Below are 115,149 nucleotides of genomic sequence, written 5' to 3'. Positions count from 1 at the left end.
CCGCAGGAACGACGCGCCGACGCTACGCGTCGGTACCCCCTGTCTCCGCTCCGCGGAGACGCCCGGCCCCTCCGGGACCGGTTGATCCGCTCCGCGGATCGGAGGTGTGTCCCGATCGCTCCGCGATCGTGCCTGACTTGGTTTTCCCTCTGCAGCCTGACTTAAGTCAAGGTGAGTTGATGAACCGTCCACTCCGTGGCCGGCCCTGGCTGGCGGGAGAGTGGAAGCCGCCCCGTCAGCCTCTTGTTAGTGCCTTTGTCAGATAGGCGATCAAGGCAAGCGGTTGCTTGGGGGTGCTTCCTTGGTTTCAAAACTATGGAAGATTTGAGTTCGGGGGGTCTCCCCCACGCGCGGGTGTGGCCGCATCGGCTGCGGCGGGGCTGGAAACGGGCTGGAGACCGGAGAAAACTGCGGATCTGCTATCGGCGAAAGCCTCGTTGCGGATTGCGGGCCACACCGTTGTCGAAGGGCTCAAACCAGGAGTCCACACGCAGGTCCCCCGCTCCCAGGCGCCGTGTGATCGGTCCGGCTACCGTCTTCCGACGCGCTTCGTGAGCCGCCCGCTTGCTTGGTTGCCGTATGAGGGGCTCGCTCAGTTGCCGAGTGCGTGACGGAGGGTGTTGCCGTTGATGACGGCGTAGACGCCGAGGATGCGGTCCGCCGCTGACTTCGAGGTCTCGAAGAGTATCGCCACCGCCACTGACAGCCGGGCAGAATTTCGGGCCAACACTGGTCCGCTCCGGCGGCCAAGCTCGTACCCGCGTACAGAGCAGGCTGGTCTGACCTGAGACTGAACCCAGTCGGGCTACCCGCGAGCCGACATCACAGCGCGAACGGGCGCGCCCTGCTCCTACCACTTCCCAGCCGGCACTCGTGAGGTCCCATCGCTTCAAGAGCAATGAAGTACCGATTACTCAGTTAAGGACGTTGGGCACCCGCATACGTTTCATGCATTCACATCGCCGCGCACGCGCGGGAACCCAGGACACGAAACAGGAGATGCGATGAAGGACGTTGCCGAGATCGGAATCATCTGGGCCAACAAGACGGGCAGCTACAACCACAGCGAGATCATCGTGCCCGTCGACCTTGACGCCGATGTGGACGAGAGCATCGAGTTGGGCTTCGTTTCAGGCGACCTGACGACAAGGTCCACCAGGTCGTGATCATCTGCTGATTGCGCCTGCGTGCGTGTGGGGCGTCCTCGGCCGGTGTTCACAGCTCACGGATGAGGCCGAGGCGTCCCTTGCGTAGAGCGGCGCCGGAACCGCTGCGCGTCTTCGGCCTGCTCGCCCCCGCGCGGACGCTGGGCCCGCCTGGATCGATGGTTGCATCGCCGCCGAACACTGCCTCCTTGACCGTGTCGCACCGCCAAAGCCGCAGACCGGGCGCGGTCCCGTCGGGTGCTGTTCTGGTATCCCCGTTCCCAGCCGAGTGGAAAGCCACGGGGCCCCATCTGATGGTGCGTGAGCGACTGGTGAGCTGCCTGCGATTCCACCGGATGCTCCGTCTGCAGTGACCCACCCTGCAGACAGCCAAATTGTGGAGCGAGAACATCCTGGCGCACGTCGCCCGGCGGCCAGGACCGCGACGACATGAGGGGACGCAGTCCTGAAACGCGGCTTCGCCACTGTCGAGGACTTCCTCGCGAGCGCTCCTTCTTGCCCATATGACAAGGCCCGCCCCGACCACCGGACCAGTCCCGAGGACAGCGGCAGCCGACGACGGCGCTCGGGGCCGTGAGGAGCCCCTGCAGTGCCGATATCCGAAGCGATCCGTGATCGTGCCCGCCTCCGAGTCCGGCCCGCGTCCCGCGCCGAAAGAACACTCCGTCTTCCCTCGGCGGCACGGGTCGTAGTGGGCGGGGAACTGCTGTCCAGCATCGGGTCGGGTACCACCGTCCCGTTTCTCCTGGTCTATCTGCACGACGCATGCCACACCCCGATTGGAGTCGTCAGCCTGCTGCTCGTCGTACGGGCCGTCATGGCGCTGGCCGGTGCCACCCTCGGGGGCGCCCTGTGCGACCGGATCGGGTCGAAGGCGGTCGTCGTCACGGCCCTGGTAGTGACCGCGGTGTGCGCGGTGGGGATGGCAGCCGCCACCAGTCCGCTGCCAGGTGCCGCAGCGGTGCTCGCCCACACCGCCGGCTACACCGTACTGGCCCCAGCTCTGGACGCGATGCTGGCCCAGGCGGCACCAGGCCCTCTCCGCCAGGCGGCATTCGCCTGGCGCAACACGGCCGTCAACCTCGGGGGCGCTCTGGGCGCCGCAGCCGCCTCGCTCACGCTCGTCGTGCTGGGCACCGGCAGCGGACTGAAACTGCTGTACGTCCTGGACGCCTTCTCCTTCGCCGGATTCGCCCTGCTCGTCGCTGTGCGGGTCACCTCCTCAACCCAGCCCGCGGACTCGCTGGAGAAGGAGCCGGCCACCGCCAGGACCGCGAGTCAAGGCGGCAGGTACGCCACAGTGGCGGCGGACCCGGTTCTGCGTCGGATATGCCTTCTGGTGGCCTTCACCGTCGCCACCGGATTCGCCCAGCTGCAGATCGGGCTTCCCACCCTTGCCACCGCCGCCGGTGCGCAGGCCGAACTGGGCTGGATGTTCGCCGCATTCATGGTCACCAGCGCAATCCTGCAGATTCCCGTCCAGCGTCGGCTGCCCGGACGGAGCCGGGCCGGCGTCCTGGCCGCCGCACTCATGTGCATGGCCCTCGCCTGGACCGTCATCTCCGTTTCCCGCCCCTCACCGGTTATCCTCGCCGCCGCGGCGGCGGTCCTCGCCGTGGGCGGAACCCTGTTCAGCCCGGTGCCGCCCACTCTCGTCAACGACATCGCTCCGCCTGCGTTGCTCGGACGCTACAACGGCGCCCACATGCTCGCCTGGACCGGCGGCTTCGCCATCGGCGCCGCCGCCACCAGCGCCTTGCTCGCCGCCGGCGCTCTCTCCGCTCTCTTCCCCCTCTGCGCCGCCGCCCTAGCGCTCACCGCAGGTCACCTCTGGTACCGCAGAGGCCGCTTCTTGCCGGCACCGCTCATGCACATTCCGGTCGCCGTGCCGCCGCACCCCGTGCCGAAGGAATCAGCGTCATGACTCCACCCCGGGAATCCGAGCCGGCCGAAGCCGCCCTGCGGGCCGCCGTCGCCCGCCGCCACGATCCCGCAGAGCGCCTGGGCGCCCAGGTCGCACTTGCCCGCCTCTGGCGTGAGCGCGGGGACTACCGACGAGCCGGAGTCCTGCTGGCCTTTACTCTCGACGCCGCGGAACACACCTACGGCGCCGACTGCCCGGATGTGGCCGCGGTGTGCAACGAGTGGGGCGTACTGGGTAAGTACACCGGCCACTTCGACCGGTCCCAGGCCCTCTATCTGCGGGCTCTGGCCATCTGCGAGAACACCTACGGCAGTGACCACGACACCGTCGCGACCCTCTGCCACAACCTGGGCGGCCTGGCCCACGCCCGCGGCGCCCACCACGAGGGCGAGCCCTGGGCCGCCCGCTCGGTGAGCATCCGCACCCGTCTGCACGGTCCCGACCACCTGCTCGTCGCGGCCGACCGGGCTGCCTGGGCCGCTCTCCTGGACGGTTGCGGCCGCCCCTGCGATGCGGAAACCCAATTGCGCGCTGCCCTCGCCGTCTTGCAGCGCGTCCACGGCGCCGAGCACTACGAGATTGCCGTCATCACACACAACCTCGCCGCCCTCGAGCACCGGCGCGGCAACCACACCGCCGCCATCGATGGCTACACCCGAGCCCTCACCCTCAAAGCACGCCTCCTGGGCGACTCCCACCCCGACCTGGCCACCACACTGGTCAATCTCGCCACCGCCCACCGCCAACGCGGCGGACTCGACCAAGCCGCTGTGCACTACACCCGGGCCATCGCGGTCCTCACCCCGCACGTCACCTGCGAACACCCCGCTCTGTCAGCCGCCCGGCGCGGTCTCGCCTTGTCCCGTACGGAAGGTACGCATGAACGGCATGGATGAACGCAGCGCCAAGCGTTGCACTCATCGCAGATCGGGGAGCTGCTGGGTGCCGGTTGCGACACACGAGGCGTCGCCCAACTGCTGGACGGTCTTGATTCTCGGCCGTCTCAGGTCCGGAGCAGCCATAGGTCCAACATGAGGCCGCCGTTCCACCTGAAGAACAAGAAGTTCCCGGTTTGAGTGGCGGAATAGTTAGGTCACGATCCAGGTGATTTTTGTTGGCGGCCCGCTTCATATTCAAGGGCTTTTGCGAGGTCGGCCCGGGTGCGTACGCCGAGTTTGAGATAAATGTGCTGGAGGTGGTTGTCGACAGTTCGGACAGAAAGTGTGAGGTGTTGGGAAATCGTTTTGCTGGAATTCCCGGCGGCGGCCATCAGGGCGATCTCTTGTTCGCGTTTGGTCAGGCGGACGGAGGGGGTGCCGAGCGTGGACAGGAGCGGGGTCCGGGCGTCTTCGCACTGGGCCGCGAGGGCTGCGGCCCGAGTGGCGTCGGCGGTGGCTTTGCGGGGGTCACCCTGGTGTGTCCAGGCGCCGGCTGATGCGGCTGATGCTTCAGCGGCGAGGATGGGCGATCCCATCTGCTGGAAAGCGTGTGAGCACTCCATGAGGCGGCCGGGGTCGTTGTCGGCGAGGGCGGTTGCCAACCGTGCGCGGGTGTGGGTGAGGGCTCCGTCGCACTGGGTCGCGAGTTCGGTGAGGCGGTGCTGGACGCTCGGGGCGTCACCGAGGCGTGCGATGTCGGTGAGCAGAAGGACCTCGGACAGGATGTGGCCGGTGCGACGAGCGTCGCCGGCCGCAGTGCGCAGGACGTCGCGGGCGCGGCTGAGCTTGCCTTGGGCCGCGTGCAGCCAGGCAGTGCCGAGAGTCTCCTCGCCGGCCATGAACCCGCTCGGTGCGTATTGTTCGAGTTCCGGGAGCAGGGACTCGGCCGTGTCCATGTCGCCGGCCAGTGCCGCGCAGGCGATCAAACCCGATACGTAGAGCCTGGTGGTCCTGGTGTGCTGGTGCGTACGTGCGATGGCGGCGGCTTCCGCATACCAGCGGCGGGCACTGGAGGGATGCCCGGCCAGCCACTCCGTTCGTGCGATGAAGTAGGCGAGCCACTGGCGGGCGAGAGGGGAGGGCGAATCCTGAAGCGTGTCGAAAGCGCTCAGGCAGGTCTCGCGGGCCTCGCTGATCAGACCGGCCTCCGAGAGCGCCAGCGCGAGCGGCGCCAGTTGGATCGCGGGATGCGGAAGAAGCGTTCCTCCACCGATCGCCTGGTGCATGCTGTGCCCGTGCTCGGCCAGTGCCCTGGCCTGTGCCACGCGGCCGACAACGGCCAGACCCACGGCTTTCGCCGTCGCCGCCAGCAGCCAGATGTCAGGGCTCTCCTGATGCGGGGCTCCGGGGAGGCTGTCGAGCAGTTGGAGCCCGGCCTCGGGCAGCCCGGAGACTGCCTGCATGGCTCCTTCCATGAAATGCAGCTGTTGCTTCGCCGTCCGGCTTCGCAGCACTGTGCGGGCATCGGCGCACACGGAGAGTGCCTGGTCGAGTCGTGGGCTGGACCAGAACAGGTTCATGCTCCGGGCGGTGACTGCGGTGATCTTCTCCTGATCGTCGCGGGCGTGGGCGTCGGCCTCGGCGAGGACCGCTTCGGCGCGCTCCAGGCGGCCGGTGTACGTCAGCACTCTGCCCAGCAGGATCCGGGTCTCCAGCGTGTGCTGGTCCGGCTTGATCGCGGTGAGCAGCTGGATGACCTGTTCGCTGTCGTTGGCGTTCATCGCGATGGCGGCGGCCTGGACCAGGAGGGCGGGATCGGCGGTGCCGATGGCCGCCAGTCGCCAGGAAGCGACGTGCAGGGCGTCGTCGCGGCGTCTGAGTCCGTGGGTTTCGAGACGCTCGGCCAGACGAAGACCAAGGTCGTAGCGCTGGAGGGGTGAGATACCGGCGGCTATGACCTCGCTGTACAGGGGGTGAGACAGCGCGACGGTGATTCTTCGGCCGTGTGCGGTGACCTGGATGATGCCCGAGCTCTCGACTTCGGCCAGGTGGGCCCGGTCGATGAGAGAGGCGGCGTCGGTCACGGCCAGGGGGCCGCAGAGGGCAAGGGCTTGCAGGAGCGGGAGCGCTGCGGGCGGGGTCGCCGCGATCTTGGCGGTGATCAGGTCGTTGAGGTGAGGGGTGACGGCAAGCCGGTGATCGGGCATTTCCCAGACTTCGCCGTTGAGGCTGAGGGTGCCTGATTCGACGGCTCCCAGGACGAGTTCCTTCAGGAAGAGGACGTTTCCACCGCTTGCGGTGTACAGCGCGTGCAGGGTGCGGCGGCCGACGAGGCCGCCGAGGACGCGTTGGACGAGTGCCTCGACCTGGGTGCGGTCCATGTGGGACAGGTCGATGCGGCGGACGCGGTCCCCGCGTCGCAGTAGGGCCTCGACAGCGTCACTGACTGGTTCACCAGTGCGGGCGGTGCCGACCAGGACGATGACTTGGGAGTCCAGGAGCTGGCCGAGCAGGACGGCTGATGAGCTGTCCAGATGGTGCATGTCGTCGACGAAGACCACGGTGGGCTTGCCTGGCTCTGCGGCCATGGTCCGGGCGACGGCTCGGAAGCCGCTGACCGGGTCTGCCAGGTCGACGTCCGGGGGCAGCAGGTGGGCGATCGCGCTGAGGGGTACCTGCCCGGCAGCCTTGCCGGCTACGGCCCTCGCAGTGCGTCGTCCGCTCTGGGCGGTTGCCAGTTCCAGAAACTCATCAGCCAGGCGGGTCTTACCCACTCCCGCCGGCCCGCAGATCATCCAGCCCCGGGTGTGTCCGTCGGACAGGTCCCGGGCGAAGGAATCCATGAATGGCTGTCGCCCGATGAGCGGCCATCTGTCTGCCCAGCCCTGCATTCGACTGCTCCCTCAAGGGGCGACCGGTCAGACAAATGCTACCGGACCGCATGAGCAGCATGGTGATCGAAGGGCGGGAGATTCGACATCGTAAGCCTCGACATCGCCTTTACACCGGCAGCGGAGCTTCGCCTGGTGTGCTATTGCCAGCGGCTGTTCCAAAGCATCACATAGAACACGATGTCTATAAGCTGAGCAGGTCCTGCGCTTGCCGTTTCGCAAGGCCTGACTCGGCTTGTGTGGGCGTCAACTTCTCCAGACCCGCAGAATGGCTGACGGCCCAAGACTCCGTCGTGCCGACTCGGAACGACCAGTTTGACGCCGAAGCAGGCGGGAGCGGCGCGGGTTGCAGACAGTGTTATTGAGTCCGGCATGACGAAGTCTGTCGAACATGTGGGCGGCGGGATACAGGCGAGGGCGGGCCGAGAAGAACGAGGGTGACGCCCTCGTCTCAGCCCAGCCGCCCATCGGCCGTAAACCAGGAGCCAGCGGGCCGGCCGCCGACACGTCAAAGGCGGTTGCCACGATGACGTGGATGTCTTATGCGGTCGGCGTTGTCCTGCGCGTAACCAATCACACGGACGATCAACAATGTCGGCCAGTCAGATCCTCGTCCACGCCGCGCTCGCCCCGGCGCTTCCCAACGCCTGGTCCTCGGCAGCGCGGTCACCCTCCGCCGCCGCCCGGGTCCATGGTCCGGCCGAGACTCGAAGAATCGTTTGCGAGTCTGCCTCCGCCGCCACCCGGGTCCATGGTCCGGCTCGCCGCGGTGGACATGCGGTGTCCATCCGACGGGCCGCTCCCGGGGGCGGCATGTGCCAGCGAGGGCACAGCCACGACGGCGACGGCCGCCCCCGCTACGATTATGACCCTTCTCATTTTGCTCATTTCTCCTGCTCCTAGGTGATATCTGGAGGCTTTCGCATTGAGCGATGAGGCACGCACATTTACCTCGTGCGCTCATCCTGTGCACGAGAGCGCGAGGACGCTTGAGTAATGGGTGCTCATCCTGGGCCACGCGCGCGGCAGGGGCGTGGTGGCAACGGCTCGTCCGCCCCACTGCGTGGAAGATGGTCTCAGTGCTCCGCTTCGTCCTCGGCCTTGCTTCGCCTGCGGCAGGCCTGGAAGGGCAACGGGGCTTCTTTACGCAGCAGTTCGAACAGGTCGGGATCGACGTTCCCTCCACTGATCACCGCCACGTGCCCCCCGGCAGCGGGGAGGTCGCGCTCGTGGTACAGGTACGCCGCCGTGGTGACCGCCCCGGACGGCTCGACGATCATGCCCGCACGCCGCGCCAGAAGGGCCACGCTCGAGCAGATCTCCTCTTCGGTGACGGTGATGATGTCGTCGACGAAAACGCGCATGTGCTCGAAGGTGTGCTCCCCCACGGTCGTCATGCGCAAGCCGTCGGCCATGGTCCGGCTGACACGCTCAGTCGGCCAGGTCACGCGCCGTCCGGCGCGCAGGCTTTCTCCGGCGTCCGCCGCCAGCTCCGGCTCGACGCCCACTACCCGTATACCGGGGCGTGTGAGCTTCAGTGCAGCGGCGACACCTGAGATCAGGCCGCCTCCGCTGACGGGCACCAGCACCGTGCCGATGTCGAGTCCCGCAGCCACCGCTTCGTCGGATATGTCGAGGCCGACCGTTCCCTGGCCCGCGATGATGTCCAGGTCGTCGAAGGGGGGCACGATCACATAGCCGTGTTCCGCGGCCAACTGCTCAGTGAGGGCTGGGCATTCTTCGGGGGAAGCGAAGCGCACATCGGCTCCGTACTCCCGGACCCCGTCGATTTTCACCTTGGCGGCCGTGGAGGGCATGACGATCGTTGCTTTCACGCCGTCCTGCCGGGCCGCGTAGGCAAGTGCTTTGCCGTGGTTCCCGCTCGATCGTGCAATGACGCCGCGGGTCTTCTGCGACTCGGACATCCGCGACAGTCGATTGTATGCGCCACGTATTTTGAACGAGCCGGTGATCTGCAGGTTTTCTGGTTTCAGAAAGAGAGACCGATGTCCGCAGGAGGCCCATGGAGCCCTGAGCAGCGACGTACGGGAGACCACTGGCTCCAGGCGTTGACGGGCTGTGTGCAGGTCGTTGAGCGTGACGAGAGTCATGGGTCGGTCATCCTTGTCGGGTAATAACGGTCATCTGGCGAGCCGCTCACAGGGGGTGGAGCACCTCGGCACTCAGCGCCGGCTGGAGCCTCTGCGCGGCCGTCATGCGCCGGGGGGACGGATCACTCGGTCCGGGTGATGTCGACGAACATCATGGGACGATCGCCGGCCGTACGCGGAGCGGCCTCGTCGGGGCCCCACCAGCAGCCGTCGGGCAGACCGGTCGCGTTGCCCGGGCGGATGACGACCGTGTGTTCCCCGGCCGTTCCCCAGGTGACCGTTCCCGTAGTGCCGTCCGGGCGGTCGACCGCGCAGGGATGGAATTCGTCCGCGTTCTCATACGGGCAGCCGGTGTCGTCGTGCCAATCAACGATTTTGTGCTCTGCATCGGGGAGTGCGGCACTGTCGTCCATGTGGACCGGGACTGCCGCCCTCGCCGCGACGATCGAGACGATGGGAGCGGCGAGCAGCACACCGGCTACGGCTGCGGTGAGGGCTACTGCTTTCAGGGGCTCGTGCATCGCTGTCCTCCTGGTTGCTCGGTGCGCGGATCTCCGGGGTGGTGTGGCCTTCCGGATGGACGGGCGGCCGGGCGATGGCCGGGGCGGCCGGCTACGCGCCGGCATGCGGCTTGGCGGACCGCGATCGCCGTTGTCCCGGCTGGGCCGGACATCTCGTTCTGGCCATACACCGTCACAGCGCTGAGGGCCCTACGACTGCCCAGTGGCTGACCCGCCCGTCCTGCCCGGTGACGTCGCCGGCGCCTACGGCCACAGCGTCCACGATGAAGGTGCCGCGCCCGTGCTCGTCGGCGGGGCGGTCGTCGTACTGGTCCTCTGTGCGGGGGCCGCCGTCGGTGACCGCGACCAGGATCGCCCGGTCGTCGAAGAAGCACAGGGACACGGCGACGGGCGGCTCGGCATACTGCACCGCGTTGGTCACGAGCTCCGAGACGACCAGCAGGGCGTCGTCCACGGTTTCCTCGTCGGCTCCCCAGTCGTGCATCACCCTGCGGGCCTCGCGGCGGGCGGTCGCGGGCGCCGGCGGACCGCACTGCAGCGACAGCCCCCACGCGCCGGCGGTCCGAGCCGGCGTGGAAGGTCCGGTCGCGGCGAGGGCAAAGGTGTCTTCTGTCGTCCTGGCGGCAGTGGGAGGTGCGGTGCAAGTCATGGTGATCACGGCCTCGGAGAGCTGCTGTGTGACTCTTCCAGGAGACGTCGCGCAGCCCTGGGGCGACTGAGCAAGCAGTACTCAAACCCGGAACAAGGCCGGTCACAAGGACGGTCTTCGAGGGCGAGGCGCGTGTGGGGGCCGGCTGTCCGCACCGGAGGGCTTAGACGGTGTCCTATGTGGTGAGGCGGACGTACCGCTTGTAGCAGCAGATGGCGGCGGCGAGGCCGAGAAAGGCCAGGTAGTTGCGGGGATCGCGTTCGTAGCGGGGACTGAGTCTGCGGTAGCCGGAAAGCCAGGAGATGGTCCGTTCGATCACCCACCTTCGGCGGCCCAATCGTTCGCTGGACTCGATGCCCTTGCGGGCGATGCGCACGCCGATGCGCTTGCCTCGTAACCACTTTCGCAGGTGGGGAATGTCGTACGCCTTGTCGGCGTGTAGCCGTTGCGGCTTGAAGTGGCGGCCGCGGTGGGGGTCGCGTCTCGTTTGGTGACCGGCCACCATGGGCTTCAGGCCTTCGCTGTCGTGGACGTTGGCGGCGGAGACGCCGACGACCAGGGGCAGTCCGTTCGCGTCCGACAGGACGTGCATCTTGGAACCCGGCTTGCCCCGGTCCACGGGGCTCGGACCTGTGTGTTCGCCCCCTTTTTAGCCCGTACGTGGGCGGAGTCGAGCACGACGCGGGAGACATCGATGAGGCCCGCGTCGTCGAGTCGGTGCAGGACTGCTTCGTGCAGCCGGCCCCAGACGCCGGCCCGCGACCAGATCAGGAACCGGCGATGGGCCGTCGACTTCGATATCCCGAAGCACGGCGGCAGAGCCCGCCAGGCACACCCGCTGACCAGCACGTAGATGATCGCCGCGAACAGCGTCTCATCAGGCGTGTTCGGCGTTCCACCGCCCTGAGGTCGCACCCGGCCCTCCGGAATCAACGGCCTGGCCAGCTCCCACAAGCCGTCCGGAACAATCCAACTCCACGTACCCCGCCCCATGAACGGACCAACGAGCGATCACCACATAGGACACCGTCTTAGTTCGCTTGGCAGGCAGCTTCTGCTCCAGCCGAGTATCTCCTACTCATGTGGGGGTGCTCCTGCGTCCTGGAGAATCCCGACGCGGGGGGGGCCGCACGCGAGTGCGGCCAGGAACAGGAGGTTCGCGATGGCTGCAGAGGACGACTTCGGCGTTGAGGAGGCCGGCGCGCACAGGGACGGGCACGCTGAGGGGCTTGCCGCCAACCGGGCGCTGTGGGATTCCCTGGCCGAAACCCACGGCACGACGGCCACCGATCAGTCCTACGACGTGGAGGCGTTTCTCGGCGGTCAGCAGACGCTGCGCAGCATCGAGCGTGAACTGGCCGGTGACGTAGCGGGCAAGGATCTGCTCCACCTGCACTGCCACTTCGGCATGGACACCTTGAACTGGGCCCGCCTGGGCGCGAGGGTCACCGGAGTCGACTTCTCCCCCGTAGCGATCACCCGTGCCCAGGACCTCGCCGAAAAGGCGGGACTGGTCGCGGACTTCGTCGTGGCGGACACCCAGCGCCTGCCCGAGAGCCTTGCGGCCGGGTTCGACGTCGTCGTCGCCACGTACGGCGTGTTGTCCTGGATCGCGGATGTCGACGCGTGGATGCGGGGGGCTGCGCGGGCGCTCAGGCCAGGAGGCCGGCTGGTCCTGGTGGACATTCATCCGGCCTTCCAGACCGTCCTCAGCTTCGAACCCTTCGTGGCCGACTGGCCCTACGGCGGCGGCGAGGCTCAGCACGTCGCTCTGACCGGCACTTATGCGGATCCGAGCGTCGTGACGGCGCCACGGCAGACGGTGCAGTTCCCCTACTCGATCGGTGAGATCGTGACTGCTGCCGCTTCGGCGGGCATGGTTGTGGAACGGCTGGCAGAGCATACGGAGACGGAATCCGACGGCCGCCACATCCTGCCTCGAGGCGCCGACGGTCTCTACCGGTTCCCCTTCAGCGACACCTACCTGCCGATCATGTACTCGCTGCGGGCTGTCGCGCCACGCACGCCGACGAGCGGCAGCTGATCGCGTCCTCCCTCTGACGTTCAGGGGGCCCGTACGCGAAAGCCAACGGCCGCCCCGCGTTTCGGTGCGGCGTTGCCACGGTCGTCACCAACCCGGGGGTACCGGGCTGCAGTCAGTGCCTGTCTGAGAACCAGTAACCGCTCAGGGTTGTGCGGCCCAGAGTTGAGGTGCGGGCAGTGAGGTCGTGGTCGGCTTCGGGTTCTGTCTTACGATTCCGGCAGAAGTTGTTCAGGGTCGGCCAGGGCGGGTGAGCGGGATTGGGGCCAGTTCCAGATTGGTTCTGGGAGGTCTTGGATGCGACAAGACCATGCCTGTCTGCCCTGGAGTCATGGCTGGAGTCACAGCCGAGAGAGATTCTTGAGGGGTTCGCGCTGGCATACCTGGATGCGGCGGACTCACTGATGGACTTCTCGGAAGGCGTGAATGTCGACGGAGAGGTCTGGTCCGAGGACAGCACCGAGGATCTGTGCGTGTGGGTGGTCGGCCAGGGCCGTGGGTTCTGGTGCTCGGTGGTCACAGGTGAGTGGGAACTGGCAGAAGCCGCGCAGGCATATCACGGGAGCCCGTCGCCGCTCAGCGGAGAAGTGACTCAGTGGGATCCAGAGGTCTCGGCCTCAGAGCACCGGGGGTATCAGTCCCCGAACGCTATTGTCTACGGCGTCTATCGAACGCGCTTTGCAGAGGACCTGTACGAACGGCTATCGGATGGATGACCCGCTGTCCTTTTCGTCCGTTCTCCGGGTGGTGCAGCCAGACTCCTGGTAGATCAGCGGTTGTTGAGTCCAGCCGCCCGCCAGGAGCCCGCATGTCGTTTTACCCCGCCCAAGCCGAGTGTGCCAGTCAGGAGCGAGGACCGGCGTGTCGCTGTGTGGCCTGCCGCTTCGGCCGCGGCACCGCAAGGCCTGCTCGTCCGAAGCGGTATCCGTCGGACATGAGCGATGCGGAATGGCAGGTCACGGAGCCGCTACTGCCGCTTGCCGCATGACGATGGGGCATGGGGGCATGGGGGCATGAGGGCGCGGGGGACGCCTGGAAGAGCACTGCCGGCGCACCATCGTGGACGCGAACGGCTGCGAGTGGCGGGCCCTGCCCGCTGACTTCCCGCCGCACTCCACGGTGTACTCGACCACCGCATCCGCCACGTATGGGGCGGAGGGTGGCTACGCGGGCAAGCTCGTGTCCTGGGCAGAAGAGCGCTGGGCGCTCACTGCAGAGATCGTGAAACGCAGTGACGACGCCAAGGGCTTCGTCGTTCTGCCCAGGAGGTGGGTTGTGGAGCGCACCCTGTCCTGGATCTGCCGCAGACGACGCTGCGTCCGCGACTACGAACGCCTGCCCGCTCACCACGAAGCGATGGTCAAGTGGTCAATGATCATCCTCATGACCCGCCGCCTCATCCGAGGTGCAACTCACCCACGCACATCCCCGTGACCGGTTCTCGGTCAGGCACTCAGACAACGGATGGTCGGCTGCGCAGCGGCGAGTCGTGGGCACATGAGTGCCTCTTGCTCAGGTGCTGCATGCCGGCCGCGACGCACGCTTGTCGCTGACCTTCAGACCTCTACGGCAAGGCATGTCATGCGTTCATACAGCAGAGTTGCGTCTCATCTCGAGCGGCGCGGGGGCAGTGAATGCGGTCCGGCTGTGTTCGTCAGCGAGCTGGACCTGACGGACGTGGCGACGGCGACGGCGGTGCACCTGACCGGCCGCCGGTCGTATGCAGTCGAGGCCGCGCTGATCGGTTTCGACGGAATACCCGCTCTCGTGGAGAGCCTGGAAGAGCTGCGGGCCCAGCCGTTGCGTTGGCTCGGGATGACGACGCGTGACGGTCACCTTGCCGCCTTCGTTGCCTGGCAGCGCCTGGCGGGAGGAAACGGCATCGATATCGACCGGGTATGCGTCGATCCGACATGGTTTCGCCGCGGTCTGGCTCTGAGACTGCTCGATCACCTGTTGACCGAGCTGGCCCCCACCGGGCAGGCGCTGGTCAGCACGGGCGCGGACAATCGTCCGGCCATCGCTCTCTATGAGCGTCTCGGCTTCACCCGTGTCGGCACCGTCGAGCGGGCGCCCGGCCTGCTCATGGCCGAGTTCCGGCTTGCGCGGGAATAGGGCCACAGGCCGCCTCGTCGCTGCCCTCGCCGGCGCGAGCGCCTCGAGGCGATGCCGTTGTGTGCATTGGCCTGCGGGGATCCGGCGACGCCGACCTGCCGGTTTCCTTCCCGGACGACTTCGAGCGCGATGCTCGCCCAGCAGCCGTCCCGGCCGTCTCGGCATCTTGTGCCGACGGTCGCCCTACCCGCAGCGGTGGCCGCCGAAGTACGGGAGGGCCGCCGCTCGGACTGGATCCGGCCGGCGAGACACAACGGGCCGAGGTCGCCGGGTGGTCGGCGGGCCTGCTGACCAGGCCTGTCGTCGGCCGGCTGCCCCTGTTTCATGGCATCTCGTGCGACGGCTGACTGCCTGGCGGGCCGGCCTGCGGCTGGTGGCGGCGCCCAGCCGCAGGCCGGCCACGGGTGGGCCGTCATACGTAAGCGGTCAGTGGTGGCCGCGGCCGCTGGTGATCTCCTCGTACTCCTCGGCGGTCGGCTTGCTGATCTGGCCGTCCGCACCGTAGTACGCCTTGCTGAGCCTCGCGCGCAGCTTCTGCGCTCGCGTGACCGGACGCTCGACGCCGTTGTCGTCGACCCGCGGGCTCGTCAGCGCGGCCGGCTCGTACTGCTCGTGCGCGGTGAGGGTGTGCAGCTGCTCCTGGCTGAGGGGGGCGTGGACCTCGACGAACTCACCGTGCGGAAGGCGCCTGACGGTGCCGGTCTCCCGGCCGTGCAGCACCTTGTCCTTGTCCCTGCGCTGCAGGCCGAGACAGATCCGTTTGGTGACGACGAAGACGATGACCGGTCCGGCGAAGAAGAAGATCCGCACGAACCACGTGATCGCGTTGAGCGACAGATGGAACTGGGTGGCCCAGATGTCATTGCCGCCTGCGATCATCGTCACGAAGTACGCCGTCAGCCAGGCGACTCCGAAGGCCGTACGGGTGGGCGCGTTGCGCGGGCGGTCCAGGATGTGGTGCTCGCGCTTGTCGCCGGTGACCCACGACTCGACGAACGGGTAGACCCCGATGAGCGCCAGGACCACGGCGAAGCCGGCGAGCGGGATGAATACTCCCAAGGCCAGTGTGTGGCCCCAGAAGTTGATCTCCCAGCCCGGCATGATGCGCAGCAGCCCTTCGGCGAAGCCCATGTACCAGTCGGGCTGGGAGCCTGCCGCGACCTGGTCGGCCCGGTAGGGGCCGAAGGCCCAGATCGGGTTGATCTGGGCGATGCCCGCGATGACCGCGAGGACGCCGAAGACCAGGAAGAAGAAGCCGCCTGCCTTGGCCGCGTACACCGGCAGCAGCGGCATGCCGACCACGTTCTTGTTGGACCGTCCGGGCCCGGCGAACTGGGTGTGCTTGTGGTAGAAGACCAGGATCAGGTGCGCCACCACGAGGCCGAGCATGATCCCGGGCAGCAGCAGGACGTGGATGGAGTAGAACCGCGGGATGAGGTCGTGCCCGGGGTATTCGCCGCCGAAGAGGAAGAAGGAGAGGTACGTCCCGACGATCGGGATCGACAGGATCGCGCCCTCCATGAAGTGCAGGCCGGTGCCGGAGAGCAGATCGTCAGGGAGTGAGTAGCCGGTGAACCCGGTGAACATGCCCAGGAACAACAGCAGGACGCCGAAGACCCAGTTGACCTCGCGCGGCTTGCGGAACGCGCCGGTGAAGAAGACGCGCATCATGTGCACGATCATCCCGGCGAGGAACACCAGCGCCGACCAGTGGTGCAGCTGGCGGATCAGCAGCCCGCCCCGTACGTCGAAGCTGATGTCGAGCGTGGACTTGTACGCCTCGCTCATCATCTGTCCCTGCAGCGGGGTGTAGCTGCCGTGGTACGCGACCTCGGTCATCGACGGGTGGAAGAACAGAGTCAGATAGACACCGGTCAGGATGAGGATCAGGAAGCTGTAGAGGCAGACCTCGCCCAGCATGAACGACCAGTGGTCGGGGAAGATCTTGCGCATGTTGGCCTTGGCCAGGGTGTAGATCCCCAGTCGGCCGTCGGCCCAGTCGGCGAGGCGCTCGCCTGCCGGCGACTTGCTGCGCGCGGGCGGTTCGGTGGTGGATTCGGTGCTCAAGCGCGCTCCCGGAATGCAGGGACGACGGGCTCTTCGAAGTCGCCGGGCGCTTCGAGGCAGCCTTCATCTGTTCGTTGTGGGAAGGGGGGCGCCGCAGCGGCACGGGAGATCTGCATGCGCGCCCAGCGGCGAAGACCCGCACCGAGGCAGCTCAGGGCGACGCTCAGCGTCAAGCCCAGCGCGAAGTTCAGCGCCCTGATGCTCCCCATGGGCATGACGAGGATCGATGCATCGTTCGGGATCGCCGCGTACGAGACGACGAAGGCGGCGCCTGCCAGCACCGCTGCGGTGAACAGCGCTGCGACCATGCGCTCGGAACGCCTGGTGGCCGGTGCGTCGCAGGGTGGGGTGAGATGATCGCGGCGCGGGCGCCGCTGAGCGGCGCGCGGGTTGCGCCAGACCGGCACAGTCACGAATGCGTGGACATATGTCTCCTTTTCCCTCCTCACCCGAACGATCTCTCGTGGAATGTCTTGTCTGTGCATGGCTCGTCCGCCTTTGCGGCCCGCTCCCCAACCTCTCTAGAGGCTCTAGGTAATTCTAGACCCTCTAGATCGATGCGATGAAGGCAGGTGTTCATGGACCGGCGACCGACGGGCGACGGCCGACGCGACCGGGTGCGCGAGGCCACCGTGCGGGAGATTCACCAGAGCGCTCGGACACTGCTGGCCACCAAGGGGCCGGCCGCAGTCACGATCAACGCCGTCGCCCGCGAGATGGGCATGAGCGGGCCCTCGCTCTACCACTACTACGCCAGCCGGGACGCGCTGGTGGACGCGGTGACCGCGGGGTTCTTCCAGGAGTTGGCCGAAGCCATGGAACGCGACCGGGACAAGCGCACGGGCGCCTCGCCCGCGGACCGGTTCCTGGGCGCGTGCCGCGCGATGCGCGCCTGGGCGGTATCCCATCCCGCCGAGTTCGAGTGGATCTTCGCCAGCCCCGTCAGCGGCACGCAGCACCAGCCCGACTCCGCCCGGCACCAGGCCGGCCTGCGCTTCGAGAGCGTCTTCATCGACATGATCGTCGAGGTGTGGAACACCCGTCCGTTCCCGGTGCCGGAACTGAACGAGCTGCCCGAGGGTCTGCCCGAGCAACTGCACGCGTACTCCCGCCTGATCGACCGACGCCTGCCCCCCGAAGCGGTGCACGTGTACGTGACCTGCTGGAGCCGGCTCTACGGGCTGCTGTGTCTGGAAGTCCTTCACCAGATGGACTTCGTCCTGACCGACATGCAACCGCTCTTCGAGCAGTGCCTGAGCGAGCTGAGCGACATGCTGGGCCTCACCCAGGGACCGTGACGGGGCGTTGCGTGCCCACGACATCGCGGGTCGCCCCCAATCTGAAGGGGCGCGCCTTCCCGCACAGCGGTGGGCGAGACCCGCGACAGCCGCCCCATTGAGTGGGTCGCTGCTGCACGCCGCCTCCGCGCTCCCGGATCTCATGTCAGTGAACAGACAGCCCATGCGCCCGAATATGGATCACCCACGAGATCTCGAAATGAGTAGTCGGCACTCATTTTTCCCGTCACCGCACCTCAGGGGCCTGCGGCGGCAGGGACGCGGCGAGGGCGAACCGGGCGAGAAATCGGCCAAGGAACAGACGCAGAGCCATCCGACCGTCCGGGCGGCATGCCTGCCCGCACGGTCGACACCGCTACGGCCGTCCTCACCCCCGCACATGACGGCTCGCTCGTCGGCTGTGCGGCCCTGGGCCGCGACGTCACGACGCGTCGAGACGTGACCTCGCCCGCTTGCCGCACCCCAGCGGGGCCGTCGTCCTGCGCCGCGGCCGAACTGCCGGCGAAGACGACCAGGCGCAGAACGAGGAAGCGCCCGATTCCGGCGAGGCCGGAAGCGCCGAGGTAGACGACCTGTTCACTCAGCATGCCGGCCGACGGCTGCAGCAGGTGCAGGAGGAACGTCGCCGCACAGGTCATCACGTAGGCGGCCGAGGCCGACCCGGCGGACTGCCAGTGCTGGCGCCATCCGGCATGTCTGCCGGCCTGGAAGGTGAAACGTGCGTGCAGTTCTGTACACAGGAGGGTTGAAGCTGCGGTGACCAGCGCGTTCGCCATCGCCCATGGCATCAGTGCGGCTATCAGTGCCACGGCCGGGCCGGAAGCGAGACCGACACCCCCGCCGCACAGGACGAACCGGGCGAAGGTGGCGAGCGGGCCGGGCCGGCACTCCCCGTCCGCGCCGACCCCCGCCCGGCCCGTGCGCTGCGCCTTGGACGCCGCGCCGGACTTCGAGGGGAGCAGCAGTTTCATAGCGGTCGCCTTCCGGTCCAGGGGCCGTCGGCCTCGGTGCGATGAGGTGCGAGACAGAAGGCCTACAAGCGTTGGCCACCATTCGTTGACAGAATGCCAGCCCCTGGACGCAAAAGTCAACGCCAGTTGGCCTACAGTTGTTGGCATGATGTCGAAGGCCGGAGGCGCCACTGCCCGCCCGCGCTTCCACCGCGCCGGGTCACCCCTTTGAAGCCGACCGCAGGCGCTTCCCAGCCCGGCTGCGAGCGCACCGGCATCCGCCGGTGCCGGCCGGCGCCCCCTCGGCCTCACTCCGGCTGCCGGTGACGGCCTTGTCGGGACCCGGGCGCGCCGTTCCCCTCCCGGGCAGTCGGCCGCCCACGGCGAATCGCGTCGCTCGCCGACGGGCCGGCGTTTGCCCGTCACAGCGACCAGAAGGGCGCCCGGCTGCCGCTCAGCGAGTCTGCCGCGGCGGCGCCGGCCCGAACGGGATGCCGTGCCCGCCTGAATCAAGACGTGCCCCTGCCACGTCTGCGGGAGCGCCCGGGGGCGGGGGCCCGCGGAGTTCCATCCTGAGCCGGGAACGCGCAAACGCCGTCGTCGCCCGGTCGCTGCAGAGCCGGAGCCTCAAGGGCAGTCCCCAGCCTTGGGGCGCAACGGACCGTCCGGGCAAGGCGTCACGCCGTACTCACGCGACATACGGGCGACCTGCGGCGTCCCGGATTGCGCCGGCCCCGCCCCGGCTCTCTCATTCATCGGCGGGTCGGGACCGGGCGGAGAAGTGCACCAAGTCCTGGAGCCAGGAGGCCGACGATCCGCTCGGAGTCCATGACGGCCATCGGGTTCAGCCTGAGAACGTAGCGGCTGAAGATCAGTCCGAGAGTTGTCGTCAGCACGGCCCCAGCTCGTTCTGCGGCGTCGGTTCCGCCGATGCGTTCCGCCAGCCGGGCGGTCAGTTCCCGCTCGACGTACTCGCGGAACGCACGCAGGAGCGCCGGGTCCCGCTGGGCCTGGGTGACCAGCAGCGTCAGCGAACCACCGAGTTCCGGATCATCCCATACGGCCAGGACAGCCCGGATGATCTGTTGAGGCATCTGCTCGGGATCGCCCTCGAGCACGCGGGCCATCACCTGGCCCGGGCTGATCCCGAGCGCCATCGCCCCACCGAACAGCCCTTGCTTGGAGCCGAAGTGATAGCTGATCAGGGCCGGGTCCACGTCGGCTGCCGACGCAACGGCTCGCATCGTCGTCGCGTTGTAGCCGTGCTGCAGAAACGCCGTCTTCGCCGCCGCCAGAATCCTCTCCTTGGCGTCGGAGCCTCCACGCGGACGTCCACGAGATTTATTCATCACCATTGAATATCATGAGACGGAAACCCTCGTTCGGCGCGTAGGCGCTCGCACAACCCAGGTCACGCCTCACCGGCGCCCGGCGGGCGGCCGGGGGCGACGACCGCGGCGGCGAGCGCCGCTGCCGCCGCTCTGCGGGCTCAGCGGGTGATGTCGACAAAGGCCATGGGCCGGTCGGCGACGGTGTGGAACGCGGCCTCGTTGCGGCCCCACCAGTGACCGGTCGGCTTGCCGGTGACCGCGTCGGCCTGGATGAAGATCGTTCCCCGGCCGGCGCCGCTCCATTCCTTCGTGGCAAGCCCCGGAGAGCCCTCGACCCGGCTGTCCCGGAACGCCCAGTGCGGCGACGTCCTGGATGAGAAGGCGACGCCGTGCGGGGCGGAGGTGCTGTCCGAAACCCTGACTGCGTACTCCTGGGTGGCGCTGTTGCCGTCGCGCTCGAACGGCGTCACGGACTGCACGACCATCATGTGCCCGGTAGCGCCTCCGTCCGAGCCGTCCAGGTACTTCACCGCGATGACGGAACCCGCATGCAGGTCGCTGACCCGCTGTGCGGAGGGGCGGCTGACGTGATCGCTCATGTCATCGAGCGCACCGCCGGCGGAGGTGTCGGTGAAGGCGTCGTAGTACTGCTCCGAGGTAGGGCTGCGGAAGCCGATACCGGAGGTGAACCACGCGTCGGTGGCCCAGGAGTAGGCATGTTTCATCGAGGCGGTGAGGAACTGCGCGCACTTGGCCTCGACCTGATAGGAGCTGGGATTCCCGGGCGTGCCCCAGACGACCGTGGCTGTGGCGGAGTCCGCGTGGTCGAGAGCACCGGGGTAGAAGTTCTCCGGGTCCTGTCCTGGCCAGCCGAGTGTCGCGAGTTGGTCGACGATCTCGTTCTCGGCGGCCACCAGGGGGGCGCCGTCTTCGGTTCCGGCTGCCTGCGCCGTGGTCGGCATGACCGCCAGAACAACGGCTGTCGACACTGCGCACAGGGGGCCTATGAGCTTGTTCATCGTGCTGATCTTCTTCTTTCCGTGATGCCGTTCCGTCGCGGCGGAGTCGGTTACTGCCTGCAGGGCGGGGGTGGTCGTGCGGCGCAGCCGGATGTCGCGCAGTCCTGCGGGCGGGATCAGCCATCGCGCGGCGCCGTGCAACGGGGACCGGCCGCCCTGCCGTCTCAGCGACCCGCCGGCATCACCGGGAGCGGCCGGAGTCCGGGCCCTGCGCTGAGGGGCGTTCCAGGTCGGCCGCCCTCCCCCACCGCGAACTTGCCCGCCTTTGGCACCGCTCCGGTTGCTCGGGCAAGCAGGGTCAGTCAACCGTGAGCCGGGGAAGCGGAGATGAGTAATCTCTGCCCATCCGGGCGGCCGGGGGCAGGCCATACGTCTCATAGGAGGCGCTGGCTCTGATCTCAGACGTCCGAGGCGCCGGGTCGATCTGGAAACGTAGATCTCGTGGTCCTGAACAGCGTGATTGCGCCGGGTCCGAGGCGGCCGCGGCCACGCTGTGCCCGCGTCCGGCAGCGACGTATCAGGGAGCTCGCCGCTGATCTGGGACCGTCTCGAAGACGCTCCGGAGCCGGAGCGGGCCGCCGAGCAGCCCCGCGCTCTTGTAGACGCATCACGCGGCTGTGCGCGCAGGAAAGGTCCGCGAGGCTGCAGGAGGAACGCTTCCTGTTCGGCGGCCGCACCGCTCCGGCGTGGAGCGGCCGTGCACCGTCCTCGCCGTCTCTTGCTCGATTTCGTGCTGTTGGCACGGGAAGTGCGGCCTCACCGTGCAGCCGATGGCGGACCCGCCATCCGGATACGCAAGGTGCACCACGCCGCGGACGGCAGGTGGCGCCCATCACCAGCCGAGGTGCGGGAGATGGGCAAGCGTGTCAGCGACGGACGGGCGGCCGGTCGTGCACTGGGCCGGCCTGACCGGACTGGACTGCGCAGGAAGCGCCGTCCCACCATGAAGGCCGCCGCGCAGGCAGGCGACCTGACCGCTCGCGGCTTCAGCCCCGCGGCGGCGGACACGAGGTGGCCGACGGCACCGCCTGGGGCTCCGACCGGTTCCGTCGTCTGATCTGCCTGTTCAATGGGCGGACGCCTGCGGTTCGAGCATGCTCCGGATGGCGGGCGTGTAGGCGGCGACGATCTCTTCAGGCGTCATGCGCACCACGGCTGGGATGCGCAGCAGATAGCGGGTGAGGGCGAGGCCCAGCAGCTGGGCGGAGACCAGCCCGACGTTGTCTTTGGTGGCGGGGCCGAGGGCCGGGGAGACCTGGGCTGCGAAGATCTCCCGCATGCGGCGTGCCGCCTGGTCGTTGGTGACGGCGGAGCGCAGAAGCAGCAGGAGCGCGTCGTCGGCGCCCTCGTGCTCCCAGCGGTGCAGGAAGTGCCGCACGAGGGCTTCGGCCCGTTCCTCTGCCGGGGTGGCGGACAGGTCGGGAAGGCGCAGGTCGATGTCGAGGGCGGCGTCGAAGAGCTGGGCTTTGCTGCCGTAGTAGCGCATGACCATGGAGGGGTCGATGCCCGCGTCGGCCGCGACGGCCCGGATGGTCGTGCGTTCGAAGCCCTGAGCGGCGAAGCGCTGGCGGGCGGCGTCGAGGATCGCTGTCCGGGTGCGGTCGGAGCGTCGGGGGCCCGGGGGGGCTTCTGTGTTCTCTGGTGTCATGCCAACAAATGTAGGCCATCGCTCGTTGACTTTCCATCCCCATGAGTGCGTTAATGTCAACACAGGTTGGCCAACATGCGTTGACATCCGGTGTCTTTCCGTAGTGCAGTCCGTTCCGGCGCCGGGGCGGGCAGCGCGGACGGTAGCGGTCGACACCGGCCTCCCATCACACCTCGCTCACGCGCTACGACTCTGCGCTGGCTGCTCACGCCGCGCCTCCATGGCGGCCGCATCCGCCATCGGATCCGTCCATCGCACCAGCGCACCTCTGTCCAGCGGGAAAGGACGCCTCTCATGAACCGAGGCCTCACAGAACAAGGCCACAAAGTGGTGCGTCACGGCGCAGTACTGGCCGTCACATGCCTGGCTCTGGCAACCGTCGTCTCGGCCATGGCATCGCTGAACGTGGCCCTGCCGGGCATCGCCCGGGAGACCCACGCAAGTCAGACGCAGCTGTCGTGGGTCATCGACGCCTACAGCCTGGTCTTTGCCGCCCTTCTGCTGCTGGCGGCGACTCTGGGCGACCGGTTCGGCCGGCGCCGGGCCCTGCTGGGCGGCCTCGCTCTGTTCGCGGCCGGATCGGTCGCGGCCGCGTTCTCCTCGGAACCCGGGGTTCTCATAGCCCTGCGAGCTCTGCTGGGGGTGGCGGCCGCCTTTGTCATGCCCGCCACGCTCTCGACCATTACCAGCACCTTTCCCCGCGAACAAAGGACGCGTGCTGTCAGCATCTGGGCGGCCGTCGCGGGAGCGAGCGCCATCCTGGGCCTGCTGACTTCCGGCGCCGTGCTCGAAGCATGGTCCTGGCGATCTGTCTTCTGGGTGAACGTCGTTCTGGCGGTCGTGGCGTTCATCGGCACTTACGTCTTCGTGCCGGAGTCGGCCGAAGCAAAGAAGCAGCGCGTCGACACCGTCGGCGCCACGCTTACGGTCGTCGGCCTGGGAATCCTGGTCTACTCGGTCATCCAGGCGCCCGAGCAGGGCTGGGGAAGCACCCGCACCCTGATCGGCATCACAGTGGGATTCATCGTGCTCGCCGGTTTCGTCGTCTGGGAGCTGCGCCACCCCTACCCCCTGCTGGATCCCCGGCTCTTCCGCAACAAGCCGTTCGCCGCCGGGACTTTGTCGATCACCTTGCAGTTCTTCGCGTTCTTCGGGTTCATCTTCGTCGTCATGCAGTACCTGCAGCTCGTGCGAGGCGACAGTGCGCTGATCGCCGCCCTGAGTGTGCTGCCCATGCCCGCCGCCATGATCCCGAGCGCCCGGCTGTCCCCGAAGCTGGCAGCACGTGTCGGCGCTCGCCGTCCCTGGATCGCAGGGCTGATCGCCGTCGCCGTCGGTCTGAGCGTGCTCGCCGAGCTCGACAAGACGAGCTCCTACTGGCTCATCGTCACGGGGCTCATTCCCCTGGGCGCCGGCATGGGCCTGGCCATGACGCCCGCCACCGCGGCCATCACCGACGCGTTGCCCTCCCGCCTGCAGAACGTGGGCTCTGCGGTGAACGACCTGTCCCGTGAACTGGGCGGCGCCCTGGGAATCGCCGTACTCGGCAGTGCGCTGAACGCCGGCTACCGCAATACCCTCGACACCGAGGGGCTCCCGGCCCACGTGGCTGAGGCAGCTCGCTCATCCCTCGCCGCAGCCAACATCGTCGGCGCCAGGACAGGCGACACCGCCCTGGTCAATCAGGCCCGCGACGCCTTCGCCTCCGGTCTGCACCTCGCTCTCGTCACCGGAGCGGGAGCAGCCGTCCTGGGTGCGGCATCGGTCGCTTTCCTTCTGCGGCGCTCCCCCGACACCAGTGACAGCGCCGACGCTCTCGACGGCATCGCCGCGGAGGGATGACCGGCTCCCGCCCTCCTTCCCCGCGCTGCCTGTGCCCCGCCTCGTGCCGGCACGGGCAGCGTCGTGCTCGGCCAAGGCCGTGAGGCCGGGATGGCGCATCGCGGCTTCTGCACGTCGTGGTCCCGTCACGGCTGATCGCACCTGCGGCAGCTGCGGGACGCGCTGACGCGATGCGTACGTCCTCGCCCTCGGGGTCGACGACCTGCACGACCTCGCAGAACTGGCGCGACTGCGCGGACAGGCACCCGCTCCTGTTCAGGAGCCCAGCGAGTCGGGCCCCGCCCGCCGCACTACCACTGCAACGATTCCAGGATTCGCGACTTCGCCGGCACCGAAGTCGCCGACCTACCGCTGAAGCCAGTTGACCGGCGCACCAGCGTTTGGAGGCCATGCTCTCCCCGGTCAGCGTGTCCCGGTCCGGCGAGAGCGCCTCGCGGTCCCGGTCACTGGCCTCGCGCCCTTCCATGGAGCGGTGCGGTATACGAACCCGGATTTTGTTGACGTTGCAACCGTCCATGCGCTTGCGTGGGGGAGGACGCCGACTCCGTTGCGTGGATCTCCGGAGGAAGAACGAGGTGGTCCCATGGATGTATCCCCCCTGGCCGTCTTCCAGCACACCACTCCTGCCGGTGTGCACGTCCTGACCTTGAGCGGGGAGATCGACTGCAGCAGCGTGTCCTTCGTGGGCTGGGCGTTCGACAGCGGCGCAGGCGACCGATGCGCGTCGTGCACGGTCATCGACTTCGAACACGTCACGTTCATGGACTGCAGCGGCATCTCCTTCCTCGTCTACGCTCACCGTGCCGCGCAGGAGACCGACGGCTGGCTTCGCCTGGCCCGCGTTCCCCAGCCCGTGCAGCGGCTCCTGTACATCGTCGGCCTGGGCGACCTCTTGCCGATGTATGCCACGCTCCAGGCTGCCCTCCCCTCCCCCTGAAGAGGCCGACCGAAGCCGCCAGCAGCACGAGTCGCAGGCATCCGCCACGTACCCCGGCCGGACAGGCCCTGCGAACTACCGTCCCGGCTCAGGGGAACACAGGACGGGAGCCCACCCCCATCCACCTCGCAGCGCAGGCGTAGCGGATGCATCCAGCGCTGTGGCCCGCTGCGACGCACCCGTGTCTCGCCACGGCTGCGCGGACTCACGGGTCAAGGACTGGCCGCCACGAAAGACCACGCGGTCCACTTCCACCAGCTGCAGCGCGGCACCGCCGATCGGATCCCCAACCATCGGGGCAACAAACACACCGGCGAGGAAGTCGCCGATCAAGGGCTACGAGGCTTCTCCGGGCGTCCGAGCTGTTTGCGGTGCCGATGTTCTCGTGTTGATGCAGCTGAACGTACACAGCGCAACAGGTGCGGCGCTGTCGACGGCCTCGGTGACGTACCAGTAGACGGTGGTGGTGCCGATCCCGAAACCGGCCGCGAGCCGGGATAGGTCTGGCTGTTGCGAGGGTGGGCGAGAGTGAGCAGGGTCTGCCGGCCCGCGCTCAGGCGCCGCCATCGCGCGCCGAAAGCGCTCCGGCGTTCGGTCAGGCGGCGGCGAGCTAGCGGAGGGCAGAGCTGGCCACGTCGACGCCGGACGGGTAGACAAGCATGCGAAGCCTCCAGTAGAGACGGTTCTCTTGGCGGAAAACCCAACTACCAGGGGCTTCATCCGTCTGTCAGATCAACTGCCCAGCCGACGCCGTCGGAAAGGGCTCAGTGCGTCCCAGCTCGGTTCGGGCGAGACTCCTCCTCGTCGCTTCATACCTGGCGGTTCGGAGCAGCTCCGCGCGTTCCTCCTCGCCGGTCCCGCCCCACACACCCGACGTCTGTGCGGTGCCGAGGGCGTAGGACAGACACTCGGCCCTCACCGGGCAGCGGGCGCAGACGCGTTTGGCGGCGGCGGCCTCCCGCAGCGCCGGCCCGGTGGTGCCCACGGGGAAGAACAGCTCGGGGTCCTCGCCCACGCAGGCGGCAGCGCGCAACCACTCCATCTCATTCCACGGCACTGCTTTGCCTTCTTTGCTGTAGAACGTGATTCTTCGTCATCCGAAGTTCCCCAGCTATATCTGGAGACCGACCTTACCCATTTCTCACTGAGTGCCCGCCCAGTCGCCCGTCGTCAGGCTTTATAGGCGAGCGCATATTGCTCAGCCGGGGTATCCCCGCCGAAATCCTTCAAGCTGAATTCGACCTTGCCGTTGTCGCGCAAGACGTTCGATACCTCGGTCTTCCACAGGGTGATCGGCTTCCCCTTGGACCTGCCGACCACTCCCCTGAATTCGTCGCCGCTGAAGGTAGACCCCCCTGGATGTCCTTGGCCAGTGCTTCCGAGTGCCTGCCGGTTCCGAGCACCATGGTTCCGGTGGGGAGGCTGTCGAGAGTGGGCCCTTTACACCTCCAAGGTCCGCCACCGCAGCTCGCACATGCCAGGCGCCAAAGGACACATTCACACGCTCCGGTGCCCGTGGCCCCTATAGGAGTGAGGTGGACCTCGAGAGGAGTGAGGTGGACCTCGGGGTCTGCAACGACGCGCCGCGGACGTGCCGCGCCTGCTCCTTCGCGACGGCCTGCATTGGCCGGCGCGGTGGCGTGTACGGCGCTTCAGCTGAGGGGAAGGGTGGTGTCGCGCAGCGTGGCCAGGGCCGGGGCGTACATGCGGGCCTTGATGGTGCCGAGGGTGGCCCCCGCTCTGCTCGCCTGCGCCTGGGCCAGTGCGATGGCTGCCGTGCGTACGTCGTCCTCGGCGACTGCTCGGTCGACGATGCCGGCGGCCACCGCGTCGGGTCCGCCGTAGCGGTGCGCGGTGAGCATGGCCCGGTGCGCGGTGTGCGGGCCCAGCCGGGCCTGGATGAGTGCGGACATGCCGGGGGTGAAGGGGATGTCGATGTCCGCCTCGGGCAGGCACCAGTACCCGCGGTCTGCGCGCATGATGCGGAAGTCGTGAGCGAGGGAGAACATCGCTCCGGCCGCGAAGGCATGTCCCTGCAGAGCCGCAACGGTGATCATCGGCAGGGACAGCATGCGCGCGAAGAGCTCCTGGACGCGGACGACGTAGTCGGGGTGCTCGTCCAGGTGGGCCAGCAGCCAGTCCAGGTCCAGGCCGTTGGAGTAGAACTTTCCCTGTGCGGCGGTCACCAGAGCGCGCGGGCCGCTCTCTTTCTCGACCTTGTCCAGTGCGGTGGCGACGGAGGCGAGCCAGTCGGGGTGGAAGCGATTCTCGCCGTCTCCGAGGTCGAGGACGAAAACGTCGTCGTGACGATCGAGCGTGGGCATCTGACTCCTTCAAGTGAGGCGGGATCGGGTGTAAGGGGCGAAGGTCGTCGAGGCGCTTTACCGGTTCCCCAGGCGTGACGCGCGCAGCGAGGCTCGGGCGCGCCTGCTGTCACGAAGCCCTCGCGGCGCCGGCCTCGCCGTCTGCTCGCCTTCACGTCCTTCACGGACGTGCCCTCGGCCAGCTGCGTGCGTATGGCGCTGGTGGAGGCCAGGAACCTGAGCCGGGCGCCCCGGTTGCCTTCTGCGACCGGTCTTGGCCTCAGGGGCGTTGGCGGAGAGGTGGTCCTCCGCCCAGACGGCCAGGGACGCCAGGGGGATGAGGAGGGCCTTGCCGTGGGCGGAGAGCGCGTAGCGGGAACGTGATGGCGTGTCCGGCGCGGCGGTTCGGGTCACGAGGCCGAGGGTGGTGAGTTCGCGCAGGCGCCGGGTGAGCACGCCTTCGCTGAGGCCGGGGAGGCGCTCGCGCACCTGGGCGACGTCGGCCGGACCCCTGGCGAGGGCAGTGATGATCAGCCCGGTCCCGCGTCTGCCCAGCAGGGAGAAGGCCCGGGTGAGGGCCACCAGGGGTTCGGGCAGGTGCGGAGGGCGGGGCTGGTGCGGCGGCTGAGGGGGCGGCAGCGTCATGGCCGGTTCCTTCCTGGTACGGCGCGGGGCGGCGGGGTGCGGCCCTCGCGCCGTAGGTCGTGGTGGCCGTCGGGCAGTTGGCCGTGGCTACGCAGTCGACTTCGCCGTGTCGCGGTGTGTGCCGCTGTTCGGCGTCTCTGCCTGGTCCGTGCCGGGCTTGCCGGGACGGCGCAGCAGGAGGGTGACGACGACGGCGGCCAGGAGGGTGGTCGCGGCGCCGCCGATGAGAGAGAGCTGCATGCCGGAGGCGAAGGCGTCGCGGGCCTCGTCGATCAGTGCCGGGTTGCCCGTGGCGTGGCCGATGTGGTTGGCGGCGGCGAGGGAGGAGCGGGCTGCTTCCGCGACCGGGGCGGGGAGGCCGCCGGTGTCGAGGGAGTCACGGTACTGAGCGCTCATGAGGCTGCCGAGGACGGCGATGCCCAGGGCGCCGCCGAGTTCGCGTGAGAGGTCGTTCACGGCGGATCCCACGTTCTGCAGACGCGGCGGCAGGGCGTCGGTGATGGCCGCGGTGGCCGGCGTCGTGGCCAGGCCCATGCCCGCACCGAGCGGCAGGAGCCCGCCGACGACCAGCCAGTACGAACTGCCGGCGTCGAGCTGGGCCAGCACGACCAGGCCGGTGGTGACCAGGACGAGGCCGACGGTCCAGGGGCCTCGCATGCCTCGCCGGGCGACCAGGAGCGGGCTGAGGCGGGCGCTGGGGATCATCGCCGCGGACATCGGCAGCACGCTCACCGCGGCCATCAGTGCGCTGTCGCCGCGCACCAGCTGGAGGTACTGCATGGTGACGAAGATGAACCCGAAGAACGCGAAGAACTGCAGTGTGGTCGAGACCGACCCGGCCGCGAACAGCTTGTTGCGGAACAGCCGCGGATCGAGCAGGGGGTGCGGGTGCCTGAGCTCCCAGGCGACGAAGGCGACCAGGACGGCGAGCCCGACGGCTATGCCTGCCAGGGTGCGCGTGCTGCCCCAGCCGTGCTCGGGCGCCTCGATGACCGAGTAGACCAGCACGCCCAGTCCCGCCACGGTGAGAGCCGCTCCGGTCACATCGATGCGCTGCCTGCCCGGCTGCGCGGACTCCGGCACGAAGAGGTAGGTGCCGATGAACGCCACCGCCGCCATGACGGCGTTCAGCCAGAACACCGATCGCCACGACCACGCCTCGAGCAGTATTCCGGAGGCGAGCAGTCCCAGCGCGGCGCTGGCGCCCGCGACCCCCGCCCAGATGCTGATGGCACGCGCCTGCTGGGCTCGGGGAAACGTGCTGGTGATCGTGGACAGCGTGGCGGGCATGACGAACGCGGCTGCCACGCCCAGCACCGCACGAAGGGCGATCAGGACGCCCGGCTCGGTCGTGAAGGTCGCGGCGAGCGACACTGCGCCGAACACTGCGACGCCGCCGAGCAGTGCCCTGCGACGGCCGAAGCGGTCGCCGAGGGTCGCGGCGAACAGCAGGAACGAAGCGAAGATCAGGCTGTAGGAATCGATGATCCACGACAGCTGGGTCTGGTTGGCGTGCGTCTCGCGGGCGACGTCGGGCAACGCCACGCTCAGCGAAGCCATCGCCGATACGACGGTCGCCAGTGCCAGGCAGGTCACGGCCAGGACGGCACCGGGGCGCAAGGTGCGCACCGGTCCGCCTGTCCGGTCCGAAATGATGGCGCCGGTCATGGGGGAACCTCCTTGGGGTGAAACCTGGTGAGCGGGCGGTGCGCTTGGACTCACCGCCTGGGCAGTGGTCAGCTGGCGACGACGTCTTCGAGGCTGCGGCGCGGGCTGAGGCCCGGCGTGCGCTCGGGGTGGCCGATGCGGAAGGACAGCAGGCCGCTCGAGGCGGGACGGCCGAGCAGGGCGGCCCAGCGTGCGGAGAAGACGTCGCGGTTGCCGGCCGCTTTGTCGCGGTCGATGCGTTCGGTGATCTGGTTCATGTGGTGCAGGCCGAGGCCGAGTGCGGTCGCGGTGAGGTGCATCCGGGCCAGCAGCCGTCCGCCGTTGACCTGGGCGCTTCGGTCGGCGACGTCGTCGACGGTGATCACGCCGTAGGCGGCGGCGGTCGCGGTGTGCACCTCGCGGGTGGCCTTGACCCAGTAGGCGTCGCCGTCCGTGCGGGACTGTGCGGGGAGGAGTTTCGCGGCGAACAGGGCCAGGTCGCCGAGGCCCTGGGCGTCGAGGGTGAGCCCGTCGCGGTGCTTGTCGATGCTGCTGCGCGCGCTGCGGAACCAGCTGAAGGCCTCCGTCGACTGCGCGGTGTCCGCGGTGATCGCCTCGGTGGCCTCGACGTAGAGCCGGCCCAGCTGCTCGCGCGTCGTCCTGTCGGCGATCCACAGCACGTTCGCTCCCTCGATGCGGGAACTCTGTTCGGTGAAGCCGCTCAGGTCGACGGGTGCGGATGTGTACGGGCCGCGGTTGGTGTGTCGGTGCGGGATCGCGGCGGCGAGGTCACGGTCCTGTCCGGTGCGGTCCTTCCTGAGTGCGATGCGCGCGACGTGGTCCGAGGCCGGGCCGTGCGGGAAGAGGGTGACCTGCGACGTCGCGCCGGCCGATCCGGCGGCGATCACCATGTTCTCGACGGCGCAGCCGAGGCCGGCGAAGTGTTCGCGGCCGCTCGCGTCGTTGAGCGGCATCCTCCTGCTGGGGTCGGAGTGGACGTCGATGGCGTCGCCGTCGACGATCATTCGCCAGGGCTGCGTGTTGTGCGGGTTGCACGCGAGGACGCCGGCGGCGACCACCCGCTCGATGCCGGTCATCGAGCTCCAGTCGTGCCAGAGGTCGTACGGATCGCCGGATCCGGCGCTGAAGGCGCCGTTGTTGACGGCCCGGACTCCGCCGACGCCTACGCCCAGTGCCGCCACCGAGCCGAGGCCGAGGCCGGCCAGCTTCAGCCCGTCTCTGCGGGTCAGGGCTATTTCCGGGTGATCCTGTGTGGCAGTGTTCGTGGCCATTGCGTCTCTCCTGTCGCGCGGCCCCGGTCGTGGCAGGAGATTCGCGCGGGACAGGGTGCTCGCGCACCACCCCGCCGCGAGATGTACCCGGGGTGGTGGAGCTGGCAGAATCGGCGTCGGGTTGCGGTGCTGGGCGCCGCAGGTCGGGAGCGTCGTGACGTCGGAGATACCTACGCGGCCACTGCTCACGGTGAAACAGGTGATTCCGCCGGCCCGGGCCGGCGCGGTCCCGCGCGAACGCCTGCAGCGGCAGCTGCGTCTGGCCGAGACCCGGCTGACCGTGGTGGTGGCGCCCGCCGGCTGGGGCAAGACGAGTCTGCTGAGCGGCTGGGCGGCGGATCCCGAAGAGAAGCGTCGCCTCGCGTGGGTCTCGCTCGACGAGAGCGACGACGAGCCCGTGCGGTTCTGGAGTTATGTCCTCACCGCGCTGCGCGGCGCCGGCGGGGTGATCAGCGCAGGTCCGCTTCAGGCGTTGGACGCGGCCGGCGTCCCCCCGATCGACCTTGCGCTGCCGATGCTGCTGAACGAGCTGGCCGCGTCCGCGGTACCGCATGTGCTGGTGCTCGACGACTACCACCTGCTCGCCGATCCGCGGATCCACGAGGCGATCGAGTACCTCGTGACGTACCTGCCCGCCTCGTTGCGGGTGGTGATCGCCGCACGTACGGATCCGCCGCTGCCGATCGCGCGGCTTCGGGCCCGTGGCGACCTGACGGAGTTGCGGGCGGCACAGCTGCGGTTCTCGCGGGACGAGGCGGCTGCCCTGTTGTCGGCGGTGTCGGGGCACGACCTCGACGGCGCGGCCGCGGCAGGCGTATGGGAGCGGACGGAAGGGTGGGCTGCCGGGCTGCAGTTGGCTGCCCTCGCGCTGCGCGCGGACCCGGCGAAGGCGCCCGCCGGTGATCGGCATCTGCTGGACTATTTCGCGGCCGAGGTGCTGCCCGCTCTCGAGCCCAGGCAGCGTGACCTGCTCGTGCGGGCTGCGCCGCTCGAACGGCTCTCGGGTTCGCTGTGTGACGCCGCGCTGCAGGTGACGGGTTCGGCCGCAGTGCTGGCCGATCTGGTCAGGGCGGATCTTTTCGTGGCCGCGCTGGACGACGAACAGCGGTGGTACCGGTGCCATCGTCTGCTGCGGGATGTTCTGGCAGTCGAGACGATGACGGACCCGAAGGAGGTTCTCGGCCATGCCGCGGACTGGTTCGCGGCACAGGACCGGATCGACGACGCGGTACGCCACCTGCTGCGGGCCGGCCGCGACGATGCCGCCGCCGAGCTGATGTTGCGCAACGCCGAGACGTGGTTCTTCCCCCGTGGGGAGGCTGCCACCTACCTGAAGTTCGGCGAGGAGTTGTCCGCCCGGGTGGTGGGCCCGGCGCTGGCGTTTTCGCTGGCGTACTCGGCGGCGCTGTGCGGCGATCAGACGGGCGTGAACCGCTGGCTGGACGTCTGCGAGGCGAGTGGCACCTGCGCCACCGTCGTCCCCGGCTGGCACGACTTCCGCAGTGCCGTGCTCTGTGTGCGTGCGGGTTTCGGCATGTCGGATGCCGAGTCCGCGCGGTCCGTCGTCATGGTGCGCCATGCGCTCGCACTGGAGACCGAGGGCGGCGGGGCCGGGCATCCGACCGTGCGCGCGGCGCTCGGGGCCATGCTGGCCCGCGACGGCCGCTTCGACGAGGCGGCGACCCTGCTGCTCGACCTGTGGTCGTCGCCGCGCGACCGCAAGGCGTGGCCGCCGTCGCTCGTTGTCCAGGGCGCCGGAACGCTGATGATCAGCCTTGTCGAAGCCGGCCGCGGCGAGGAGTGCGACCGGGTCATGCGTGAGGCCGGCCCGCTCGCCGACACCGTGGAGCGCGACGGACGCGAGGCGAGCACGCCAGGACTGGCCCCGTTGCGCATCGCCCAGGCCAGGCGCAGCTACCAGAACGCCCGCATGGAGGCGGCCGCCGTCCTGCTGCGGCGGGTCGTCCCCCTCGCAGAACTGCACCCGCGGCCGACGGTGCTGTTCCTCGGGCTGGTGTACCTGGCCGACGCCGAACTCGCCTGCGGCGACCGGTCGGCGGCCCGTGCGGCGCTGTCGCGGGCCCGCGAGGTCGTGGACGAGGAGCCGGTGAGTGCGTTCGCGTCGCGGCGGCTGGAGGAGAGCGAAGCGCGGCTGGGCCGGGCCGGCGCCCGCACCGGCGTACGCTCGGGTGCTCTTGTGGAGGAGCTCACCGACAGGGAGCTGTCGATCCTGCGGGCCCTGCAGGGGCCGGCGACCCAGCGTGAGATCGGCGCAGAGCTGTTCTTGTCGATCAACACGGTCAAGGCGTACAACAAGAGCCTCTACCGCAAGCTCGGCGTCGCTTCCCGGCACGACGCCGTCGCAGCTGCGCGCGATCTTGGCCTGATCTGAGGCCACCCGGGGTGCTCTTTTCGAGCGGGTGGTGCGCGGGCACCCGGGCCGCAGGTTCTCTGGACGGCATGACCCGTACCCGTTTCGAGCTGACGCTGCGCGGACCGATCGCCCGCTCCCTGCTGGACGTGATCCTGACACGGTTCGACCACGTGTCCACGCCCGGCACGGACGGCACCGTGCTGGTCGCCGAAGCCATGGATCAGGCATCGGTCCGCGCTCTGCTGAACCTGCTCTGGGATGCCGGCCACGAGGTGCTGACTTTCGAGGAGGTGACGGTCTGAGACGTCCCGCGGCGAACCTGCCGCGGCGGGAGTCCCACGACGTACCTGCAGGCGGCATCCGGGTGAGGGGCTCTTCGCCGACCCGAGCTGCAGTGGGGCACAACTGGCTTCCCGGTGTCCGTCGATGCCGCCACGGGCTTGCGTGCAAGCGCGATGGCCGTTCGGTCCGGCGCACGTTCCTTCTTCCCTTCTTCCTGTGTCGGCGTGCCGGGCAGGCCAGTTCACCCTGCACGGCGGCGAGGAGGGCGATCTCTAGCGGTAGTCGAGCTCGGCGAGCTCGGTGGCGAGCTTCCTGGGCATCGGGGTATGTCCCAGCAGAGGCAGCGCGATGTTGCGGACACTGCGGGCCACGGAGCTGCGCGTGGTGGCCACGCGGGTCATGCGGTGGGTGAAGGCGACCACGCGCTGGGCCACGGGGCGGCGCTGCGCCTCGTAGCCGTCGAGCCGGCCGGTGGCGAACGCCCGGCCCAGGGTGTAGCCGTCCTGGATGCCGGTGTTCATCCCCTGGCCGCCTGCGGGGCTGTGCACGTGGGCGGCGTCGCCGGCCAGCAGCAGACGGCCGGCGCGGTAGTGGTCGGCTACCCGGTGGTGCACCCGGAACCGTGACGACCATGCCAGACCGGTGACCTCGGCCTGGCCGGGGGCGCGCTCGTCGAGCAGCTTCTGGACGAAGTCGAGGTCCGGGGAGGCGGGCGCGTCGTCCACGGTGGCGACGACCCGGTAGTGGCCGCCGGGAAGCGGGGCGACGACGGCGAGCCCCAAGGTGCCGAAGGTCAGCGAGACCTCGTCCGGCCCGGGGACCCAGTCCATCACCACGTCGGCGAGGACGAAGGACTCGGCGTAGGCGTTGCCGGTGAAGCCGATGCCCGCCGCCTCGCGCACGGTGCTGTGCATGCCGTCGGCGCCGACGGCGTGGGCGGCGCGCAGCGTCTCGCCCGTGGTCATGGTGAGCGTCACGCCCTCCTCGTCCTGGACGACGGAGGCGACCTCGTAGGGGCGGTGCACGTCGCCGCCGAGCGCCCGCAGCCGGTCCAGCAGCACGCTCTCGGTCTCGTACTGCGGAACCATCAGCGTGTACGGATGGGGCGTGGGCAGCGTGTCGAACGGCACCGTCAGCAGTCGGCGCGCGCCGTCGCGGACGGCGAACCGGGTGACCTTGACGCCTCGCGCGATCAGCTCCTCGGAGGCTCCCAGCTCGTCCAGGACCTCCAGCGTGCGGGCATGCACAACGGCGGCGCGCGAAGTGTTGGCACCCTCCGCCAGCTTGTCCAGGACAACGAAGTCGATGCCCGCGGAAGCGAGCGTGACGGCGAGTGCGAGACCGGCCGGTCCCGCGCCGACGACGGCGACTTCGGTGCGGGCGGGAAGTGCGGTGGCGTTCATGGCGGAGCCTTCCGTTTCTGATCCGGGAAGCAGGTCAACAGGCGTTGGCCGACGCTCGTTGACAGGATGCTCGAAATTCCAGCGAGAGTCAACACGCGTTGGCCCACAGTCGTTGGCGCGAAGGGGGCGGGGGCTTGCATTCCCTCTCGGCGGCGCCACCTGCCGTACTCGCGACGGCCGTTGCGCCGCCGGGGTCCGGCCGGCGACTTGAGCCCTGCCGCACCTGGACGTCTTCTGAGCGGCGACCGGGTGACCTGCGACATAGGCACCGTTTACTCAGTCGCGTGGGAGCCGGGGCCGGAAGCATCGGCACTGGGGGAATCCGCCCGGCCGGATGCTCATCCGGTTCGGAAAGCAAGCTGCTCAAGCGGCTGCGCGCCGCAGCAGGCCAACTCTGTTCCCTCCGCCCACCGAAGTCTCCGGGAGTTCCCGTGGCCGCCTACCTCGACAGACTCGCCCGCCTGGCGTTCCGACGACGCCGGATCGTCGTCTTCCTCTGGCTGGCCCTTCTGGCCCTGGTGGGCCTGGGCGCAGCGACAGCGTCCACCGCCACGTCGTCGTCCTTCTCCCTGCCCGGCACGGAGTCACAAAGGGCCCTCGATCTGCTCGAGCGGCGCATGCCCGACAGTCATGCCGACGGCGCCACGGCTCGCGTCGTCCTGCGGGCCCCTGCGGACACCCAGATCACCGCAAGAGCGCAGCAGAGCGCGGTGCAGGAGGTGATCGAGGACCTGCGTGCCGGGTCCGCTCAGGTCGCCTCGGTGGCCGACCCGTACGAAACCGGAGCAGTCTCGAAAGACGGATCGACCGCGTTCGTGACCGTCACCTACGACGCCACCGCACCGCAGATCACGGATGCCACCCGAGAGGCGCTCAACGAGGCCGGTGCGCGGGCGGAGCACGACGGCATGCGAGTCGAGATCGGCGGCGATGCCCTCGCCGTGGCGCCCGAACCGGGCGCGGGCGAAATCATCGGCGTCGTCATCGCCGGCGTCGTCCTCGCCATCACCTTCGGCTCCCTGGCGGCGGCCGGTCTGCCGCTGATGACGGCCATCGTCGGCGTCGGGATCGGCATCTCCACCATCACGGCGCTGAGCAACGTGCTGGATCTGGGTTCCACCACCTCCACCCTGGCGATGATGATCGGGCTTGCCGTGGGAATCGACTACGCCCTGTTCATCGTCTCCCGGTACCGAGCGGAAACAGCCGAGGGCAAAGAAGGCGAGGAAGCCGTCGGCCACGCTGTCGGCACCGCGGGCTCCGCCGTCGTCTTCGCCGGTCTGACCGTGGTCATCGCCCTGGCCGGCCTGTCCGTGGTGGGCATCCCCGGGCTGACCAAAATGGGCCTGGCCGCCGCCGGCACCGTACTCATCGCCGTCCTGATCGCCCTGACCCTCATACCCGCACTCCTCGGGTTCGCAGGGAAGCGGATCACCGGCCGCAAGAAGAGCGACAGACCTCGAGCACGCCGTGAACGCAATGGAGGCACCCGCTGGGCACGCTTCGTCCTGCGGCGCCCCCGGCACGTGCTCCTGCTGGGCGTGCTGGGGCTCGGGGCCCTCGCCCTTCCCGCCTCGTCCCTGGAACTCGGCCTGCCCGACGACGGGGCGCAGCCCGCCAGCACCACCCAGCGCAAGGCATACGACCTGCTGTCCGACCGCTTCGGGCCCGGCGTCAACGGCCCGCTGCTGGTGGTCGTCGACGGAGACAGGACGGCAGCCGACCAGACGGCGACGGCCCTCAAGAAGATCCCGGGCGCCGCGGTCATCACTGCGCCCACGGCCAATGCCGCCGGAGACACCTCTGTCATCACGGTCGTCCCCGCACACCGTCCTTCCTCCGAGTCCACCGAACATCTCGTCCAGGAGATCCGCAGAGAGACCGGACACGACGTCCTGGTCACCGGGACCACGGCCCTCAACATCGACTTCTCGCAGAAGATGAACAGCGCGCTGGTGCCCTACCTCGCACTGGTCGTAGGGCTGGCGTTCATCCTGCTCATGATCGTCTTCCGCTCGGTCCTCGTGCCCCTCAAGGCAGCGCTGGGCTTCCTGCTGTCGGTGACCGCCGCACTGGGCGCCGTCGTGGCGGTCTTCCAATGGGGATGGCTGGGCTCCCTCTTCGGAGTCGAGCAGACCGGGCCCATCGTCTCGATGATGCCGATCTTCATGGTGGGCGTCGTCTTCGGACTGGCCATGGACTACGAGGTCTTCCTGGTCACCCGGATGCGCGAGGCCTACGTACACGGCGAGCAGCCCCACACGGCGATCGTCACCGGCTTCAGGCACGGCGCGCGGGTGGTCACAGCCGCCGCCGTCATCATGATCGCTGTCTTCGCGGGCTTCATCGGCTCAGGTGAGCCCATGATCAAAATGATCGGTTTCGGACTGGCCATCGCGGTGTTCTTCGACGCCTTCGTCGTCCGCATGGCCATCGTTCCCGCAGTCCTGGCCCTGTTGGGCCAGAAAGCCTGGTGGCTGCCCCGTCGACTGGACGCGCTCCTGCCGGACATCGACATCGAGGGAGCAAAGCTCTCGAGCTCGTTCGCACCCCTCACGTCTTCCAGCCCTGACGCGACAGTCGACGAGCGCCCGGAAGCCGATCAACGCGTTGCTCTGTGAAGCCGAAGACTCAGTCCGGCGTCGGCCATGACCAATTGAACTGGTTTTTTCTCGAATGGGACCGACAGCCCTGCCGGCGCATGGCGAGAGAATGGATTCAAACGCGAGGCCGGCGAGCGTAAGCAATTACGGCCTATCCGGACGGCGGTGGGACTCACATTCATCTCGCCTACGTTTCGTTCGTGGGCGGCGACGGGGGCGGACCGTCTTGTCTTCCCACTGCCGGACCTGGCGTCGGTTTCGTCCTTCAGCCTGTCGACGCCGCGAGGTCGGTCAGTCGCCTCAGGAGGTTCTCCACGGCATCGAGGAGCGGGTCGCCGTCTGTCCCGGTGTGACGGGTCAGGGCGATCTCGACCTCTGGGAGGGCAGGAAGCCCATCGGTCGCCGTCCCCGGTTCCACGTTCGCCGGGAGCAGCGCGGTGGCGCCGAGGCCGGCACGCACGGCGGCTTGTACTGCGCCCAGAGCCGTGCTCTCGAAGACGACGTCCCATCGGATCCCCGCGGCTTCCAGGGCGTCGAACACGGGAATCCGCCAGCGGCACGGCTGGGAGAAGAGCACGAGCGGCAGTGGGTCCCGGCGCATGTCCAAGGTCCGCGCAGCCGACCAAGCCAGCGGGAGGCGTGCCGTCCAGCGAGGCGCCTCGGCCAGGTAGAAGGGGTCGCACAGGGCCAGCTGGATCCGCCCCTCGGCGAGGGACTGCTTCATCAGGGGTCCGGGGCCTGTCACCAGTTCCAGCTTGGCGCCCGGGTGGAGGCCGCTGAAATCGCTCAGCGCCTCGACCAGCGACGGCGTCACGAAGTCCTCCATCAACCCCACACCGCAGCGTCCGGTGACGACCGGGCCGGCCGCCGCGAGCCCCTGCGCGCAGAGAGCGAGGATCCGCTCGGCGTAGGGCAGGAAGATCTCTCCGGACTTGGTCAGGGACACGCCGGTCGTCCCTCGGTGCAGCAGCCGCTGGCCCACGGTGCGTTCGAGCCTGCGGAGCTGGTTGCTGAGAGCGGGCTGGCTGTGGCCGAGGGCCGCGGCGGCCCGGCTGATGCTTCCGGACCGCACGGAGCTGACGAATGCGCGCAGCAGTGCCGTTTCGAGATCGGGGGCCATAACGACATGCTATGCCCCCTCTGTTCAGGGGGAGGGTTCCGCTCGTTTCAGCCCATCGGTAGCGTCGGCCCATGCACTACTTTCATGTCGACGTCTTCAGCGGAACGCCTTTCAGCGGGAACAGTCTTGCTGTTTTTCCCGGTGCAGCAGGCCTGAACGGATCCCAAATGCAGCGGATCACCGAGGAAATGCGTCACTTCGAATCCATCTTCCTGGATCAGAAGGAGGAGGCGGGCGACGCATGGCGGGCACGGGTGTTCGATCTCAGTGAGGAGCTGGATTTCGCCGGACATCCGGTCATCGGGGCGGCAAGCGTTCTGCATGCCATGGCGGGCGGCGACACCAGCCGTACATGGACGCTCGAGCTGAAGGCGCGCACGGTGGAGGTCGTCACCGAGCGCCGTGACCGCGGCAGGTACGCGAGCGTTCTCGACCAGGGCCCTCCCCAATTCCTCGGACGGCCCGTGCTGAAAGACCTGGCCTCCTGGTTCCGCCTGGACGAGGAGGACCTGCACGCCGAACTGCGTCCCGAGGTCGTCTCGACCGGGCTGCACTATTTGATCGTTCCCGTACGGACGGGAGCGCTGAAGCGGGCCAGGATCCCGTCCGACATCGCAGGACCGCTGGCCCGGGTCGGAGCGCAGTTCGCCTACCTTCTGGACGCCGACGCCCTGGAAGGACGGCACTGGAACAACGACGGCGTCGTCGAGGATGTGGCCACCGGCAGCGCGGCAGGGTGTGTGGCCGCCTACCTCCGCCGGCACGGACGGCTCGGGGACGGCGACCAACAGGTGCTGCGCCAGGGCCAGTTCTGCGGCCGCCCCAGCGAAATGACGATCAGCGCCCACGGCGGTCCGCAGGACATCGCCTCCGTGCGGGTCGGCGGAGAGGTCGCCGTCGTCGCCCAGGGGCGCCTCGAAGGGCTGCCGCAGTGATCGGCGGACCCGCCTACTTCGGGCCGCAGGAGATCCGCAGCACGGTCGGCTACGGGGACGTGCTGGAGCCCGTCGCTGCCGCCCTGCGCGACTACAGCCGAGGGCTCGGGGACGCACCGGTGGCCGTGTTCGCCCCTGCCGGTCCCGACGGCGACGTCCACGTGAAGTCGGCGTGGCTGCCCGGCCGGCAGGTCTTCACCGTCAAGGTCGCCTCGTGGTTCCTCGAGCGTGCACGTCGCGCAGGAACGCCCGGGAGCGGCGTCGTCGCCGTCTTCGACGCGGCGACCGGTGACCTGCGGGCGCTCCTGGACGACGAGCACCACCTCTCGGACGTGCGGACGGCCGCCGCGGGAGCCCTCGCCGCGCGGATGATGGCGCGGCGCGACTCCCGCGTCCTGGGGGTCATCGGCACCGGCGCTCAGGCCTACCTCCAGACGCTGGCCGTGGCCGACGAACTCCCGCTGCGCGAGGTACGCGTGTGGGGACGGCGCGCGTCCCACGTCCAGTCGCTCGCCGCCGCGTTGCATGCCAGGCGGCCGGATCTGCGCGTCATCGGCGTGGACAGCGCCCAGGCCGCGTTCGACGGCGCCGACGTAGTGGTGACGGCGACCTCCAGCACCGAACCGCTGGTGCGCGCGTCATGGCTGACACCCGGGGTGCACATCAACGCGGTGGGCGCCGACGATCCGACGAAGGCGGAGCTGACCTCCGACAGCCTGAGGCGGGCGGACCGGATCGTGGTCGACAGCCGTGAACTCACCGCCGTCCACGGCGATCTGTCACGGCTTGCGGAAGAGGACCGCCGGGTCGACGCGGAGCTCGGTGAGGTCCTCGCCGGATCGGCACCCGGCCGGGAGAACGACGAGGAGATCACCATCTGCAAGCTCATCGGCCTCGGCGTCCAGGATCTGGCCGCCGCGGAGGTGGCTCTCGACATGCTCGGCGCACCCCGGCGTTCCACACAGATTCCTGCGCACGCGCGGGAGGTGCATCGGCAGACGGCGGAGGCGGGCACGCCAGAGGTCGCTTGAAGTCCTGCCGGCGAACTCAACGCGGCCTCCTGGCCGGACAGGTGGGAAGCCGCAGGTCTGGTGTCCTGGCACAGCGAAGACGCGGGCAGCCAGCAGTGGACGGATCTCATGGACGGCCCGGGTGATCGTTGAGCGGTCCACGCCGTAGAGAACAGCCAGAGCTGTATGAGGAAGCTGGAACCGCAGGACGATCAGGGTGGCGATGATCCGGTCGGCGAACACCCACTGATGGTTCGGGCCGGCTCCGACTGCCCTCAGACGCCCGCGACCCCTGCGGTTGTGCAGTCGACCCTCCTCGGACGCCATCCACGCATGAGCCGACTCGCCGATCAGCGCGCCGAGTCGACGGTGCTGAAGTCCGGTGAAGACGGGATGGGACAAGGGCCCTGCGGCCAAGGTATTGCGTCATATGAACACCCAACCCGCACGGCCCCCTTCACGTCACGGCGCACCCGCTGCGACTGCCGCGCAACATGACGTCGATCTGCACTCCATCGCTTGCGGTTGCGGCGATGCGGGCGGCTCAGGAGGTGTCGAGCGCGCCCACGGCCGCACGGATGTGGGCCGGCCCGAGACGCGGCCGCTCTCCGGCGCACCACCAGGAGAGCTGCCCCTCCGCCTCGCGCGCATGCATGCCCAGGTTGTGTTCGACGCACAGGGGCCACGCCTGCCACAGACGCTCAGCGACGGTATCCTGCGCGGCGTCGGCGACGATCGCCAAGGCATGAGCAGGGTCTTCGGCCACCTTTGGGTACAGGTGACCGCCGTGCCACTCGCCACTGGCCAGCGCAACGTAGACATACTCCGGCTCGCCCGCCTCGTAGGAAGGCTGGGCCACCAGTTGCAGGGGCCCCTGCCCAGGAAGAGTCACTGCCAAGTCCCGGTTGAGGAGCGCAAGAGCCTCGTCCCACAAGGGGTACTCGCCCAGCGAGACGCGACGGAGCCCGGGACTGTCGAAGAGAGCATGCATAGGGCCATCCTCCACTACGGACGGCCGACCCCAATCGCGCACCAGGTCGTAAGGGGGACACACCTCCCCCCTCCACCGACAACGTCGACCGGCTTGCAGCACGGCACGCCCTTGTCGCCTGCATTCATCTACGGAATCAGAACGATCTTCCCTGTGGTTCGACCCTCCTCGCCCAGGCGGTGGGCGTCGATCACCCGTTCAAGAGGAAATGTGCGATCGATGTGGACCGTGATCCGACCTCCTTCGGCGAGAGAAGCCAGGGTTTCCAGGTCGGCCCGATCAGGTTCCACCAGCATGAAGTCGGCTCGGAGACCGTTCTGCGCGGCCCATTGAACCGTGTCCGCATCGGCGCCGTTGAGTGCGACGACTCGGCCACCGGGCACCAACACCTCAGCCAGGTCCCGGATCTGCCCAGCGATGGTAGCCAGAAGGACATCGACGTCTCTCACCTGGGAGCTCACTTCAGAGCTCCTGTAGTCGATGACCTCATCGGCGCCAAGGCCCCTTACGAAGTCGTGCTTTGCTCCGCTAGCGGTCGCGATGACGTAGGCACCGTGAGCCTTGGCGATCTGAACGGCGAGGTGGCCGACGCCTCCCGCCGCGGCCGGAATGAGTACCCGCTCTCCGACAGCGGCCCCAGCCACCGCCACCAGCGCCTGCCAAGCGGCAAGACCCGCCAGGGGAAGGCCCGCCGCTTGGACATGGCTCATGCCGGGCGGCTTGAGAACAAGGTGTCTCGACGGAGCGGTCACGAACTCCGCGTACGCTCCTGCCTCGGCCGGAAACCGTGGCATTCCAAAGACCTCGTCTCCCGGCCTGAAGCGCGTCACACCGGCTCCGACGGCCGCCACCACTCCTGAGACGTCCCAGCCGACAGAGAAGGGCGGTTCGCCCAAGCCTCCCCCGGTGCGCACCTTCCAGTCGACCGGATTCACGCCGGCGGCCTTTACCTCGACCAGGACCTCTGCCGGTCCAGGTTGCGGCACATCAACCTCGACAACCTCGAGAACATCCGGACCGCCCAACCTGCTCTGCATTACTCGGCGCATGTATCCATCGATATCAGGCCGACACCGCGGACATGTGAGTAGCGCATACTCAACATCCGCCTCCGCCAGTCCTTCAGATTCATGCCGATCCCAGGAAGAACACTCCCGCCGGAAGCGTCCAAGGCCGCCAGACGCGTTGCGTCTCCGGCGATGGAACCCGCTGTCCTGCGGGTTTACTTCCGGACGAGCGGTGACTACTCAGGTGCGCTGAGGATCCCGACCACAGGATGAGCGCGTTGACCGAACGGGCCAGGGGCGCCGTCGAGCCGGGGGCCGCGGGCGCGGCCGCGTGGAGAAGGACTCCCTCGTCCCGGACCGATACAGCTGGCCCGGCTCTGGTCAGCCCCCAGGAAGGCCACACGCTTGGCCTTGGCACCGCCGCAGGGCCGACACTCCCCCGCAGCCAGGACCCGCCAGGCCAGCGCATACCCTTCGCCTGAGCCGGCGCAGCAGTAAAGAAATCCCGCACTGATCACTACATTCTGAAATGGTCACTAGATTTGCACCTCAGGACCTCCCCCCACGTCCGAAGCTGCATAGAAACCACAGCTCAGGGACCCGAAGCCTCACAGCAAGGAATCCTGAATGATCACTAGATTCCCAGGCCAGGCCCATCGCTCACTCAGTGATCATTAGCGGATTTGTCAGATAGACGGCCAGAACGCCCATCATGGACCCCGCCTGCGCAGCGTTCCCTTGGTTTCCGCCACGCTCTGCAACAAGACCCATGCCATGACACCGCTCCCCAGCCGATCACGCGGGGCAGCACGAAGTACGAGGACTGGCGACCGAGTTGAGCTCGGCGGCCGGTCCTCGCCCGTTCTCGGGCTCGGTGGTGCCAGGAGCGGAGATTGCCTCGATGCCGTGCTCGGCGAGGGTCGCGGTCAGCATCTGCGTCTGGCCGGGCGGGAGTTGCCCGGCGTTCAGCCTGGTGCGGGCCTTGGCGAGCCAGGGGCCGATCATGACGCGTTCACCGTCGACCTCCATCCACTCGCGGGCGCCGGGGGTGCGTCCCCAGCGCTCGACGAACAGGCCGAGGATCCGCACGGTCTGGGCGAAGGTGCGCCGCCTCGGGGCGCCGGTGCTGGGGGGAGCCTGGCCGGGGGTGAGGCCGATCCGGGTGAGCAGGTCGCGCTGCCCGGGGGCGAGTTGGGTCCAGGTGGTGAATTGGCGGTGCAGCCAGCTGCCGGCCTTCACCGTTGCGATGACCGTGTCGCGGGTCAGGGTGGCGGGGTGGGCGCCGGCTTCAATGTGGCGGCGGATGACGTGGTACTTGCGGTGCCAGTCGGGGCCGTGCGGGAGTTTCCAGTCCGGGTCAAGGGCGGTGAGTTCGGCGTCGCGGGCGGGGGCGAGACGGCCGTTGCGGGCGGCGGTGCGCTGGTCGGCGAGGAACTGGCCACCGGGCTGGTGGGCGGGGACGGCGAGGTGGCCGTGCTCGGCGTGGAAGGCCTCGACGGTGGCCATGTGACCCTGCCAGAGGGCCTCGTGCTCGTCCCAGACCATGCCGAGCGCCTCCAGCTCGGCGATCCACGCCGCATCGAGGGCGCCCGCGCGGCAGGCGGTGCGCTGGCCTGTGATGAAGGAGCCCAGCCGATAGCCGTAGGCGTCCTCGTAGTCGGCGGGCACCCGCAGGTGGCCGTGTTCGGCGTGGTAGCGGATGGCGGCGGCGAGACCGGCGCGGCGGGGGGCGGACAGGACGGCGCCGCTGGAGGGCCACACCAGCAGGTCGAGGGCGCGGGCGATCGCCGAAGGGTCGAGGGTGTGGTCGAAGCGGAAGCGGCGGGTGATGTAGGTGTGGGAGTCGCGGGCGGGGTGCTGGTTCTTGGCCCGTGGGGCGCGGGCGGCGATGGTCTGGTCGTGGTGGCGCAGGGCGGCGGTGACCAGCCAGAGAGCCTCGTAGGGGGTGCCGAGGAGGTCGGTGGGGTCCGCGCCGGGCGGGATGTAGGCGGGGATGACGAGGCTGGCCGTCTTCGTCTTGAGGGTGGGGGGTTTGCGCAGGGCGCGGCCGAGGGCTTGGACGATGCGGCGGACGCTGGCGGTGCGGTCGGCGAAGACGACTCCGTCGACGGCCGGCAGGTCGACGCCTTCGCCGAGGATCTTGGCGTTGGCCAGTACTCCCCGTTCGGCGTCGGTGAAGCGGGCGATGATGTCGGCGCGCCGGTGGGAGCTGTGGGTGCCGTCGATGGACTGCACGACGGTCTCGCCCGCCCAGTCGGGGCGCAGTTCGTCGGGGAGGGTGCGCAGGGTGTGGGCGAACTGGCGGGCGAAGTCGGCGGCGTCGGCGATCTGCTGGAAGTAGACGAACACGTGCCGCAGGTCCTGCTCGCGCATGGCTTTGAGGATGGCCAGGTGCAGGGCGGTGGTGCGGCGCGCGGTGGGCCCGGCTTGCGGATCGGTGAGCGCGGTGCGCAGTTCGGTGTCGGTGACGGTGGGGACGACGAGCTGGTAGTCGGCCAGGACGCCGTCGTCGATGGCGTCGGCGTGGGAGTAGGTGTGCAGGCGGGGACCGAAGATCTTCGGTTGGTCCATGGTCGCCAGCAGGGCCGGGTCGTCCCAGGCGGGTGCGGTGGCGGTGGTGCGCTTGGGTTGCGCCCTGGTGGTGGGGGGCTCGGTCAGGCGGGGGGCTTCCCACACGTACGGGGTGGCGGTGAGGTAGAGGCGTCGCTCGGCAGGGATGCGCTCGTTGTCGTGCAGCGCGGTCCACTTCTTCTCCCAGGTGCCGGCCGTGGCGTGGGCTTCGTCCACGATCAGCAGGCCGAAGAGGGGGGCGGGGAAGATTGCGGAGTGCTGGGCCTCTTCGATCTTGGACAGCGAGTCGTAGGTGAAGAACACCGTCGCCTTGGGGTGGCGGCCGAGCCAGTGGGCCAGGTACTCCCCCGCGTTGGCCGAGTCGACCTCGGCCTCGGCGAGGAGCGGGTGGGAGGCGGCGCGCAGCGAGGAGACGATGATCATCGGCTCGCGGCGGCCGTCCGCGCGGGCGGCCGCCGCCCATTGCACGACCAGGTCCAGGCTGGGCACCGCCACCGCCAGGTGCCGCACGCCGAGTTCCTCGGCTACGCGCAGTGCGAAGAGAGTCTTGCCGGTGCCGCAGGCCGAGACGGCGTGCCCGCGGGTGCGCGGGCGGCGCAGGTGGCGGACCGTGTTGGCGAGGCCCTCCTGCTGGTCCGTGCGCAGGACCAGACGCCCGGTGTGTTCTGCGGCGGTGGGGCTGGCGGTCATCGCGCGGTTCCTCGGTATACGTGAGGGGCTGGCTCGCTTCATTCTCGCGTACAGCAGGGGCGCGGCGCAGTGTCTCTGCTCTGGCGGGGGCGCGCTGAGAGCCGTGCGCGCCCTGTGATCGGTGTCGTCGGTTGCGGATAGTGGGCGATTGCTCGGGGTCGGGCTTTCTCCGCTTGGTTTCAGGCAGCCCGGCGGAAGGCTGTCTTGCGTGCCGTGGGCAGGCGCAGAAGGTCTTGCAGGGGTGTGCCGTGTTCGGCCCACCGGCGCAGGCGGTCCCGGTCGACCCAGTGCACCTGGTGGCGTTCGCCCCATGTTTCGGCGTCCCGGGTGAAGGAGCCGTTGGTGACCACGACTGCGGTATCGGCCCCGTGGACGGGGCCTGCGGTTCCTTTGACCTGGTACATCACGGATGAGCCGACCTTGCCGGCGACGGTGGTGTGCTTGGCCTGCAGGACGATCCTGCCGCGTTGGCGGTCTTCGCCGATGACGTCTGCGGCCTGGTCTCCTCGTCGGCCGACCTGCCGTGCGTTCCAGCCGTCCCGGAGGAGCAGGTCACGCAGTGCGAATTCGAAGGCCCGGTCATCCATGGCATCGAGTTGCGCGAGCGTGATCCGGAGCCGGGCCAGCGTCTCGGCCCGCACCTTCCGGGCCCGTACTTCACGGATGAACCGCCAGGCTGCGTAGCCGAGGGCGAGGGCTGCGAGGAGGGCGAGCCATGGCCAGATGCGGACGGCTGCCTGCCACGTGGCTGTGGCGATCTTGGCCAGCAGCCAGAGTGCGGCGCAGGCTACGGCCGCGGCGGCGGCCTGTTCCCTGGCGCCTCGGGGCGGGCGCAGCGGGGGCGAGCGGCGGGGCATCAGCGGCCCACGCTTGCTGACACTGATGGTGTAGGGGTTTGCGGCGTTGCCGGGGATGCCTCTCCGAAGCCGATGAGCTGGCTCCATAGCCACACCACCGCAATCAGCCCTGCGATCGACCAGCCGCTCAGCTTCTTTGCGCTGGGGCCGGGCGCGCCGGCAGAAGGGGGCGAAACGGCCGGCTTGTTCGAGTCCTCCGCGCCCGCCAGCGGCACTTGCCCGCACCACGGCGAGATCAATGGTGAGCGGCCGCACCGCGCGCCGGGTGACCTCACGGCAATCGACGTCGGCGGCGCCGGCCGGAAGCCGCCGTACCGCCGAACGCAGCCGTGCGGGCAGCGAGGCGAGGGCGACGGGCTCGTCGACGGGCAGCTCCAGAAGAGTCTGCAGCGCATCGAGACTGTCCAGACGGGCCGCTGAGACGCGGGCGCGGCGTGCGCATCCTTCCTCGTCAAGGCGGTAGAACAGCAGCGCCTGGCTGCCCATCAGCTGGAGCGAGACAGACAGCGCGGCAGGATCCAGCACGGCCGCAGAGGCTGCGCGAACCGACGTGCCCACCGACGGGCTGGCCAAGGTCACCATGGCGTTCGCCCTGCCTCATCCGACTTCGGCCGCACCCGGCGGCCCCGACTATCCCACCCGATGGGGCACGGCCGTCCCGTCCAAACGTTCCGAAATCCCGCCCGCTCCCTGCCACAGCGCCATGTCGCCGACCGCACGGTAGAACTACCGCTTCCCTCACCGAGCCGCCGTGCCGTGCGGGACCTGCGCCGTGGCCCACCTCTCCCAGCGCGGACCGCGCACATGCCAACCCTGCACTGTGCGCAGACACCAGCCACTGCGGTCCGCGCACCGTCACCGAGGACTCCTCTGTTCGCCGTAGAGAGTCCAGCAGAACGGCCTGAGATCGATCACCTCGGGCAGGCAGCAAGGGCGGCCTGGCCTCCTGCCGGGCAGAAGCCAGACGTGAGAGCGTGCCAGGAACGCGAAAGAGCCCGGATCGCGGGGATCCGGGCATCTTCGGCAGTAGCGGGGACAGGATTTGAACCTGCGACCTCTGGGTTATGAGCCCAGCGAGCTACCGAGCTGCTCCACCCCGCGTCGGTGTCCCCCCGCCGTACGCCATCACAGCAGGCGCCGAAGACCACTTTTCGGCGCGGGCTCTATGCGGCGAAGCCGACGTTGGTGACGTACTCGTACTGGCCCCACTGCGAGCCGAGGTCGACGATCGTGTCCTGCCACGCGGCGTCGAGGCCCTGATGGTCGCCGGCCGCCCAGGAGCCGACGATGCGGTCCCAGCGGCGCACGTTCATCGTCCGGTACTCCACCACCCGCTGCAGCGGCTGCGGCACCTGGGACTGGTTGAGCGGGTGGATCTCCACCCGGGTGCCGCGCCCGTCGCGGTTGAGGCGCCTGAGGAGATGGCGGGCGACGTAGTGACGGCGCACCGCCCGGTACACCTGGTCAATGCGTTTCAGGTTGGACTTGGAGGGGCGCCGGTCTTCCCCCAACCACGCCTTCAGCGTCCGGTGCGTCACCGTCAGCCCGGCGTCCTGGGCGGCCTTCAAGGTCTGGGCCGACTTCGTCAGGTAGTGCAGGCGCGCCGTCCAGCCGCGCTTGGCGGTCACGGGAGTGGCGATGCCGCCCGCGAGCTCGTCGAGCTTGCGCGCGACGGCGTCGCTGCCCTTGATGCCCCGGGCGCCGAACCTTCCGAAGTCGATGTTCTTCTCCGGCACTACTCCCCCTCGCCTGCATGCTCAGCGGCGTCGCTTCCGGCGGTGTACGTGTCCTTGACCTTGACCTCGGTAACACCGCGGCCTTCGGCGAAGACACGGCGCCAGTCACCGATGACGTGGAGTTCGTCGGTGCCCATCGCCCGGACGACGGCCAGGCCCTCGTCATGGGCCTTGAGCGCCTTGAGCCACAGATTGGCGAAGGCCTGGCTGCGGATGAGGTGCATCCAGTCCGGGCGGTAGAGCTCCCGGTTGTAGTTCGACTCGCCCATCGTGGAGACGAACTTCGAGTACATCGCCTTCACGTACTCCAGCGTCACCGTATCGCCCTGCTCGATCGCCGTGTCGCGGGCGTCCTTCAGCGCGATGCGGAACTTCTCGAGCAGGTTCTCCGTGGTCCCGGAGGTGTACGACTCGTGGATCTGAGGAGGCGCGCACAGCTGGTGCTTGGGGCCGGACAGGCGCAGCAGGAGGCGCAGCGTCGGCTCGGTGACCCACAGGGGACCGGGCTCGTCCCTCTGGCCGATCGGGTTGGGCAGCACCGCCTCGTGCCCCCACTCGGGCGGGGTGATCAGGTGGACTCCGGAGCGGCGGCGGTCATGGGCGAGGCCGGTGGAGTGCTCGAGCTGGCCCAGGGGGAGGTGCGTCTTGAGGGCGGAGAGGTAAGAGCCGTTGATGTCGAGCGCGGTCACCTCATGCCTGCCGGGCGGGAGTTCGTGACGGGTCCACTTGGGGCGGGCTTCCCAGATCTGGTCCGCGCCGCGCGCGGTCTGCTTCTTGAGGATGTCGGGGATCCAGGGGTGCGCGATCACGTCGTAGCGGGCGCCCTTGCGGGTCTCGTCCAGCAGTCGCATCGCGTCCGGGATCGCCCGCTTCAACAGTGCCGCCGTGGCTGCGTCGACGTCACCCCGGTGCTCGGCGAGCGCGCCCTGCACGGCCTCGCGGATCAGGTCGACCGGGCCGGACGGCTCCTGGAACGCGTGGCGGGCCGGGCCCTTGGAACGCTCCGTCGCACGCGCCGGACCTTTCGTGCGCGGCGGCGCTTTCGGGGTGTGCGCGGTGGGCTGTCCGGCTGGCGGGGCAGCTGGGGCTCCGGTGGCGGTGGGCTGGCAGTCGGCCGGGGCTAGGTGCTGAGCGAACCCCGCCACGCGTTGTCCGGCCGGACGGCCGCACAGCACACAGGGCTCGGGTACGACGAGCAGCTCCACGTCGTCCCCGTCCTCGTCCAGGCAGAGGTCCGGCGAAGACAAGGGGCTGGCGGTCGGGGCCGTGCCTGACGTGACGGGCTGCTCCGCAGCCGGCGCCGCCTCGGTCTCGGTCTCGGTGGCGAGCTTGGCGTTCAGTCCGTCCAGCAGGTAGGCGTATTTGGTGCGGATCTCGCCGGCCGGGTCCCGGCCGCTTTCCCATCCGCTGAGGGTCGACGGGCTCACGCCGAGCGCGCGTGCCACCTGCGCCTTGGACAGCCGAGCCCGCTCCCGCAGCTCGCGGCGCACGTGGCAGGGCGGGAGTTCGGCCTGCGGGCCGACGGCGTCGAGCAGCGAGTCGATCGCGTCGAAGTCGCTCACCGGCCCGTCCCCCTCGCTTCGGTCCGCACGGCACGGCGCCGGTCGGCGGGCAGCGCCTCGCACGCTCTGGTCGGACCCGCCAGGAGGTCCAGCGCGCCGATGCCGTAGTGCTCGGCCAGGGCGTCGACGTCGCGCAGGCTCCAGGAGACGGCGCCCGACTGACGGCGTGACACCTGTGTCTGCGTCAGTCCCAGCACCCCCGCAACCGACCGCTGCGATTCACCCGTCACCTGCATCAACGCGGCCACCGTCAGCCGCAGCGACTCCTCCAAGCGCAATCCCATGTCGCCATCTTACCTGAATTCATGCAACTTTCACATCTGAGTCAGCTTTTCACTATCGTTAATGCAGAAAAGCTTTCGTTCTGAGGGAGCTGAAGGTTCTCGGGCACGCGGGTGTCAGCGACCCATGCCGCCCCGATCACGCGGAAGCCGTCGGGCCGCGCGCCCGGCTTCCCGATTCGCCTGGCGCGCCTCTTCCACCGCACGATCGGACAGGCGCCGCGGGCACACGAGGTCGACGACACGGCGGCGCAGGGCCCGGCGCAGCCGGAGCCCGGGCGGTGGCGGCCGCCCTCGGCAGTGGCGGCGCACCGTACGCACTCCAGCGCCCAAGACCGCCGCGGCCACGGAGGCGTTGCCGGCGTAGTTGGCCGGGAGGAACGCCATCTGCGCCTGGCGGCCTGCCGGGAACCGGGCCGCGAACTCGGTATGCTCCTCCGGCCGGAGGAGGGCGTCGTGGCGTTGGCAGCGCGGCGTCTTCTTGTTGTTCCGGGCGATGCCCGGCGAGCTGATGTTCATAGCTCAAGAAGCCTGCCGGGGGCCGTCTGTGGACAGCGGGCGGCCATTGAGGGCTCTCGCACGTGCCGTCACCGACAGGGGGCAGCCGCCCGTCCCGGATCATTGCGATCCGTACGCTGCTCCCCCGTGCACCTTCCAGGCGGAGGCTCCGAACGCCCCGAACCCGCCCTGAGCATCACCGCGGTGGCTGAGGACCGGCCGATGCTCCTTCCGGATGCTCGTTGATCCAGGACAGGCCGCCGATGTCGAGGCGGCGCCGGGTACGGGTGACGGCTACGTAGGCCAAGCAGGCCTCCTTGTCGTCGGTCCGGCGGACGGTTCCCTGCTCCGTGTCGTCCGGCGGCCCGTCGGAGGGCGGGGTGAAGTCGTCGGCGATCTTCACCTGTGCCCATTCGCGGCCTTTGGCCTTGCGCGCGGTGGAGACGGCTACCTCGGACTGGTCTTCGGGCGCGAGATGGGCCACGGCGGCCAGGATGGCGTCCGCGCCGTGGGTGTCGACCAGGTCGACCAGGGGTTGCAGATCGCGGCCGGCGGGGTCGTAGGCGGCGTAGTCCTGCAGATCGCCCCAGGTGGTGAACGGCACCAGTTCGGGTGGGCGGTGCGGCGTCCTTCTTTGAGGTCGCGGGCGGCCAGGGCCAGAGCGCGCAGGCTGTCTCCTCCCCCGGCCAGCGCGACCCGGTGTCCGCCGGACAGCAGCTCCATGACCTGGGCCATGGCGCCGACGTTGGTACGGCGCAGGACCGCGTCGGGCCGGGTGACGGGGCCGAGTTCGGTGGGCACGGTGTTCGCCGGTGAGACGGATGGGGGCGTCGGCCAGGTGCAGCCAGCGGTTGGCTTCCTCGGCGAGGCGGGGGCCGAAGCGGAAGGACCGGGACAGGGCGAGCCGGGTGCCGTCGAAGCCGGACACGACGTCCTTGGCGCCGCGCCAGTGGTAGATGGCCTGGGCGGAGTCGCCGACCATGACCAGCTGGGCGTGGTCGCGTTGGGCGAGGAAGATCTGCTCGACGACGGGGTTGGTGTCCTGGGCCGCGTCGAGGAGCAGAAAGTCGGCGTCGATCTTCGGCCGGGTGAGGGCCCAGATCTTGAGGCAGCGGCCGTGGCCGAAGCGGACGGCGCCGTCGTCGTCGGGGCGCTGGAGGTCCAGCCAGGCCTTGCGGGCGAACGGGTGGAACCTTCGTCTCCTCGCGGGCCTGCGGCGACGCGCGCGCGGCGGCAGCGAGTCGCTGGCGTCTCGGCCGGCGCCGCCCGCCGACCGGCGCCTGTGGGGGCCGACCGAGGAGGAGGAACTCCTGGGCGCGGTCGACGACGCCATCTGCGACATCAGCGCCCCGCAGGCACGGGCGGTGGCAGAACTGCAGCGCCAGGGCATGCGGGCCCCGGACATGCCGCCCAGATCGGAACCGCCAGGAACCAGGTCGATCAGCAATGGTCGCGCGGCCGCCAGGCGATCCGCAGCGCCCCCGCGGTCAGCGATCGACTGCGGCCAGCGCACATCATGCCGCCCCGATCACGGCCCGAGGACAGTAGCTGATGGACAACAACGACGCCCGCCGGAGGACGACCACCAACACGGAGGACGCCGTGAGGAGCACCGCGTACGCCCGACTGCTGAAGCGCATGCAGGGGCCTGCCGACTACTGGGACCGCCCCGCCGGTGACTGGGAGGCGAGGTGTGCCGGCTGAAAGCCGCTGGACGCCTTCAACGGCTCCCGGAGCGAGGCCGAGGGTTCAGCGGCCACTCCGCCTGCCGTGCGGGAGGCTCTCGAACTGGCGGGCAGCGGCGACTCTGCCCGTCTCACTCCTTTCGACAACCGCTTCCCCTGGGGCAAACCCACGGGGCTCGAACTGCTGCGCCCCGGCGCCGGGGGGCGGGACGGTCTCGGAGCGCTTCGAGGGACGAACATGCCGCGTTCTTCCTGCGGAGCACAGAAGCGGATCCGCTGGGAAATGTGTTCCCGGTGGCGGCCGGCGGAATCTCCGTTGTCCGCGACATCGCCTTCGCCGGGGACCGGGAGGAACGTTGTCGGGAGAGCGCTCTAGGGCATGCCGTGATCCTTGTGAGCGGACACACCGAGACAGCGGTCATGCCCGGGGTCTGGCCCGCCGAGACATGCGTGTCGCGGGACGTCACGGCCGCCATACGGGCTTCGCCCGCCAGGTCCGCATCCAGGCTGTGGGATCCTCTCCTCGAGTGCTCCCGAACCCGGCCGGCCACCGTGTGGATGGTGGCTGTTCCCAGGGGCAGCAGCGTGTGGGCGTGTGATTCCGTGAGCGGGCCGATCGGAAGCCTGGCATCCGACGGGCCGGCACCGCCGGGGCGTGTGCTGCCGCTGGACGCGGACCTCGCCGCACTGTCCATGGACAGCCGCAATGCCGCCGATGCTCTCCTGACATGCACCGCAGAGGCAGTGAATGAAGACGGGCGGCTGACAGCCTCCGTGCTGCAGGGTCTGCATCCAGGCGAGCGTGAGGTGGTGTTCGCCTACACCGCGGCCGTCGGGCGCAGCTGGAAGGAGGCTGCGGCTGTCCTCGGAGTCCGCGACGCGGCGGCCGTCGGTGAACGGGTCCGCCGCAAGGTCAGGCGGCTGGCTGCAGAGCAGCGACGCCGGGCAGCTCAGCGGCGGGTGGAGTATCCAGGCACTCCCCCTGCGGATCCCGGTCCCAATGGGTTGAATCCACCTCTGGCGGCGATCCCCTCGGCACTCTGACAACAGCCATGGGTACGGGCTGGACCGATGATTCGAAGGCGCTATAGCGCACCGGCGTCTTGAGATCAGTGGTGATGACGCCGGATCGGCAACAGCTTCATAGGTGTTACAAGGGCCCGCCGTCGCCTGTGTCGTAGCGACCGGCAGTCCTTCGGCCTGCACGAGCTGGTGGGTGAGTTACTCGCCGATGCGTTGGAGACTGACGGCTCTTGGGTCGCCGGACGCGGCGAGGCCGTCGACGATGCGGCGCCATCGGCTCAGTGTGGCGGCGTCAGGAAGAGGTGTTTCGCGGAGTTCGGTCAGCCAGCGGATGACGTACCAGCAGTGGTTGGCGAAGGCGTCGTAGCGGCCGTCGATCACGTGCTCGAGCCACGTCAGGCCTGTGGCGCGCTGCCACATGGATGGGGTGGTGCGGGCGAAGCGGGCCACCGCGCCGGCGGCCATGGGCTCGCCGCGGGCCAGGTCGAGCCATCGTTCGGCGGCCTCGCCCAGAGCGTCGGGTGCGAGCCAGGCGCGGTTCACACGGTTGAGGGTTTCCTCGAACCGCGGGTCAGCGGTGCGCGGTTGCGGGGTCGGCAGGAGGGCTGCGACGGCGTAGTCGGCCCATCGGTGGCTTCCTTGGCGCAGGTCGGCGCCCGCATCGAGGGCGTCGAGCGTGGTGGTCGTGATCAGTGGCCAGACAGCGGGGAGCAGAGCGCGTAGCTGGGCGTCGTAGGTGCACAGGGTGACAGCATCGCTCAGCAGCTGCTGCAGGGCGTTGGCGTTGGCGGCGAACGACTGCAGGTGCGCGGTAAGGGAGTCGGTGCCGCCGTCGGCGGCGAGGGTGATCAGGGCGCGGACGGCAGGTTCGCGTTCGGGGCTGTTGTACCCGCCGTAGTCCTCGGTCATCCAGTGGTCGGCTCCGTTGCGGTGCGCGTCCGTCAATGCCGGGAGCAGGGCGTTGGCGTGCCGAGTCAGGCATGTGGTGTGGCGAGCGGCGGTGATGCAGGCGATCGGCGCTGCGAGCCGGTTCACGAGCAGGTCGGTGGGCGGGACGGCGGGCAGCGTGTCGGCGTGGGGAGGCGGGAGGAATTCCGGCTGGCGGTTTCCGGATCGCCAGGAGCCGAGGCGGCAGCCGCCGAGGCCGGCCTGGACGGCAGCCCACAGTGGCTGGTGACGTCGGCAGGGGCTGCCGTCGTCCGGCTCTTCCTCGCAGGGCGATTGCCACGCAGGGGCGCAGCCGTCGGCGAAGAGGGTGCGGACGCCGTCCGGCCACGCGGCCAGGGCGGTGACGGCCTGGCCACGCGGCCAGGGCGGTGACGGCCTGCTCGATGCGGTCTTGGGCAATGTCGAGGTGATCGACGGGGGCGAGGAGCAGGGAGGGAAGGGCTCGGGCGGCGGAGCCGGAGGCTGCCATCGGGTACACCACCCAGGTTTCGTCGTCGCTGTCGACAGGTGCGGTGGTGGGGGTGGCAAGGAGGGTGTCGGCGGCCCAGCGCAGGTCGTCGTCGGGGACGACGGCAGGTCCGCGCGCGTGGCTGATGACCGCAGCGGCTGCGACTGCGGCTGGGGCGTCCTGCGGGTGCAGGGGGCCGAACGGAGAAGGCGGGTCGGCGGCGATCTTTCGTGCGAGCTCGAGGTCGGTGAGGAGCGAGTCGGTCGGCCATTCCTCGGGCTGGATGTCGTGGTCGCCGTAGGTGTGCTGCAGGCGCAGCGCTTCGCTGCCGGCGGCCACTTGGGCTGCGCGCGGGGCGAAGCTGTCGGTGATGTCGGGGGGAGGCTTGTATTGCAGGACGACCTTGTCGCCGGCGGTTCGGCGGGCGGGGTGGTTCTCGGACCGCAGTAGCGACGCCCGCCCCTGGACTCTGGCGAGCTGGTCCGGGCCATGTAGAGGGCGGCGAAAGACTCCACGGCGGCATCCAGTTGTCCCGGGGCTTGGGCTGCCGTGTCTCTCAGCCACTTCTCGCCGGCTTCGTCGGCGTCGGGCCCGAGGGCGGCGAGCGCTTCGACGGCGAAGTCGTCGTGGCGTTCCGGCCGCCCGGCGAGAATGCGATCGCGGACCTGTTGGCGCAGTGCGTCGGGGTTCTGGGTGTCGTGGGCCATGCCGCGCAGCCATGCCAGCACAAGGCTGCGGATCGTCTTGCCCATGCTGGCGTAGCGGTTGTCCTGTCCCAGGTCACGGTCGGTGCAGTAGGTCAGGGCGACTACCGGTGTGAGTGTGAAGGGGTCCGCGACGGTGCTGGTGACGTAGCGCAGGTCGGCAAGGCGCAGCAGGGTCTTGAGTCCGCGATGATCGTCGGCTGCCAGGTCGTCCCACACGTCTTCGATCGCGCTCTGGGCGTTGCCGAGGGTGAGGAGCGCTTCTATCGGGACCTCGGTCCACCGCTCCCCCTCGTCCTCGCCGAGTTGCTCGAATTCGCGGCGCGATTCGCGCCAGGTGGCCGCCTGGTTCCCGGCCAGCAGCTTCGCCTGGCAGGCGGCCCGGACCGCGCGGCTGGCCCAGCGGGGTGCTTTGGCCTTGGTCAAGGGTTCCCAGCCGGCGGTGAGGAACAGGCGGCACAGGGCGAAGTCTCGCATCAGGTCGGTGGCGAACTCGTCGCCTGCGGCGAAGGCGGGGTTGGCCGGTGCGCGCAGCACTGCGTCGGACCGCAGTCGCGGTAGTGCCCCGCCGCTGGGAGGTGGACTGTGGGGCAGTTTGAGCGCGCGGCGTGCGACGGCGAGTACGGCCTGTTCCCGGTCGTCGGGTGAAATGCCGCCGGGAAGGTACTCCTCATCGTTTCGGACGAGACCGTTCCACACGGCACCAGACACATCGGCTTCGGACAGCAGTGTGCTGGTCTCGGCGAGGACCGGTACCGGCGTGTGGTCTACGGCAGCGCTGACGACACCGTGCTGTCGGAGCCGTTCGGTCTGGAGACTCCGTATTCGGACCGGGCCGAAGCAGGTCGGCGAAGGCTCGTGCCGTTGGAGCGCAAGGTGTACGCGGGTACGGCCAGCTCACAAGAGATCAGCGAGCATCCCGCGCTGAGTGATCTGCTGACCAGCTCGGTGCAGAGCCGGGTCGCCGAGGTGGCCGCGCGGCTGGAGCAGGAGCGGTGATTGCCCTCCAGCGGCTTCCCGCTCCGACGAGCACGCAGGGTCTGCTGAAGCGGTGGACGGCCAGAGTGCACAGCGCCGGAGCGACCGGAAGCAGCGCGCGCCGAGTGGAATGCCGCCGCTGCTCCGAAGAGGCATGTGAAAACTCTGCTGGAGTCGATGGCTCACGGTCGTGCGCGGTGTATGCACTGCGACGATCAGTGTCCCGTCGACGCGGCCGGGGCCTGTCTTCTGGTCGATCCGACCGTCGATCCGACCACCGACGATCCGGCCGATCATCTGTTTCTGCTGCTGCGGTGCGGCGAGTACGACTTCTCCAGCAAGAAGGGCGAACACACGATCCGTGTCTTCGGTCTCCAACCGGCCCGATCTCGTGCGGGGGCGTAGGGACGCCTTCTGTCTTGCCTGTTCCAATCTGCGGGACTGGCACAACCTGCGCCAGGCAGGCGACGCGGAGGCGGACAGGCTGGCCAGGCGTTGTTCGACTCGCCCTTCGTCGACGTCGTGCATGCAATGCGCCGGCTTGATCCGCGCCGTGCCGAGTCGGCGGTCGGCAAGCACACGCTTCCCGCTCTTGAGCACTGGCAGAGCGTTCACGGGGCCGACAGGCGCCGCTGAGGCCGTCGGGCCCAGCCGCCGTGGCCGTCAGGGCCGCCAGCTTGTCCGGGCGCCAGACGACGCCGTAATGGCTGCGGGCGTTGCCCCCGTCGATCGACGCTCACGGGCAGGCCCTCACCCGGCGTCTGCCCGGCCGTCCTGGGCGGGCGGCCGGGCAGACGCCGGGTGAGGCGCCCTGCATGACGGCGCGGACGGTCAGGACCGTGCAGACGGCCTGCGAGGCGGAGGCAGTGCGGGCAGTAGCTCCCACAGCGGTCGCACCCCGGATGCCCAGGCGCCGAGCAGTGTGCGGTCCACGAGGTGCAGGCGCTGCTGCCGGGCGAAGACCTGGCCGGGCTGGGTGATCCTTCCGTTGGTGACCATCACGACCACGTCCGCCTGGTGGACCGGGCGTCCGGTGCCGTTCAGCGCCTGCAGTTCCGGTGTGCCCACGGCTGCGCCGTGCTCGCCGTGACGGCGGTGCTTGCACTGGATCACCCAGCGGCGTCCCAGCGGGTCGGTCGCCTTCACGTCCGCCCCGAGGTCGCCCTGTCCGCCGACCTGGACGGCGTCGGCGCAGCCGTCCCGGCGCATCAGGTCCCGGACCGCGTACTCGAACTGCCGGTGGGGCAGTGTGTCCAGCTGCGGCAGTCCGTAGCGCAGGGCACGCGCCTGGGCCTGCTCCCACTGGGCGCGCTGAGCCCGCTGCTGCCACCATCCGATGCCTGCCAGAACGGCGATGACGGCCGCGACCAGCAGCAGCCACCAGTGCGCGAGAAGCCAGTCGACCGCTTTCGCCACGAGCCAGAGGGTCACGGCTGCGGTCACGCACAGGCCGGCGAACGGTGTCTGCTGTGGTTGGCGGCGCCGGCTGGGGCGCCGTGCAGGGCGCCGCCGGGCCGGTGGGCGCCGGGTCACCGCCCACCGGCCAGGGCGGAGAGGTCGATCGGGTACGACACGCTCGGTGTGGGCTTGGCTCGCTTGGCGGTCGGCGTGTCGAACCGGATCGGGTAGGAGACAGCCGGGCTCGGCACGGCCGCCCGCGGCTTGCTGTCGGTGTGGCCGAAGCGGATGGGGTAGGTGACCGACGGCGTGGGCTGCGTGTTGTCCGAGCCGTCGGCGGTGTGGGCGTTGCCGTAGCCGAGCACGGCCAGGCCGACTGCGGCGACGATGGTCATCTCCCGGCGCGCGCCCGGCGCCCATCGGGAGTGTCCGCGTACCGGCGTCCCGTCGGAGCGCACGTACGAACGGACGAAGGGCATGTGGTCCTCCAGCTGGTGGTGGGTTCCCGGCGTCGCAGTCATGTTGACGCCCGGCACTGACAGCCGATCAGCCGGATGGGCTCAACTGGCATCGATTGAAGGCGAGTTCGGGCCATGCCGCACACCAGTCCGGAACCTTTCGGATTTCTCTGCGGCCGCGGCTTGGGGAGGAGCAGCGGTCGGCGGTGTGGCAGCCGTGGGCCGGTGCGGGCGGCGGTTTCGCCTGGGCAGGCCGGTCACCGGTGTCTCCGGGGCGTCCACCGGAGCCCTGATGGTGTGACGACACGTCCGCTGAGGCGGAGGACGGCGGAATCAGCCATTCCCAGATTTGTCGCCGTGAAGCCGCGGAAAGAGGACGGAGACGGGCGGAACGGGATGCGGACGGGTCCGTGGACGCTGATCGCAGTCCCGTGCGGCGTGCGAACAGGCACGGGACCGCGTGCCCCGGCCGTCCTGTCCGAGCCGGGCGGGCGCGATCGTACGGATGGAGGGGCTGACGAGGGTGTGCGGCGCACTCGGCCTTGAGCGACCAGGAACGGATTCTCGGCCTGCATTCACGCACCCTGAGCACCCGCCACCAGCTCGGCAGGCTCCTGGCAGAGACCGGTGACCCTGAAAGAGCCCTGCAAGCCCTGTCGGAGGCACTCCGTGACCAGGAGCAATTCCACGGCCCCGCCCGTCCCCGCACGCTGGCGACCCGGTACGACCAGTTCCTGGTCGCCCGCCGGACACAGGGCCCGCAAGCAGCAGCGGCCATGCTGGCCGCTCTGAAGGACGACTGCCTCCGCGCGCTGGGAGCCAGTCATCCACTGACCCGGACGGTCACCGCAGCTGCGGCTGCAACCTGAACCGAGTGCCCGTGGCCGTGTGGGTGCTTCGGGCTCTGGCTCAGATTCTGCGGGGCGCGCATGCCGAGTGACGAGACGGTGTTCGAGCCGCGTGGGGCGTTCGGAGAACGCGGAAGGGTCCGGCGTACGCCGGACCCTTCGTCTCGTAGCGGGGACAGGATTTGAACCTGCGACCTCTGGGTTATGAGCCCAGCGAGCTACCGAGCTGCTCCACCCCGCGTCGGTAGTGCCACTCTACACAGCGCGGGCAGCCGGCCGTGAACTTGCCGGGCCGGTACACGGCCTGCGGAAGCACCCGCCATGGCACTCCCCCACGAGGGCGCGCATCGAAATCGCCGTGCATGGAACGGCCCGTCGATACCGGCTCCGCGAGCGACATCATCGACGTCCAACGAGCCCCCGCCCGACTTCGGCGGTCGCTGGTGTCCTCCCGCGACTGCGCTCCGACAATTCGGTTGCGTGCCGGTGCTCAGCTTCGCGATCTTTCCTTCATGTCATTGGACGAGGAACTGATCGAGCTCCGCCGGGAGATCCATCGCCGACCCGAACTCGCGGGCGAGGAGCGGGAGACAGCCGGGCTGGTTGCGGAGCAGTTGCGTGCGGCGGGGCTGGAGGTGACGACCGGCGTCGGCGGGCACGGGGTCGTCGCCGTGCTCGACGGTTCTGCAAACGGCCCGACGGTGGCGTACCGGGCGGACATGGACGCCGTGGACGCGACGAGGGATGTTCTGCCGTTCCCGCTCTCGGGCCGGGTGCACGACGAGGGCTTCGCCTCGCGCGTCCCTGGTGTCGCGCACCTGTGCGGGCACGACCTGCACACCGCGATCGGTGTCGGCGTGGCGAGGAAGATGGCCCAGTGCTCCGAGCAGGTACGTGGGCGGCTGGCGTTCGTGTTCCAGCCGGCCGAGGAGCCCCTGCAGGGCGCACGCGCGATGCTGGACACGGGACTGGTGCAGCGGCTCGCGCCGCGCGAGTTCTACGCGCTGCACTGCAGCCCGTTCCCCACCGGCGCCATCGCGGTGTCCCCGGGCTACGGGCTGCCCGGGCTCGACCAGATCCGGATCCTACTTCCGGGCGGCGAGGACGCGGCGGCCGCCGTCGCAGCCGAGGTCGCGGAACTCGGCACGGCCGGCTTCCCGCAGAACCTCGCCGAGTACCACTCAGGCTTCCATGCCCTGCTGGACCCCGAAGTGGCCGCATCCAACCAGGAATCCGTGTCCGTCGCCACGTGGATCGAGCCAGGTCCTGGCGGGCAGCCGGCCGCCGGCGTCCTGCTGCGCGTCTGGCCGCAGGAACGACTGCCGGAAGTACGCGCGCAGGTCGAGCAGCTTGCGGCGGCCGCCGGCGGACACGCCGAGTTCCAGGACGTCCCGTTCCCCGCCCTGGTGAACTCTGCGGAGCTCAGCACGGCGGCCGGCGACTACCTGAGCACGGCGATGGGGCCGCAGTCCGTCCTGTGGGCCCGTGCATCGTGGCCCTACAACTGTGAGGACTTCGCGCTGTTCCTCGACGAGGCTCCAGGCGCGCAGCTCTACCTCGGCGTCGCAGACGCCGATTCGGGGATCAACGGTGCGCCGCACTCTCCTGAGTTCGCGGCCGACGAGCGCGCGATCGGCCACGGCGTGCGCGCCATGACCGGTCTCCTGACTCATCGGTTGGCGGCCCGGCCCCCTGCTCGCCGGCATCGTTCCCGACGGAGCCGCACGAAGTGAGATGATCTCGCCTCGCGGCACGTGGCGATCTGACGGATGCACAGTGGGCGCGCCTGGAGCCGCTGTTGCCCAAGGGGCAAGAAGCCGGGCCGTCCGGTGACATGGACCAGGCGGCAACTGATCGACGGCCATTGGTTCCGCACCCGCACCGGCGTCCCCTGGCGGGACGTACCGGAGCGGTACGGGCCCTGGGCCAGGTCGTACGACCTGTTCCGCCGCCGGCAGCGGGACGGCATCTGGCAGCGGGTCCTCGCCGAGCTGCAGGCCCAGGCCGAGGCCAAGGAGCTCATCTTCTGGGACCTCGGCATCGACTCCGCTGTCTGCCGGGCCCGCCAGCATGCCGCCGGAGCGCGGAAAAAGGGGACCTGCGGAAAGAGCCGCCCGGCGGCACCACCGCCGAGCCGGACGGCCACGGCCTCGGACGGTCGCGCGGCGGCCTGACCACCAGGCTCCACCTCGCCGTCGAGCAGGGCCAGCGGCCCATGTCCATCGTGATCACTGCCGGACAGCGAGGCGACTCCCCGCAGTTCGAGCCCGTCCTGAACAAGGTCCGCGTCCCCCCGCCAAGGTTCGGGGCGTCCGCGGACCCGGCCCGACCGGGTCCGCGCCGACAGGGCGTACGCGTCCCGCAAGAACCGCGCCTGCCTGCGCCGACGCGGCATCCGCCGCACCATCCCGGACAAGGCCGACCAGGCCCGCGACCGCAAGAAGCGCGGTCCGGCCGGCGGCCGGCCACCCACGTTCGATGCCGAGGACCGCAAGGCCCGGCACGCGGTCGAGCGTGGCATCAACCGCCTCAGAAGGCGCCGTGCCCTCGCCACGAGACACGACAAGCTCGCGGTCCGCTACGAGGCGACCGTCCTTGTCGCGGCCATCAACGAGTGGTTGTGACCAGCACATTCGATACACGCCCCAGCAGACCACGGACGCCTGGCTGAAGCCCCCTCCTGGTGCGAACGGACCGCAGCAGCCGGTGTGAGCGAGGCGCACGAAACGGCGGCCGGACGGCTGACGGACGCCGCGCACATCGACCAGGCACAGGTCTGGGCACGACGAGCCGAGGCCGCCGGCCACGGCCGAAACGTCGGCCTGGTGTGGGAGCAGCCGACAGGCAGCAGCCCGGTCACGGGCCTCCCGGCGCCCGCCGCATGGCATGCCGAACCGCTGGACGGCACCACCCATCTCTCAGCCGAGGACACCGTCGCGTCCCCGCGCCCGCTCGGGGAAACTGTCCGCCTGGGCGGCGCGAGCCGCCGCCAGGCAAGAAACGCTGCCCACGGCCGAGGCCAGAAGGCGGGCGGACCAAGGCGACCTGCAACACGCGTTCGCGGCAGCCGAACAGGCCGCCGAGCAAGGAGAGACCGCTGCGCTGCACCGGGCCGCCCAGCTCCTGGCGGACCAAGGACATTGGGCCGCATCCCTCTCGTGGCGCAAACGCGCGGTCGCGGCAGGAAGCGAACTCTCCGCCCACCCAGCCATCGTCAGCCTCCGGGAAACGGGGCGCACCAGGGATGCAGAACGACTCGAACGCTACGGGTGGGCCGCCTCAGGAGAGATCGCAGCCCCGTGGCACACCGAACGCGCTCTCCCGCCGGCAAGACCGAAAGACAACCAGTGGCGACCACTGGACTCCCACGCTGACGGCTCCCAACAGGCCTGCCACCGGAGGCAGCGAGCTGCCGCGTCGGACTGCCCGTCCCCTCATCCCGGGCCACGGCCCGCGTCAGCGGCGCCTGGCCAATGCCGCCGCGTGCCGTGCCGGCTCCTCAAACACGCCTGGACTGCAGGTCCGGCGCCGGTTGCATCGCTTCAACCGTTTGGGACTGCAGGGGCCGGACGATCTGGGCGGGCAGAGCTGCAAACGACGGATCGCCGAAGAGGAACGCTCCAGGATCATCGCCCCGGTCAACACCGTGCCGCCTGGACGGCCGAGCTGGGAGCCCGTCGGGGAGCCGTGGGCCTTCAACGAGTCCGGGCCACCTGGGTGGACCCTGGATTCCCCGGCCGCAGCCGCGCGGGCCGAAGGGATCGAGGACGCCGCTCCGCCGCTCGAGGACGCAGCTCCGCCGCTCGAGGCGGACCGACGCGCTCAAAGCCGCAGAGGCGGCGGACGGCAGCACCGCCCCGGCCCGCCCCGGCCCGCCCCGGCCCGCGCCGGCGCGGCCTGCGCTTTGGGCGCCTTCAGAGCCGCCCAAGCCCGCAACAGCGGCGGCGAGGGACGCAGCAGCCATGGCGTGAGCCGTGGCGTGAGGGACAGAGCACCGGCGGCGAGGGACGCAGCAGCCATGGCGTGAGGGACGGCGGGACATGACGCGGCGCCCCTTCCTGCCGCCGCGCCCTCCACCACTCCCAGGCGCCCCTGATCGGCGGACACTCTCCGGTGAGGCGCTTTTCCGACCGGCGCGTCCGACGGCGTCCTCGGCCTCCCCCGCCAATCCCTCCCCTCCGTCCAGGACGGCCCCTCCGTCCAGGACCGCGCCGCCGAAGTCCCGGAGGATCTTCCGGGCCTTCTACACCCGCGCCCCGTGCACATGCCGCGGCTCGGCCAGCAGCCCGTAGAGGACCAGCACCGACACCAGCATGGTGGCCAGAGACCAGAACGGATAGACCGGAAGGAAGATCATCTGCCCGACCAGGCAGAACGCCGCCAGACAGACGCCCGTCAGCCGCGCCGCCCTCGAGCCCACGAGCACCCCGACGCCCGCCAGGGCCATCACCATGCCGACGGCGACCCAGATCCAGCCCCAGGCCGTGTAATTGAGGACGAGCAGACGGTTGCCCTGGGAGTAGACGGTCGAGTAGTAGCCATGATTGAAGACCGCCACGAACCCGTTGAGCAGGTTGAACAGAGCGCCGACCAACAACAGGATCCCCGCGAAGGCCACCCAGCGCGAACGCTCCATCGGAGGAACGGCGTCCTCTGGCGAAGAGACACGTTGCTGCATGAGATCCATGAGACGCAGCACCACGGCAGACCGCAATCGGCAGGACCCGTTCGTGTCGGCCCCGCAGACCGCGGCCCCGCAGACGGAGTCCTGAGAACGTCTGCCGCTCAACGCCGGGATCGCCTGGCTCCACATGAGCGCGAGAGCGGACGTCGCCGAGTTCCCAGAACGCCTCGCCGCCCGCTCCCACACCACGGCCACGCCCTCCACGGCAGAGGCGCCCGGCCGCCGCCGAAGACCAGGACCGGCCCGCACACCGCAATCCGCCAAAACCGCCACACCGCCAGGACCGGCGAGACGCTGCAGGCGCCGACACGGACGCACCACGCGGGCTACGAGACCGCGCACAGGGCCCCGATCCCCGCATGACCGCAACCACGGAAGACAACACCACCGCAGGACAAGACGCGGGCGCGGGAGACGCGGCCGGGCCCCTGCAAGCCGGCCGTCGACGCCGTCCTCACGCCGGATCCGACAGCGCCGCGGAAACGGCGACACCCCCTCAAGCACATCCACGACCGGTCGCCGCACGAGCACGACGCAGCCGACGCCTCCCGCCGGACGGTCCGCGCACACCCCGCCGCCCGCCGCGAGAAACTCCCTCTGCACGCCGGCGAAGGAATCGCGGACCCGCCCGTCCCGCAGACCCACGAGCCCGGCGCCCGCACGAGCGGGCGGCCCGACGCCGCCGCGTACGGGTGAGCGTGGGGCCGTGACTGCGGTGGCCGGGTCGCGGCCCCTTCCGCGTGCAGCCATGCGACCCGCCCCGACGCCCGAGCCGAGCAGTCACCGTGGCGGCCTCGGGCCCGAGGGCGCGCCCCGCGTACGCGGGGCGCGTGAAGGGGCGTTCAAGAGCGGTTCGGCCCCCGTGAGAGTGACGTCGCCCGGTTCGGGGAGAGGCTCGGACGCCCGCGTGGGGACGATAACCGTGTTCTGCACGACCAGCCGCGACACCAAGGGAGCCGTCGAAGCATGTCCACGCCTGTCGTCAGTATCTGGGGCGCCCCTCCGGGAGCCCGGCCCGCAGCCCCGCAAGCGGACCCGTGGAACACCACGTGGCCGCTCAGGGGCGGAACCGCCTGGGTGTTCCACAGCTCACCCGGCCAGACGCACGTCAAACGGCCGGTGATCCTCGCCGACGGCTTCTCCATCGGACCCAGCGAACCCCACGCGCTGTACGCGGGCCTGGAGAACGGGCAGTACCCGTTCATCTCCAAGCTGCGCGAGAACGGCTTCGACGTCGTTCTCCTGGGCTTCGACGAGCGCTCCGCGTCCATCCTCGACAACGCCGACGTGGCCGTCGAGTGCATCCGCAGGGCGATCGCCGACCGCGAAGGCCCGGCCCCGCTGACGGTGGGCGGCTTCAGCATGGGAGGACTGGTCACCCGCTACGCCCTGGCCAAGATGGAGAGCCAGATGGAGGACCACGAGACCTCCACCTACCTCTCCTACGACACCCCGCACCGCGGCGCGTGGCTGCCCATCGCCGTCCAGGCCTTCGCGCACTTCGTGAAGGAACACTGGGGAAGCACCCCCGGAATCGGCCCGCTCCTGAGCCGCTTCTCCATCATGGTCAACAGCGACGCCGCCCGCCAGCTGCTGCGCTGGCACGTCGAGACCGCCGACGCCGCCGCCGACGTCCCCCTCGACGTCTCCGCCGGACAGGACCAGGCACGCACCGACTTCCTGGAAGCGCTCGAGCAGGTGGGCGGCTGGCCCATGCGCCCCCGCCTGCTCGGCGTCGCCAACGGAACGGCCACCGGCGCCGGGAACGACATCCCCGCCGGCGCACCCGCCGTCGTCAGCTCCGGTCCGCAGCTGGGCGGCACCCGCCTCGACACCCAGGACAAGGGACAGCAGACCGTCGCCGAGCTGGCCAAGACCGGTGCGGACCCGGTCCCGGTCCGCACCCGCGACCTTCCCGACATCGACGGCGCTCCCGGCGGCCTGTTCCCCGAAGCTCCCCTCCTGGACGGCGCCGCCAACTTCGGGATGGCCGCCATGCTGGCCGGACTCGTCGACCAGACCCCGGCCGAGCTGACCTACAACGCCTCCACCTTCGTCCCCACCGTAAGCGCCGTGGCATCGGCCGACATCGACGACCGCAACAACCTCTACAGCAAGGTCGACCGCGACAGCAGCGACCTCCACGACTTCGCCTGCGCCACCGCCAACGAGGGACACACCGTCATGACCGAAGAACTCGGCCAGTGGATCCTCGACAGACTCCAGGAAGCATGACCCCCCGCCGAACCGCCCTCAACAGGAGCGCATGAGACCAGAACACGCACCGGGCTCCGAGGACGCCACGCCCGTCCCCGGAGCCCGTGCCGGGTCCGGACCTGCCCCAGCCCGGCCCGGCCCGCGCGGCACGAAACGCAGGCAGAACACAGGCAGGCAGACGGCCCGCTCCGGCCCGCGAAGCCCAGCCACAAACACAAACACAAGCACAAACACAAGCACAAACACAGGCACAAACCCGGCCACAAGCCCGACCACAAGCGTGCACAGCCCCATCCCCAGCCCTCGAACAACCCCACCAGCACCCGCAGACCACAATCCCGACCACAATCCCGACCACAATCCCGACCGCAGTCCCGACCACGGCGCCAACACACGAACGCACCCCCAGCCGGACTGACGGACAACACCAGCCAGAGCCCCATCCACACGCCGGACCCCAACAGGCCCTCCCACCACCACAAGAAGACACGACCGAGTCGCCCCCCCCGGACTCGAACGGACAGCACACGAGACCGGCAAAGACGGGGCCCGAACCGGGTCCGTGTCGAACACAGTCAGCACGAGCCCAGTCCTGCCCCTCACACGCAGCGCAGCCGAGGGCCGTCCTGTCCAACACAGCCGACGGCCGTCTTTGCACGCCTCATCAGAGGAAACGACACGACGAGCGGCCCGAAGCGGCCGCCCGCCTCTACCGGGAACCGATCCCGGGCAGCCGATCCACGGTCCGGCCCTGCACCTCGGCGCCGGTGGAGCGCTCGGCCGGGAAGAGAAGCGTCCCGCCCGACGCCAGCCCGGGCAGGTCCGCCGCCTCGACGCCCGCCGTGCAGACGGCCAGCGGCCTGCGGCCCGCGGTCGAGCCGCCCGTCCACGCACAGCCGGCCCAGAACGCCGGCCCGCCGGCGATGCACCCGCATCAGGCCCATCACCACCAGGCTCGACCGTCTCTCCCCGGCGAACGTCACCCCGTCCACGCCGCCCGCGGCGGATGCAGCACACCGCCCCGGGGCGCGAGCGCCTTCCCCAGAACGGCAAAACCGGCACCGCACACCACCCGAGCCCCGCCGAGCCCCGCCGAGACGGGACGGTACGGGGATGCCGATTCCGGCGCCGATGCAACCCTTGTCGGCCAGAGTGGGCACCCCATCGGCCGCTGCGCTGCACAGCACGGGAAGTGCGTGGACACGGGCGGCGGCGACGTCGGGGGCGGAGCCGGGCTCGACGTCGGAGACCCGCAGCGGGGCGCCGTCGGGTACGGCCAGGAACTGCACGTCGCCGCCGAACGCCTCGTGCTTCAGGCCGAACCACAGGCCGACGCCGCTGTCGCGGACGCCGGCGAGACGGTCGGACTCGATCAGGACGCCGTCCAGGATCACCTGAGTCATAACCTCGCGTCGGCACCGGCCCACGGCCTCGTGCAGGTCCGGAACCCGGCCGCCGAGGATGCCGACGCCCTCGTGGAGGCAGCGGCAGCCGGCGGCCTGGGAGACGCCGGCACCGCGCGCCAGACAGTGCACGCAGCCGCGTCCGCAAAACCAGCGCAGGACCAGGACGGCCTGGCCGAACGGGCCGGGCGCCCGGCCGCCGCGCGAAGCGCCGATCCGCCGCCGCCGTGCGGCCGGCAAGCGCGAGAGGTGGTCCACGACGTGACGCGGGACGCCGAGCGCGGCGACCTAGGAGACCCACGTGAAGCCTCTGGCAGTCGCGGACATGACCTCGTGGTGAGACCCGTCGTGCCAGGGGCTCTGCGTGCGTCTGCGGTCGGGTGCGCTCCGCCCGACTCGCCCTCGCCAGGCCATGGCTCACACCACTTCGCACAGGCCGTCTCCCAGACAGAACGCCACCGTGCCGGCCCGTCCTTCCCACGGCTCGGCGGACGGACCGGCTAACGCGCCACGCGGTAGCGGAGGTAGACGACTCCCGAGCCGAAGGTGCGGGTCTCCACGAGTTCGAGACCCACCCGACGCTCGCGCCGGGGAAAGAACGGAACGCCACCGCCGACCAGCACCGGGTAGACCACGGCCCGGTACTCGTCGATCAGACCCGACGCGGCCGCCTCGGCGGCGAGAGTCGCGCCGCCGATCGCGATGTCGCCCTCCCCCGGCTCCGCTCGCAACCGCTCGACCTCCTCCGCCACGCCGCCGGAGGCCAGGCGGGCAGTGCCCTGCACCGCCGACAGCGTGGTGGAGAACACCACCTTCGGCAGCGGCTTCCAGAGCGCGGCCCACTCGAGCTTCGAGTCGTCGAGCGAGGGATCCTCGTCGGCGGTCTCCCAGTACAGCATCGTCTCGTACAGCCGTCGTCCCAACAGGTGGACGCCGACGCCTCGAATCTCGTCGATCCAGAACCGAAAGACCTCCTCGTCGGGCACCGTCCACTCGAAGCCGCCGTCCGGCCCGACGATGTAGCCGTCAAGCGAGACGCCCATCGAATAAGTCACCCTGCGCATCACACGTCCTCCTCGGCAGCAGGCACGACACTACGACCGCCAGACGCCCCAGAACTCATCACGACTCGCCGGACCCCCTGAGCCGAGTCACCCCACCACACCAACTCGTCCAGAAAACCTCAGCCACCGAAGCATCCAGCCACAACAAGGCGATTGGAGGCACGCCCACACATCGAAGTCGAGGCGCCGAATGACGGTGAAGCGCACCTCCTCCAGGCCGCCGGCGCGGCGGCCGCCGTCCTGGAAGTACACCTCCCTGAGCGCTTCCGCGGCGACCTCCCGCAGCCCCCGGCCGTCGGCGCCCTGCTCCCGGGCATCGAAGAGGCGGACGGCGTACTGCGGCGACAGCGCGACGGTCAGGCGCCGGACGCGGTCCTCGTCGGTGGAGCCGAACGGCGCCGTGCACCCGATCCGGGCCCGGGCGCCGATGACGATGCCGCCGGCCGTCACCGCACTCTGCCGCGCCCTGGCACGGATCCGCGGCTGCCACCCCTTCCCGACCTCGGCCTCCAGGCGCGCGGCGAGGTCTTTGCGGCGGTGTCGGGCAGTGCCGGCGACGCAGCGCTCCACCTGCCGCTGAGACATCCCCAGCAGTTCGGCGACGGCCCCGGCCCCCCTTGAGCTGCTCGACCAGGCACCGCATCTGCGCGCCCGCGCTCTTGGGGACGGAGCGGGCGAAGGCGCGCTGCGTCGCCTTGTCCAGACCGTCCCCGAACACGCTCATCGCAGTCCACTCCCCCGCGTCCTTGCGCGTGACCTCGCCGGTCTCGATGTAGCGGGCGAGGTCGAGTTCCGGCGCGTTGAACTGCTCCCCGTTCGCCTCGACCGGCGCGACGCCTAGCCGAGCTCCACCGCGCAGGCGACGGTTCGCGTCTCGTACCAGGCCGGACCCGTCGGCCGCCCGCCGGTCGGCGTGAACGGGCCGGGCAGCAGACCGGCGTCCAGCTGAGCCCGCTCCACGCCGACCATCCCCCTCGACAAAACGACGCGGGGGCAGGCCGACCAGCCATGAACCGGACAGCTTCGCGTCGAACACGGGGCCCTCGACGTTCCTCGGCGCACCGAGCCCGACGACCAGACCGTTCGCGCCGGCGGCGAAGGCCATGTCGAGTCGACGCCCGCCAGGCAACACTCTGCGCATCCGTCGTCGGCGAGTGGACGCGCCCAGTCCAGCACTTCCTCGAACAGCCTCTCCGCCGGGGCACGCTGGTGAAACCGCGGCAGATCCCTCACAAGCAGGCGCCCGTCGGGAACTTCGCACGGCGCCGACTCGACCGGGTCCTCGCCCAGGCCGCCGGGGTCGTGCCCGCTGCGCCGCTCACCGTCCTCGCCCGGCTCGCTCGCACGGCACTGCGGGCGCAAGACGGTCATCAGCTCCAGGCCGGCCACGGCAGCCGATCCGCGCGGCGCCACCATCCTGGCGCGTACACGCCCAGGAGCCTGGCGAGTTCCGCCGGCGCGAGCCGGGCGACGCCGTCCCAGCGCCGGGCGCCGAGCCCGTTCCACCACGGCACGCACACCTGTCGCGCTCCACCACGGCACGCACAACTGTCCGCAGGAGCGCTCACAGCCTTGCGCCGGGCGGTAGATCCGCGCCCACGGCCCGAAACCGCGCGCGGTCAGCCGCCACTCCGCGCGCGCCAACTCCTCGGCGACCCTGCGGCCCTCCGCCAGGCGGCCCGCCAGGCGTTCCGCCTCGGCACGGCGGGCCGGCAGGCCGTAGCGCTCGCATGCGGCCTCGGTGAGCCTGACCAGCGGGCCGGCAGCCTCGCCGGGGCCGGAGAGCCTCGGCTGACCCGGCTTCGCCTCGCGCAGCGTCCAGTCGACCAGCGACGGAAGGCACTTGCCGGGCACGTCCAGGACCAGGCCGCCGACGCAGCACCCGAGAACCTGGCCGCCGACGACGTCGACCACCGCGAGCAGACCGTTCCCAAAGCACGGGTCGGCACCCGCCGGAACGGCCTTCCCCGCGCCAGGACGACGCGACGCCGACCCCCCCGCCCCGCCCCGCTCCGGCCGCCGGCCGCGCCGCCACGGCCGGAACGAAGACGGCATGACGGGCCGCCGCGCCCCCGGAAGTCGCGACAAGCACAGCGACGGATGCCGCCCCCGCGGGCGACGCCGGGGCGGCCCCGACGGCGCACGCCCCGGGCACGGTCGCGTCCAGCGCAGGAACGAAAGCGCCGAAGCCGACCGGGCACAGATCCGCGAACTGCCCGAACAGCCACGCGTACGCGTCGCGCCCCGCGAGCCGCGGCCCGGCCCTCCCAGACTCCCAGCCCCTCACCACCGCCCACCCTACGTCCAGCACCCCGGCCACCTCGCCCAAAGCCAGCCCCCACACCCGACACAGCCGCACACACCCCGACAACGGCAACAGGAACCGGAACGCGAACAACGCAACGCCCCGCCCGAACAACCCGTAAGGACGACGATGTAGTGCGTGCTCATGAGGTGCTCCCTTTCCAGGGGGTTCGATGGTTTGGTCGTGGAGCGAGTGATCATGCGGCGCGGCGGTAGAGCGCCAGGGTGGCGCGGATCTGGTTGCGGATGTCGGCGAGGACGGCTTCGTCGCTGCGGTGCAGATACACGGTGGCTGTGGTGCTGATGTGGATGACCGCGGTGATCACCCGCGCCAGCGTTGCCGCGTCGGCGGCGTCGATGCAGGCGTCGCGGGTGAGCAGGCCGGTGATGCCGTCCTCGAGGCTGGCGGCAAGGGAGAGGCCCTCACGCCGGTAGGGCTCGGCCGGGTCGCCGAAGACGAGCTCGTGCAGGTACGTGCGGCCGTTCTCGATCTGCTCCCTCACGCACGCCACCACGGGACCGATGAGAGCGACGATTCCCTCGAGCACACCTCCCTGCCCGACGGCGGCGTTCGCGGCGGCGAGGCCGTCGTCGACGGCGGCGGCGAACTTCTCGTTCTGCACCATGATCAGCAACTCCGCCTTCGTGGACGCGTACCGGTACAGGGTGCCGATCGCTACGTCGGCCCGGTCGGCGATCTGCTGCGTCGTGACCCCGCTGACGCCGTGTTCGGCGAACTGCTCACGGGCTGCGGTCATGATGCGCTCGCGCTTGTCCTTCTTGGCCCGCTCTCGGCGCCCGATCGGCGTGTGACCGCCTCCCATGAACGATCCCCTCCCTTGCGGAAACTTCTGAGTTGACTCATAATTGAGCGTACTCGGATTTGCCGGGTGAGGCGAGATCCCCAACGGTCCGTTGAACTGGCTGATCTGGCTACAAATCTGGATAACTAGGATGAAGATAAGGAGCGGCGCCCCATGAGAGCGTTCGTCGTCACCAAGTACAAGGCCCCGCTACAGGTGGCAGACGTTCCCGAGCCCAGCGTCGGGGAGCACGACGTACTGGTGCAGATGGAGGCCGCCGGGCTCAACCCGCTGGACGAGAAGATCCGCGCCGGTGAGTTCAAGCAGATCCTGCCCTACAAGCTGCCGCTGATCCTGGGCAACGACGTCGCGGGCACCGTCGTCCGCGTCGGGACGGCGGTTCGCGGCTTCAAGCCCGGAGACGAGGTCTACGCCCGGCCCGACGCCGGCCGCATAGGCACGTTCGCCGAGCGCATCGCCGTAGCGGAGGGCGACCTGGCGCTCAAGCCCGCTTCGATCAGCATGGAAGAGGCGGGCTCGCTGCCGCTGGCGGCGCTCACGGCGTGGCAGGCGCTGGTGGAGCGCGGGAGGGTGCGGCCCGGGCAGAAGGTTCTCATCCACGCCGGCGCCGGCGGGGTCGGTTCGATCGCGATCCAGCTCGCCGCGCACCTCGGTGCGAGCGTCGCCACGACCGCCAGCGGTTCCAACGCGGACTTCGTGCGCGCACTCGGCGCGGACACGGTGATCGATTACCGCACCCAGGACTTCGAGCAGCTCCTGACCGGCTACGACCTGGTGCTGGACAGCCTCGGTGGGGAGACTCTCGAGAAGTCCCTGCGGGTGCTCAAGCCCGGCGGCAAGGCCATCGGGATCGCCGGTCCCCCGGACCCCGCGTTCGCCCGCGAGGCCGGCCTGAACCCGCTGCTGCGCCTGGCGGTCGCAGGCCTGAGCCGCAAGATCCGCAAGCAGGCGAAGAAGCTCGGCGTGACGTACGAGTTCCTGTTCATGCGCGCCAGCGGCGACCAGCTTCGCCAGATCACCGCCCTCGTCGACCAGGGCGCGTTGCGCCCGGTCGTGGGGAAGGTCTTCGGCTTCGACCAGACCCCGCAGGCGCTGCAGTCCCTGTCCCAGGGCGGCATCCGCGGCAAGGCCGTCATCACCGGCAACAACTGACCCGCCGCGACCGCGACGGGTGACACGAACCACACAAGGAGAAACCATCATGAGCGACAACGGCACCCCGAACGAAGCCGTCATCACCTCCTACGCGAAGGCCCCGGCCCGCACCGTCAGCGTCGACGGCGTCACCTACGCCTACCGCGAGCTGGGCCCGAAGGGCGGCATCCCCGTCGTCTTCTTCGTCCACCTCGCCGCGACCCTGGACAACTGGGACCCCCGCATCATCGATCCCATCGCGAAGGGCCGTCACGTCATCACCTTCGACAACCGCGGTGTCGGGGCATCCACCGGTCAGGTGCCGGACAGCGTCGAGGCGATGGCCGACGACGCCTACACCTTCATCAAGGCGCTCGGGTACGACAAGATCGACGTCTTCTCCTTCTCCCTCGGCGGCATGGTCGCTCAGGCCCTGATGGTGAAGCACCCCGAGCTCGTCCGCAAGCTGGTCCTCACCGGCACCGGGCCGAAGGGCGGCAAGGACATGGACAAGGTCGCCAGAGTCACCTACTGGGACATCCTGCGTGCCACGTTGACCCGTTCGGACCCCAAGGAGTTCCTGTTCTTCAACCGCAACACCGCCGGTAAGCCCGCCGCACGCGCGTTCGTCAACCGGCTCAAGGAGCGCACCGTCGACCGCGACGCGGACATCAAGACCAAGGCGTTCCAGACGCAGCTGAAGGCCATCAAGAAGTGGGGGCGCTCCGCCCCCGACGACCTGTCGACGATCACGCAGCCCACCCTGATCGCCAACGGCGACAACGACCGCATGGTGCCCTCGGTCCTGTCGGAGGACCTGCACCGGCGCATCAAGGGCAGCGAGCTGATCATCTACCCCGACTCCGGGCACGGCGGCATCTTCCAGTACCACCAGGAGTTCGCCCCCGTAGCGGTCGAGTTCCTCGCCCGCTGACCGCTCCGAACACCGGAACCGCACGTTCCTGACCAGAAGGAGAAGGGCAACACCATGAGCACGTCACACCGTCTACCGCGCAACTGCAGGTGAAGAAGCATCTCACCTCCTCGATCCTGCTGTGGGTGCGCACCGATCAGCCCCGCCAGAAGGGACTGGACTACTGGAAGGGCCCGCACTCTGGGATCATCTCCGCCACCCCGGGCCTGGAGGAGTACCGGCAGATCCACCTTGCCGAGCACAATCCGGGCCTGTGGCCGGTGACCGACGGGGTCGAGACCTCGATCCCCGACGACCGGAAGATCGACGGTGTCGCGGAAGTCACCTTCCAGTCGGCGCTTGCACCGCTGCACGGACGCAGGCAGACGCAGCTGGCCTACGCGGACGAGATCAACGTGTTCCGCCGCACCCTGCTCTACGCCGGCCCGCCGAACTCGTCCCGCTGGTACGACGTCGCAGGCCCGGGAGAGACGGTCGGCGCCCGCGCCCTGGTCTACCTCCGCCGCAGAGACGGGGTCGGCGCCGGCGAGTTCCGGAAGTTCGTCAAGACGCAGCTCGTTCCCGCACTCGTCGGCACCGGAGTGCTGAAGGAACTGCGCACGCAGACGTTCCTGCCCTGGATCGAAAAGCTCTGGGACACCCCGAACGTCGCCCACGACAACCCTGACGACCAGCACTTCCACGCCTCCCTCGCCCTCGGGTTCAACGACACCGCGTCACGGGACGCCTTCTTCACCAGTGACGTGATCGAGGAACTGTCCAACCAGCTGACACCGTTCGCCTCCGCGATCCACGCATACGACGTCACCGCCGCCCTCACCTACGTCAAGAACGGCGACATCCTCCCGCGCTACGAAGAGTGAGCAGCGAAGGCGGGAAGCGGGACCTTCGGATCTGCTCATCAGCGACGACTACGACGCCGACACGACACCGCCGAACGCTGGGGCTGGATCATCCGCGCCTTCCCCGACGGACAACTCGACGCATTCGTCGACACCGTCGTCGCCCGGCTCGCGTCCTTCGACCACACCCCACTCGCCTCAGCCAAAGCCCAGATCAACCGGGCATCCCTGCCCCCGGACCCGGACCTGGTCGCCGCCTACGGCGAGTTCGCCCGCTTCCTCACCCTGCCCGGGCTCCTCATTCGCGCCGCCGCGCTGCTGATCGGGCTGTTGCTGGGTCGACCGCCGATATCGTCGGCGGCTCGACGACCGCGGCGGTGCACGCCTCGGAGGATACCGTCATGCCTGTCGCCCCCCAGCCGGTCGGACGGCGCGAGCGGAACAAGCAGGACAAGCTCGACCGCATCATCGCTGCTGCCAGCGGGTTGTTCGCCGAACACGGCGTCGATGAGGTCACGACCCAGCAGATCGCCGACGAGGCTGACATAGGCACCGGGACGCTGTTCCTTTACGCCAAGACCAAGGGCGAGCTCCTCCTGCTCGTGCAGAACGCCAAGTACGCCGAAGCGCTCGAGCGGGGTCGGGCGGACGCCGAGACCATCCCAGGCGTGCTGGACGCGGTGCTGGCAATCGTCCGGCCGATCGTGGAATGCAACCGCGCCCAGATCGACAACGGACGCACCTACCTGCGAGAGATGGCCTTCGGCAACCCCGAGGAGCCCCGGCACGGCGAAGCGCTCGCCATCGTCGCGCAGACCGAGGAGGCCATCGCCGCCGTACTGCACCGAGACGAGCGGGTCACAGAGGGCGACGCCGCGACGCTGGCACACATCGTGTCCGCCGTGATGTTCCTCAGCATGGCGGCGAGCGTGAACATCACCTTGAGCGTTCAGGAGATCGTGGACGACATCCGGGGGCAGGTTGACGTCCTGCTGCCTCGCTGAAGCGCGGCCCGGCTCGGGTGCCATTGACGAATGTGTCACCGATCCTGCTGGCTTATTCGGGGTCACACGGCGAGGAAGAGGTCGAGCCGGGCGAGGTGGCTGACGCGGGTGCGGTCCAAAGGATGCCCCTTCCACCAGGCGTCGAGGCGTATGAGGTTGAGTGCGACAGCGGCGAAGACGTGCTCGATGCGGGTCTTTGGCAGACCGCGGTAGCGGGCGCGTCTCATGCCGGTGACCGCGACGGCCTGGTGGATGGTTCCCTCGACGCCCGCGCGGGTTCCGTACTTGGCTCGCCACTGCTCGTCTGACTGCTGGAGGCGGGCACGGTCGAGGACCTCTTGCAGCTCACGGGCTTCCAGGGAGAGGGTCCGGCCGCCGGTCTTCGAGCGGGTGCACTGGTCGCGCACCGGGCAGGGGCGACATGTCTCCTTGTCGGATTTGATGACGATGGCCTTGGTCCCGCGCTGGCTGGCGGGGCTCCACCAGGTGCTGGTGTCCCCGCGTGGGCAGGTGGCCTGCCGCTTGTCCCAGTCGATGCTGAACGCGGTGCGGTCGAACCCGGCGCCGGCGCGTGCCTGGGGCGAGCGCGTGACCACCACCGCGGCCTCGGTCACGGTGCGGTGGTAGTTCTGCAGCCATACCGTGCGCAGAACCTGCAGCGTCGGGAGTTCGCGCAGCCAGGCCGGCGCGTGAGGCGCGTGCACGGCGTCCAGCAACGTGAACCCGTCCCGGCCATAGACCAGGGCCATGGCCTCGCGCCTGGTCTTGGAAGCGGGTGGGTGCCAGGAGTTGGTCCGCGGACCGTAACCTTCGGCCCACTCCCGCACAGGCACCGCCTTGGCCAGCCAGTCCGGTGCCGCGCAGGCCAGCGTCTCCAGTGAGGCCCGCAGCGTCTCCCCAGCCAACTTCCAGGCGGTTCAGGTCCCGTACCGCCGCCAGCACGCGGGGGGAGTCGGTGCGCTGCTTGCCGCCCGCCTTCACCAGGCCCCGGCCCTTGAGCGCGGTCAGCAGCAGGTCGAGCGCCTTCTCTTCCAACCCTTGCTCGACCGACCGCGCGCGGAACTCCGACAGCGCCGAGGCGTCGAACCCCGGATCGTCCAGATCCAGACCGAGCGCGTATTTGAAGTCCATGCCGTACCGCACCCGATGCGCTGCCGCCCGGTCGGTGAGGTTCTCGGCGAACTGTAGGACCGTCACCAGCGCCAGCCGGCCCGGTGACCAGCCAGGCCGCCGCCGCGCCCCGAACGTCTCGGCGAACTCGGCATCCGCAAACAGCTCACCCAGCTCGTCACGGACCCGCATCGCCAGGGGATACGGCCCCTGCGCCGCTACCGACCGGGCCACCTGCGCGGTCAGCTCCGGCACTTGCGGCCACGGCCTCGGCTGCATCGGCATCCCACACCCCACCCGCGACCGGGAACGCCCAAACGGCCGCTGCTCTACGGGACAACGAGCCGCCAGTCCCACCGATGGTTTCGTAAGCGAGAGCGAGCAACGTTTGTCCACGGTTTCGGGCAGCACTTAGCGGTCGGGCAGTTCGAAAATGTCGATGGGAACTGACAACGCTGGCGCTCGGCTGGGACTGGAGGGACAGCTTCGAGTGCGCGTGCGAGCCGTGCGAGGATCGCGACGTGAACGATCTGCACTTCCGCCTCGCCGAAGACACCGACCTCGCCACTCTCGTTCGTCTGCGTGACGACGCTGCCCGCTGGATGCTCGCCCAGGGCATCACCGGCCAGTGGCAGCCCGGCCAGCTGGACGAGGACCATTTCCGCAAGACCATGGTGAGTGGTGAGGTCTGGCTCGCCGAGGCCGATGGTCGCGTGGCCGGGGCATGGGAGCTGTGGTGGGAAGACGAGGACGCCTGGGGACCGCAGCCGCCGGTGGCCGGCTATGTGCATCGGCTGATGGTGGACCGCAGCACCGCCCAGCCGGGGACGGGGCGGTTTCTGCTGCGTGCTGCGGAGCGCCGCGTTGCCGCGGCGGGGCGGGCGTTCGTGCGTCTGGACTGCCTGGCCGGCAACACACGCCTCAACGCCTACTACCTGAACGCCGGCTACCGGGTCGTCGGCCATAAGGCAGGCAAGCCGCAACCGGGCGGTGCACCCAAGTCGTTCACCCTCCTGGAGAAGACCTTCGGGTCGGCCTCGGGAGCTGAGCGACAAGTGGTGTCAGGTTCCGGTTCCACCGACAAAACCACAACGGGCACAAAATAGGCCAGCAGGATCGTCACCAACCGCAAACGGCGTTCTGCAAGACGAAGGACATACCATCTGGTGTCGGACGATCTTCGCCCAGGCGAATTTCAGCAGGTAGGCGCCGCTGTCGCGGTCGCAGGCAGTCTCGAGCGGAATCCGAGCCGCCGACCGGGCAACATCAGGCGCACCGGGATCTACGCGTTGGGCACCTCTGGCAAGTTCCCCGTGGCTGTCAGCCGGTCATCCGGTTGAGTTTGCGGACGCTCTTGTCGAAGGTCCGGGCGGGGACAATGCTGCGCAGCACACTGACGCGCGCGGCGATCGAGCCGGCGGGATAGCTCAGTTTCGGCTTCGAGTCGCACCGACATCACCGGTCGCCGCCGATGCTCACCTTTGAGCGGGAGGCACCGGGAAGAGCATGCAGCGCTGAGCCAGTGGGGCGAGACGTACACCCTCGGCCCCGAGGGCCCCGTGCTGGACGTCCGTCACACCGACTGCGACGCCCCGGTCCGCGTCGCCGTCGAGCGCTCCGCGGAGCACACAGCCTTCACTCCCGGGGAAGTCACCGCCCGGCTGGGACCTGGCGCCCGCCTCCGCACATGAGCCATCGACCCCGGTCCGTACGATCACTGATCAGCAGCCGAAATAACCTGCCGATCGTAATATTACGTGTGTCAGGTCATGGATTAGTCTTGAGTGCGAGGCAACTGCCTTACGGAGCGAATGAAGGAAGCTCGTGGTGCGCTACGCCAAGGAGACGGCATCAACGGCTCGGGCATCTCCACGCTGATGTCGGACACAGGGCTCACCAACGGAGCCTTCTACGCCCACGTCGCCTCCAAGGACGACCTCGTCGCCGATGTCGTGGCCGAAGAACTGCACACGCAGGTCGCGAGGTACGGCACCCTGCGACCCGGCCGCTCGGCGCGTTCTTGTACGACGTCACCACGTCGCCTCGCACTTCCCGTGAGCCACCCACGGTCGCGCCTTTCAGAATGAGGTTTCTGCGGCGACGCCGCCCCCTCCTCTCCGGACGGGGAGGGCACAGAGCAGTTACCCACGTCTCCCGACTGCGGCTGCAGCTGCGGGGTCGACGCCAAAGGCGTAGGCATCGGAACCCTGAGCGGTCGAGCCCCTCAGCATCACGTCGACGATTAGAGTATGACCGTAATCCAATGGAGTGGCAAGCCGTCGGCTCGACCGTCGTGCCCGCCTGTCCAGCGCCCTCCGCCCTGGACAGGCGGGCATGCTAGCGGTCTCCTGTCACAGGAACACGCCGCCCGGCATGTCAGACGACAAGCCACTGCTGGTTGTACCCGGTGTTGCAGGTCGACTGGTCCAAGGCCGCCCCGTTGGCGGTCGACCCCCCGGCGACCTCGAGGCACTTGCCGCTGTTGACGTTGGCGAAGGTCACGTAGCCGCCGATCACCGCCGTCTTCGTCCACAGCTGCTGTGCGGCTCCGGTGCATGTCGACTGGACGGCGACCGCGCCGTCGGCGGTGGAGGCGCCGGAGATCTGGAGGCACTTGCCGCTGTTGACGTTGACCAGCTCATAGTTGGAGCCGACGGCCGTCGACACCCACTGCTGGTTGGCCCCGGAGTTGCAGTTCCCCGCGTTCACGGCCGCGCCGTCCGCCGTGCTCAGGAACCAGACGTCCGCGCACTTGGCGCTGTTGCGGTTCAGCAGGTGGTTGTTCGCAGCCCCCAGGGGGCCGGCGAGGACGGGCCAGCCGCCGGAGAAGGTGACCTGGCGGATGTCGAGGGTTTCCTGCCCGGAGTTGTTCCCGTCGTAGTAGTGGTAGGCGAGGAACTTCGACGAGCCGTCGTCGTAGGCGTCCGCCCCGCCCGCGGCCACCCTCGGGTAGGCGCCGGTGAGGACGCTGGTCCCGCCGCCGGAGGCCATGTCGGTGCCGTTCTGGTCGAGGTACGGTCCCGTGATGCTGGTGGCCCGGCCGACCACGGTGTAGTAGGTGCTGTTGACCCCGTTGCAGCAGCCCCCCTTCGAGCCGAAGAGGTAGTAGTAGCCGCCGTTGAGGATGATCGTCGGGTTCTCGATGCCGACGGCGATGTGCCAGAGGTTGTTGTCGGTGGTGGAGAGCTTGCCGGTGGACTGGTCCAGAACGTGCATGTAGGTGCCGCTGCCGGTCCAGGAACCCCAGGAGATGTACAGCCGGCCGTCCGGACCCCAGTCGACATTGGGGTCGATCGGGTAGTTGACGTCCGTGACCAGGCCCTGGTCGGTCCACGGGCCCTCGATGTTCGTGGCCGTGGCCAGGCCCATCACCGCATAGTTCGTGCCCCAGAGCGAGCCCGCGTAGTACAGGTGGTACGTACCGTTGAAGTACTTGATGTCGGGGGCCCAGATGTTCGGCGGGGTCGAGCCGAGCTTGGCGGTGATCCAGGACGGTGTCGAATCCCAGACGTTGCCGATCTCGGTCCAGCCGGTGGCCGGGGTGCTGTCGCAGGTCCTGCGCTCGGTGATGGAACCGCTCGGGTTGAGCGAGTCGTGCTCGAACCCGGTGGAGAACCCGTAGTAGCAGCCGCCGACCTTGATCACGGAGGGGTCGTGCATACGGATGTCACCGCCGAGGGCCTGCGCCGGACCGGCGGCGGCCAGACCGAGGAAGACCATGAGGGCGGCCACGATCGCGGCGAGGGCGGGATGACCGCGCCGTCTGTGGATTCCGGCGCGTGGACCTCCGGTGCGCTGGCTGGTCATGCGAACTCCTTTGTGTCGCTGATGTGCAGGTGCGACCGAGTGGCCGACGGTCGGCCGTCGGCTGCTCGGGGGTCCGCCGCCCGGCACGGTCCCGCCCTACGGCCCAGTCCTCGGGAGACGGGCCGAGGACGGAGGCGGCTGGTACGGAGACTGTGTACGGGACCGGAGGGCGTTTGCCTGCCGGCTCGCTTGAGCAGCGGAGATCATCGGTGGCGGCTCTGCCGTGGGACGCCATGGCCGGCTGTCCGCCTGCGGAAGGGCAAGGCTAGTTGATCTTGGTGATCGTCCAGCGCTGTGCGGATGCGGTCGAGACGGACTCCTGGTCCAGCAGGGCTCCGTCGCCGGTCGATGCGCCGACCACCGACAGGGCCAGTCGGCTGGCACGGTTGACCACCTGGTATTTACCGTCACCGGTGTCGGTAAGTGACCACTGCTGGGACGTTCCGCCGGAGGCCGGCTTCTGGACGACCGCGCTGCCGCTGGCGGTGGCTCCCGCCGAGTCGAGGAGGTCGCCAGAGAACGTGTTCGTGATCGTGTAGTAGGAGCCGGTCCGCGTGAAGGTCCAGTACTGATCCGGATGGTTCACATCGCGGTACTGGTCGGCCTGCGTTCCGTCACCGCTTCCGACCACCTCCGCGTACTTTCCGCTGTTGACGTTGGCCATCACGAACTGTCCGCTGGTGAAGTCGGGCGCCGCCGTCTGGACGAGGTTCCACCGCTGGTTCGCCGAGGACGTGAGCGGGGCCTGCCTGGCCTGCTCGAGCAGTTGGGTCTGGCCGTTCGCGTCGGTGGCCATGGTCAGGGCCAGGTCACTGCGCCGGTTGACGACGGTGTATCCGCCGGCCGGTGCCGGCCGGACCGACCAGTCCTGCTCCGCACCGCCCGTCGACGTCCACTGGATGGCGCCTGTTCCGGAGGACAGCGAGCCGCCCGGGATGGCGAGGTACTTCTGGCTGAAGGTGTTGTAGATGCGGTAGTACCCGTTGCTCTGCAGCTGGAACTGCCAGTTGTGGTCGGCGGTCCCGTTGTCGGCGGCCTGGACGACCTGGGATCCGGAGTTGGCGTTGGGGACGCCCAGGACGTCGTTGCTCAGCTCGTTCTGGATCTTGTAGCCGGTCCCCGTCGAAATGCCGCCGCCGTAGTCGTCGATGCCGTAGGTGACCTTGTTGGTGCCGTTGGTGGTCAGTACGCCGCCGCGGGTGACCAGAAGGCTCTTGCCGTCGGCGAGCGGGAGCAGGCCGCGGCTGTAGCCCGAGACGGTGTTGGAGAACATGCGCACCCAGGTCGAGCCGTCGTCCGTGCTCTTGTACAGCTGCTGGTCGCTGTACGCCTGCACGACGATCGTGCCGTTGGGGCCGCCGCTCGGCAGCCAGGTGACATACGGATTGGCCTTGGGCTGGATACCGTCCGTGGTGACGAGCTGTACTCCGGTGACCGAGCCGAAGTTCTCGGGGTTGTCTGCGATCTTGTAGTAGATCGGGCAGCCCGAGATCGGCGCGTTGCAGTACTCGTAGGTGAGGATGTACTTCCCGTTGCCGAGGCGGGTGACGATCGCCATACCGGGTCGGGCGTTGTAGTCCGAGTAGGTGACGTCGTCGACCTCGGAGGACCAGTTGACGCCGTCGGTCGTGGTGAAGTGGGCGAGTTTCTGTCCGTGCGCGGGGTCCCGCTGGTCCGAGATCCAGGCGATCAGCTTGTTGTTCGCCACCATGAAGTACGGCTCCCACACGGGGGTGTGGCCGTTGGAGGCCACGGCGTCTCCGCCGGTGGCGATGGAGCTGACGAAGGACCAGGTGACGCCGTGGTCGGTGCTGGCATACATGTCGATCTTGGTCTTGGAGTTGTCGGTGGGCATGGAGTCGCCCGCGGCGATGATCGTCCCTGCCGGGAACGAGCCGATGGCCTGTGGCAGTTCGTAGAGCACGGGTTCGAGCTGGATGTCGTTCCAGGAGTTGGCCTGGTCGTTGATCGTGGAGATCTGTGTCCAGGTGTGTCCCGAGTCGGTGCTGCGGTACACCGGCATGCCGTTGCCCGAGTACTGCTCGAAGGACGCAAGGAGCGTGCCGTTGGCGTCGGTGCTGTGCTCCAGCCGGATGGCGTGCGCGTAGAGCGACCCGTAGGAGGGGGCTCCGCTCGGCGGCTGCCACATGACGCCGCCGCTGTAGGTGACGGCGTGGGCGGACACAACCGGTGCCGTGAAGGGCACCAGGGCGGCCACCGCGCCGATGGCGGCGGCCTTCGCCCATGATCGCCTGTTCCTGTGCATGGATTCGTGACTCCCTCGACAGTGAGAGAAGGGCAGGGAACACGGCGCGGGCGTGAGCTCGCTGCGTGCTCCGAAGCAGAAGGGCAGCACCGATCCGGTCGAGCCACGGCCCGGCTCGACACCGGAAACGTCATCGCTGGGTGGGGGCGCACGTGATGGAGGACGAGATTGATGCGCTTCAATCTTTTGGCGATGCGAGGCTGACACCCTCCGCGCCGCCCGTCAAGAGTCCGCGCACTCATCGCGCTGGCTGAGCTCTCACACCGGGCCACGCTCCCTTGAACGGGCAGTCGGACGACGGGTGGCCTCGGGAGAGCGCGGCGACTCGCGTGCGCTCCGGAGGTGAGGCACCGTGACCTCGGCATCCGTGCCACCCTCCGGTCACCTGGAAGAGCGGGGCCTCACGTAGACATTGGAGCGCTTCAAAGAAAGCGTGTATTCTACGCCTGTCCAAACCGACCTGGCCCCGTCAATTCGTGTCCAGGCCGATCGAGACCGGAAGTCGAGGAGCGTCGTGGCAGCCGCAGGTCCACGGGCGAACGGGCACGCCGGTCCGAGCATGCAGGACGTCGCGAAGGCGGCGGGCGTCTCGCTCGGCACGGTGTCCAATGTCCTGAACCATCCGGCCAAGGTCAGCCCGGTGACGGCGCAGCGCGTGCGCGAAGCCATCGCCCGGCTGGGTTTCGTGCGCAACGACGCGGCCCGGTCGCTGGCGTCCGGGTCGAACGACAGCGTCGGGATGGTCCTCGCGGACATCGAGAACTCGCTGTTCATCGACATGGCGCACGGCGCACAGGAGGCGGCCCGCGCGGCCGGCCTCAACCTGCTGCTCGCGAACACGACGTGTGACATGGGGCTCCAGGACGACTACCTGGACGTCTTCGACCAGGCCAGGGTGACCGGCATGCTGCTGGCCCCGATGGAGGACTCCACCGCGGGCATCGCCCGGATGCGCTCGCACGGACGCCAGATCGTGCTCCTGAACTTCTCGCCGAGGCCGGGCACCTGCTGCTCGGTGCTGGTCAACAACGAGCACGTGGGGTATCTCGCGGCACGCCACCTCATCGACACCGGACGCACCAGGCTGGCCTACGTGGTCGCGCACGACGACTACCAGCCCGTGCGCGACCGGCGCAGGGGGGTACACGCGGCGGTCGAGGAGGCCGGCGCCCGTGTGACGCTGGAGGAGATCGACAGCGTCGGCCTGACCACGGCGCACGGCCACCTGGTCGGGAAGGCTCTCGCCAAGCGCAAGCCCGGCGACCTGCCGGACGGCCTTGTCGTCGTCGCCGACGAACTGGCCAACGGCATCATCCACGAACTGCACACCGTGGCCGGCATCGGTGTACCCGACCAGGTCGCGGTCGTGGGCTGCGAGAACAACCGCACGGCCGGTTCCGCGGCGGTGCCCCTGACCGCGGTGGACCTGCCCGGGCGGGCCATGGGTCAGGAAGCGATGCGGTTGCTGATGGACGAGGTGGCCTCCGGTGAGCAGCATCGGCATGCCACCGTCGTGCTCGAGCCGGAGCTGATCATCCGCTCCAGCGCGCCGCGCTGAGCACGGAGCCCGCACCCGTCTCCCCCTGAGGGGCTCTGCCCTCCTGGCGTGCCGATTCCTGTTGCTGTGCACACATCGCGGTTCAGAAATATCGACGAATCATTCTTGACATGGCCGTGTAGCGGCGCATAGGTTCCGGGCAACATTGAAGCGCTTCAATGCGCTGTGCACCGCGAGGAGCAACCCCGTGCACCACACCCTCAAGCCCCGCACCCTCGTCGTCCTGGCGACCGCCACCACCGCCGGCCTCGTCCTGACGGGCTGCGGCGGCACGAACGCGTCGAGCGGCGGCGCCAAGGACTACTCCCTCACCATCAACGACGACAACCACATCGTGCAGCAGGAGCTCAAGACCCTGAGCACCGGCGCGTGCAAGACGCAGAACGCGGCGCTGCCGCTGAAGATCCAGACACTGCCGATCAGCAACGTCGACCAGAAGGTGCAACTGCTCGCCGGGCAGGACGCGCTGCCCGTGCAGTTCGCTGCGGGAGGCACCCCGGAGCTGACCAAGACGCTGGACAAGGCCGGGCAGGTCCTCGACCTCGAGAAGACGCTCAAGGACCTCGGAGTGTGGGACGACATCCAGCCGGCCGCGGTCAAGACGGTGCAGAACCTGTACGGCAAGTTCAACGTCATGCCCTACCAGTTCAACATCGAGGGCATCTGGTACAACAAGAAGCTGCTCGCCGCCCACGGAATCGCCGTCCCGACGACGTACGACGAACTGGTCGCGGCCGCGGCGAAGCTGAAGGGCGCGGGGGTGACCCCCTTCTCCGCGGCGGGCAAGGAGGGATGGCCCCTCACCCGTCTCATCAGCGGCTACCTCTACCGGGAGCTGGGCCCCGACGCCCTCCAGGCCGTCGCGGACGGCAAGGCGAAGCTGACCGACCCCGCGTACGTCAAGGCCGCGCAGGCCATCGCCGACCTGGGCAAGGCGGGCTACTTCGGCAAGGGCGTCGGGTCGATCGACTACGACACCGGGGTGCAGCAGTTCCTGACCGGCAAGGCCGCGATGTTCTACATGGGCAGTTGGGCGCTGGGCGACTTCAACGACAAGACCAAGAACCAGGTCGGCGCGGACGACATAGGCTTCATGCCGTTCCCGACCGTGTCCGGCGGCAAGGGGTCCGCGGACCAGCTCCCGGCCAACGTCGGTCTCCCGGTCGCCGTCTCCGCGAAGTCGTACGACTCCAAGGTCGGCGACTGGCTCTCCTGCACCGCCAAGAACTACGGCGCGGCCTCGCTGAAGGACCAGGGCACGATCTCCGGGTTCAAGCCCAGCGGCGACACCGGCACGCTGCCGCCGCTCACCCAGCAGGTGCAGGACACCATCTCCAAGACCACGACCAGCACTCTGTGGTTCGAGGCGCTTTTCAACACGAAGGCGACCGAGACCAGCCAGACGAACGCAGCACCGCTGGTCACCGGGTCCCTCTCCGCGCAGGACTTCATGAAGAAGATCCAGGCGGACCTGGACAACGGCTGACCTCCGCCGCCCGCGAATCGTTCCGACCCCTTCTTGAAAGAGCCGACATGCGTTCAGTTCTGGGAGACCGCCGCGCCCTCGCCATCCTGCTGGGTCCGGCGCTCCTCGTGTACACACTGGTGATGCTGGTGCCGATGGGCTGGTCCCTGGGGTACACCTTCTTCAAGGGCAACGTCATCGAGGGCTTCTCCTTCGACGGGTTCGGCAACTTCGAGAAGCTGTGGCACGATCCGCAGGCGCATTCGGCGCTGTGGTTCACCTTCAAGTACGGGGTCGTCGTCAGCGTCGGGCAGGTGCTCTGCGGGTACCTGCTCGCCCTGCTCTACGTGTTCGTCCTGCGCAAGTCGTCCGCGCTCATCCGCACGCTGGTGTTCTTCCCGGTGATCCTTCCGACGGTCGCCGTGGCCCTGATGTTCCAGAAGCTCTTCGCCGTCGCGCCGCAGAACGGCCTGGCCAACACCGCCGTCGAAGCGCTGGGCATCCACCACGGGGACTGGTTCGCCAGCGGCGGCGGAGCCTTCCTCGTCCTGGTCGTGATGGACGTGTGGCGCTCGATGGGCTTCTACGGCGTGCTCATCTACGCGGGACTGCTCGACATCCCCGACGAGACCATCGAGTCCGCGCGGATGGACGGCGCCACGGGATGGCGGCTGATCCGCCACATCGTCCTGCCGCTGTCCTGGCCGGTGGTGCTGTCGTCGGCCGTGTTCAGCATCAACGGCACGCTCAAGGTCTTCGACTCGGTCCTCGCCCTGACCAACGGCGGACCCGGCAGCGACACCACGCCCTTGACGCTGTACATGTTCCGCACCGCGTTCTCCTACGGCGACTACGGCTACGGCAGCACCATCGCCTCGCTGCTCACCGTCGTCTGCCTGGGCGTCTCCCTCATCATCTTCCGCTTCTCGCGACGCGACCTGACCAAGGGCTGAACTCCCATGACCGACACCCTGACGGCGCCGCCGCGGGAACTCCTCACCCGCCCACCGACGGCCGCACGCCGGACGAGCCGGCAAGCCCGGCGTCTGGTACGGAACGCACTCGTCGCCCTGCTGCTGGCGATCGAGGTGGCGCCGCTGCTGTGGCTGCTGCTGAGCTCCTTCAAGACCCAGTCCGAGTTCGTCAACGACCCTGCGTGGTCGCTTCCCGAGAGCTGGGGCTTGCACAACTACGCCGAGGCGTGGACGACCGGGCACGTCGCCCTGTACATCCGCAACAGCCTGCTGGCCACCGTGCCCTCGCTCGCCCTCATCATCCTGCTCGGCGTCGCGGCGGGCTTCGCCCTCGAGGTGATGGTCTGGCGCGGACGCCACCAGGTCCTGCTCGTCTTCCTCGTCGGCATCATGGTGCCCAGCCAGATGATCCTGCTGCCGTTGTTCCGGGTGTACTTCCAGACCGGGCTCTCCGGAACCCTGGCACCGCTGATCATCACCTACACCGCGGCCGGCCTCCCGCTGACCGTCTTCATGATGGCCACCTTCTTCCGCTCGATCCCGCGCGAGGTGTTCGAAGCCGCCACCCTCGACGGAGCGAGCATCCTCGTGGCCTTCTGGCGGATCGCCTTCCCCATGGTCCGCAACGCCGTCTTCACCGTGGGCCTGGTGCAGTTCTTCTTCATCTGGAACGACCTGCTCATCTCGCTCACCTTCACCACGAACGACGACCTGCGCACCATCCAGGTGGGGCTGCTCAACTTCACCGGGCAGTACGGCGAGACGGCCTATGGACCGCTGTTCGCCGCGATCAGCATCAACGTCGTCGGCGCCCTGGTGCTGTACCTGCTGATCAACCAGCGCATCATCAAGGGCCTGACCGCCGGGGCGGTGAAGGGATGACCCACGAGCCGACACCAGCGGTTGCCATGCCGACCGCGGAACATCACCGGGAGCCGTTCGGCATCGGTGAGCCGAGGCCCCGGATCTCCTGGAGGACGACGGCACCGCCCGGCTGGACACAGCAGGCGTACCAGCTCGAGATCACGCGGGCCGACGGGACGCACCGCACCGACTGGGTGGCCTCCGCGGACTCCGTGCTCGTCGACTGGCCGCTCACCAGGCCACTTGAGTCGCGGGAACACGCCGATATACGCGTCCGGGTCCGCGGTGCCGACAGCACGGCCGGCGTCTGGAGCCCGGCCCTGCGCCTGGAGTCGGGGCTGCTGGAGCCGACGGACTGGACGGCGTGCGCGATCTCGCCGCGGTGGCCGGACGCCGAACGGCGCCCACCGTTGTTGCGCAAGGAGTTCCCCGTCGGCGCGGAAGTGGAGAGCGCACGCCTGTACGTCACCGCCCACGGGCTGTACGAGATCGAGGTCAACGGCCGACGGGTCGGCGACCACGCCCTCGCGCCGGGCTGGACCAGCTACGACCACCGGCTCCGCTACCAGACCCACGACGTCACGGAACACCTGCGCGCCGGAGACAACGCCATCGGCGCATGGCTGGCCGACGGCTGGTACCGGGGACGGCTGGGCTTCGGCGGCGGCCACTCCAATCTCTACGGCGACCGGCTCGCCCTCATCGCCCAACTCGAAGTCGTCCACCGCGACGGAACCGTCACCACCATCGGCACCGACACCTCCTGGCGAGCCGCCCACGGGCCCATCGTGTCCTCCGGCCTGCTCGACGGCGAGACCTATGACGCCCGGGACGAACGGCCGGGCTGGTCCAGCCCCGGATTCGACGACAGCAGCTGGTCACCGGTCGACATCGTCCCCCGGGATCCGGCGACGCTGGTCGCCCCCACCGGGCCGCCGGTGCGCTGCACCGAGGAGATCACCCCAGTCCGGGTGACCGCCCTCGACGCCGACCGTCTTCTGGTCGACTTCGGACAGAATCTGGTCGGCCGGGTCCGCATCACCGTGGCCGGCCCGGCCGGACACACGGTCGTCATCCGGCACGCCGAGGTGCTCCAGGGCGGAGAGCTGTGCGTCCGCCCCTTGCGCGACGCCATCTCCACCGACCGGTACGTCCTGCGCGGCGAAGGCCGCGAGACATGGGAACCGCGTTTCACCCTCCACGGCTTCCGCTACGCCGAGATCACCGGCTGGCGCGGCGGCGACCCCCACCACGACATCACCGCCCGCGTCCACCACACCGACATGGCCAGGACCGGCTGGTTCGAGTGTTCCAACGAGCAGGTGAACCGGCTGCACGAGAACGTGGTGTGGAGCCTGCGCGGCAACTTCGTCGACCTGCCCACCGACTGCCCGCAGCGCGACGAACGGCTCGGCTGGACCGGCGACATCCAGGTCTTCGCGCCCACCGCCGCCTTCCTCTACGACTGCCACGGCATGCTCGCGTCCTGGCTGCGCGACGTCGCCGTCGAACAACACGCCGACGGAACCGTGCCCTGGTACGTGCCGACCATCCCCGGTGGCCCGCAGTGGACACCGGCCCGGCCCGGCGCCGGCTGGGGCGACGTCGTGACACTGACCCCGTGGGCGCTGTACCGGGACTCCCGCGACACCGGGCTGCTGGCCGCCCAGTACGACAGCGCACGCCGCTGGGTCGACCTCATCACCGAGCGCGCGGACCCGTCAGGCCTGTGGAACCGCGACTACCAGCTCGGCGACTGGCTCGACCCGTCCGCACCCCCGGAGGACCCGGGCGCCGGCCGCACCGACCGCCACCTCATCGCCACCGCCTACTACGCCTGGTCGGCACGGCACACGGCGTGGATCGCGGGCGTCCTCGGACTCGACGAGGACCGTCAACGCTACGAGAAGCTCGCGCACCGGGTGCGCCAGGCTTTTCTCGACGCCTACGTGCTGCCTTCCGGCCTGATGACCAGCGACACCCAGACCGCCTACGCCGTCGCCCTCCAGTTCGACCTGCTTCCCGACCCGGAAGCCCGGACCATCGCGGGCGACCGCCTGACCGAACTGGTCGCCGCAGGCGGGCACACCATCCAGACCGGCTTCATCGGCACACCGCTCGTGGCCCCTGCGCTCAGCGCCACCCACCACGTCGACACCGCCTACTCCCTGCTGCTCCAACAGGAGTGCCCCTCCTGGCTGTACGCGCTGAAGCACGACGCCACCACCATCTGGGAGCGGTGGGACAGCATGCTGCCCGACGGCACCGTCAACCCGGGCGAGATGACCTCCTTCAACCACTACGCCCTCGGTGCGATCGCCCAGTGGCTGCACACCACGGTCGCCGGGCTGACCGCCGCCTCACCCGGCTACCGCGACATCGTCTTCCGTCCACAACCGGGCGGCGGCATCACCTGGGCCGGCGCCGCCCACGAGTCCCCGTACGGCCGCGTGGCCATCCGCTGGGAGCTGCACGCCTCCGGCGTCGAGGCGCGCACGACGGTGCCCACCGGCACAACAGCACGGATCGAGTGGCCCGATGGAGGCGTGACCACCCTGCCGACCGGCACCACCACGACCTGGCGACCAAAGCGCCCCACCGGACGGCCGACGTAGCCCAACCGTCATGACTGAACGGGTCAGTGCACGGCCGTAAGGTTCGTGCTCGCGGACCGGGTGATCGCCGCTCTCGGGGCCGCCGTCGACCCGAGCGGACCGCTCAACCCTCATAGTGCCCTTGACCAACAAGTATCGATCAGAACAGGGGCTTGATCTCAGACAGCACAGCGCCGCACGACTGCGTGGTACGGGAGCTGACGCGAGTGAACTGGGTGCTGGTGAACCGCATGGGGTCGGTGTGGTCAGGCGGCGAGGAAGTCGGCCACCTGCTTGCTGAAGGCCTTGGCGTACTGGAAGAGGAACGCGTGGCCAGCGCCGGTGTAGAGCACGAGGGTGGCGTTGGAGAGGTGCTGGCATGATGGCCGGGACGCTGCAGCTCTCCCGAGCCCTCTCCGACAGGCGTCTCTCCGACGAACTCCTCAAGCAGGGCATCCGCAACGCCCTCGCACTGCTGGGCGTCGAGCATGATGAGTGCGCCAGGAGCCTCCGCCTGAGGCACCCGCAGTACGCGCACGTCCGCACCGCAGGCCACCCGGCTGCACCTGGGCGTCACGCCGCGGCAGTCCCGAGAGCAACGGACCCACTTGCGGTCCGCCGACCCACCACATAGCATTGCGATCATAATCCAATGGATTCTCCTCCCTCCCCGTGCGCCAGCGCCAGCGCCAGCGCACACAACACGCGAACAGGGCAACCCCGGAAGGTTCTTCCGGCCGGGGAAAAGGCCGGTCACCACGCCCGGCACGCCTCAGCCGCACTCGTCACCGAGGGCACTCGCCCCTCCGTCGGCAGCCGGGACCAAAGGCCCCGCCTCCCGGAAAAGCCATTTACATAAAACCAGACATATCGGCACGAATTTATCGGCACGAATCTCTGTTCAATGGCCGGGGAAGCCCGGGATCAACAGCACCCCCGTCCGCCTGCGGACGAGACATGGAGACGACGATGAAGGCCTTCACGGTCGAGCGCTACGGCGACAAGACCGGCGTGCGCGCCGGCGAGGTGCCGGACCCGTAGGTGGGCGCGGACGACGTGCTCGTCCTGATCCAGGCCGCGAGCATCAACCCGCTCGACCGCATGATCCGGGACGGGGAGATGAAGGCGATCCTGCCGTACCGGGTCCCTTCGCGCGGCCCGACAAGGACCGGATCGGCACGTTCGCAGAACTCATCGCGGTGCACCAGGACGACGTGGCGATCAAGCCGGACGCGCTGACCATGGAGGAGGCCGCGTCCCTGCCCCTGGTCGCCCTGACCTCATGGCAGGTGCGGGTCGAGCGGGCGCGCATCCGGCCGGGCCAGAAGGTCCTCGTCCACGCGGGCTCCGGCGGCCTGGGCGCCATCGCCGTCCAGCTGGCGAAGCACCTGGGCGCGATGACGTGAGGGAACAGTCCTGCCGACCGGCCAAGGTCCTCCGCGAGCGCGGAACGACACCGCCTGCGGCAACGAGAAGAGCCCTGAAACCCGCTACAGAAAGACCCGGACATGACCACGCCGCGGAATTCCCCCTCGCCCTCGACATCGTCGTACAAGAACGCGCCGACCCGAACCGTGTCCGTTCGCGGCGAGGACTTCGCCTATCGGGAGCTCGGCCCCGAGGACGGTGTGCCGCTGATCCTTCTGATCCATCTGGCCGGGGTCCTGGACAACTGGGACCCTCGCGTCGTCGACGGGCTCGCCGCACGTCGTCGGGTCGTCGCCTTCGACAACCGCGGGGTGGGCGGATCGAGCGGCTCCACGCCGGACACGATCGAGGCGATGGCCCGCGACGCGGTGCTGTTCATCCGAGCCCTCGGGTTCGACGAGGTAGATCTGCTCGGCCTGTCGATGGGCGGCTTCATCGCACAGGTCGTCGCGGAGGAAGAACCGCGCCTCGTCCGCAAGGTCATCCTCGCGGGTACCGGCCCCGCCGGGGGCCCCGGCATCGACAAAGTCCCGGCACTCACCGTCCGGGCCACCCTCAAGGGCACCCTGACCCGTCAGGATCCCAAGCTCTCCCTCTTCTTCACCGACACCGCGGGCGGCCAACGGGCCGGACGCGCCTTCCTGCAACGGCTGGAGGAACGCACGCAGGACCGTGACAAGGACATCTCGCTGCCGTCGTTGCGCGCCCAGCTGAAGGCCGTCAAACGATGGGGCCGCCAGGCGCCGTCGGACCTGTCGGGCATTCGCCAACCGGTCCTCGTGGCAAACGGCGAGAACGACCGGATGGTGCCCAGCCTCAACTCAATCGACCTGGCCGCACGCCTGCCCCGGAGCGAACTCGTCCCCCTCTACCTGGACGCCGGACACGGCGGAATCTTCCAGTACCACGAAGAATTCGTGACCAGGGCACTCGGGTTCCTCGAGTCCTGAACGTGTGCGGCTGTCGTTGGGACGGGCAGCACATTCGCCAAGAGGATGCCCGTCGACCAGCGCCGCGATGAGTCCTGCGGTCGGCCTGGCCCGCCCGCTTCAGTCAGCGCGGGTACGGAGCAGAACAGCGGTGTGGCCTTGGACGTCTCCGGGCAGCTCCTGACGCCGCCGGAAATATGCACCGGCATCTCCACGTCCATGGCGCATCGTGAACCGGGCTTCTGTCCTTGGGAATGTGCCGGCCACAACCACTTGCTGGAATCTGCGATCATCCAGGTTCCGCACACCCACTGACGTCACCTCGCTCCTCGCGAACAGCAACCCCGCCTCCACCGGACACCGCTGTCCCGCCCCTCACGAACAATGCCGTCGCGACCACGGTCCAGGCCGCCAGCCACCCACGGTGCCGAGCTGCGGAGCAGCCAGGTTGCAACGCACGGTTCCTTAGCCGCCATCGCAGCACGAGTACGCTGCCAAAACGGCAGGGCCTGACGGTGAATCCGCCGTGAGGGATCGTGATGGCGCAAGCGGCATGCCGCTTGCCCCACGTCCCGGGGGGGGGTTCGGCCTCGCCCCGTGAGCCGAGGTCTACGTGTGCCCGCCCCCTGCCCGCGGTGACAGTGACAGGATGGCGGCAGGGTGATCCTCGATCCAGGGCAGGCCTCCGGTGTCGAGGCGGTGGCGGGTGACGGCGACGTAGGCGAGGCGGGCTTCGCCGTTGTCGATCGGGCCGGGAACGGCGCGGCCGGTGTCGTCCAGTTGGTCGTTGTCCTTGGGCGGGGTGAAGTCGTCGGCGATTTTCACCCGCGCCCATTCGCGGCCCTTGGCCCGGTGGGCGGTCGAGACGGCGACTTCGGTGGTGGTGCGCCGCGTGCGGGCCGGGCGGTGTGCGGTCAGGGGGTGGGGGTGCCGAACCAGCGGGTGGCGGTGTGCCGGAAAGCCTCGGGGTCGGGGGCGTGGCCCTCGGCCCAGGCGACGACGCCGTCGGGGCGGATCAGCAGCGCGCCGAATCCGAGGTCCTCGCGTACCGGGCCGCCTGCGTAATGGAGTCGGCCCTCCCAGCTCTGGGCCGCGCTGCGCAGCACGTGGTCGCCGCTGAAGTCGAGCACGACGCCCTGGCCCTGGCACAGAAGGTCCCCGAGGCGGGTGCCGTCGCCGAAACGGAAGTCGGGGGCGGTGCGGCCGACGAGCGGCTGGTTGCTGCCCAGGTCGTAGCGGTGGAACAGTCCCGTCGTCTGCCGGTACACGTGCGTGGTTCCCGAGGCGGTGTTCATCAGGTCGTGAACCAGCTGCCGCAGCGCAGGAGCGTTGGGGCCCGGCTTCATGGTCGCCGCCTGAGCCCGTGACCAGTCGAGCACCGAGGCACCGACGGGGTGACGCTCGCCGGTGTAGGTGTCGAGCAGGCCCGCGGGCGCGGTGCCGTGTACGGTCGCCGCGAGCTTCCAGCCGAGGTTCACGGCACCACCGATGCCGAGGTTGAGGCCCTGGCCGCCCAGCGGGGAGTGGATGTGCGCGGCGTCGCCCGCCAGCAGCACGCGTCCCTTGCGGTACGTCGTCACCTGCATCGCACGGTCCGTGAAGGTCGACGCCCGAAGAACACCGGTGAGCGTCGCGTCGGTACCGGTGATGCGGCGCAGCACCTCCTGAAGGTGCTCGCGGGTGAGCGGCTGGGAACGGTCGAACGTGCCGCCGTCGAAGTCCATCATGCCCAGATGCCCCTCGAGGGGCGTGCGCAGGTACATGCCGTTCGCCGTCAGGTTGAACCCGAACGGCAGCTTCGCCGGGTCGGGGTCGGTGAACTCGACCTGCGCGACGTAGCCGGTGAACAGCGGTTCGGTACCCACGAAGTCGAAGCCCGTGAGAGCACGCACCGTGCTGCGCCCGCCGTCGCACCCCACAAGCCAGAGTGCCCGGTACTCCTTGCCGCCCGCCGTCGCGAGGACGCACTCGGCGTCCTGCGTCACCGCCGTGACCGCAGCGCCCCGCACGATCTGGACGCCGAGCGAGGTCGCGCGCTCGGCCAGGACCGAGCCGACCGCTTCGAGGCTCGTCATGAACCCCTCCATCGCCGGGCTGGGAAGCCTGAACGGGAGCGCGGAGACATCGATGTCGGCCGCGTTCAGTCCCATGCCCGCGAAATGACTCACGTCACGGGGGGCGGGTGCCTCGACCGCGTCGGGGGCCGCGCCGACCCTCTTCTCGTCGGCACCCGAAGCGCTGATCAACGCTTCGAGCAGTCCGCGGCGGTAGAACGTCTCGGCCGACCCGGCGTTCAGGCCCCGCAGCCCCAGCGGCAGCGCCTTCCACGGCGAGGTGACGTCCTCGTCGCGCTCAAGGACCAGGACGGAACAGCCACCCAGAGCGAGCTCGCCGGCCAGGAACAGGCCCACCGGGCCGGCGCCCACGAGCACTACGTCTTGCATGAGAGATTCCTTTCTGAGACACACGCGCGAAGAAACCCGACCCTCAAGGACGGGTCAGCCCAGACGGGTCAGGCCGTCCAGGACGATGGCGATGCCGGTGAGGAACTGCTCGCGATCATCGTGCTCGCCGAGTTGGCCGACGATGGCGTGCATGAACGGGTAGTCCTCGGGATCGAGCTCCTGCCACGCCGTCACCGACGCGTCCAGGAACTCGGCGCGATCCGGCTCGACGGCCGAGGAGTCACCGTCGATGTGCGCGTTCTGACTGACAGCCCCGAGGATGTAGTGCACAAGCGTCGAGGCAGCGTCGAACCAGGAATCCTGCGGCACACCCAGGGCTTCCACCTGCCGGCCGATCCTCTCGAAGATCTCCACCGTCACCGGGCCGACCGGATTCCGCACGACCTGCAGGATGAGCCGCGCAGCGAGCCACGGATGCTCGGCGATCGCATCGAACAGCGCCAGCGCGACGACGCGGACCTCGTCCCCGGGCGTGGCCGCCGCCCCGGCGGGCCTCGCCGCCAAAGCGGCGGCGACGACCGTCTCCGTCGCTGTGTCCAGCAACTCGTCCCGGGACCCCACGTGGTAGTAGATCGCCCCGGACCCGGTGGCCAGGCGCTCGGTCAGCGCGCGACTGGTCAGCGCGCCCTCGCCCCCCGCGTCGAGCAGCTCGATCGCGGTGTCGACGATCTGCTCCCGGGAGAGCACTTGGTTACGCCGCTGAGGCCGGCGAGTTCTCGTTGCCATGCCACCATCGTGACACATTTGGAGTGCCGCACCAAATTAGTGCGCTGCTCCAAATGGGAAGGGTGACCATGTGGGTGCGGCGCACCACAATGGGAGACCGGAGCGCCCCTTCCTGTACATCCGGGATGCGCGGCCGGGGATGCGCGGCCGAGTCGACGACGCTTCGCATGCTGAAGCGCGGGGCCCCCGGCGGGTCGGAGTCGGGTCCGGGAGACGCCGAGCGCGTCGGCGAGTTCCGCGGGACAGGCCGACCCCTTGCGGAGGGCGAGCAGGATCCGGCAGTGGATCGGGGCGGCGAGCGTGCGGCCAGCGGGCTGGCACGTCGATGTCGGAGGCGACAGTCAGCACCTCGTGACCGTAAGTCCGATCTTGAATCCAGGGGGCTGTGAACTGGCGATCGTCGCTCATCGACAGGCGCGGACGCGCCTCACCGGGGCAGCTTGGCGGTTCGTTCGGGGTGGGCGGCGGTGACGTAGCGCATGGCGGTCTTCTCCGTGATGCCTGACAGCCGCATCAGCCGGAGCGGGTCGGCGCTTTCGGCTGCTTCGTTGAGGATGCGGTCTTGTCTCAGGCCGCGCAGTGTCAGCCCGTGGGGAAGGGCTCCGCTCAGGGTGCCGGTGCTGACGGCCGGGTGGTCGGGGTGACCGCGCTCTTCTGGCTGACCGACAGGCGGGGATTGGACGAGGCCTGCCGGCGGCGGTGGCGGCAGGTCGTCCAGTCGTCGGCGAGCTGGTGGGTGAGCTCCTCCATGCAGAGGGTGTGCCGTAGCAGACCGCGCCGGACTTCGAGGGCGCCCCGGGAGAGATCCAGGCCCGTGGTGTGCAGGTTCTGGATCTCCTCGCCGGGCAGCGCGTGGACGGCGGCGAAGGCCACGACGAGGCGGCCCAGCGGTGTCGTCGCCTGGTCGAGCAGCCCCATAAGGAGGTCGGAGGGGATGGTTTTCGGAGTGCTCTTGATGTCGCCGACCGGAAGGTCCCGGGTGGTGCCGCGGAAGATCACTCGTTCGCGTTTGAGCGCGCGGAAGAGGCTGCGCAGGGCTGTGGCCAGCCCTCGGCGGGCGTATCCGGACACCCCGTCCACGACGTCCTCGACATGGCTCTTGGCGATCTCCCTCAGCGAGGTCACGCCAGCGGTCGTGGTCCAGGCGGTCTGGCCGCGAGGTTCACGTCGATCCGGGCCAGGTCGTACACGTCGCGCTCAAGGACCGCGGTGTCGGCGCCGAGCCAGTACAGCAGGATCGTGAGCGTGCGGGTGTTCTCTTGCAGTCCGGCCGCTGCCCCGGGCGATCACGGACGGACTCTTCGACCAAGTGGCGGGCGATCGCGGTCAGCGGCGGCTCGCCGACAGTCGTGCTCCGCAGCCGGGCCGGCACCGAGGCCAGTCAGCTTGTGCTTCATGGTCTGGCCTGGTTGCGTTCGGTAATCGTCTCGGGTCGTCTGGCGGTCTTGCCCACGTCGTAGCGGGTGGCGGGTGTCGGTTCTTGGAGCCGAGGGGTCTGCCGGGGCCTGGCCGGTTCGGTTTAAGGAGCACGGGCTGGGCATGGCATGTGGGGACGGAGGTTCCTGAACCCGCGGCGGACGCGGGCGGGGGTGAGTCGACCGGGCTCCGCATAACGTTCCCAGGGGCGGCGGAGGTCCTCGGCTAGGGGCCGGGCAAGGCGGAGTTGAGTGTGGGCGGCGATGACCAGCCAGGTCGATCGGTCCGCTGCCGCGGGCGTGCGGAGTTTCGGACGAGTCCAGCCTAGCGTCTGCTTGATCATTCTGAAGGTGTGCTCCAGGTCGAACCGGCGGAGGAACGCCTGCCAGCGCAGATCGACGTCTTCGCCGCTCAGGCCGGTGGCCGACGACCAGAGCCAGAGTGGCAGCGGGTTCCCGCCGGCGGGCAAAGCTGCCGACCCGAGACCGGCAGATCGCGTCCTGGCGCGGGCGGCCAGAGCGTCTTACAGGATGCCGTCGGGCGTGCCATGGGAAGCAGTCGCGCGCCTGGCCGGAGGCCCTCGACGGCCCCGGCGCCGGGCCGGTCGGCGGGAGGGCCCGGAAGGCGAACCTGTGCGCGGCGCGGGTCCCCTCCGACCGTGTCACGGCATTCGTTCGCGGCGCCGGCTTCGTCTTCCGCGACCAGCCAGGCCCTCGCGTGCCAGATCGGCGCCCCACAAGCCCGGGCCGTGCCCGCCCGGGAGCCCGCCGGGCAGCCATTGCCGCCCTGCGGGCGTGGCCTGCTTGACCGGCCGGGTCGGCGCCTGCAAAGTCGGGATGCGGCACCGCAGCAGCACCGCAGCGGCACCGCCTCACTCTGCCGGCCGGTCCGCCCGTCCGCAGGCGGCAGACGGCCCTGACACTCAGGAGCGGCTGATCCGATGGTCCTCGACCTGGTCGTCATCGGTACGGCCATCACCCTGGGGCCTTTGCACAACAGCGCCTTCATCCTGCTGCTCTCCTCGCGGCGCGGCGTTCGCCAGGGTCTGGCGTTCCTGCTGTCGTGGCTGGCCAACCTGATTGCGGTGATCGCCTGTGTGGTGCTGCTGACCGGCGGTCAGCCCCCGGCCCGTCACAGCGTGCCCTCGACTGCCGTGATCGATGCGAAACTCGCCATCGGCCTGGCACTGGTGCTGTACGGCGCGCACCGGTTCCGCCGGCCGCCCCGCCCGCACGGCCCGCCGCGCTGGGCCGCCCGGATCGACGACGCGTCCCCGGTCGCGGCAGCCGGCCTGGCCTGGCTGATGCAGCCCTGGGCGCTGGTCGGCGCCGGCGCCGCGACCGCCGTCGACGCGGACCTCTCCGGCCTCGCCAGCTGGCTGGCGCTGACCGGCTACTGTCTGCTGGCCACTCTCAGTCTCTTCGTCATGGAGATGTACGTGGTCTGGGCGCCGGCGGTCGCGAACGCCCGGTTGAACGCCCTGCGGAGCCGGCTGGAGCAGCACCAGGAGCAGCTGATCGTCACGCTCGCCCTGCTCTTCGGCCTGTGGCTGACGGCCCGGAGCATCGCCGAGCTGGTCGCCTGACGGGGACGGCTCCGGTGGGGGCCCCGCCCCCACCGGCGTCCCGGTGGCGGACCGACGTCCCTGAGTGTCTGCGCGGTGGGCTTCGGTCGGCTGACCGTCTTGGCCGTTGGGATGACGGCAGGGGCTGCGCGTCGCAGGCCGGTCTTGTCCGTGGCCTGGCAGCGGCGAGCCGGTCGGCGGCTTCCGCGTCGGTCACGGGCAGCGCCCGCGCCTGGGTGGACGGCGTCGGTGACGGGCAAAGCCTGGTGGACGGCGTCGGGCTGGACGACGAGGCTCTCTGGCCGCGAGGCCGTCTTCGGCCCGGTGCTCTACAGGCCGTCGCCCGGGCTGCACGTGGCAGCAGTTGCCGTCTGCCTCATTCGGGCCGTCGGGAGCGACGGCCACCGACGATTCACCGAGTGGACGAAGGCTCGCGTGTGGGCAAAACTCCACCGCCTGGTCCTCGACGAACTCGGCTCCCGCGGCGAGCTGGACTGGTCCCGCTGCGCGATCGACTCGGTGAACATGCGGGCCCTGAAAAGGGGGAGCTGACAGGCCCGAATCCTGTCGATCGAGGCAAGTACGGCTCGAAGATCCACCTGATCACCGAGCGGACCGGTCTGCCCCTGTCCGTCGGGATCTCCGGGGCGAATCTGCACGACAGCCAGGCGCTGATCCCGCTAGTGAAGGGGATACCGCCGATCCGCTCGCGGCGCGGACGCCGACGGCGTAGACCGGGCAAACTCCACGCAGACAAGGGATACGACTACGACCACCTGCGGCGATGGTTACGCGAGCGTGGCATCACCCACCGCATCGCCCGCAAGGGCATCGAGTCCTCGACCCGGCTGGGCCGTCACCGCTGGACCATCGAACGCACCATAGCCTGGCTCGCCGGCTGCCGACGCCTCCACCGCCGCTACAAGCGCAAAGCGGAACACTTTCTCGCTTTCACGAGCATCGCCTGCACCCTCATCTGCTACCGCAGGCTCGTGCCCACCCGGAGCAGCAAGGCTCAGGTGTTGGCGGCGCCATAGTCCAGGACGTTGCCTTGTGGAAGCAGATATCCGATGTCCCGTGTCTGCGGCAACCTTCCTGCCAGCGTCGATGCGTCGGTGCAACCAGAGACCTCGAAGCCGATGATCCCTAGGCTGAAGGAGGCGCTCTGGAAGGTTTCGGTCCCGATGGCAGCCAGCCATTCGTCCATCACGTCGGACCTGAAGAACGGCCGACCGTCCCAGTACGTAAGACCCGCGTGATCCAGCGCACCGACGGGGACGTAAAAGTCCAGCCAGTCGCCGCTTTCATCACCGCCGCGGATCGCCACACAACCGCACACGACCAGTTGGCCCGTCGGCAGACGGACCTGACCGTGGAGGTGGCCGAACTCGGTCAGTGAGCCAACCGTGCACGGCACGGGATCCTGCTCCTCAGGTTCACAGTCTTTCTGCCCGAAGCACCCGTGAACGTCTGCGGCGGACCACAGAGCACTCAGGACGGCCTGAAGCCGGGCATCGTCACTCGATCCGACCTCTATGGCTAGCTCGTAGTAGCCATCGGACCAGTTGGTCTGGTCCCGGAAGGCGGCAGGATTCGTCACGGCGTGATCATGCGGCAGAACCCGCTCCAATGCCACCCGCATTCAAGCGCGCGGCCGGGCCAATTGAGATGACCTCTAAGGCGGCAGGCCCAGACTGGGGTTCGAGTCGGTCAGCGGGGCGCAGTAGCCGACGGCGATGGGTGCCCCGAAGGCTCGCTGCCTCCTTCCGACAGATCGCCGCCTGCGCCGAAGAGAAACATCAACAGCGTGGCGACAGCCAGCGCGACACAAATTGCTGCCGCTGGGTCGCCCTTCGTTTCCGCCTCAGGCTGGCTGCCTTTGGAGTGGCGGAAGACGGCGTAGCCGACGAGGCAGCCGATCACAACGATCAGCCCGTTCACGGGAGGAATGTGCAGGTCCACCGAAGCCCTCAGAGGTTCCCGGAGCCTGTTGGCAGGCCCCACAACGATTGGGAAGAACCCCTCAGGAAGCGATGCACGGTGTGGCGAGGGGTGTTCAACGCCTGACACCCCATGCCCAAAAATGGCTGCTTGACCCAACTAGATTTGCAAGTGGAGGAAAGCCGCGTATGCTGCGCGCCGCCCGAGGGATTTTTTTTTATGGGCCCCGGCCCTTGTAGGGAGTCGGCGTGCGGCTTGGGAACCTGCTGTGTGCCTCGCGACCGCGTAGAACACATCGATGAACCAAGTGTAGGACGGCCGCATCCAAGGTGCGGCCGATATGCGGGAGTTGAGTGGCCAACACCTGTCGGTTCAGGAGTCAAGACGCCCCGTAAGTCGGGTGGCCGATGTCTCCCGGACAGCGTCGGCGTATCGAACGGCCGCTCCCGTGCTCATGCCGAAAACAGTGGCCAGGTGCAGGGGGTCACCGGCGGTGGCGGCGGCTTCGTCGAGGATCCGGTCGGTCCGTAGCTGGGTGGTGGTCAAGCCCATGGTCCTGAGCCGCTTGGTCATCCAGGTGTGTGTCGTGGGTCCAAGCTCGTGTGCCGTGCGCTTGCTGACCAGCAGGTGAGGGTTGGTGGTTCGGGGCCAGGTGGATCGGCGAACTTCCAGGTAGTCAGTGATTGCTTGGCGGGTGAAGGGATCGAGTGGCCGGTGCATCCCGCGCAGGTGGATGCGTTCGGCGGGCAGATCGATGTCGTCGAGCCGGACGTGTCTGGTCTCCTCCGCCCCCAGGGCATGGATCGCGGTCAGCGCGAGGACAACGCGGAGAGCGGGATCGTCCACGGCCATCTCGACGGCCTGGGCCAGCCGGTGGGGCGCCAAGGGCTGGGGGACAGTGCCAGTGGTCTTGCCGCCCCGGATGTCGCGGGTGGGATCGGCGAAGATCACCTTCTGTGCCTTGAGGGTCTTGAACAGCGCCCGAAGAGCCACGATCGCGCGATGGCGGTCCTTGGTCACCATGTCGAGCCAGGTCTTGCAGTCCTCGCGGGTGACCTGCCGCAGCGTGTGATAGCCGCCGCCGACCTGCTGCAGGAAGGACAGGACGGCTCGCAGCTTGTTCCTCACGGTCTGGGCTGCCCGGGGGCGGGCCCGCTGTCCGCCGTGGCGCATGTGATCGACCCAGACGAGGGTCTCCTGCTTGATGCCGGAGGGTAGCTCCGCGAGCATGCCCGCGAGCCAGCCGTCCAACGGGTCGGGGCGGTCGTCCTCGAGGAGCTGGAGGTCTTCGAGGACGTCGATGACCCGGCAGGCCGGCAGCTGCCGCTCGGTGAGTTGTGCGACCGTGCTGGCCAGGACCTTCTCCCACGGGTCGTGGACGGCGGCGACGATGGTCAGAGCGCGTTGGGTGCGGATCCTGACCATGCCGGACCAGCCACGGGCCTGCCCGATCGCCTCCGCCCTGGCCAGGACGAAGTCGACGTACTCCGGGTGCCCGATCTCCAGGCCGACGAGGGGGACGCGCCGCAGATCGCGGGTGGAATCGCAGCAGATCAATTGCTGGTAGCGAGGCTTGAGACGCACCGGCCGAAGCAGCGGGGCGACCGTCGGCGCGGGACCCTCCTCCGGGAGTTGGACGGCTCGCACCAGGTCGGCGAAGAAGAGCTGTTGGCCGGTCCGCTGCGGCGTGTCCAGATCGACCTTGGTCTTCAACCGGTGGTCATGGTTGAAGCTGGCCTGCTTGCGGCAGAGGCGGCAGTAGCCGTCATTGCAGGCCGCCTGGCGTCGGCAGCAGCGGCAGCGCCGCTCGGGATAGACCCTGTTCCAGCCTACGCAGGCCCGGCAGATGTCGGTGTAGAAATGATCACCCCAGGCCAGGCAGCTCTTGCAGCTGGAGGCGGGACGCTTGGGACGCGGCATGGAAGGGTCACCTCGGAGGCTGGAGACGGCCGACGTGGCGGCGGACGATCGGTTCCTGGCCCGCCGCGGCGGCGGCCGGGGAGGCGGAGGCATCGGCGTCCGGTCTGCGGGCTGCGGCCTTGTCCGGCTCAGGGATCAGCAGGTCGGCCGGGGTGCAGTTCAGGACGTCGCAGATCACGTCGAGGTCGTCCAGCCGGATGGTGACCGGCTGCCCCGACCACAGGCCCGACATCTTCCCGGCGCTGATGGTGAGGCCGGCGTCCGCGAGCATGCGCTGCAGTTCGCTGGCCTTCCAGATGTCGCGCTGAGCGGCGACCAGGCGCAGGTTCCACTTCACCGAAGACCACCTCCGAGGCGGTCGCTGGCGCGCTGCCCTGCCTGGACCCAGGCGTCTTCGACGTGGGTGCGGGTGACGTGGACGTAGATCATCGTGGTGTGCAGCCATTCGTGACCGAGGAGTTCTTGCAGGGCGACGATGTCCATGCCGGACAGGTAGAGATCGGACGCCGCGAAGTGCCGCAGCAGGTGCGGGGACAGTCGGCCGGAGAACTTGGGGAGGTGTTCGACGACCATGCCCGCCAGCGCGGTCCGCAGGGTGTCTTCCCCGACCCGCTTGCAGGAGCCGTCAGGGTTGCGCCGCTCAGAGGGAACCAGCGGGGCGCCCGGCGCGTTGACCTGGTCGTCGAACTCCCAGCGCGGCCCCTGGACCCACCACTCCAGCAACTCCCGGGACCCGTTGATCAGCGGGACGAGCCGTTCCTTCTTCCGCCCGCGTGACCCCTTGCCCCGCAGCAGGACCTTGCCGAAGCGGCCCATGTGCCAGTGGATGTCGTCGATGTTGAGCAAGCACAGCTCCGACACCCGCGGGCCCAACAGGCTCGCCAGCCGCATCGCGGTGTAACTGCGCACGCTCGGCGCGTACTTGCGGACCGATCCCAGATCCGCCCGCCAGCCGCTGAACATCTGCTCGATCTCGGGCGCGCTCGGCGGGATCCGAAGCCGCGCGTGCACGTTGCCCCGTGGCCGGTTCAGCTCGTCCAGCGGTGCCTCGACCACGATGCCCGTGGCCGCGTGGATGTCGGCCTGGTGCCGCATCTCCAGGAACTCGAAGAAGATCCCGATCGCTTGAGCTTTCCGGGCCTTCGTCGTCTGCATCGCCGATCGGTGCTTGCCGCCGAAGAACCGGTCCATGTCCTGCGGCGCCATCTCCCACAACGGCCTGCCGAACCAGTCCCGCAACTCGCAGATCGCCGACAGGTCCGTACGAATCGTCTTGTCCTCCGTGCCGGCGGACGATCTCGCCAGCACGAACTCGGCGAGCAGATCCTGTTCGAACGCCTCGACCGCCTCGGGAGTCGTCAGCCTCAGTTCTGGCCGAAGATCCCGTACCGCTGCCAGGCCCATGCCGCCCCCAGCTCACTGGATGACCCGATCCCTCGGGATTCACCGGGAGACAATCAGGAATCCTGAAGCAGCTTCGTCCCTTCGATCGCGCTTCACCCGAACGAGTACGGCAAGGCCACAGGCCCAACAACGGGGAGCGGATACTGCGGATGGCCGACGAACTCACGGGACCTTCGTCAGGCGAGCGGGGAGCGGCGCAGCAAGGAGGTGCGCGGTCAGCGGGTGGGAGCCTTATGGGCGCCGCCGCCTGACGTGAGCCGGTACAGGCTTGCGACGCGCATCGCCTTGCGCCATCGGGCCATGCCCAGAGCGCGGCGTTGCGAGGACGGCGGTCCGCGCGGTACCGGTCCGACGTGTGCCGCGAGGCCGCAGCCCAGGGTCCGCTGCCCATGGGGGGGGTGCGAATGCCGATGATGCAGCGGCTACTGCTACGGCTACGGCGCTGGAGCTGGCTGGGCGGGTCGGCGCCCGGCGCCCGGAACTCCCGCTCCGTCACGGTGCGTCAGTAGCGGGTGCGTCAGTAGCCGGTGCCGCGCTTGATCCGGCTCCGCTCGATCCCGTGGGTCGCGCCCTTGTCGTCCAGCGTGCGACACGCGTCGGCGATGTCCTGGCTCAGGCGGTCGACCTGCTCGCGGCTCAGGGTCTCCTTGACCAGGGCGCGCAGGATCTTCACCCGCTGCGCGTTGGGCGGGAGCGTGTACGCCGGCACCATCCAGCCCCGCTCGGCCGAGAGCTGCCAGGCGATGTCGGACTCGTCGTAGGCGTGGCTGCCGGCGAGACGGAAAGCGGCCAGCGGCAGCTGTTCGAGGTCGCTCCCGATCACTTCGAAGCGGCCGCTGCTGCGCAGGTTGTCCGCCAATGCGCGGGCATTCTCCTGCATCATCCTCATGACGTAGGTGTAGCCCTGGCGACCGAGCCTCACGAAGTTGTAGTACTGCGCGAGCACCATCGACGCACCGGTGGAGAAGTTCAGCGTGAACGTCGCGTCGGTCTTGCCCAGGTAGTTCTCGTAGAACACGAGGTCCTCGGCCAGGTCGGACTCCTCGCGGAAGACGAGCCATCCGATGCCGGGGTAGACGAGGCCGTACTTGTGTCCCGAGACGTTGATGGATCGGACCTGCTCGAGCCGGAAGTCCCATTTCGAGTCCGGGTAGAGGAAGGGCCACACGAATGCGCCGCTGGCGCCGTCGACGTGGATCGGGATGTCGAGGTCCCGCTCCTTGCGGACGTCCCGCAGGAGCCCGTCGATCCCGGCGACGTCGTCCTTGTGACCGGTGAACGTGGTGCCGAGGACGGCGACGACGCCGATCGTGTTCTCGTCGAGGCGGGGCTCCACGTCCTGCGGGCCGATCGTGTACTTGCCCTCGGCGAGCGGCACGATCCGCGGCTCGACGTCGAAGTAGCGGCAGAACTTCTCCCACACGACGTGGACGTCTCCCCCGAAGATCAAGTTGGGCCGGTCGATCGACAGGCCGGCCGCCCGGCGGCGCTCGCGCCACTTCCACTTCAGCGACAGCGCACCGAGCATGATCGCCTCGGACGAGCCCTGAGTCCGGCATCCGGTCGTCCTGCCCGGCGCGTGGAAGAGATCGGCGAGCATCCGCACGCAGCGCTGCTCGATCTCGGCGGAAATGGGGTACTCCGCATGGTCGATGAAATTGCGGTGGAGGTTCTCGGCGATCAGCCGTTGCGCCTCCGGCTCCATCCACGTGGTGACGAACGTGGCGAGGTTGCGCTGCGGGTCGCCCTCCATGGCGAGATCCACGTCCACGAGCCTCATGGCGTCCGTCGCGGCCATGCCTTCGTCGGGGAAGGTCTCCGAGGGGGCGGGCACGGTCAGGAACCGGTTACCGAAAAGAGCCGCATCATCACGCTTGGTCATGCGGCGATTCAAGCAGCGCCGACGCCCGCCCCGGGCGAGGGACACACCGAGACGCGACGGCCCGCCGCTCGAGGACGCGGCCCAGAGCACGCGCTCCCCGACGGTCCCCGCCCCGCGGCGGGACGAGACGGCGAAGCGACCCCAGCGACCCCTTCCCCGCCGGGACGCTCCGCGCACGCCCCTGATCCGCGGCACGTCCGGGGCCGGACCGTCCGGCGATCACGCGCCTGCCGGCGATCGTCGTGCCTCGGACCCCGCGACGCCCCCCTGCACGAGAAGGAGAGACTCCCCCTCGACCGAGACGCCGAAGGCCTCTGCGCGGGCGCAGGGACACGACGCCGCCGGATCCCGGAAGCGGCCTGCCCCGACCGCCCTCGTCAAGAGCCGCCGGCCCCGGCGCTTCCGGCGCCTTCAGAGCCGCCCAAGCCCGCAGCACCGGCGGCGAGGGACGCAGCAGCCATGGCGTGAGGGACGGCGGGACATGACGCGGCGCCCCTTCCTGCCGCCGCGCCCTCCACCACTCCCAGGCGCCCCTGATCGGCGGACACTCTCCGGTGAGGCCCTTTTCCGACCGGCGCGTCCGACGGCGTCCTCGGCCTCCCCCGCCAATCCCTCCCCTCCGTCCAGGACGGCCCCTCCGTGCAGGACCGCGCCGCCGAAGTCCCGGAGGATCTTCCGGGCCTTCTACACCCGCGCCCCGTGCACATGCCGCGGCTCGGCCAGCAGCCCGTAGAGGACCAGCACCGACACCAGCATGGTGGCCAGAGACCAGAACGGATAGACCGGAAGGAAGATCATCTGCCCGACCAGGCAGAACGCCGCCAGACAGACGCCCGTCAGCCGCGCCGCCCTCGAGCCCACGAGCACCCCGACGCCCGCCAGGGCCATCACCATGCCGACGGCGACCCAGATCCAGCCCCAGGCCGTGTAATTGTCGATGAGAACTGACACCGGGTACTGCCCAGGGCGCCGCACCGGATTCAGCTCCTCCGCCGGTACGTACCGGGTGCCGTTCCGTGCGTTCGTTTGAACGCGTTGGCGAAGGCGAACTCGGATGTGTAGCCCACTTGGGCGGCGATGGATCTCAAGGGTGCGTCCGATGTCCGCAGCAGGCGCGCCGCCGTGGTCATCCGCCACCATGTCAGGTAGCCGAAAGGCGGTTGACCGATCAGCAGGGCGAAGCGCCTGGCGAACGGAGCCCGGGAGAGCCCGGCTTCCGCCGCGAGTTTCGCCACTGTCCACGGCGAAGCCGGGTCTCGGTGGATGGCGTGGAGGGCAGCAGCAGTCGGGGGGTCGTTGAGTGCGGCAGCCCATCCGGTGGTATTGCCCAGGGAGGACCGTCCGTTGAACCAAATGCGCAGGATGTAGAGCAGCAGCGCGTCCAGCAGCGCGGGGACGGCTGCGTCGGTGCCCAGACGCGGGTTCTCCACCTCTGCGGCCAGTAGCTCGACGGCCGAGCTCAACTCCGGATGGCGGCCTGCTTGTGCCGGCAAGTGGATCAGATCCGGAAGGGTCAGCAACAGCGGGTGAGTGCGGGACAGATCGAGTTGGTAGGCCCCGCAGAGCACTACGGTGACCGCGCCGTCGTCTCCGCTCCAGTCGACGCTGTCGGAGGCGTAGACGCTGGACAGCTGGTGGTCGGCAGGGCTGCAGGCAGGGACCGTCACTGGAGTTTCGGGGCTGTCTGCCAGGGTGTGCCCCCTGCCGTGGGGAAGGAACACCACGTCGCCTGCGCCCAGTTGGACGGGCTCCGTCTCCGGAGGCAGCAGCCAGCAGGAACCCTGCAGGACCACCTGGAAGCCCGCCGACCCGGGGACGGAGGCGAACTCCTGTCTCCACGGGGCATGCCACCGCACGTATGCCGACCGGCAGCGGCCAGTCCGCGTCACCGCGACCACGTCGCTGAGTACATCCATGCGCTGAGCGTACGTGTGCGAGACGTACGCGCATGAAATGGGAACTCTGACGCATGGATCGTCTCCGTATGCGGTCCTAGATTCGCGTCATGACGATGATGAAGACCGCGCGTATCCATGAATTCGGCGATGCGTCAGTGATCCGCTACGACGCTGTTCCGCGCCCTCGACCCGCCTTCGGTGAAGTGCTCATCCGTGTCGCCGCGACCTCGTTCAATCCCACCGAGGCCGCGTTGCGCGCCGGAATGCTGCAGGCGTTCCTCCCTGTGGACCTGCCCTACACGCTCGGCTGGGACGTCGCCGGCACCGTGGCCGAGATTGGCGCGGGGGCGGAGGGGTTTGCCGTCGGCGACCGCGTGATCGGGTGGCTCGACAGCGGAGGGGCCGCGCAGTACGTACCGGCACCCGTCGCCGTGCTGGTCGCGGCGCCGGACGCTGTCCCTCTCGCCAACGCTGCGGCTCTTCCCTTGGCCGGCCTGACGGCATGGCAGGCGGTCTTCGAGCATGGGAAGGTAGCCGCTGGTCAGCGGGTGCTGGTCAATGGTGCAGGCGGCGGCATCGGCGGCTTCGTGACACAGCTCGCGAAGTATGCCGGAGCCGAGGTGATCGCCACGGCCGGCACTCGAAGCACCGAGGCAGTCCGGAGGCAAGGCGCGGACCGAGTGATCGACTACACCGCAGGGCCGGTGCATGCCGCGCTCGACGGCCCGGTGGACGCTCTGCTCAATCTGGTCCCGCTGAGCCCGCCGGACGCGGCAGCTCTGGCGCCTCTGGTGCGACCGGGCGGGCGTATTGTCTCAATCGCGACCCCGATCGAGTCGCCTGCCGATGCCGGGGTGACTGCGATGCACATGGTCGCCCGAAACGATGTAGCGCATCTGGCGGCACTTGTGGAACTCGTCGAGGCGGGCGCGGTCGCCATCGACATCAGCGAGTCACGCCCGCTGACCGACCTCGCAGACGTCCACCGCCTCAGTGAGACCGGCCGGACCCGAGGCAAGATCATCATCATTCCTTGAGGCTGGGCGGCCGAACGATCTCTTCAACCTCCGCGCGCCCTTCCCGGTGGGCATGCACTGTGGGTGCGTGCCAGTGGAGTTCGGCGAGGCTCTGCCCGCGCCTGTCGGAGGAGATCGCCGGGATCCGCCAGGAGTTGCACCGCGCCGGTCTGCCGGCCGGCCGGCCGTTCGACCTCGCAGTGCACGGCAACGCAAGTCCCGCGTGGCAGGAAGACAAGAACGTGGACCTCAAGGGACTCTCCCACGCCGACATGACGTGGTGGCTTGAGTCACTGATTCACTTCGACCCGTTGAATCTGGCGATGGTGATCGTGGACGCCGGTCCGCCTCGCGTGTAAAGCGGCGCTGCCGCAGCGGCCTGGTCAACTGGCGGCGTTCTGAGCTGCGGCTCGGGCCTGGGTGAGGGCGAGGCGGTAGGAGTCGGTGCCGGTCTGGACCAGATTGCCGCCGAAGCTGAGCCGCTCGACGATGGCCGCGCAGAGGCGGGGGTCGGTGAAGGTCTTGGTCCAGCCGCCGAAACTCTCGTTCGCGGCAATAGCGACGCTGTTCTTCTCCTGCCGTTCCGTCAGAACTTGGAACAGCAGCTCAGCGCCTCTGCGGTCCAGCTCCATATAGCCCAGCTCATCGATGCACAAAAGATCGACTCGGCCGTAGCGGGCGATGGTCTTGGTCAGCACCTTTTCGTCCGCGGCCTCGACCAGTTCGTTGACGAGCTTGGCCGCGAGCCTGTAGCGGATCCGGCAGCCGACCATCGCGGCTTCGGTGCCCAGCGCGATCAGCAGGTGCGACTTGCCGGTGCCGGAGTCGCCGATCAGGCAGAGTGGCAGGCCCTTCTTGACCCACTCGCACGTCGCCAGGGTGTGGATGACTGCCGGATCCACTCCAACCGGCCCCAGCGCGAGGGGTGTTCGGGGGCACGAGGGGCAGTGGCGAGGCGAAGTGGCCCCACCTTGGGCCTTGCGGTGGAACGGTTGTTGTGGTCCGCCGAGGTGGGTGCGACGCCGATCGGGTTGTCCTCGCGGCCGTCGACCGCGAGAGCGGTGACCTTCGCCCCGTGTCTGCCGCTGTTCCCGTCGGCGTGGGCCTCCGGTGTGACGGGGCCGGGGACGGTGGGCAGCGCCAGCCCTGCCACGGAGACGGTCATGGTGCCGACGACCTGTCTACGACTGGACGCTCCGCCCGCTGTGCCGGACACGCCGAACCTCCGTTGACTCGAGAAGAGTTGGTTCGAGAGGGCCTGGAGAATTTGAACGCTCGCCCATGTGCCGGATGGCTTTGCTCAGCTCCCGGCCTTGTAGTCGGCGTCCATCTCTTCGAGGAGTTTCCTGGGCGTGGACTGACCGCTGAAGATCTCCTGGAGGCCGCTGAGCATGGTCTGCTGAACCTTCGCGTTGGGCCAGAGCTGGTCCATGAACGGCACGGTGCGGTCCGAGCCGATGAACTTGGAGAGTTCGGCGAGCGAGGCGTCCGCCTTGAAGCCCGCGTCGGGGAGGGAAGGCAGGCCGCCCTGCTTCTCGACGAAGAGGTTCATGCCCTCGGGGGACATCACGAAGTTCACGAACTTCAGGGCGAGTTCCTTGTTCTTGGCCTTGGCGTTGACGCCGTAGCCGGCGCCCGCTGCCGCCGGAATGAGCGTCTCGGACGGAGTATCGTCGGCGGGCAGCGCCTTGAGGGTGAAGGTGGCCTTCGGGTTCTTCGCCTCGAGCAGGGCGATCACCCAGTTGCCTTGCACGATGCCCAAGGTCTTGCCGGTGGCCGCGAGTTGCTGGCTGGCTTCGTAGTTGGTGCCCAGGGGGTTCTTCTGGAAGCAGCCGGTCTTCTCCATCGTCAGGTATTTGTCCAGGGCGGTGGTCCACGGCGACTGGGCGAAGGCGGCCTGGCCGGCCTGCATCTTCTGGTCGAAGTCGCGGTCCGGGCCGTAGACGGTCGTGGCGACCAGCGCGTACAGGACCAGCTGGGTGACCCAGTTGTCCTGGTTGCCCAGGGCGAAGGCGGGGGTTCCCTTGGCCTTCGCGGCCTTGCAGAAGGCCAGCAGATCGGTCCAGGTGTCGGGTGGGGCGAGACCGGCCTTCGCCATGGCCTGCTGGTTGTAGACCGCGCCGATGCCGTTCTGCCCGAAGATCGCGTTGTACGTCTTGCCTTCGTACTGGGCGACGGTCTTGATGGCATCGGGCATCTTGGCGGCCCAGGGCTGGTCCGAGAGGTCGCGCAGATAGCCGGGCTTGGCCAGGACGTAGGTGGCGCCCGGGTTGCCGTTGCCGGGCCAGACCGACATCACGTCAGGTGCCGTCTTTGAGGACAGCTGGGTCCGGATCTGCTGCTGGTACTGGTCGGCGCCGCTGGTGGTGTAGCGGACCTTGACACCGGGGTTGGCCTTCTCGAACGCCTTGACGACGTCTTCGACCGAGCCTTGGTCGACCGAGGCGATCGTCAGGGTCTTCGAACCGCCCGAACCGCCGTCGGAGCCTGCCTTGGTGCCGCCGCTGCACGCGGCCAGCACGGCCACGGACGTCAACGTCGCGATCAGGACCGGGAGTTTGCGTGTCTTCATGAAGCCCCCCTCGGGGAACGCCACGTGTTCATCCGCGCAGCCCTCCCGCGAAGCCGTTGATGATGCTGCGCTGCAGCAGGAAGTAGACGAGCAGGACGGGCAGGATGCTGATCACGAGTGCGGCGAAGATGAGGTTCCAGTCGGTGACGTACTGGCCGACGAACCCGGCGATCGCGACCGGCATGGTCTGCTGGGCGCTGCCGCTGAGGTACAGCAGCGGGGTGAAGAAGTCGTTCCAAACGGCGACCGCGTTGAGTACGAGGGCGGTCACGGTCACGGGTTTGAGCAGGGGCAGGACCACGTACCGGAAGCCCTGCAGCGGGGTGCAGCCGTCGATCAGTGCCGCGTCCTCGAAGTCGCGGGGCAGAGCGCGCAGAAAGCCGACGTAGAGGAAGACGGTGAACGGCACCTGAAGGCCGGAGTAGAAGAGGACCAGGGCCCATGGGGTGCCGAGGAGTCCCAGGTCGCGCATGGTCTGGTACAGCGGCAGCGCGGCCAGCTGGAAGGGCAGGACGAGGCCCAGGAGGAACGTCAGGTACGTACCGCGGGACCAGCGGGCCGTGACGCGGGCCAGCGGGTACGCCGCGAGCGACGAGACGGCCAGCACGATGACGACGCTGCAGGCGGTCCAGCACGCTGTTGCCCAACGCCCCGCCGAGCGAGCCCTGTTGTCAGGCCTGTGTGAAGTTGTCGAAGGTGGGCGAGGTGGTCGGGCTGATCGGCGACGAGGTGTCCGACGCCGGCCGCAGGGCGAGGTTGACCAGGACGTACACCGGGAAGCCCACGACCAGGGCGGCGGCGATCACCGCCAGTTCCAGCGCGAGGGTACGCGGGCGGTAGCGGCTCACGATGCGGCCCTCTCGTTGCGGGACAGCACAGCGAACTGTCCGGTCGAGACGACCGCCACGATGATCGTGAGGACGACCGCGAGCGCGATGCTGTAGCCGAACTCGCCGAGCGTGAAGGCGTCCTTGTAGATGAGGGTCGAGATGGTGTCGGTGGCGTGTCCCGGCCCGCCGCCCGTCAACGCGTAGACCTGGTCGAAGAGTTTGATACCGCCGATGATCGACAGCATCAGGTTGATGGTGAGGGCCGGGGCCAGCAGCGGCCGGGTAACCGACCAGAAGCGGCGCCCCGGGCCCGCCCCGTCGATGGCCGCCGCCTCGTGGACCTCCCTCGGCGCCGACTGCAGCCCGGCCAGGAAGATCACCATCGAGTAGCCCGCGAACTGCCAGACGATCACCCCGACCACCGCCCACAGCGCAAGCCTCGGACTCCCCAGCCAGTCCTGCCGCCAGTCGTCCAACCCCACCGCCCCGAGCAGGCTGTTGACCGCGCCGTCCGGACCGAGCAGATTGCGCCAGAGGTACGCGGTCACGATCGGCGTGATCACGGCCGGGGCGAACAGGAACACCCTCAGCACATCATGGTCTGGGGCGAGAGTGGCGGCGGCGCCAAGACCGCGGCTGTCTACACCATGCCGGCCGCCGCGCCACTGTTCCACAAGGCCTCGATCGAAAGCGCCGCGCCACTGCGCTTCCCCACCCGCGACGGTGCCACCGCTCGGGCCAGACGCACGCTGGAGTTACTGGGACTGACCACGACGGACATTCCCCGGCTCCATGACATTCCGGCAGCGAGGCTGCTCGAGATCCAGCAGTCCGAAGCCGCGAACGGTGCCCCGCCGTGGGGTGACCCCGGCGCGCTCCCCGGCTTCGGCGCCTTCGTCGACGGCACCGTCGTCCCGCGGCGCCCCTTCGCCGACGGCGCCGCGCCCTTCTCGGCAGACAAGCCGCTGATGTGCGGCACCTGCCGTGACGAGACGGTGTTCTTCAGCCTCTTCGGGCCGCGCGACATCTTCAGCGTCGACGAGGCAGGGCTGCGCGCCAGGCTGAGCAGTACGTATCAGGGCGTCGAGCTCGACCGGATCATCCGGACGTTCCAGGCGTCGCGGCCCGGAGCGACGCCTGCACAGCTCTACTTCGCGATCACCACCTCGCCCATCTGGCGCGACTCGATCAAGATCGCGGAGGCCAAACGGGCACAGCACGCCGCGCCCGTGTTCATGTACCAGCTCGCCTACCCGAGCCCGACCCTGGTGCCCGGCACCGACTTCCCCATCGGCTCACCGCACGCGTCGGACATCAACCTCAAGTTCGCCAACACCGACAAGAACCTCGACTACATCCTCAACGCGGATCAATCGCCGGGACGGCTGGCGACCGCACGGCACATGAGCGAACTGTGGGCGGGCTTCGCCCACACGGGCCGCCCCACGGCGGCGGGCGTGCCGAACTGGCCCGCCTACACCCTGACCGACCGTGCCACGATGTGGCTCGACGCCCGGTGCCGGATCGTCACCGATCCTGACAGGAACGAAAGACTGTTCTGGGAGAGCTGATGTCTTCGGCCGAGTGCCGGACATGAGAGCGGCCTTCGTCCGATTCTGTGCGTTCGCCGAACTGTCATGCTTCCGGACGGGGTTCCACACCTGTGTGACCAGGCGGAGCGATACGTCGTTCCGAGCCGGGCAACGCCTTGTTGCGTACGGACGGTCCAGTGAGGACGCTGGTCGAGTTGTCTCTGGCGCCTGAGCACCGGCACGAGCATGGCGCGTTGTACGGCGGAGGGGCGGCTGGTCCTGGCGGTCGATGTCAGCAACTGGTTGCGGCCAGATGCGCATACGAGGCCTGTCTTTCCTGCTCGCGGACCTTCCGGTGGAGCTACTGGGCCGACTGCGTTCGGACCGTGTCCTGTGCTTCCCGCCCCGCCGCAGCCTGCGGACAAACGTGGGCGCAAGCCCAAGCGCGGGGCAGAGTTCGAGTTCGAGGATCCGGCCACCCAGCCTGTCCCGTCCATCACCACGGCGACCGACACCATCCACTAGGGGAAGGCCGTTGCCACCGCTTGGGACCCTCTGCACCTGCTGCTGGTCCGACGCTCGGACCGTTCCCAGACCCCGCGAGCCGGCCGGTCCAGATCTCCGTCCTCCGCGACGAGGAGAGGAAGCGTCCGCCGTCACCCTGCTTGCCGCGGGCATGATCGGTACGGTGATACCCGGGACGGCGAAAGGGGCGGCGAGGCCGTGAGCGAGCAGGCGCGGGTCAGGACGGCGAAGGAGGCTGCGGATCACGAGCTGATCCTGGCGTTCGGACGACTGCAAGGGGCGGCCAACCGGCTGGAGTACATCCTCGGGCGGGCCCTCGAAGTGGAGTGCGGGATCAGCCATCTGATGTACGAGGTACTGCTGATCCT

Annotated in this window: 94 protein-coding genes, 2 tRNA genes and 16 pseudogenes (1 of these 112 cut by a window edge); 48 read left to right on the top strand and 64 right to left on the bottom strand. The window is 69.2% G+C overall.

The window, feature by feature from the left end; all coding sequences use genetic code 11:
- Positions 1 to 1,004 precede the first annotated feature (1,004 nt).
- From OG562_RS45850 to OG562_RS45840, 3 genes are all read left to right on the top strand, one after another.
- A complete protein-coding gene (locus tag OG562_RS45850) occupies positions 1,005 to 1,166 on the top strand; it encodes a hypothetical protein (RefSeq protein WP_266408906.1) in 162 nt (53 codons plus the stop codon).
- Between the two features lie 589 nt (positions 1,167 to 1,755).
- Positions 1,756 to 3,090: an MFS transporter gene (locus OG562_RS45845; RefSeq protein ID WP_266408905.1), complete on the top strand. Its 1,335-nt coding sequence runs from the start codon at positions 1,756 to 1,758 to the stop codon at positions 3,088 to 3,090.
- On the top strand, positions 3,087 to 3,986 hold the full coding sequence (locus tag OG562_RS45840; protein ID WP_266408904.1) for a tetratricopeptide repeat protein: 900 nt from the start codon (positions 3,087 to 3,089) through the stop codon (positions 3,984 to 3,986). The genes OG562_RS45845 and OG562_RS45840 overlap by 4 nt, the downstream gene beginning before the upstream one ends.
- A 197-nt stretch (positions 3,987 to 4,183) precedes the next feature.
- Here the strand turns inward: OG562_RS45840 and OG562_RS45835 are convergent, their stop codons facing one another.
- From OG562_RS45835 to OG562_RS45815, 5 genes are all read right to left on the bottom strand, one after another.
- Positions 4,184 to 6,859 (bottom strand): LuxR C-terminal-related transcriptional regulator, encoded by a 2,676-nt coding sequence (locus tag OG562_RS45835; protein ID WP_323187639.1) that lies wholly within the window; start codon positions 6,857 to 6,859, stop codon positions 4,184 to 4,186.
- 1,076 nt (positions 6,860 to 7,935) lie between these two features.
- Positions 7,936 to 8,970 (bottom strand): threonine/serine dehydratase, encoded by a 1,035-nt coding sequence (locus OG562_RS45830; RefSeq protein ID WP_266408900.1) that lies wholly within the window; start codon positions 8,968 to 8,970, stop codon positions 7,936 to 7,938.
- A gap of 122 nt (positions 8,971 to 9,092) precedes the next feature.
- A complete protein-coding gene (locus OG562_RS45825; protein ID WP_266408898.1) occupies positions 9,093 to 9,491 on the bottom strand; it encodes a hypothetical protein in 399 nt (132 codons plus the stop codon).
- 172 nt (positions 9,492 to 9,663) lie between these two features.
- Positions 9,664 to 10,140, bottom strand: a complete 477-nt coding sequence (locus OG562_RS45820) for an ATP-binding protein (protein ID WP_266408896.1) — start codon at positions 10,138 to 10,140, stop codon at positions 9,664 to 9,666.
- 175 nt (positions 10,141 to 10,315) lie between these two features.
- A protein-coding gene (locus OG562_RS45815; RefSeq protein ID WP_266408893.1) for an IS5 family transposase occupies positions 10,316 to 11,133 on the bottom strand; the annotation gives its coding sequence in 2 pieces (ribosomal slippage) (positions 10,316 to 10,791 and positions 10,791 to 11,133; 819 coding nt in all).
- A gap of 169 nt (positions 11,134 to 11,302) precedes the next feature.
- Here OG562_RS45815 and OG562_RS45810 point away from each other — a divergent pair.
- The 4 genes and pseudogenes from OG562_RS45810 (at position 11,303) to OG562_RS45795 (ending at position 14,296) form a co-directional block, all read left to right on the top strand.
- Positions 11,303 to 12,184 carry a class I SAM-dependent methyltransferase gene (locus OG562_RS45810; RefSeq protein WP_266408890.1) on the top strand — a complete coding sequence of 294 codons (882 nt, stop codon included), beginning with the start codon at positions 11,303 to 11,305 and terminating at the stop codon, positions 12,182 to 12,184.
- Positions 12,185 to 12,585: 401 nt separating this feature from the next.
- Positions 12,586 to 12,897 (top strand): hypothetical protein, encoded by a 312-nt coding sequence (locus OG562_RS45805; protein ID WP_266408887.1) that lies wholly within the window; start codon positions 12,586 to 12,588, stop codon positions 12,895 to 12,897.
- Between the two features lie 499 nt (positions 12,898 to 13,396).
- Positions 13,397 to 13,516, top strand: a pseudogene (locus OG562_RS45800) (IS5/IS1182 family transposase); the annotation flags it as partial.
- 312 nt (positions 13,517 to 13,828) lie between these two features.
- Positions 13,829 to 14,296: an N-acetyltransferase gene (locus tag OG562_RS45795; RefSeq protein ID WP_266408884.1), complete on the top strand. Its 468-nt coding sequence runs from the start codon at positions 13,829 to 13,831 to the stop codon at positions 14,294 to 14,296.
- A gap of 426 nt (positions 14,297 to 14,722) precedes the next feature.
- Here OG562_RS45795 and OG562_RS45790 read toward each other — a convergent pair whose 3' ends face one another.
- A complete protein-coding gene (locus tag OG562_RS45790; RefSeq protein WP_266408881.1) occupies positions 14,723 to 16,363 on the bottom strand; it encodes a ubiquinol-cytochrome c reductase cytochrome b subunit in 1,641 nt (546 codons plus the stop codon).
- Positions 16,360 to 16,848 (bottom strand): hypothetical protein, encoded by a 489-nt coding sequence (locus tag OG562_RS46170; protein WP_323187638.1) that lies wholly within the window; start codon positions 16,846 to 16,848, stop codon positions 16,360 to 16,362. Before OG562_RS46170 ends, OG562_RS45790 begins: the two co-directional genes overlap by 4 nt.
- Before the next feature lie 93 nt (positions 16,849 to 16,941).
- On the opposite strand from OG562_RS46170, the gene OG562_RS45780 reads away from it, so the two are divergent.
- Positions 16,942 to 17,661, top strand: a complete 720-nt coding sequence (locus tag OG562_RS45780) for a TetR/AcrR family transcriptional regulator (RefSeq protein ID WP_266408875.1) — start codon at positions 16,942 to 16,944, stop codon at positions 17,659 to 17,661.
- A gap of 236 nt (positions 17,662 to 17,897) precedes the next feature.
- Here OG562_RS45780 and OG562_RS45775 read toward each other — a convergent pair whose 3' ends face one another.
- From OG562_RS45775 to OG562_RS45760, 4 genes are all read right to left on the bottom strand, one after another.
- Positions 17,898 to 18,632 carry a hypothetical protein gene (locus OG562_RS45775; protein WP_266408874.1) on the bottom strand — a complete coding sequence of 245 codons (735 nt, stop codon included), beginning with the start codon at positions 18,630 to 18,632 and terminating at the stop codon, positions 17,898 to 17,900.
- 731 nt (positions 18,633 to 19,363) lie between these two features.
- Positions 19,364 to 19,960 carry a TetR family transcriptional regulator gene (locus OG562_RS45770; protein WP_266408871.1) on the bottom strand — a complete coding sequence of 199 codons (597 nt, stop codon included), beginning with the start codon at positions 19,958 to 19,960 and terminating at the stop codon, positions 19,364 to 19,366.
- A 140-nt stretch (positions 19,961 to 20,100) separates the two neighbouring features.
- Complete coding sequence (locus OG562_RS45765) at positions 20,101 to 21,102, bottom strand: hypothetical protein (RefSeq protein WP_266408869.1); 1,002 nt, start codon at positions 21,100 to 21,102, stop codon at positions 20,101 to 20,103.
- A 925-nt stretch (positions 21,103 to 22,027) separates the two neighbouring features.
- Complete coding sequence (locus OG562_RS45760) at positions 22,028 to 22,609, bottom strand: TetR/AcrR family transcriptional regulator (RefSeq protein ID WP_266408866.1); 582 nt, start codon at positions 22,607 to 22,609, stop codon at positions 22,028 to 22,030.
- Positions 22,610 to 22,903: 294 nt separating this feature from the next.
- On the opposite strand from OG562_RS45760, the gene OG562_RS45755 reads away from it, so the two are divergent.
- Positions 22,904 to 24,451 (top strand): MFS transporter, encoded by a 1,548-nt coding sequence (locus OG562_RS45755; RefSeq protein ID WP_266408864.1) that lies wholly within the window; start codon positions 22,904 to 22,906, stop codon positions 24,449 to 24,451.
- A gap of 583 nt (positions 24,452 to 25,034) precedes the next feature.
- Positions 25,035 to 25,388 (top strand): STAS domain-containing protein, encoded by a 354-nt coding sequence (locus OG562_RS45750; protein ID WP_266408863.1) that lies wholly within the window; start codon positions 25,035 to 25,037, stop codon positions 25,386 to 25,388.
- 411 nt (positions 25,389 to 25,799) lie between these two features.
- Here the strand turns inward: OG562_RS45750 and OG562_RS45740 are convergent.
- From OG562_RS45740 to OG562_RS45710, 7 genes and pseudogenes are all read right to left on the bottom strand, one after another.
- A pseudogene (locus tag OG562_RS45740) lies at positions 25,800 to 26,049 on the bottom strand (transposase family protein); the annotation flags it as partial.
- 66 nt (positions 26,050 to 26,115) lie between these two features.
- Positions 26,116 to 26,430 (bottom strand): WhiB family transcriptional regulator, encoded by a 315-nt coding sequence (locus OG562_RS45735; RefSeq protein WP_266409868.1) that lies wholly within the window; start codon positions 26,428 to 26,430, stop codon positions 26,116 to 26,118.
- Between the two features lie 128 nt (positions 26,431 to 26,558).
- On the bottom strand, positions 26,559 to 26,708 hold the full coding sequence (locus OG562_RS45730; RefSeq protein ID WP_266408861.1) for a hypothetical protein: 150 nt from the start codon (positions 26,706 to 26,708) through the stop codon (positions 26,559 to 26,561).
- Between the two features lie 332 nt (positions 26,709 to 27,040).
- Positions 27,041 to 27,712: an enoyl-CoA hydratase-related protein gene (locus OG562_RS45725; RefSeq protein ID WP_266408859.1), complete on the bottom strand. Its 672-nt coding sequence runs from the start codon at positions 27,710 to 27,712 to the stop codon at positions 27,041 to 27,043.
- Positions 27,713 to 27,769: 57 nt separating this feature from the next.
- Positions 27,770 to 28,336: a helix-turn-helix domain-containing protein gene (locus OG562_RS45720; protein ID WP_266408856.1), complete on the bottom strand. Its 567-nt coding sequence runs from the start codon at positions 28,334 to 28,336 to the stop codon at positions 27,770 to 27,772.
- A gap of 87 nt (positions 28,337 to 28,423) precedes the next feature.
- Entirely contained in the window at positions 28,424 to 30,004 is a 1,581-nt protein-coding gene (locus tag OG562_RS45715) for an MFS transporter (RefSeq protein WP_266408853.1), read from the bottom strand.
- Between the two features lie 68 nt (positions 30,005 to 30,072).
- Entirely contained in the window at positions 30,073 to 31,275 is a 1,203-nt protein-coding gene (locus OG562_RS45710; protein WP_266408851.1) for a hypothetical protein, read from the bottom strand.
- 199 nt (positions 31,276 to 31,474) lie between these two features.
- Here OG562_RS45710 and OG562_RS45705 point away from each other — a divergent pair, with 199 nt between their 5' ends.
- Both OG562_RS45705 and OG562_RS45700 read left to right on the top strand, forming a co-directional pair.
- Positions 31,475 to 33,667: a LuxR C-terminal-related transcriptional regulator gene (locus OG562_RS45705; RefSeq protein WP_266408849.1), complete on the top strand. Its 2,193-nt coding sequence runs from the start codon at positions 31,475 to 31,477 to the stop codon at positions 33,665 to 33,667.
- Between the two features lie 68 nt (positions 33,668 to 33,735).
- The gene (locus OG562_RS45700; protein ID WP_266408846.1) at positions 33,736 to 33,951 is read left to right on the top strand and encodes a hypothetical protein; all 216 of its coding nucleotides are present in this window, start codon (positions 33,736 to 33,738) and stop codon (positions 33,949 to 33,951) included.
- A 252-nt stretch (positions 33,952 to 34,203) separates the two neighbouring features.
- On the opposite strand, the gene OG562_RS45695 is transcribed toward OG562_RS45700, so the two are convergent.
- Positions 34,204 to 35,334, bottom strand: coding sequence for an NAD(P)/FAD-dependent oxidoreductase (locus OG562_RS45695; RefSeq protein WP_266408843.1), 1,131 nt, complete (start codon positions 35,332 to 35,334; stop codon positions 34,204 to 34,206).
- Between the two features lie 431 nt (positions 35,335 to 35,765).
- Here OG562_RS45695 and OG562_RS45690 point away from each other — a divergent pair, with 431 nt between their 5' ends.
- On the top strand, positions 35,766 to 37,955 hold the full coding sequence (locus tag OG562_RS45690) for an MMPL family transporter (RefSeq protein WP_266408840.1): 2,190 nt from the start codon (positions 35,766 to 35,768) through the stop codon (positions 37,953 to 37,955).
- A gap of 247 nt (positions 37,956 to 38,202) precedes the next feature.
- Here the strand turns inward: OG562_RS45690 and OG562_RS45685 are convergent, their stop codons facing one another.
- Complete coding sequence (locus OG562_RS45685; RefSeq protein WP_266408839.1) at positions 38,203 to 39,057, bottom strand: LysR family transcriptional regulator; 855 nt, start codon at positions 39,055 to 39,057, stop codon at positions 38,203 to 38,205.
- Between the two features lie 71 nt (positions 39,058 to 39,128).
- Between OG562_RS45685 and OG562_RS45680 the strand changes: the two genes are divergently transcribed.
- Complete coding sequence (locus OG562_RS45680; protein WP_266408837.1) at positions 39,129 to 39,992, top strand: PhzF family phenazine biosynthesis protein; 864 nt, start codon at positions 39,129 to 39,131, stop codon at positions 39,990 to 39,992.
- A complete protein-coding gene (locus tag OG562_RS45675) occupies positions 39,989 to 41,023 on the top strand; it encodes an ornithine cyclodeaminase family protein (RefSeq protein ID WP_266408835.1) in 1,035 nt (344 codons plus the stop codon). Before OG562_RS45680 ends, OG562_RS45675 begins: the two co-directional genes overlap by 4 nt.
- Before the next feature lie 93 nt (positions 41,024 to 41,116).
- Here OG562_RS45675 and OG562_RS45670 read toward each other — a convergent pair.
- The 11 genes and pseudogenes from OG562_RS45670 to OG562_RS45620 form a co-directional block, all read right to left on the bottom strand.
- A pseudogene (locus OG562_RS45670) lies at positions 41,117 to 41,329 on the bottom strand (transposase family protein); the annotation flags it as partial.
- Between the two features lie 217 nt (positions 41,330 to 41,546).
- On the bottom strand, positions 41,547 to 41,993 hold the full coding sequence (locus OG562_RS45665) for a hypothetical protein (protein WP_266408833.1): 447 nt from the start codon (positions 41,991 to 41,993) through the stop codon (positions 41,547 to 41,549).
- Between the two features lie 128 nt (positions 41,994 to 42,121).
- Positions 42,122 to 43,042 (bottom strand): NADP-dependent oxidoreductase, encoded by a 921-nt coding sequence (locus OG562_RS45660; RefSeq protein ID WP_266408832.1) that lies wholly within the window; start codon positions 43,040 to 43,042, stop codon positions 42,122 to 42,124.
- A 753-nt stretch (positions 43,043 to 43,795) separates the two neighbouring features.
- Positions 43,796 to 46,261: a DEAD/DEAH box helicase gene (locus tag OG562_RS45655; RefSeq protein ID WP_266408830.1), complete on the bottom strand. Its 2,466-nt coding sequence runs from the start codon at positions 46,259 to 46,261 to the stop codon at positions 43,796 to 43,798.
- Positions 46,262 to 46,440: 179 nt separating this feature from the next.
- A complete protein-coding gene (locus OG562_RS45650) occupies positions 46,441 to 47,118 on the bottom strand; it encodes a restriction endonuclease (RefSeq protein ID WP_266409866.1) in 678 nt (225 codons plus the stop codon).
- A gap of 1,027 nt (positions 47,119 to 48,145) precedes the next feature.
- A tRNA-Met gene (locus OG562_RS45645) sits at positions 48,146 to 48,219 on the bottom strand.
- 62 nt (positions 48,220 to 48,281) lie between these two features.
- Complete coding sequence (locus tag OG562_RS45640) at positions 48,282 to 48,854, bottom strand: transcriptional regulator (RefSeq protein WP_266408828.1); 573 nt, start codon at positions 48,852 to 48,854, stop codon at positions 48,282 to 48,284.
- Positions 48,854 to 50,416: a helix-turn-helix transcriptional regulator gene (locus OG562_RS45635; RefSeq protein ID WP_266408825.1), complete on the bottom strand. Its 1,563-nt coding sequence runs from the start codon at positions 50,414 to 50,416 to the stop codon at positions 48,854 to 48,856. The genes OG562_RS45640 and OG562_RS45635 overlap by 1 nt, the downstream gene beginning before the upstream one ends.
- Positions 50,413 to 50,700 carry a helix-turn-helix domain-containing protein gene (locus OG562_RS45630; RefSeq protein ID WP_266408823.1) on the bottom strand — a complete coding sequence of 96 codons (288 nt, stop codon included), beginning with the start codon at positions 50,698 to 50,700 and terminating at the stop codon, positions 50,413 to 50,415. The genes OG562_RS45635 and OG562_RS45630 overlap by 4 nt, the downstream gene beginning before the upstream one ends.
- A 114-nt stretch (positions 50,701 to 50,814) precedes the next feature.
- Positions 50,815 to 51,216: a hypothetical protein gene (locus OG562_RS45625; protein WP_266408821.1), complete on the bottom strand. Its 402-nt coding sequence runs from the start codon at positions 51,214 to 51,216 to the stop codon at positions 50,815 to 50,817.
- A gap of 175 nt (positions 51,217 to 51,391) precedes the next feature.
- Positions 51,392 to 52,381, bottom strand: a pseudogene (locus OG562_RS45620) (UvrD-helicase domain-containing protein); the annotation flags it as partial.
- 365 nt (positions 52,382 to 52,746) lie between these two features.
- On the opposite strand from OG562_RS45620, the gene OG562_RS45615 reads away from it, so the two are divergent.
- Together OG562_RS45615 and OG562_RS45610 are read left to right on the top strand one after the other, a co-directional pair.
- Positions 52,747 to 52,899, top strand: coding sequence for a hypothetical protein (locus OG562_RS45615; RefSeq protein WP_266408819.1), 153 nt, complete (start codon positions 52,747 to 52,749; stop codon positions 52,897 to 52,899).
- A 638-nt stretch (positions 52,900 to 53,537) separates the two neighbouring features.
- On the top strand, positions 53,538 to 53,924 hold the full coding sequence (locus OG562_RS45610; RefSeq protein WP_266408816.1) for a hypothetical protein: 387 nt from the start codon (positions 53,538 to 53,540) through the stop codon (positions 53,922 to 53,924).
- Between the two features lie 177 nt (positions 53,925 to 54,101).
- Here the strand turns inward: OG562_RS45610 and OG562_RS45605 are convergent, their stop codons facing one another.
- Positions 54,102 to 55,250 carry a hypothetical protein gene (locus OG562_RS45605; protein WP_266408813.1) on the bottom strand — a complete coding sequence of 383 codons (1,149 nt, stop codon included), beginning with the start codon at positions 55,248 to 55,250 and terminating at the stop codon, positions 54,102 to 54,104.
- Between OG562_RS45605 and OG562_RS45600 the strand changes: the two genes are divergently transcribed.
- The 4 genes from OG562_RS45600 to OG562_RS45585 all read left to right on the top strand — a co-directional run bounded on the left by OG562_RS45600 (position 55,243) and on the right by OG562_RS45585 (position 57,386).
- Positions 55,243 to 55,749 (top strand): hypothetical protein, encoded by a 507-nt coding sequence (locus OG562_RS45600; protein ID WP_266408810.1) that lies wholly within the window; start codon positions 55,243 to 55,245, stop codon positions 55,747 to 55,749. The two genes, OG562_RS45605 and OG562_RS45600, sit on opposite strands and share 8 nt — an antisense overlap.
- Before the next feature lie 89 nt (positions 55,750 to 55,838).
- Positions 55,839 to 56,564 (top strand): hypothetical protein, encoded by a 726-nt coding sequence (locus OG562_RS45595; protein ID WP_266408807.1) that lies wholly within the window; start codon positions 55,839 to 55,841, stop codon positions 56,562 to 56,564.
- Between the two features lie 201 nt (positions 56,565 to 56,765).
- Positions 56,766 to 57,002: an ATP-binding protein gene (locus tag OG562_RS45590; RefSeq protein WP_266408804.1), complete on the top strand. Its 237-nt coding sequence runs from the start codon at positions 56,766 to 56,768 to the stop codon at positions 57,000 to 57,002.
- Between the two features lie 135 nt (positions 57,003 to 57,137).
- Positions 57,138 to 57,386, top strand: coding sequence for a hypothetical protein (locus OG562_RS45585; protein ID WP_266408800.1), 249 nt, complete (start codon positions 57,138 to 57,140; stop codon positions 57,384 to 57,386).
- 426 nt (positions 57,387 to 57,812) lie between these two features.
- Here OG562_RS45585 and OG562_RS45580 read toward each other — a convergent pair whose 3' ends face one another.
- Both OG562_RS45580 and OG562_RS45575 read right to left on the bottom strand, forming a co-directional pair.
- The gene (locus tag OG562_RS45580) at positions 57,813 to 58,397 is read right to left on the bottom strand and encodes a restriction endonuclease (protein WP_266408797.1); all 585 of its coding nucleotides are present in this window, start codon (positions 58,395 to 58,397) and stop codon (positions 57,813 to 57,815) included.
- A 113-nt stretch (positions 58,398 to 58,510) separates the two neighbouring features.
- Positions 58,511 to 58,900 carry a hypothetical protein gene (locus tag OG562_RS45575; RefSeq protein WP_266408795.1) on the bottom strand — a complete coding sequence of 130 codons (390 nt, stop codon included), beginning with the start codon at positions 58,898 to 58,900 and terminating at the stop codon, positions 58,511 to 58,513.
- Between the two features lie 479 nt (positions 58,901 to 59,379).
- On the opposite strand from OG562_RS45575, the gene OG562_RS46330 reads away from it, so the two are divergent.
- Positions 59,380 to 59,706, top strand: coding sequence for a tetratricopeptide repeat protein (locus tag OG562_RS46330; RefSeq protein WP_353962844.1), 327 nt, complete (start codon positions 59,380 to 59,382; stop codon positions 59,704 to 59,706).
- 146 nt (positions 59,707 to 59,852) lie between these two features.
- Here OG562_RS46330 and OG562_RS45570 read toward each other — a convergent pair.
- Positions 59,853 to 59,926, bottom strand: a tRNA-Met gene (locus tag OG562_RS45570).
- A 271-nt stretch (positions 59,927 to 60,197) separates the two neighbouring features.
- Here OG562_RS45570 and OG562_RS45565 point away from each other — a divergent pair.
- On the top strand, positions 60,198 to 61,418 hold the full coding sequence (locus OG562_RS45565; protein ID WP_266408792.1) for a M20 family metallopeptidase: 1,221 nt from the start codon (positions 60,198 to 60,200) through the stop codon (positions 61,416 to 61,418).
- Between the two features lie 29 nt (positions 61,419 to 61,447).
- A pseudogene (locus tag OG562_RS45560) lies at positions 61,448 to 62,309 on the top strand (IS5 family transposase).
- Positions 62,310 to 63,928: 1,619 nt separating this feature from the next.
- On the opposite strand, the gene OG562_RS45555 reads toward OG562_RS45560, so the two are convergent.
- Positions 63,929 to 64,321, bottom strand: a complete 393-nt coding sequence (locus tag OG562_RS45555; RefSeq protein WP_266408789.1) for a hypothetical protein — start codon at positions 64,319 to 64,321, stop codon at positions 63,929 to 63,931.
- A 1,014-nt stretch (positions 64,322 to 65,335) separates the two neighbouring features.
- Here OG562_RS45555 and OG562_RS45550 point away from each other — a divergent pair.
- Positions 65,336 to 66,604 (top strand): triacylglycerol lipase, encoded by a 1,269-nt coding sequence (locus OG562_RS45550; RefSeq protein ID WP_266408787.1) that lies wholly within the window; start codon positions 65,336 to 65,338, stop codon positions 66,602 to 66,604.
- Positions 66,605 to 67,185: 581 nt separating this feature from the next.
- Here the strand turns inward: OG562_RS45550 and OG562_RS45545 are convergent.
- From OG562_RS45545 to OG562_RS45525, 5 genes and pseudogenes are all read right to left on the bottom strand, one after another.
- Positions 67,186 to 68,229: a hypothetical protein gene (locus OG562_RS45545; protein ID WP_266408784.1), complete on the bottom strand. Its 1,044-nt coding sequence runs from the start codon at positions 68,227 to 68,229 to the stop codon at positions 67,186 to 67,188.
- Positions 68,230 to 68,489: 260 nt separating this feature from the next.
- Positions 68,490 to 69,053 (bottom strand): dihydrofolate reductase family protein, encoded by a 564-nt coding sequence (locus tag OG562_RS45540; RefSeq protein WP_266408782.1) that lies wholly within the window; start codon positions 69,051 to 69,053, stop codon positions 68,490 to 68,492.
- 168 nt (positions 69,054 to 69,221) lie between these two features.
- Positions 69,222 to 69,777: pseudogene (locus tag OG562_RS45535) on the bottom strand (XRE family transcriptional regulator); the annotation flags it as partial.
- A gap of 113 nt (positions 69,778 to 69,890) precedes the next feature.
- Positions 69,891 to 70,967, bottom strand: coding sequence for a hypothetical protein (locus tag OG562_RS45530; protein ID WP_323187678.1), 1,077 nt, complete (start codon positions 70,965 to 70,967; stop codon positions 69,891 to 69,893).
- 587 nt (positions 70,968 to 71,554) lie between these two features.
- Positions 71,555 to 72,181, bottom strand: coding sequence for a TetR/AcrR family transcriptional regulator (locus OG562_RS45525; RefSeq protein WP_266408779.1), 627 nt, complete (start codon positions 72,179 to 72,181; stop codon positions 71,555 to 71,557).
- Positions 72,182 to 72,334: 153 nt separating this feature from the next.
- Here OG562_RS45525 and OG562_RS45520 point away from each other — a divergent pair, with 153 nt between their 5' ends.
- From OG562_RS45520 to OG562_RS45505, 4 genes are all read left to right on the top strand, one after another.
- Positions 72,335 to 73,333, top strand: coding sequence for an NADP-dependent oxidoreductase (locus tag OG562_RS45520; protein WP_266408777.1), 999 nt, complete (start codon positions 72,335 to 72,337; stop codon positions 73,331 to 73,333).
- A gap of 49 nt (positions 73,334 to 73,382) precedes the next feature.
- Positions 73,383 to 74,249, top strand: a complete 867-nt coding sequence (locus OG562_RS45515; protein ID WP_266408775.1) for an alpha/beta fold hydrolase — start codon at positions 73,383 to 73,385, stop codon at positions 74,247 to 74,249.
- Positions 74,250 to 74,338: 89 nt separating this feature from the next.
- Positions 74,339 to 75,112 (top strand): strictosidine synthase, encoded by a 774-nt coding sequence (locus OG562_RS45510; protein WP_266408773.1) that lies wholly within the window; start codon positions 74,339 to 74,341, stop codon positions 75,110 to 75,112.
- Positions 75,113 to 75,492: 380 nt separating this feature from the next.
- On the top strand, positions 75,493 to 76,095 hold the full coding sequence (locus OG562_RS45505) for a TetR/AcrR family transcriptional regulator (RefSeq protein ID WP_266408772.1): 603 nt from the start codon (positions 75,493 to 75,495) through the stop codon (positions 76,093 to 76,095).
- Between the two features lie 62 nt (positions 76,096 to 76,157).
- On the opposite strand, the gene OG562_RS45500 is transcribed toward OG562_RS45505, so the two are convergent.
- Entirely contained in the window at positions 76,158 to 76,844 is a 687-nt protein-coding gene (locus OG562_RS45500) for a transposase (protein WP_266408771.1), read from the bottom strand.
- Positions 76,845 to 76,932: 88 nt separating this feature from the next.
- On the opposite strand from OG562_RS45500, the gene OG562_RS45495 reads away from it, so the two are divergent.
- Positions 76,933 to 77,283: a hypothetical protein gene (locus OG562_RS45495; protein WP_266408769.1), complete on the top strand. Its 351-nt coding sequence runs from the start codon at positions 76,933 to 76,935 to the stop codon at positions 77,281 to 77,283.
- Here OG562_RS45495 and OG562_RS45490 read toward each other — a convergent pair.
- A pseudogene (locus tag OG562_RS45490) lies at positions 77,185 to 77,397 on the bottom strand (transposase); the annotation flags it as partial. The gene OG562_RS45495 and the pseudogene OG562_RS45490 overlap by 99 nt on opposite strands.
- A 329-nt stretch (positions 77,398 to 77,726) precedes the next feature.
- Between OG562_RS45490 and OG562_RS45485 the strand changes: the two are divergent.
- The 3 genes and pseudogenes from OG562_RS45485 to OG562_RS45475 form a co-directional block, all read left to right on the top strand.
- Positions 77,727 to 78,311 (top strand): GNAT family N-acetyltransferase, encoded by a 585-nt coding sequence (locus OG562_RS45485; RefSeq protein ID WP_266408767.1) that lies wholly within the window; start codon positions 77,727 to 77,729, stop codon positions 78,309 to 78,311.
- Positions 78,312 to 78,716: 405 nt separating this feature from the next.
- Positions 78,717 to 78,896: pseudogene (locus OG562_RS45480) on the top strand (transcriptional regulator); the annotation flags it as partial.
- A 120-nt stretch (positions 78,897 to 79,016) separates the two neighbouring features.
- Positions 79,017 to 79,214: pseudogene (locus OG562_RS45475) on the top strand (TetR/AcrR family transcriptional regulator); the annotation flags it as partial.
- A gap of 367 nt (positions 79,215 to 79,581) precedes the next feature.
- Here the strand turns inward: OG562_RS45475 and OG562_RS45470 are convergent.
- Positions 79,582 to 81,012 (bottom strand): family 43 glycosylhydrolase, encoded by a 1,431-nt coding sequence (locus OG562_RS45470; protein ID WP_266408765.1) that lies wholly within the window; start codon positions 81,010 to 81,012, stop codon positions 79,582 to 79,584.
- 265 nt (positions 81,013 to 81,277) lie between these two features.
- A complete protein-coding gene (locus OG562_RS45465; RefSeq protein WP_266408763.1) occupies positions 81,278 to 83,278 on the bottom strand; it encodes an RICIN domain-containing protein in 2,001 nt (666 codons plus the stop codon).
- Positions 83,279 to 83,837: 559 nt separating this feature from the next.
- On the opposite strand from OG562_RS45465, the gene OG562_RS45460 reads away from it, so the two are divergent.
- The 8 genes and pseudogenes from OG562_RS45460 to OG562_RS45425 all read left to right on the top strand — a co-directional run bounded on the left by OG562_RS45460 (position 83,838) and on the right by OG562_RS45425 (position 93,111).
- Positions 83,838 to 84,836 carry a LacI family DNA-binding transcriptional regulator gene (locus OG562_RS45460; protein ID WP_266408761.1) on the top strand — a complete coding sequence of 333 codons (999 nt, stop codon included), beginning with the start codon at positions 83,838 to 83,840 and terminating at the stop codon, positions 84,834 to 84,836.
- Between the two features lie 187 nt (positions 84,837 to 85,023).
- The gene (locus tag OG562_RS45455; RefSeq protein WP_266408759.1) at positions 85,024 to 86,322 is read left to right on the top strand and encodes an ABC transporter substrate-binding protein; all 1,299 of its coding nucleotides are present in this window, start codon (positions 85,024 to 85,026) and stop codon (positions 86,320 to 86,322) included.
- A 47-nt stretch (positions 86,323 to 86,369) separates the two neighbouring features.
- Positions 86,370 to 87,254, top strand: coding sequence for a carbohydrate ABC transporter permease (locus OG562_RS45450; RefSeq protein ID WP_266408757.1), 885 nt, complete (start codon positions 86,370 to 86,372; stop codon positions 87,252 to 87,254).
- 6 nt (positions 87,255 to 87,260) lie between these two features.
- A complete protein-coding gene (locus OG562_RS45445; RefSeq protein ID WP_266408754.1) occupies positions 87,261 to 88,157 on the top strand; it encodes a carbohydrate ABC transporter permease in 897 nt (298 codons plus the stop codon).
- A gap of 26 nt (positions 88,158 to 88,183) precedes the next feature.
- Entirely contained in the window at positions 88,184 to 90,754 is a 2,571-nt protein-coding gene (locus tag OG562_RS45440; RefSeq protein ID WP_323187637.1) for a family 78 glycoside hydrolase catalytic domain, read from the top strand.
- A 206-nt stretch (positions 90,755 to 90,960) separates the two neighbouring features.
- Positions 90,961 to 91,116: a hypothetical protein gene (locus OG562_RS45435; protein ID WP_266408751.1), complete on the top strand. Its 156-nt coding sequence runs from the start codon at positions 90,961 to 90,963 to the stop codon at positions 91,114 to 91,116.
- Positions 91,117 to 91,702: 586 nt separating this feature from the next.
- Positions 91,703 to 92,130: pseudogene (locus OG562_RS45430) on the top strand (NADP-dependent oxidoreductase); the annotation flags it as partial.
- A gap of 111 nt (positions 92,131 to 92,241) precedes the next feature.
- Complete coding sequence (locus OG562_RS45425; protein WP_266408749.1) at positions 92,242 to 93,111, top strand: alpha/beta fold hydrolase; 870 nt, start codon at positions 92,242 to 92,244, stop codon at positions 93,109 to 93,111.
- A gap of 588 nt (positions 93,112 to 93,699) precedes the next feature.
- On the opposite strand, the pseudogene OG562_RS45420 reads toward OG562_RS45425, so the two are convergent.
- The 6 genes and pseudogenes from OG562_RS45420 to OG562_RS45395 all read right to left on the bottom strand — a co-directional run.
- Positions 93,700 to 93,966, bottom strand: a pseudogene (locus OG562_RS45420) (DNA helicase); the annotation flags it as partial.
- Between the two features lie 38 nt (positions 93,967 to 94,004).
- Positions 94,005 to 95,534 (bottom strand): FAD-dependent monooxygenase, encoded by a 1,530-nt coding sequence (locus OG562_RS45415; protein ID WP_266408747.1) that lies wholly within the window; start codon positions 95,532 to 95,534, stop codon positions 94,005 to 94,007.
- A gap of 54 nt (positions 95,535 to 95,588) precedes the next feature.
- Positions 95,589 to 96,281 (bottom strand): TetR/AcrR family transcriptional regulator, encoded by a 693-nt coding sequence (locus OG562_RS45410; RefSeq protein ID WP_266408745.1) that lies wholly within the window; start codon positions 96,279 to 96,281, stop codon positions 95,589 to 95,591.
- 197 nt (positions 96,282 to 96,478) lie between these two features.
- Positions 96,479 to 96,629: pseudogene (locus tag OG562_RS45405) on the bottom strand (ArsR family transcriptional regulator); the annotation flags it as partial.
- Positions 96,630 to 96,887: 258 nt separating this feature from the next.
- A complete protein-coding gene (locus OG562_RS45400; protein ID WP_266408744.1) occupies positions 96,888 to 97,406 on the bottom strand; it encodes a hypothetical protein in 519 nt (172 codons plus the stop codon).
- Positions 97,407 to 97,674: 268 nt separating this feature from the next.
- Positions 97,675 to 98,166 (bottom strand): annotated as a pseudogene (locus OG562_RS45395) (transposase); the annotation flags it as partial.
- A 471-nt stretch (positions 98,167 to 98,637) separates the two neighbouring features.
- On the opposite strand from OG562_RS45395, the gene OG562_RS45390 reads away from it, so the two are divergent.
- Together OG562_RS45390 and OG562_RS45385 are read left to right on the top strand one after the other, a co-directional pair.
- Complete coding sequence (locus OG562_RS45390) at positions 98,638 to 99,282, top strand: GAP family protein (RefSeq protein WP_266408743.1); 645 nt, start codon at positions 98,638 to 98,640, stop codon at positions 99,280 to 99,282.
- Positions 99,283 to 99,607: 325 nt separating this feature from the next.
- A pseudogene (locus tag OG562_RS45385) lies at positions 99,608 to 100,298 on the top strand (IS5 family transposase); the annotation flags it as partial.
- On the opposite strand, the gene OG562_RS45380 reads toward OG562_RS45385, so the two are convergent.
- The 8 genes from OG562_RS45380 to OG562_RS45345 all read right to left on the bottom strand — a co-directional run bounded on the left by OG562_RS45380 (position 100,277) and on the right by OG562_RS45345 (position 108,324).
- A complete protein-coding gene (locus OG562_RS45380) occupies positions 100,277 to 100,861 on the bottom strand; it encodes a hypothetical protein (protein ID WP_266408741.1) in 585 nt (194 codons plus the stop codon). The pseudogene OG562_RS45385 and the gene OG562_RS45380 sit on opposite strands and share 22 nt — an antisense overlap.
- A gap of 110 nt (positions 100,862 to 100,971) precedes the next feature.
- Positions 100,972 to 101,202, bottom strand: a complete 231-nt coding sequence (locus OG562_RS45375; protein WP_266408739.1) for a hypothetical protein — start codon at positions 101,200 to 101,202, stop codon at positions 100,972 to 100,974.
- Between the two features lie 372 nt (positions 101,203 to 101,574).
- Positions 101,575 to 103,122 (bottom strand): hypothetical protein, encoded by a 1,548-nt coding sequence (locus tag OG562_RS45370; protein ID WP_266408737.1) that lies wholly within the window; start codon positions 103,120 to 103,122, stop codon positions 101,575 to 101,577.
- Positions 103,123 to 103,129: 7 nt separating this feature from the next.
- Positions 103,130 to 103,459, bottom strand: coding sequence for a helix-turn-helix transcriptional regulator (locus OG562_RS45365; RefSeq protein WP_266408736.1), 330 nt, complete (start codon positions 103,457 to 103,459; stop codon positions 103,130 to 103,132).
- Positions 103,456 to 104,526 (bottom strand): tyrosine-type recombinase/integrase, encoded by a 1,071-nt coding sequence (locus OG562_RS45360; RefSeq protein ID WP_266408733.1) that lies wholly within the window; start codon positions 104,524 to 104,526, stop codon positions 103,456 to 103,458. The genes OG562_RS45365 and OG562_RS45360 overlap by 4 nt, the downstream gene beginning before the upstream one ends.
- 517 nt (positions 104,527 to 105,043) lie before the next feature.
- A complete protein-coding gene (locus OG562_RS45355) occupies positions 105,044 to 106,408 on the bottom strand; it encodes a glutamate decarboxylase (RefSeq protein WP_266408731.1) in 1,365 nt (454 codons plus the stop codon).
- A 684-nt stretch (positions 106,409 to 107,092) separates the two neighbouring features.
- Positions 107,093 to 107,359, bottom strand: a complete 267-nt coding sequence (locus OG562_RS45350; RefSeq protein WP_266408729.1) for a hypothetical protein — start codon at positions 107,357 to 107,359, stop codon at positions 107,093 to 107,095.
- 29 nt (positions 107,360 to 107,388) lie between these two features.
- A complete protein-coding gene (locus OG562_RS45345) occupies positions 107,389 to 108,324 on the bottom strand; it encodes an AraC family transcriptional regulator (RefSeq protein ID WP_266408727.1) in 936 nt (311 codons plus the stop codon).
- An 89-nt stretch (positions 108,325 to 108,413) separates the two neighbouring features.
- Between OG562_RS45345 and OG562_RS45340 the strand changes: the two genes are divergently transcribed.
- Both OG562_RS45340 and OG562_RS45335 read left to right on the top strand, forming a co-directional pair.
- Complete coding sequence (locus OG562_RS45340; protein WP_266408726.1) at positions 108,414 to 109,343, top strand: NADP-dependent oxidoreductase; 930 nt, start codon at positions 108,414 to 108,416, stop codon at positions 109,341 to 109,343.
- Between the two features lie 59 nt (positions 109,344 to 109,402).
- The gene (locus OG562_RS45335) at positions 109,403 to 109,681 is read left to right on the top strand and encodes a hypothetical protein (protein WP_266408725.1); all 279 of its coding nucleotides are present in this window, start codon (positions 109,403 to 109,405) and stop codon (positions 109,679 to 109,681) included.
- Positions 109,682 to 109,705: 24 nt separating this feature from the next.
- On the opposite strand, the pseudogene OG562_RS45330 reads toward OG562_RS45335, so the two are convergent.
- The 5 genes and pseudogenes from OG562_RS45330 to OG562_RS45310 form a co-directional block, all read right to left on the bottom strand.
- Positions 109,706 to 110,224, bottom strand: a pseudogene (locus tag OG562_RS45330) (ATP-binding protein); the annotation flags it as partial.
- Between the two features lie 398 nt (positions 110,225 to 110,622).
- Positions 110,623 to 111,894, bottom strand: a complete 1,272-nt coding sequence (locus OG562_RS45325; RefSeq protein ID WP_266408724.1) for an ABC transporter substrate-binding protein — start codon at positions 111,892 to 111,894, stop codon at positions 110,623 to 110,625.
- Positions 111,895 to 111,922: 28 nt separating this feature from the next.
- On the bottom strand, positions 111,923 to 112,501 hold the full coding sequence (locus OG562_RS45320) for a carbohydrate ABC transporter permease (protein WP_266408723.1): 579 nt from the start codon (positions 112,499 to 112,501) through the stop codon (positions 111,923 to 111,925).
- A gap of 64 nt (positions 112,502 to 112,565) precedes the next feature.
- A complete protein-coding gene (locus OG562_RS45315) occupies positions 112,566 to 112,742 on the bottom strand; it encodes a hypothetical protein (protein ID WP_266408721.1) in 177 nt (58 codons plus the stop codon).
- Positions 112,739 to 113,308 carry a carbohydrate ABC transporter permease gene (locus tag OG562_RS45310; RefSeq protein ID WP_266408720.1) on the bottom strand — a complete coding sequence of 190 codons (570 nt, stop codon included), beginning with the start codon at positions 113,306 to 113,308 and terminating at the stop codon, positions 112,739 to 112,741. The genes OG562_RS45315 and OG562_RS45310 overlap by 4 nt, the downstream gene beginning before the upstream one ends.
- A 12-nt stretch (positions 113,309 to 113,320) precedes the next feature.
- On the opposite strand from OG562_RS45310, the gene OG562_RS45305 reads away from it, so the two are divergent.
- The 3 genes and pseudogenes from OG562_RS45305 to OG562_RS45300 all read left to right on the top strand — a co-directional run.
- Positions 113,321 to 114,295 carry a carboxylesterase family protein gene (locus OG562_RS45305; protein WP_266408718.1) on the top strand — a complete coding sequence of 325 codons (975 nt, stop codon included), beginning with the start codon at positions 113,321 to 113,323 and terminating at the stop codon, positions 114,293 to 114,295.
- A gap of 22 nt (positions 114,296 to 114,317) precedes the next feature.
- A pseudogene (locus OG562_RS46165) lies at positions 114,318 to 114,580 on the top strand (transposase); the annotation flags it as partial.
- A 399-nt stretch (positions 114,581 to 114,979) separates the two neighbouring features.
- On the top strand, positions 114,980 to 115,149 hold the start of the coding sequence (locus OG562_RS45300) for a MarR family winged helix-turn-helix transcriptional regulator (protein WP_266408715.1). Its footprint extends 325 nt past the window's final position; the window shows 170 of its 495 coding nt (coding positions 1-170); its start codon is at positions 114,980 to 114,982; its stop codon lies off the right edge, out of view.

This window comes from Streptomyces sp. NBC_01275, from assembly GCF_026340655.1.
Taxonomy (GTDB): Bacteria; Actinomycetota; Actinomycetes; order Streptomycetales; family Streptomycetaceae; genus Streptomyces.
Note: the sequence above shows the minus strand (reverse complement) of the source record. Positions and strands in the feature narration are given on the sequence as shown.

Excerpts from the sequence above, each read along its gene's own strand:
- OG562_RS45515 (WP_266408775.1), top strand. The coding sequence starts at position 73,383 with ATGAGCGACAACGGCACCCCGAACGAAGCCGTCATCACCTCCTACGCG.
- OG562_RS45470 (WP_266408765.1), bottom strand. The coding sequence starts at position 81,012 with ATGACCAGCCAGCGCACCGGAGGTCCACGCGCCGGAATCCACAGACGG.
- OG562_RS45755 (WP_266408864.1), top strand. The coding sequence starts at position 22,904 with ATGAACCGAGGCCTCACAGAACAAGGCCACAAAGTGGTGCGTCACGGC.
- OG562_RS45835 (WP_323187639.1), bottom strand. The coding sequence starts at position 6,859 with ATGCAGGGCTGGGCAGACAGATGGCCGCTCATCGGGCGACAGCCATTC.
- OG562_RS45500 (WP_266408771.1), bottom strand. The coding sequence starts at position 76,844 with ATGGCCCTGGTCTATGGCCGGGACGGGTTCACGTTGCTGGACGCCGTG.
- OG562_RS45575 (WP_266408795.1), bottom strand. The coding sequence starts at position 58,900 with ATGACTGCGACGCCGGGAACCCACCACCAGCTGGAGGACCACATGCCC.
- OG562_RS45770 (WP_266408871.1), bottom strand. The coding sequence starts at position 19,960 with ATGAATAAATCTCGTGGACGTCCGCGTGGAGGCTCCGACGCCAAGGAG.
- OG562_RS45810 (WP_266408890.1), top strand. The coding sequence starts at position 11,303 with ATGGCTGCAGAGGACGACTTCGGCGTTGAGGAGGCCGGCGCGCACAGG.
- OG562_RS45410 (WP_266408745.1), bottom strand. The coding sequence starts at position 96,281 with ATGGCAACGAGAACTCGCCGGCCTCAGCGGCGTAACCAAGTGCTCTCC.
- OG562_RS45715 (WP_266408853.1), bottom strand. The coding sequence starts at position 30,004 with ATGACCGGCGCCATCATTTCGGACCGGACAGGCGGACCGGTGCGCACC.
- OG562_RS45840 (WP_266408904.1), top strand. The coding sequence starts at position 3,087 with ATGACTCCACCCCGGGAATCCGAGCCGGCCGAAGCCGCCCTGCGGGCC.
- OG562_RS45650 (WP_266409866.1), bottom strand. The coding sequence starts at position 47,118 with ATGCCCCGCCGCTCGCCCCCGCTGCGCCCGCCCCGAGGCGCCAGGGAA.
- OG562_RS45355 (WP_266408731.1), bottom strand. The coding sequence starts at position 106,408 with ATGACCAAGCGTGATGATGCGGCTCTTTTCGGTAACCGGTTCCTGACC.
- OG562_RS45465 (WP_266408763.1), bottom strand. The coding sequence starts at position 83,278 with ATGCACAGGAACAGGCGATCATGGGCGAAGGCCGCCGCCATCGGCGCG.
- OG562_RS45680 (WP_266408837.1), top strand. The coding sequence starts at position 39,129 with ATGCACTACTTTCATGTCGACGTCTTCAGCGGAACGCCTTTCAGCGGG.
- OG562_RS45625 (WP_266408821.1), bottom strand. The coding sequence starts at position 51,216 with ATGAACATCAGCTCGCCGGGCATCGCCCGGAACAACAAGAAGACGCCG.
- OG562_RS45720 (WP_266408856.1), bottom strand. The coding sequence starts at position 28,336 with ATGACGCTGCCGCCCCCTCAGCCGCCGCACCAGCCCCGCCCTCCGCAC.
- OG562_RS45565 (WP_266408792.1), top strand. The coding sequence starts at position 60,198 with ATGTCATTGGACGAGGAACTGATCGAGCTCCGCCGGGAGATCCATCGC.
- OG562_RS45615 (WP_266408819.1), top strand. The coding sequence starts at position 52,747 with ATGGACAACAACGACGCCCGCCGGAGGACGACCACCAACACGGAGGAC.
- OG562_RS45660 (WP_266408832.1), bottom strand. The coding sequence starts at position 43,042 with ATGCGCCGAGTAATGCAGAGCAGGTTGGGCGGTCCGGATGTTCTCGAG.
- OG562_RS45525 (WP_266408779.1), bottom strand. The coding sequence starts at position 72,181 with ATGGGAGGCGGTCACACGCCGATCGGGCGCCGAGAGCGGGCCAAGAAG.
- OG562_RS45370 (WP_266408737.1), bottom strand. The coding sequence starts at position 103,122 with ATGCCGCGTCCCAAGCGTCCCGCCTCCAGCTGCAAGAGCTGCCTGGCC.
- OG562_RS45695 (WP_266408843.1), bottom strand. The coding sequence starts at position 35,334 with ATGAACGCCACCGCACTTCCCGCCCGCACCGAAGTCGCCGTCGTCGGC.
- OG562_RS45550 (WP_266408787.1), top strand. The coding sequence starts at position 65,336 with ATGTCCACGCCTGTCGTCAGTATCTGGGGCGCCCCTCCGGGAGCCCGG.
- OG562_RS45685 (WP_266408839.1), bottom strand. The coding sequence starts at position 39,057 with ATGGCCCCCGATCTCGAAACGGCACTGCTGCGCGCATTCGTCAGCTCC.
- OG562_RS45710 (WP_266408851.1), bottom strand. The coding sequence starts at position 31,275 with ATGGCCACGAACACTGCCACACAGGATCACCCGGAAATAGCCCTGACC.
- OG562_RS45825 (WP_266408898.1), bottom strand. The coding sequence starts at position 9,491 with ATGCACGAGCCCCTGAAAGCAGTAGCCCTCACCGCAGCCGTAGCCGGT.
- OG562_RS46170 (WP_323187638.1), bottom strand. The coding sequence starts at position 16,848 with ATGCACAGACAAGACATTCCACGAGAGATCGTTCGGGTGAGGAGGGAA.
- OG562_RS45780 (WP_266408875.1), top strand. The coding sequence starts at position 16,942 with ATGGACCGGCGACCGACGGGCGACGGCCGACGCGACCGGGTGCGCGAG.
- OG562_RS45540 (WP_266408782.1), bottom strand. The coding sequence starts at position 69,053 with ATGCGCAGGGTGACTTATTCGATGGGCGTCTCGCTTGACGGCTACATC.
- OG562_RS45735 (WP_266409868.1), bottom strand. The coding sequence starts at position 26,430 with ATGGAGTGGTTGCGCGCTGCCGCCTGCGTGGGCGAGGACCCCGAGCTG.
- OG562_RS45805 (WP_266408887.1), top strand. The coding sequence starts at position 12,586 with ATGGACTTCTCGGAAGGCGTGAATGTCGACGGAGAGGTCTGGTCCGAG.
- OG562_RS45345 (WP_266408727.1), bottom strand. The coding sequence starts at position 108,324 with ATGGATGTACTCAGCGACGTGGTCGCGGTGACGCGGACTGGCCGCTGC.
- OG562_RS45505 (WP_266408772.1), top strand. The coding sequence starts at position 75,493 with ATGCCTGTCGCCCCCCAGCCGGTCGGACGGCGCGAGCGGAACAAGCAG.
- OG562_RS45340 (WP_266408726.1), top strand. The coding sequence starts at position 108,414 with ATGACGATGATGAAGACCGCGCGTATCCATGAATTCGGCGATGCGTCA.
- OG562_RS45850 (WP_266408906.1), top strand. The coding sequence starts at position 1,005 with ATGAAGGACGTTGCCGAGATCGGAATCATCTGGGCCAACAAGACGGGC.
- OG562_RS45750 (WP_266408863.1), top strand. The coding sequence starts at position 25,035 with ATGGATGTATCCCCCCTGGCCGTCTTCCAGCACACCACTCCTGCCGGT.
- OG562_RS45760 (WP_266408866.1), bottom strand. The coding sequence starts at position 22,609 with ATGACACCAGAGAACACAGAAGCCCCCCCGGGCCCCCGACGCTCCGAC.
- OG562_RS45520 (WP_266408777.1), top strand. The coding sequence starts at position 72,335 with ATGAGAGCGTTCGTCGTCACCAAGTACAAGGCCCCGCTACAGGTGGCA.
- OG562_RS45445 (WP_266408754.1), top strand. The coding sequence starts at position 87,261 with ATGACCGACACCCTGACGGCGCCGCCGCGGGAACTCCTCACCCGCCCA.
- OG562_RS45305 (WP_266408718.1), top strand. The coding sequence starts at position 113,321 with ATGGTCTGGGGCGAGAGTGGCGGCGGCGCCAAGACCGCGGCTGTCTAC.
- OG562_RS45700 (WP_266408846.1), top strand. The coding sequence starts at position 33,736 with ATGACCCGTACCCGTTTCGAGCTGACGCTGCGCGGACCGATCGCCCGC.
- OG562_RS45775 (WP_266408874.1), bottom strand. The coding sequence starts at position 18,632 with ATGAAACTGCTGCTCCCCTCGAAGTCCGGCGCGGCGTCCAAGGCGCAG.
- OG562_RS45820 (WP_266408896.1), bottom strand. The coding sequence starts at position 10,140 with ATGACTTGCACCGCACCTCCCACTGCCGCCAGGACGACAGAAGACACC.
- OG562_RS45655 (WP_266408830.1), bottom strand. The coding sequence starts at position 46,261 with ATGACCGCCAGCCCCACCGCCGCAGAACACACCGGGCGTCTGGTCCTG.
- OG562_RS45425 (WP_266408749.1), top strand. The coding sequence starts at position 92,242 with ATGACCACGCCGCGGAATTCCCCCTCGCCCTCGACATCGTCGTACAAG.
- OG562_RS45415 (WP_266408747.1), bottom strand. The coding sequence starts at position 95,534 with ATGCAAGACGTAGTGCTCGTGGGCGCCGGCCCGGTGGGCCTGTTCCTG.
- OG562_RS45830 (WP_266408900.1), bottom strand. The coding sequence starts at position 8,970 with ATGACTCTCGTCACGCTCAACGACCTGCACACAGCCCGTCAACGCCTG.
- OG562_RS45440 (WP_323187637.1), top strand. The coding sequence starts at position 88,184 with ATGCCGACCGCGGAACATCACCGGGAGCCGTTCGGCATCGGTGAGCCG.
- OG562_RS45325 (WP_266408724.1), bottom strand. The coding sequence starts at position 111,894 with ATGAAGACACGCAAACTCCCGGTCCTGATCGCGACGTTGACGTCCGTG.
- OG562_RS45555 (WP_266408789.1), bottom strand. The coding sequence starts at position 64,321 with ATGGAGCGTTCGCGCTGGGTGGCCTTCGCGGGGATCCTGTTGTTGGTC.
- OG562_RS45630 (WP_266408823.1), bottom strand. The coding sequence starts at position 50,700 with ATGGGATTGCGCTTGGAGGAGTCGCTGCGGCTGACGGTGGCCGCGTTG.
- OG562_RS45460 (WP_266408761.1), top strand. The coding sequence starts at position 83,838 with ATGCAGGACGTCGCGAAGGCGGCGGGCGTCTCGCTCGGCACGGTGTCC.
- OG562_RS45450 (WP_266408757.1), top strand. The coding sequence starts at position 86,370 with ATGCGTTCAGTTCTGGGAGACCGCCGCGCCCTCGCCATCCTGCTGGGT.
- OG562_RS45390 (WP_266408743.1), top strand. The coding sequence starts at position 98,638 with ATGGTCCTCGACCTGGTCGTCATCGGTACGGCCATCACCCTGGGGCCT.
- OG562_RS45665 (WP_266408833.1), bottom strand. The coding sequence starts at position 41,993 with ATGCATGCTCTCTTCGACAGTCCCGGGCTCCGTCGCGTCTCGCTGGGC.
- OG562_RS45725 (WP_266408859.1), bottom strand. The coding sequence starts at position 27,712 with ATGCCCACGCTCGATCGTCACGACGACGTTTTCGTCCTCGACCTCGGA.
- OG562_RS45360 (WP_266408733.1), bottom strand. The coding sequence starts at position 104,526 with ATGGGCCTGGCAGCGGTACGGGATCTTCGGCCAGAACTGAGGCTGACG.